The following is a 115,343-nucleotide window of genomic DNA, read 5'->3' on the forward strand; positions in this document are numbered from 1 at the left end:
CGCAGGCCTCGGCGTGCGTTACAACATCGCGGTGGCGAGCTTCGGTGTCGACGTAGCGCAGGCATTGTCCGAGTCGGGACGCTCGCCGCGCTTTCATCTCTATATCGCGACTCAGTTTTGATGCGCACGCGAATCCTCCTCATCATCGTCGCCGCGATCCTGCTGGCGCCCGTGGTGGGTGTGGCCGTGCTGCTCTATTCAGAAGCAGGCTTGCAATTCGTCGCCAGCCAGCTGTGGCGACTGGAACGCTTCAACGTGAAAATCGAGGGCGTGTCGGGCAAGCTCGCCGGTCCGCTGCGCGTCGCCCGATTCGAATTGAATCACCCTCGCGTGCATGTCGTGGTAAACGACATAGTGATCGAGCCGCAATTGCGCGGGCTCTTAATACAAACGTTGCAGGCTGGATCGGTCACCGCGCGCGACTCCCTGGTCGAGCTGCATCAAGTGGAGATGCCGCAGAATAAGCGGCCGCCGAGATTTCTCCCTTCGTTCCTGCGAGTCGACGCGCGCAACGTCGAGCTCAAGAGCGTTCGCTATGTGCATTTCAATGGCATGGTGGTCGACGCCAGAACCGTCCGCGGCCGCGTCACGATGACTTCCAGCCGCCTGCGCGCGCACGATTTTTCAGTCGACTCCGATCTGTTCGACGCCAACGGCAATCTGCTGTTGCGAGCCGCGGCCGCTTGGGACTTGCCCATGGGTCTGGAAGGCGAGGCCAATGGCGAGCTGCACTTGCCCGACGTCGACCTGGTGCTCAAAGCGGCCGTCGACGGCACCATCGACGAGCTGAACATCAAAGGCGAGCTGCTCAAACCGAGCGTCGCCAGCGCGACCGCGGTGCTCACCCGGCCGGAAAACAGCTGGAACATTGCCGGCAAGGTCAGCTCGCAGCAGTTCCTGCTCGATCCCTGGCTGCCCGATCCGCCGCTGTCCCTTCGCAACATCGCGCTCGATGTCGAAATGAATCCGGACGGCGTGCATGCCAAAGGCAAAGTCGGCGTCCCCGAGATCGACGAGCAGGACCTGATCGTCGACGCGCGCGGCCGTTATGCGAGTCGCACGTTGTTTCTTTCCGATACGGACATTCAGCTGCAGGGGTCGCCGGCGACCCTGCACACCAGCGGCAAGCTGGTTTTCGACGGCTCGGCGCCCACGATCGATCTGACCGCTCAATGGGAAAACTTGCAGTGGCCGCTGCGCGGAGCCCCGGTTGTCACGAGCGCCAGCGGTGATGGCACGTTGCGCGGACCGCTGCCTTATGACTTCACCGTTACCGCCAGCCTGGCCGGACCGAACTTCCCTTCGGGCGCCGGCTCGGCCACCGGCGTGCTTTCCAAACAGGAAGTCACGCTCGCGAGCTATTCGGTGAATGCGCTGGACGGCTCGTTGACGGGCAACGGGCAGCTGCAGTTCAAACAGCCGCGGGCATGGCGCGTCCACACTCGCACGACGAATGTGAATCCGGCCGGCCTGTTCAAGGACTTCCCCGGCAGCATCAACATGACGGCGAATGCCTCGGGCGAAGGCTTTGACAAGAAGGCCATCTTCACCGCGGATGTGAGCGAGCTGCGCGGCACTCTGCGTGGCGAACCGATCCAGGGCCGTGGCTTCGTGCAAAGAGACCGCACGGGCTGGACGGTGCGCGGCGCGAATCTCGGCCTTGCCGACGCCCGCCTCACGCTCGACGGCATCTGGAAAGAAACCATCGACGCGAACTGGTCGCTGAATGTTCCCTCGCTGAATCGGCTGCTGCCCGAGAGCAGCGGCAGGATCGTTTCCAAAGGCCAGGCGAGCGGGCCGCTGAAGTCCTTGCACATCACGGGCAACCTGGATGCTCGGGATATTCGCTATCAGCAATGGCGCGCCGGACAGGTCACCATCAATGGCGACATCGACGCGAGCGGTAAATCAGCATCGCGCCTGGTCGCCTCGGCAAACAAAGTGGGCACCGGCGAGCCGCTGATCGAGAACATGCAGCTGAGCGGCGAGGGCACCGCGCTCGATCATCGCATCGACATGAATGTGACCGGGGCCGCAGCCACACCTCGCGACACGCCGCCGAGCGCTGAAATGCAAATCGCCGGGACCTACGATCAGAAAGTATGGAATGCGACGGTCACGACCACCAAGCTCGTGACCGGCAAGGCGGATGACAAGATCTCTATCGCCGAGCCGGCGAAGATCATGGCGTCCAGCGATCGCGCGCAGCTCGATAACTTCTGCTTGATCGCCGGCGCCGGTCGAATCTGCGCAAGCGGCAAATGGCAACGCGCCGGCCCGTGGGAAGGGACGGTTTCGGGTTATGAGATCCCGCTCGTCCTACTGTTGCCGCCGGCCGGCGAAGAAGCCGAATACGGCGGACGCATCGAAGGTCGCGTGCATGCGTTCGGCGCGCCGAATCAGCCCTGGCAGGGTGAAGCCGGTTTGCGCATCATCGATGCCGCGATCATTTACCGCCCGCAAGGCGGCGAGCCCGAGACATTGAACCTGGGCACGGGCGGTCTGGCCGCCACCGCCAAGCCGGACCGCATCGACTTCTCGTTCGGCGTGCAGGCGTTCACCGATACCTTCCTGTTCGCGAATGCGCATCTCGAACGGAACGACAGCAACGATCTGATTCACCTGCCGCTGACCGGCGATATGCGCGCCCGCGCTGCCGATGCAAACGTTCTGCCGCTGTTGTTCACCGAAGTAGATAACGCCGCCGGCCTGCTGACAGCGAACGCGACCATCGGCGGCACGCTCGCCGCGCCCGAGATCAACGGCCGCATCGAACTGGCCAACGGCGAGCTCGATTCGTATCGAGTGAACTTCGCGTTACGCAATCTGAATCTAGTGGCCGAGCTGGCCAATAACGGCTTGGACTTCCGAGGCACGGGCCGAGCGGGCGATGGTGAATTGCAAACCAACGGACACTTCACCTGGAGTGAGGGCAAGTCACAAGGCCGCCTGCACTTGCGCGGCGAGAATCTGCTCGTGGCGGATCTGCCCGAGTACCGCGTGGTCGCGTCTCCGGATCTGCGCTTTGGCATCGACGGCAATCAAGTGGGCGTCAGCGGCGACGTGCTGATTCCAAGCGCGCGCGTGCAGCCGAATCAAATCACCGGCGCCGTGCGCGCGTCCGATGATGCCCGCTACACGCACGAAACCGAAGCGGAGCGCGCCGGGCGCATGGTCGTCCACAGCGAAGTGAAAGTGACCATCGGCGACGACGTGCGCGTCGATGCGTTCGGGTTGCAAGGCCGTCTCACCGGCGCGGTGGGAACAACCGTGCACACCGGTGAGATCCCCATCGGACGCGGCGAGCTGGGCGTCATCGACGGGCGCTACGAAGCGTATGGGCAGAAGCTGGAGATCAACAAAGGTCAGCTGCTGTTCGAAGCGTCGCCGCTCGACGATCCAGGGCTGGACATCGAAGCCCGGCGCAAGATCGAAACGGTCACCGTGGGTCTGAACGTCCGCGGCACTCTGCAGGAGCCTCGACTGTCGTTCTTCTCCGATCCGACCATGCCGCAGACTCAGATCGTGACTTATCTGCTGACCGGCAAAGCCCCGGATTCGATGACAGGCACGGATACAGCCACCATGGCTTCGGCTCGCGACACGCTGACGTTACAGGGCGGCGGCCTGCTGGCTTCGCAGATCGGCCGAAGATTGGGCCTGGAGGAAGTCGGCGTGGAAAGCTCGCTGGGCAGCGACGGCACATCCAATACCGCGTTGGTGCTCGGCAAGTTCCTGTCGCCGAGGCTGTTCATCAGCTACGGCATTTCGCTGACGGAGTCGATCAATACGCTGAAGCTGCGCTACACGATCAGCGACAAGTGGGTGTTCAAGACCGAAGCCGGCCAGGATCAGAGCGCCGACTTCGAATACACCATCGAGCAGTAGCCCGTTTCAATACAGCAGGGCGCGCAGCGTCGCGACCAGCGACAGCGGCTGATCCAGCATCACATGATGATGCGACTCCGGAATCGCAATCGGCCCGCGACAATTGGGAATGTGAGCGACGATCTCGGCCGCATGCTCGTGTGAAACGATGGCGCTCGCGTCGCCGTAGACAATCGACACCGGCGTGACGATGCGAGCCAGCATCCCGGACACATTGTGATGAACGGTCAGCCGCGGCTTCGTATCGTCGAACTTCCAGGTGTAGCCATCGTCGACGCGCTTGATGGAATGCTCGGCGATGTAGTTGACGATGTACTGCGCCGCCCGATTCTCCGGAGGTATCAACCGAAAACGCGCACGCGCGGCTTCATACGTTGGATAGATCTTCTTCGGCCGTAACTCCTGGGCGCGGATGCGCGGCTCGCCATCGTGCAGCTGGAAATACGAGTCGACGATAATCGCGCGGCCGACGTACTCTGGATGAGCGGCGCACATATGCAGCACCTGCCGACCGCCGAAGCTGTGACCCACGACCGCGGGGCGATCGAAGCCAGCATCGGCGATCACTGCGAGCAGATCCCGCGAGTAGTTTTCGTGGGTATATTCCGTGCGGTTGCCGCTATCTCCCATGCCGCCGAAGTCGAGCGCGACCACGCGGAATCGTTCGGTGAGAAACGGCGCGATGAAACTCCACCAGCGCGCATGCGCCCGAAAGCCGTGCGCGAGCACGAGGCCCGGCTTGTGAGTGTCGTGCTGGTTCCAGCTCAGGTAATGAATGGCCGCGCCGCCGGCATCCACATAACGCGACTCGCACGGAGCAGCCAGCGCATGCGTAAACCAATCGGGCGGCAGGAGATCCGACGCGGTCTCGTGTGTCATCGCTCAATCGAACTCGGTAGGCATCGAGCTGTCGAGGTGATGCTGGTACGCGCGCAGGATCTGCGCCGCCGTGGTGCGCCCGGTGGACAACTCCGGCAGCTGATCGACCGGAAAAAACTTCACGTCGGTCGTTTCGTAGCTGGTGCGAAAGTCGCCGCCGGTGATTTCGCAGATAAAGAACATTTTCCAGACGTGGTACAGAAACTTGGGATGATTGTGCTTGTTGCGGTCGAAGATGGCCGCGAGCTTCACGGCGCGCGCGGTGAACCCTGACTCCTGCTCTATCTCTTTTTCCACGGCGCGGGAGGGTGTGTCGTTCACATCGGCCCAGCCGCCCGGCAAGGTCCACTTGCCGTCGACGCGCTCCTTGACCATCAGCACCTGGTTGTCCCGAAACACCGCGCCACGCACGTCTACTTTCGGCGTCGAATAGCCATCCTCGACCATCCAGGCCGCGCGCAGCTGCTCCGGGCTCATCTTCGACTCGAGCGCCAGCAGCTGGCCGGCGATCTCGCCCATTTCGCGATAGCGCTCGCGATCGTATTCCTCCTGCGAAAAATGCAGGCCGGTCTGTGACAGCGCCAGCAGGCGGCGCGAAAGGTCGAGCACTGACATAGTGAATGCGGGCAGTTTATGAATGGCCGTGCCGCCGGCACGAGGAGAAAATAGAAGCTTCTCGCGCCGGCGGGGCACATGCAACTTCAGAAAGCCGATATTCCCAGAAAGCCGGACGCAGCATGGCCTGCTGAACTATGATTGCTGCCCAGCCGACTGTTTCGATCCCATGAACGACTCCTCCCGCGTGGCCGATGCCACGCCCGCGGCCTCGCGCATCGACGGCCGTGGCCTCTCCGCCGCTCTCACCGCCTTCTTCATGTGGGGATTGTTCCCTCTGTACATGAAGTTCTTGCAAGCCGTGCCCGTTCTGCAATTCACCGCCCATCGCATGGCCTGGGGCTTCCTGTTCGGCTTCGGCTGGCTTGCCTGGCGCGGCGAGACCCGCCAGATGTGGCAAGCACTGGGCGATCCACAAACCCGCCTCAAGCTGTGCGCCTCGGCGGCCCTCATCGCCACCAATTGGTCCATTTTCATGTGGGGCATCGCCACCAACCACGTGGTGGAAATCAGCCTCGGCTATTTCATCGGTCCCCTGCTGAACGTGGCGCTCGGCGTGGTCTGTTTCCGAGAACGGCTCAATCGCGTGCAATGGCTGTCGGTGACGATCGCCGCCGCGGCCGTGCTGTATCTGACGTGGACCGCCGGTCGGCCGCCCTATGTATCGATTGCGATCGCGCTGAGCTTCGGTTTGTATGGCCTGGTGCGCAAAGTGGCCAAAGTGGAGGCGCTGCCGGGCTTTACAGGCGAGACGCTGCTGCTGTTTCCGCTGGCGGCGGGCTATGTGATTTGGTGTGAGCTCGCGGGCGTCGGCGCCATGAGTCAATCCTCGCTCGGTATCGACATGCTCTTATTGTTGGGCGGCCCGTTGACGGCCGTGCCCCTGGTGCTGTTTGCCGTCGGCGCACGCCGGATTCCGCTGTTCACCATCGGACTTCTGCAATACATCGCGCCCAGCCTGCAGCTGGCATGCGCGGTGCTGATCTTCCACGAGCCCTTCAGCGGGCCGCGAGTGATCGGCTTCGCGATGATCTGGACGGCGCTGGCCGTGTTCGCCCTGGACGGCCTGCGGATCGCGCGCCGGCGCGCCCAGATCTGAAGACAACGGTCTAAGAAAACCGTCATTGACAGCCGCTGCATAATTATGCAGGATGCACGCCTTTTTATGCATAGGCGCGTTTGCGCCTGTTCCAGGCTCAGACCCGAGGACAATGGCTGCAGAAATTCATCAATCCGTGGCGCGGCGGACCGCGATTCTCCGCATCATCGGAGAGTCGACCGTGCGCAATCAGGACGAATTGGTGAAGGTACTGCGCAAGCAGGGCTTTGACGCGACTCAGTCGAGCGTCAGCCGGGACCTGCGCGAGCTCGGTGTCGCCAAAGCCGGCGACCGCTACATCCTGCCCGCTCGAGACGCCACGGCCTTGAACAACCCGTTCGCGGCCGTCACCAAGTTCGTGCTCGAGATCAAAACCGCGGGCACCTCGCTGACCGTGCTGAAGACCACCACGGGCACCGCCCAGAGCGTGGCCGTCGCCATCGACGCCACCGAGTGGCCCGAAATCGTCGGCACCATTTCGGGCGATGACACGATTTTCATCGCCACCGACGAGCCGAAGGACCAGAAAAGACTGCGCGAGCGCCTGCGCGGGATCTTCGGCATCTGATTCGGCACGCCGCCCGCAGAGCGCGAGCCATCCACCACCGACCAGCTATTGTTTGATACGGAACCGAGCATGAGCACATTACCTCCTGGCAACGAGCCGATTCTGCTGGCCTTCTCCGGCGGCCTCGACACCTCCTTCCTGGTGCCGTGGCTGGCCGAGAACTACCAGCGGCCGATCATCACGGTGACCGTCGACACGGGCGGCATCGATGCGGAAGCGGCGAAGGTGCTGGATCAGCGCGCGCGTGCGCTGGGCGCGAAAGATCACATCCTGGTCGAAGCCAAGAAGGATTACTTCGAGCAGGTGATCAAGTACCTGATCATGGGCAACGTGAAGCGCGGCCAGATGTATCCGCTGTGCGTCGGCGCCGAGCGCGTCATGCAGGCGCAGACCATCGCTGAGTACGCGAAGAAGCTGGGCACGAAAGTCATTGCGCACGGCTGCACGGCCGCCGGCAACGATCAAGTGCGCTTCGAAGTGGCGCTGCGCACGCTCGCGCCCGAGCTGACCATTCTCGCTCCGGTGCGCGATCAGGCGTTCAAGCGTCCCGATCAGCTGAAGTATCTGCAGGATCGCAATCTCACGATTCCTCCTTATGGCGCGGCTTACTCGGTGAATCGCGGCCTGTGGGGCGTGACCATCGGCGGCAAGGAAACGTTGACCTCCGACGGCAGCATCCCCGATCACGCTTGGGTGCTGTCGAAGGACGCGTTCACCCATCCGCAGGCGGCCGCGACTCACACCATCGGCTTCGAAAAAGGCATTCCTTCGAGCCTCGACGGCGTGAAGCTCGACCCGGTGAGCGTGATCGAGAAACTGGAAACGATCGGCGCGAAGTACGGCGTCGGCCGTGGAATTCACCTCGGCGACACCATTATCGGCACCAAGGGCCGCGTGGCGTTCGAAGCGCCGGCCGCCGAAGTGCTGATTGCCGCGCATCGCGAGCTGGAAAAGCTGGTGATGACCGGCCGCCAGCAGCGCATCAAGGAAATGTTGTCCGGCCCGTACGGGGATCTGGTGCACGAAGGTCAGCACCTGGATCCGGTGTGCCGCGACATGGAAGCGCTGTTCGTGAATTCGCAGGCGCGCGTCACCGGCGAAGTGAAGGTGCAGTACCGTCCGGGCAACGCGTTCGTCGCCGGCGTGACCTCGCCCTACTCCATTATGGCCGCCTCGAAGGGCGTCTATGGCGAAGCGGCCGGCGAGTGGACCGCGGCGGATGCGCTGGGCTTCTCGAAGATGGTCGGTCTGCCCGGAATGTTCTGGACCCGTGCGGGTCAGAATAAGTAATCGATTTGGGGTTGAGTTGTTTCTTTTAACGTTACAGGTGCAGCGAACACAGCCATGAAAACAGTAGTCGTCGACAAGATCGCGTCCATCACCCAGGCACTGAACCTGGGACATGAGCTGCGCGTCGCCACGGACAACATTCCTTGCGAGGAAGGCGTGGTGCTGGTTGTCGAGATCCTCAACAACAAGTCGACCTACAACACCCTGGAGCTCACCAGCGGCCGCATGGCCAAGGTGGCCAAGGGTGACGTGATCGTCGGCGCGCTCGGCCATCGCCAGGCGCTGTTCGGCTACTCGGGTCATTTGCCGACCTCGGTGAAGGAAGGCGACGTGATCCAGGTGCTGAACATCGGCGGCGTGCTGGGCGTGGTGGACTCGGTGAACCCGGAGAAGGGCACGCCGTTCAACGCCAAGGTCATCGGCGTGGTGCTGCAGTTCCCGTATCTCGGCGAGCGCATCGGCGTGCCGGCTCGCGTCGGCTATCGCCGTCTCGACTACAACATCGCGGTGAATACTCGCAATGTGCCGGTCGTGGCGCTCGCGGGCACCTGTATGGAAGCGGGCAAGACGGCGGCGGCGTGCGCCATCGTCGCCCGCATGCGGCATCGTGGCTTGAACGTGCATGCGTTCAAGGCGACGGGCGTTTCTTTGCGTCGTGACATTCTCGCGATGGAAGATGCCGGCGCGCGCAAGAGCATGATCTTCACCGATCTCGGCGTCGTGACCACCACCGCCAAGACCGGCCCGGCGATCACGCGCGCGTTGCTGACCGAAATGTCTCAGGGCGAACCGGACGTCATCGTGTTCGAGCTGGGTGACGGCATTCTCGGCGCTTACGGCGTCGAGGCGATCCTGTCGGCGCCCGATATTCGTAGCGCGCTCACGTCAGTGGTGTTGTCGGCGAACGACCCGGTGGCTGCTTGGGGCGGCGTGAAGCTGCTGCGTGAGCAGTTCGGCATCGAGCCGTCGGTCGTGACTGGTCCGGCGACGGACAACGCGGTCGGCGTGAACATCATCAAGGACAAGTTCGGTGTGCCGGCGTTCAACGCCATCACCGACGGCGCCGCCCTGGGCGATTGTGTCATCGACTCGCTGAAGCTGAAGCCGCGAGCCAAGTCGGAAGAATCGGAATGAGCGCAAAGATTCCTGTCATTGTCCTGGGTGGCACCGGCTACGTGTCGGGCGAGCTGCTGCGTTTGATCGCCGGTCATCCGCGCCTGGAGCTCAAGGCCATTCTGTCGGACAGCCAGCCGGGCGAGTCGGTGTCCAAGTTCTTTGCGCACCTGGCGCCGATCTATCCGGAACTGAAGTTCTCCAGCCTGGATGAAGTGAAGCAGCTGGTCGGCACGCTGCCGACGTCGGCGATCGTGTCGGCGGCTCCGCATGGCGTGGCTGCCAAGCTCATCGACGACATCCTGACGGCGGCCGAAGCGAAAGGCACGAAGCCGCGCGTGATCGATATCTCGGCGGACTATCGCTACAGCTCGGCGAGCGCGTATGAAGCGGTGTACAAGCATGCCCACGGTGCTCCCAATCGAATCGCGCAGTTCAGCTGCGCGGTGCCGGAGCATCTGAGCACGCTGAAGACGCCGCACGTCGCGCATCCCGGCTGCTTTGCCACTGCCTTGTTGCTGTCGAGCGTGCCGCTGCTGTCGCTCGGTCTCGTCGAGCCACGTTTGTTTGCTGCTGGCATTACGGGCAGCACCGGGTCGGGTCGTACGCCCGGCGCGGGCACGCATCATCCGCAACGACACAGCGATCTGTACGCATACAATGCGCTCGGCCATCGGCATACCCCGGAGGTCGTGGCATTGGCGCAGGCGGCGTCGCAAGTGCAGGCCGAATTCAACTTCGTGCCGCATTCAGGTCCGTTTGCACGCGGCATTCATGTCACCGTGCAGGCCAAGGCCACCAAGCCGATCAAAACGCCCGAGCTGCTCGAAGCGCTAAAGGGCTTTTACGGTGGCAAGACCTTCGTACGTGTCGTCAACGAAATGCCGCATGTAAAGGACGTCGCGACCAGCAACTACGCGTTTCTGAGCGCAGCCGCCAATGGGGACTCCGTCGCGGTGATGTGCGCCATCGACAATCTCGTCAAAGGCGCGGCCGGCGGAGCAATGCAATGGTTGAACCGCGTGTTCGACCTGGACGAAACGACTGGACTGACGACGCCAGCCTCCGGCTGGACTTGAGGACCATGGCCAGCGGTCGTGCTGGCCAGATCAAAGAGAACATGAGTTCGATGACCAATTCAGCTTCCGCTTCCAACGCACCGGCCGATCATCTCGCGCCGGTGTATGCCCAGTTCCCATTGCAGATCACGGATGCCCGCGGCGTATTCCTGCACAAGCCCGATGGCAGCAAGGTGCTGGATCTCTACGGCGGTCACGCCGTGGCTGCGCTTGGCTACGGGCATCCGCGCTGGGTCGAGGCATTGACGGAGCAGGCGAAGTCGCTGTGCTTCCAGAGCAATGCCGTCGCGCTCGACGTGCGCCGTCGCGCGGCGACCCGGCTCGCGAACTTCTGCGGTCTCGGCCTCGACACTGTGTTCTTCGTGAATTCCGGTGCGGAAGCGAACGAGAACGCGCTGAAGCTCGCCTGCAAAATGACTGGCGGCACGCAGGTGATCGCTGTCGAAGGCAGCTTCCACGGGCGCACGGCGGCGGCCGGCGCGGTGACCTGGGGCGCGGACAAGAAGTGGTATGGCTTTCCAAGCACGCCCTTCGAAGTGAGATTCATCAAGCCGACCACGACCGCGGCCGAGCTGAGCACGCTGATCAACGATCAAACGGCGGCCGTGATCGTCGAGCCGGTGCAGGGCGTGGGCGGCGCCGTCGACATGCCGAGGGAATTTCTGCAGGCATTGCGCTTCCGCTGCAGCGAAAACGGCAGCGTGCTGATCTTCGACGAAGTTCAGTGCGGCTTCGGACGCACGGGTCATCCGTTCGCGGCCAACATGTATGAAGTGACGCCGGACATCATCACCACAGCCAAGGCGCTGGGCGGCGGCTTTCCGGTGTCGGCCATGCTGGTCGCCGATCATGTCGCGCCTTATATGAAGATGGACTCGCTGGGCACGACGTTCGGCGGCGGCCCGATGGCCTGCGCCATCGTCGAGACCGTCATCGACATCATCGAATCCGAAGGCCTGCTGAAGAACGTCCAGCAGCGCTCCGCCGAAATTCGCGAAACGTGCATGGTCGGTCCGGTCATCGGCTCGCAAGGCGCGGGCTTGCTGCTGGGCCTGCGCACCTCGCGGCCGGCGAAGGACGTGCAAGCCGAGCTGTTGAAGTTGAATATCCTCACCGGCACCAGCGCCGATCCCAACGTGCTGCGCATCCTGGCGCCGTTCGTTCTGGAAAGTCAGCACGTCGACTTGCTGCGGCAGGCGCTGGCCCGGCTGCCCAAATGAGTCATCTCATCGAGCAATAACCATGAAGCGATTTCTGGACCTGGGCGATTTCCCGCGCGAGCAAGTGAAGGACCTGCTGGGCCTCGCCGCGCGCTTGCAAGACACGCCGCAACCGCATGCGCTGGCCGGTAAAGTGCTCGGCCTGCTGTTCCTGAACCCGTCGCTGCGTACGCTCGCTTCTTTTCAGAGCGCGATGATGCGTCTGGGCGGCACCGCCGTCGTCATCACGCCGGGCCAGGGAACGTGGCAGATGGAAACACGCTCTGGCGCGATCATGAACGGCGCGGCTGCCGAGCACGTGCGCGAAGCAGTGCCGGTGCTCGCCTCGTATTGCGATGCTATTGGCATTCGCATGTTCGCTGAAGGCCGCAACCTGGCCGCCGATCTGGCCGAGACCGGCTTTCGCATGATGGCGGATCTTTGTGACAAGCCGCTGGTGAACATGGAATCGGCCATGGGCCATCCCTGCCAGGCGCTGGCCGACTGGCACACGATGGATGAATTGCGCGTGCCGGAGCGTGGCAAGTTCGTGTTGAGCTGGGCGAATCATCCTCGCGCGTTGCCGCTGGCCGTGCCGTCGTCGACGGTGCACATGGCCGCCATGCGTGGCATGGAAGTCGTCGTGCTCCGTCCGGAAGGCTTTGCGTTGCCCGAACCGATCATGGAAAAGGCGCGTCAGGCTGCCAGGGCGTCGGGCGGTTCAGTACGCGAGACCGACAATCGCAACGAAGCGCTCGAAGGCGCGCACGTGATTTACGCGAAGGAATGGGGCTCCCCGCAGCACTACGGCGACGATGAGGCCGACAAGCGTCTGCGCGAGTACCTGAGCGACTGGTGCATCAAGGAAAGCTGGTTCCGAGCCGCGGACCCCGGCTGCCATTTCATGCATTGCCTGCCGGTACGGCGTAATGTGGCGGTGGCGGACGAAGTGCTCGATGGACCTCGCAGCGTGGTCATCCGCGAGGCATTCAATCGCATGGTCGTGCAGATGGCAGTCCTTTACCGGCTGCTCAGGGGCTGAGCGCGGCTACCGCCGCGATCAACTGGTTTTTATTTGAAACAAAGTTACGAGGACTCCGTCGTGGTGCTCCGTTCTGATCCCTCCGTTGCTGTTCGCGCGCTCCGCAGCGCCGCTCCGTACATTCGCATGTACAAGGGCAAGGTGTTCGTCATCAAGGCGAGCGGCGGCGTGTTCGGCGACCTCGAATCCACCCGCACGCTGATCGAGCAGGTCGCCATCCTGCATCAGGTCGGCATCCGCGTCGTGCTCGTGCACGGCGGCGGTCCGCAGCTGTCGCAGATCCAGGAAACATTGGGCATCACCCCGCGCATGGTCGCGGGCCGTCGCGTCACCGACGAGAAGTCCATGGAAGTCACCAGCATGGTGCTGAACGGTCTGGTGAACACGCAGATTCTCGGCATCTGCCGCGAGCTCGACATCGCCGCGGTCGGCGTGAGCGGCGTCGACGCCGGGCTGGTGCGCGCTCACAAGCGTCCGCCGGTGCAGGTCGAAGGCCAGACCGTGGACTACGGTCTGGTGGGCGACATCGATCTGATCGACGCCAAGGTTCTGCAGCAGTTGCTCGACGATGGCTTGATGCCGGTCGTGAGCCCGGTATCCGCCGATGACAAGGGCACGTTGCTGAATATCAACGCCGACACCGTTGCCGCCGGCATTGGCGCCGCGCTGAAGGCCGAGAAGCTGATGCTGGTCACTGGTGCGCCTGGCATTCTCGAGTCGCTGGAAGATCCGCGCTCGATCATTTCCTACACCGATCTGGCCGGTCTGAAGAAGCTCAAGGACCAGGGCAGCTTGAAGGAAGGCATGCTGCCGAAGGCCAAGGCCATCGAAGAAGCAATCCGCGGCGGCGTGCGTCGCGTGCACGTGATTTCGTACAAGAGCCAGGACAGCATCCTCGCCGAAGTGTTCACGAACGAAGGCACCGGCACGCTGGTGGTCGAGAACGTCAGTGCGTTGAGCCCGGCGGAGCAGCATGCGTAACGCAGCCGCACCACTTACCTTGATGAGAAGCTCGCGGAGCGAGCTTCTCATCAGAAAGAATATTGTGGTGGCGTTATGAGCCGTCTCTGGGACAAGGGCGCGCCGCTCGACGAACGTGTATTGAGATACACGGCCGGCGAAGATCACGCGCTCGATAATCGACTGGTCGACTATGACGTGCGCGCTTCGATCGCGCACGCCGAGATGCTCAATGCGCAAGGCTTGTTGCCCGCCACGGATCTCGAAGCGATCCGTCGCGGATTGACCGAGCTCGCCGCCGAGCATGCCGCGGGCAAATGGCAGGTCCGGCTGGAACACGAAGACGGACAGACGGCGCTGGAAAATCTGCTGACCGAGCGCATCGGCGAAGCAGGCAAGCGCGTGCATCTGGCCCGTTCGCGCAATGACCAGGTGCTGACGGCCGTGCGTCTGTATCTACGCGACGCCGTCGACGAATTGAAACAACGGGTCGAAGCCGTTGCGACGGCGCTCGATGAGTTGGCCGCGCGCGAAGGCGACCTGCCGCTGCCCGGCTACACTCACATGCAGCAAGCCATGCCGAGCTCGGTGACTTTGTGGGCCGGCGGGTTCGCCGCCGAGCTGCGCGACGACGCCGAAGGTCTGCAACAGGTGCAGCGTCGTTTGCTGAAGAGTCCGCTCGGTTCCGCCGCCGGCTATGGTTCGCCCAACCTCCCGATCGATCGTGAAGCCACGGCGAAGAAACTGGGCTTTGCCTCCGTGCAGACGCCGGTGACTTCGGTGCAGCTGTCGCGCGGCAAGGCCGAAGCGCAGTTGTTGTTCGAGATCTCGCTGGTGATGCAGGACGTGGCGCGTCTCGCCTCCGATCTGCTGTTGTTCTATACGCAGGAGTTCTCGTTCGTGGCGCTCCCCGATGCGTTCACCACCGGCTCGTCGATCATGCCGCAAAAGCGCAATCCCGATGTTTTCGAGCTGATCCGCGGCCGCAGCGCCACGGCGCAGGCGTGCTTGCTCGAAGTGATGGGCATCGTCACCAAACTGCCGTCGGGCTATCAGCGCGATCTGCAGTTGATCAAGGTGCCGCTGTTCCGTGGCATCGACGTTTGTTTGGATACGCTGGGCATTCTGCCTTCGGCATTGGCCGGCGTGACCTTCCGTAAGGATCGCATCCGCCTGGACCCATCCATTCATGCCGCCGCGGAAGCGAATGAGCTGGTCGTGAAGGAAGGCATTTCGTTCCGCGAGGCGTATCGCCGTATCGGCGAAAAGCTGCGCAAGAAGTAACGCCCGAGAAGTCACGCCATGTCGATCTGGTTCAAACCGTACACGCTGGCCGATCTCACGATCCGCATCGGCATGGCCAAGCACCTGGGCATCGAGTTCACCGAAATCGGCCCGGACTTTCTGCGCGGCCGGATGCCTGTGGACGATCGTACTCATCAGCCGTACGGCATCCTGCACGGCGGCGCATCCGTTGCGCTGGCGGAAACGCTGGGCAGCTACGCCGCGATGCTGGTGGTGGATCAGAGCAAATATCACTGCCTCGGCCAGGAAATTAACGCCAATCACATTCGCGGCGTGTCGAGCGGCTTCGTCATCGGCACGGCGCGTCCGGTTCACATCGGGCGCCGCAGTCACGTCTGGGAAATTCGCATCGCCGACGAGCGTGACAAGCTGGTGTGCATTTCCCGCCTCACCATGGCGGTGGTCGACGCGCCTACATGATCGACTGACAGCGGCTGTCATGGATGACGCCGGGGGCAAGACGGTTCCTTTATACTGCGCCGATGAAATCATCCGCGCGTACACCCTGGATAGTGATGCCGGTGCTGCTGTTCAGCCTGGCCGGTTGTGGCAAGCAAGGCGACCTGTATTTGCCGGACGAAAGGCAAGAGGCAGTGCCCGCGACCGACCCGTCCGCGAAGAAACCCGTGCTGGAAGGCAGCCGGGTGCGCACCTTGCCGCCCGCACCCCAGTCGCAGAAAAAAGATCGCGAGCGCGCCGATCCGTCGGCGCCGGCTCCGTCGCAGTCGCAACCGCCGCCGGTCTCGCCACCCGATCCGGACCGTCCCGCCACACCACCGCCGCCTCCGAGGCAGTAAATGGCTGCTCAACGTAAGCTCGTCCTGGTGGACGGCTCGGGCTATCTGTATCGCGCATTCCACGCGCTGCCGCCGCTGACCAACTCGCGTGGCGAGCCGACGGGCGCGGTGCTCGGCGTGCTCAACATGCTGCAAAAACTGCGCAAGGAAGAAACACCCGATCTGATCGCGGTGGTGTTCGACGCGCCGGGCAAAACATTCCGTGACGCGCTGTTCGAATCTTACAAGGCGCAGCGCACCCCCATGCCGGACGAGCTGCGCTCGCAGCTGAAACCGTTGATCGACAGCGTCTGCGCATTAGGTCTGCCGTGTCTGCGTGTCGATGGCGTCGAGGCGGACGACGTCATCGGCACATTGGCGCAGCAAGCGGCCGCGCAGGGTTACGACGTGATCATCTCCACCGGCGACAAAGACATGGCGCAGCTGGTGAACGAGCGCATCACGCTGGTCAACACCATGACCGGCTCGCGGCTGAACCGCGAGGGTGTGAAAGCGAAGTTCGATGTTTATCCCGAACAGATCGTCGACTACCTCGCGCTGGTCGGCGACACCTCGGACAACATTCCCGGCATTCCCAAGGTCGGCCCGAAAACCGCGGCCAAATGGCTCGGCGAATACGGCACGCTCGACAAGGTGGTGGAGAACGCAGCGTCGATCACCGGCAAGGTCGGCGAGAATCTGCGCGCCGGCATGAAAGAGCTGGAGCTGTCGCGCAAGCTCGCGACGCTCGACTGCAACGTGAAGCTCGAGACGCCGTTCGAGTCGCTGAAGGTCGGCGAGCCCGAACGCGATAAATTGAAAGAGCTGTTCACTCGCATGGAGTTTCGTGCGCTGCTGCGTCAAGTCGTGGGCGGGGACGCCGCTGACGAAGCGGCAACGACTCCAGCCGCGCAAGCACCGGCCGCGGAGGGCGCTGCTCTTCCCACACCAGTTCCACGCAACTATGAAACAGTGCTGACCGCCGCAGCGCTGGAAACATGGGTAGCGCAGCTGAAATCGGCGAACGTGATGTCGCTGAATGTAGCGACCACTTCCACCGGTTACATGCAGGCGGATATCGTCGGCATCGCGTTCAGCGTCGAGCCTGGCGTCGTCGCCTACGTGCCCGTGAGTCATGACTATCCGGGCGCTCCCGCGCAGCTATCGCGTGACGAGGTGCTGAAAGCATTGCGGCCGGTACTGGAAGCCGAGCAGCCGCTCAAAGTCGGTTACGACCTGAAATACAAAGGTCACGTGCTCAAGCGCGCCGGCATCGAGCTGCGCGGGGACAAGTTCGACATCATGCTCGAGTCGTACGTGCTGAACAGCACCGCGACCAAACACGAGCTGCCGGCGATCTCGCGCCGCTATCTCGGCATCGATCCGATTCCTTACGAGAGTGTCGCCGGCAAGGGCGCGAAACAGATCGAGCTCAATCAAGTGGGCATCGATATGGCCACCAACTTTGCCGCCGAAGAAGCCGACCTGTCGCTGCAATTGCATCGCCTGCTGTGGCCACGCGTGGAAGCGCTGCCGCCGCTGCAAACGTTATATGAAAACATCGAGCAACCGCTGGTGCCGGTGCTGCTGCGAATGGAACAGGCCGGCGTGCTGCTCGATGGCGATTTGTTACGCAAACAAAGCGGCGAGCTTGCGACCCGCATGCGCGAGATCGAAGCTCAGGCGTATACGGCGGCGGGCGGTCCGTTCTCGCTGGAATCGCCCAAGCAATTGCAGGAAGTTTTATTCGGTAAGCTCAAGCTGCCGGTGATTCGTAAGACGCCGACGGGTCAGCCGTCCACCGCGGAAGACGTGCTCGAGGAGCTCGCGGGAAGTTACGAGCTGCCGAAGCTGATCATGGACTATCGCGCGTTCGCGAAATTGAAGTCCACGTACACGGACAAGCTGCCGCTGCAGATCAATCGTTCCACGCAGCGCGTGCATACTTGTTACCAACAAGCCATCGCCGCGACCGGCCGGCTGTCGTCGGCCGATCCGAATTTGCAGAATATTCCGATCCGCACGCCGGAAGGCCGGCGCATCCGGCAGGCGTTCGTCGCGCCGCCGGGTCAGTGCATCGTCGCCGCCGATTATTCGCAGATCGAGTTGCGCATCATGGCGCATTTGTCCGGCGACGAAGGCCTGCTCACCGCGTTCGGCGAAGATCGTGACATCCATCTGGCGACCGCGGCCGAAGTATTTGGCATGACGCTCGACACGGTCACCGCCGACCAGCGCCGCACCGCCAAGATGATCAATTTCGGTTTGATCTACGGCATGTCGCCCTTCGGGCTGGCGTCGCGGCTCGGCATCGAGCGCAGCGTCGCCAGCAAGTATGTCGAATTGTATTTCCAGCGTTATCCGGGCGTGCGACGTTACATGGATGAAACACGGCAGCTGGCGCACGAGCGCGGCTACGTGGAAACCGTGTTCGGCCGACGTTTGTATCTAAACGATATCAATGCACGCAACGCGGGCCTGCGTCAGGCCGCGGAGCGCGCCGCGATCAATGCACCCATGCAGGGCACGGCCGCGGATATCATCAAGCGCGCCATGATTCAGGTCGACCGTTGGTTGCAGCAATCCAAGCTGCAGGCGCGGCTGTTGCTGCAGGTGCATGACGAACTTGTCTTCGAAGTGCGACGCGACCTCGCCGAAGACTTGATCGCGCATGTACGCGAGCTGATGAGCGGCGCCGCCGAGCTGCGCGTGCCCTTGAAAGTCGACGCCGGCATCGGTGAAAACTGGGACGAAGCGCACTGATTCGCGTTTCGTGAGTTAGGACAGTTGCGTCTGATTTGTCTGGTCGAAAGCGGCCGAGGCCCTTTCGACAAGACACAATTCTGGGCGTTTGTTACTTACTCACTTCACATTGCATTCAGCTCGCTCGTGCATCCTGCACGTGCGGGCGACACCCCTGACCGAAGGAGCTCTCATGCGAAAAGCAATTCTGGCCACTGCGTTGTTGATGGCGAGCGGCGCCACCGTGGCGGCGGATAACGGCATCTACTTGGGCGCGAGCATTGGCGACGCCAACATCGACATCGACCAGGGCATTGCGCAAGTGGACAGCGACGACACCGGCTTCAAGCTCATCGCCGGCATCCGCCCGCTCGACTGGTTCGGGGTGGAAGCGAGCTATGTGAATTTCGGCGAAGCCGAGGACGGCATTCTGGCGGCGGAATCCGACGGCATCACCGGCTTCGGTGTGTTCTTCGCTCCGGTCGGACCGGTCGACGTGTTCGCCAAAGTCGGTCTGGTCAGCTTCGACACCACGGTCGAAGTCGACGGCTTCGGCGACATCTATCGCGAGGACGGCACCGATCTCGCGTACGGCGCCGGCGTGCAGTTCCGCCTGCTCAGCCTGAGCGTCCGCGCCGAGTACGAGAAATTCGACATCGACGACGTCGAGGACGCCAACATGTTGTCGATCGGCGTGACTTACACGTTCCTCTAAGCGTTTGGGATCTGACCACCTCCATAGAAGCGGATCACAACCATGCGTCGCTTATTGTTTCCTTTGATGCTGCTCGCGGCGAGCCCCGCCGCGATGGCAATGGACCCCGCGCTGCAGGGCCTGTACATCGGGGGTGGCATCGGCGAGGCCACGGTGCGGCTGGAGAACGACGATTCGTTCGCCGATTTCGAGGGCGACGACACCGGCTACAAGTTCATCCTCGGCTACCGGATCATCGATTGGGTGGCCGTGGAAATGAACTATGCCGTGTACGGCGAGGCGGAAGACGAGTTCCTCGGCTTCGAGGTCGAGAACGAGTTCACCGCGCTGTCCGTGAGCGCCCTCGGCATGTTGCCGCTGGGCGACTGGGACCTGTTCGGTCGGGCGGGCATCGCCAACGTGGAGGGCGACTTCCGGGTGGTCAATCTCCCTGGGACGGCGGACAGTGATGACAACATCGAGCCCATGTTCGGGGTCGGGGCCCAGTTCCGGCCCATCCCCAACCTGGGCCTGCGGCTCGAATGGGAGCTGATCCAGCTCGGCTTCGACGACGACGATGACGACGAGCGGGATGGCGACGACTGGGTCGACATGCTGTCGTTCGGTGTGACTTATAAATTTTGAGCCCGGGTGGGCTGAAGTTCAGACGCTGAAGTGGTCAGGCCAATTTGTTGGTCCTGTGCCACAAAAGCCACGGAAGCGGCCCCGGGCAACGCTTCTGGCTGTGGCCTGTCCGTTACTGTCGGACGGCCGTTAAGCACCTGAAAAAATAAAGATTTTTTCACACGATTCGGGCCAGAAACTCGCGGAACTTTCAGCCCGTGCGAACGTCATAACTCCCGAGCGTCGGCCAGGACGCTCCCGTCCGCTGACCTCCCTGAGTGGACGGTAACCCGGTCCATCCCCATGCCGGGTAATACTACCCCGGTGGCTCTTATAGTCGCCGGGGTTCTTTTTTTCTTTTTTTCGGGCGCCCGATCGGGCAGTCCCTGCCACGACGGCCGCGCTGCGACGGGAAAAAACGTGGTTTTTCCCTTGCAGCCGCCGCCTTTGGCGGCGGGGTACATCCATGTACCCGTTTCAGAGGCGTCAGTTCATTTCTCGGCTTCTGCTGGTGTCGCGGCCAGCATCTTCAGCACTTCCTTGCGGGCTTCGTCGACGCCGGCTTTGCTCACGGCGGAGAAGAGCTGGGCGGTGACACCTTCGCCGACCTCGTTGCGGACTTTTTTCAGGGTGGCCATGGACTCGCCGCGGCCGAGCTTGTCGGCCTTGGTTAGCAGCAGGTGCACCGGGAGGTTCTGCGCGCCGGTCCATTCAAGCATCTGCCAATCGAACTCCGTGAGCGGATGGCGCGAGTCCATCACGATGACCACCCCCGCAAGCGAGGCCCGCGTTTCCACATAGCGCCCCATCAGCTGGCGCCAGTGGTCGCGCATTTTCTCGGGCACCTTGGCGTAGCCATACCCCGGCAGGTCGGCGAGCCGCTGCTGTTCGTTCAGCGCGAAAAAGTTGATCAGCTGCGTGCGGCCCGGCGTCTTGCTGGTCCGCGCCAGGTCCTTGCGGCCGGTGATGGCGTTCAGCGCGCTGGATTTGCCGGCATTGGAACGGCCCGCGAAGGCCACCTCCGCGCCCTGGTCGGCGGGGAACTGGCGCGGCTGCCAGGAACTGGTGAGGAACTCGACAGGAGGGAATTGCGGCATGGGTGTTCGTGGAATGCGGCTGAGGCTGCAGGCAAGCGGTATCGCTAGTGTACAATTCCGCGCCTTTTGGCCAGCCGCCGCTACCGGAGTTGCGAATAATGAAGTTTCAGTCGATGGTCCTGCTCACCGTTCTGTGCGGCCTGCAGGCGGGCGTTTCATTCGCGGCCGAACAGCCCATCGCGGGCTCGGCGGAGAAGGGCCAGGCCAAGGCCGCGCCTTGCGTCGCCTGTCACGGTGTCAATGGCAACAGTGTGAACCCGGAATGGCCGAACCTCGCCGGCCAGCACGAGACCTACATCAAGCGCCAGCTGAGCGCGTTCAAGAACGATCAGCGCCAGAACGTGCTGATGACCCCGATGGCCAAGCCACTCTCGGACGAGGACATCGCCGACCTGGGCGCGTTCTTCTCCACTCAGAAGGCAACCGGCACGCTGGAAGCCGAGCCCTCGAAGGTGGCCTTGGGCGAGAAGCTGTTCCGCGCCGGCGACATGTCCAAGGGCATCGCGGCCTGCGCCTCGTGCCACGGCCCGAACGGCGCCGGCAACCCGGCCGCGGGCTATGCGCAGATCAAGGGCCAGCACGCCTCGTACACGGCCGCGCAGCTGAAGGCGTATCGCTCGGGAACACGCCAGACCGATCCGAATCAAATGATGCGCAATGTGGCCTCCTCGCTCAGCGATGAACAGATCGACGCGGTGGCCTCGTATATCCAGGGCCTGCGCTGATCGCACTCTAGGTCGATGGCGCGCGCCTCCCGCGGAACAATTTGCTCGGAACGACGCATGAACAAACTCGCTGCTCTGCTATCGACCTTGGTCCTGCTCGCTGCCTGCGGCAAGCAGGAACCGGCTCCGACCACACCGCCCGTTGCCGCGCCAGCCGCTGAACAACCCGCCGCGCCCTCTGCTGCGGAGGGCGGCGCCGCCGCTCCCGCCGAGCAAGCGGCCGCGGATCAGGCCGCGAGCCAGGCGCCCGCGGAAACCGTCAGCGAAGTGGACGACGAACCCGCGCAAACCGAACAGCAGACCGCATCGACGACTCAGCCGTCGCTGAAGTTGGGCGGCTCCGCCGGCGGCCCGCCGACCTCTTCGCAGTTCAAGGAAGGCGCCAACTACCAGAAGATCGTGCCGGCTCAGCCGACCAACGTCGCACCCGGCAAGGTCGAAGTGGCCGAAGTGTTCTGGTATGGCTGCGGCCATTGCTTCTCGCTTGATCCGGCGATCGAGTCGTGGCGCTCCAAGACCAAGCCCGCCTACGTGGAGTTCACCCGCGTCCCGGCGATGTGGAACGAAGCCACGCGCATGCATGCACGCGTGTTCTACACCGCCGAGTTGCTCGGCAAGCTCGAACAGCTGCACTCGCTGATCTTCCGTGAGATGCACGTCAGCGGCAATCCGCTGAACAACGTCGACAAGATCGCCGCGTTCTTCCAGCAGCACGGCGTCAGCAAGGACGAGTTCACCAAGGCGTTCTCGTCGTTCGCGGTGGAATCGAAGCTGCAGCGCGCGGACTTCCTCAACAAGCGCTACCGCATCCAGTCCGTGCCCACGGTGATAGTCAACGGCAAGTACAGCACCGACGTGAGCACCGCCGGCGGCGAAAGTCAGCTGTTTACTCTGATCGACGAACTCGCGGCTCACGAGCACGGCGGCTAAAGCCGCGCGGCGCGCCCCGCGGCTGACTGCTCCATGCTCAACATCTTCGTCCCGAAAGAGCAGGGCCTGACCAAGGTCGGGATCGGCTCGGGCGACGACGGTCCGCCGATTCCGTCGCAGGCGGTGTGGATCGATCTGCTCGAGCCGAGCGTCGAAGAGGAGAAGCTGGTCGAAGCCTCGTTCGGCATCGAAGTGCCGACGCGCGAGGAAATGAAGGAGATCGAGACGTCGAACCGGCTGTACGAAGACAACGGCGCTTTGTACATGACGACGACCATCGCCGCGGGGCTCGACACCGATCGGCCCGTCAGCACCGCAGTGACCTTCATCCTCGCCGGCAATCGCCTGGTAACCAATCGTTATCTCGACACCAAGCCGTTCCAGCTGTTCATCTCGTACGCGGCCAAACATCCGGCGTCGTGCCAGAGCCCGGTCGCCATCCTCGCGGGCCTGATGGAAGCCTTCGTCGAGCGCATCGCCGACGTGCTCGAACGGGTCGGCGCCGATCTCGACAACGTTTCCAGCAGCATCTTCGCCCGCCACGGCAACAACACGCCCACCAGCCAGGACCTGCGCGCCATGATCGAGCGCATCGGCTTCAACGGCGAGCTCAACTCCAAAGGTCGCGAGAGCCTGGTGAGCTTGGGCCGCGTGCTGATGTTCGTGCAGCAGTCGGTGCCCGGCATCTCGGCCGACCAGCGCGATCGGTTCCACTCGATCAGCCGCGACGTGCTGTCGTTGTCCGACCATGCCTCGTTCCTGGGCTCCAAGGTGTCGTTCCTGCTGGAAGCCACGCTCGGCCTGATCAACGTCGAGCAGAACAACATCATCAAGATTTTCTCGGTGGCCGCCGTGCTGTTCCTGCCGCCCACGCTGATCGCCAGCATTTACGGCATGAACTTCCACCTGCTGCCGGAACTGCCCGGCCAATACAGCAATTTCTTCTTTTCCATCGGGCTGATGATCGGCTCGATGGGCATCACTTACGCGCTGTTCAAACGCAAGGGTTGGTTATAGATGGCTCACAACATCACCAGCATGGCGCTGTTCTGCGATTTCGAGAACATCGCGCTCGGTGTGCGTGACGCGCAGTACGCCAAGTTCGACATCGACCGCGTGCTCGAGCGGCTGTTGCTCAAAGGCAGCATCGTGGTGAAGAAAGCGTACTGCGACTGGGATCGCTACAAAGACTTCAAGAAGCCGATGCACGAGGCGTCGTTCGAGCTGATCGAGATCCCGCACGTGAAGATCTCGGGCAAGAACTCCGCCGACATCCGCCTGGTGGTGGACGCATTGGATCTTTGTTACACCAAGGCGCACGTCGATACGTTCGTCATCATCAGCGGCGACTCGGACTTCTCCCCACTGGTCAGCAAACTGCGCGAGAACAACAAGACAGTCATCGGCGTGGGTGTGAAGAGCTCGACGTCCGACCTGCTGATCGCCAATTGCGACGAGTTCATTTATTACGACGACCTGGTGCGGCAGGAAGAAAAGAAACGTCACCAGCGCGCTCGGCGTAAACAGCCGGCTTCTAAAGCCGCTGCCGCGGATACGCCGAAGGCAGCCAAGCCGGAAGCTTCGGAGGAAGACCGCAAGCAGCAGGCGTTCGATCTGGTGGTGGACACCATCGACGCGCTGGCCGAGGAGCGCGACCAGGACGAGAAGATCTGGGGCTCCATGGTCAAGCAGACGCTCAAGCGCCGGAATCCCGGCTTCAACGAAAGTTACTTCGGCTTCCGCACCTTCAGCGATCTGCTGGAAGAAGCCCAGGCACGCAAGCTGCTGACGCTGGAGGCCGACCAGAAATCCGGCGGCTACATCATTCAGCGCGTGCCGCGCCCCGAGTAGCTATTGCTGGAGCAGCAGGTCCGCGACGACCGGCAGATGATCCGACCCTAGCCAGGGGCCGACGTGCGTGGCGACGCTGCGCCATTGCGGCGACAACAAACAATGATCGATGCGGATGCCCACAGGCGCGAACTGCGCCGGCCAGCTGCGCGCCAGGCCGAAGCCGCGCGCCGCGTCGTGCAGTCCTGATTCTTCGAGCGCGTCGCTGAAATATTCCGACCACGGCGTGAGATTGAAATCGCCGGCGACGATCAACGGCCCCGGCTGCTGCTTGCTGATTTGCACCAGCCTGCCCAGCTCCTGATTGCGGAACTCTGAATTGCGCGGCCCGAGCGGCCAGTTGAGGTGCACACCGAGCACCGTCACCGGCGTGCCGCGCCAATCGAGTTTCACGCGTGCGGCCACCGCGCCACCCTGCGCCAGAGGCATCGACTCGGCATCGAGCACGGGCCATTTGGTGAACACGGCCGCGCCCATGCGGCTGGGCTCGATGTGGTAGTGGGGATAACTCGGTAGCAAGGGCCGCAGCATCTCTGCCTGCGGCGGCGTCAGTTCGAGCAACACCACGGCGTCGGCTTGCGACTTCTCGATGTACTCCGCCGTGCGCGCCATGTCGGGGTTGCGAAACCATACGTTGAAGGACACGACGCGGAATGTTTCCTCGCGCGGCATGGCGATCGCCGTGGATACAGGCTCGCCCATTACGTACGGAAACAATGGCACTGCGCTGATGACAACACCGACGACTGCAGCGCCGGCATGCAAATACTTGCGAAACAGCAGCAACACCACGGCGAGCAGAACAAACAGCGCCGCGTACTGCACGCGAAAGTGCGCGAACAAGTCCAGCGGCCAGGCGACGCGGCCCAACAGGCCGGCCAGCAGCGACAGCCAGACGCCGATCAGGCCGAGGATGGCGAGCTTGGCGCCTCTGCGAACGACGGTATCTCGGAACAATTCGATGGACCTGCGTCGACGACTCGGCGCGCGGAAGGGAAAAAGCGGGTAGCGGCTATATCGGGAACGTTACATCAGCACTTTCGCGGGCGCACGCCAGCGAGGGGCGGAGGTGCGGCCGGTGGCGTAGTACAGATCCATCGTGCGCACGCCTTTGACCCGACGCGTGGAGCGGCGGACCTCACGCAACAGCTTCAACAGCAACTGTTCGTTGGCGCGGCGACCGCCGCTCGCGAACTCCGCGGAAATGCCGACATGTACCACGATCACGTGCTCGATATCCTGACGTGCGTACACGGCTACGCCGACGGGCCGGCCGGTGACAGTGTCGATCGCGAATAGCGACTGCACCTCGGGGAGGCCCTTCATATGAATACGCAGGCGGTCGCGGTCGGCGACGATCTCGGGCGAGCCGAATTTCTCGATGGCGTCGGCGATACAGGCGCTGACCCGTTCCTGACACGAATTGAAAAACAACAGCGCCTCCAGCGCCGGTTTCTGGGCGACGGGCACATGCGATTTGAATTCTATTTTGCTCATGAGCCTAGGGTTCCTGACCTACCCCGTTTCCCAATCCATTCGCAAGGAGCGCATCATGAGCGGGGTCCGCGGGCTTGTCGAGCATCCCAAGTTGCCTCTTGCGGTGCGTATGTGCCGGCATCGGCGTCGAAAATACCCCGTTGTCGCACCACTGTTGCAAATGGGCGGCATTGACTTGCCCCGGGCCATGCAGGCAAAAGTGTCTGCTGCAGCGCCTTCGGCCAGGTATCGAGGGCGCGCTGTTGCACCGATGTCACATCGCCGGCAGAGTCCGCCGGCAACCGTAATAAAGTTGCGCCACGCTCACGCCGGGCAGGCTGCGGCAGGGTTCACAGCGGCGTTGGCGGCGCAAGATCAGACTTTCCGGAAGTAAGACGGCGGCGATATGCGCAGGCCACTGCGCGAAACTTTGAACTGGCGCAAGTTTTCGGGATTAAAAAACGGGAACTGAGTCGAGCGACAGTCAAAGTGCTTATTGTCAGATTAGCAACTCGTTCATCAGGGAGCGGAAAGACGGCAGTCTGGGAAGACGACGCCCTAAGCGGAGCACGACCGCAACGGGCTGAAGGGGCTGGCTTTCCGCACATTCCAGCTTGAGGCAGATCAGTCGCGGCCCGTGGGCGTGCGGCCAAGGGGAAGGTACATGGGAATTTTCGATCTGGGTCGATACAAGGGAATCGTCATCGCGATCACCCTGTTTCTGGTGTTCATCGCCATTCTCCTGGCGGTGAACCACGGTAAAGCGGGTGTGTTCTCGGACAACGTCGCGGGCGTGCGCTTCCTCGAGAACCGGGCGCAGCAGCCTCGCGCGTTGTACGACGCTACCGTGGAGCTGGCCCAGCGCCTGCAGAACGGCGAGAAGATCGACGAGGCGGTGGAAAGCGTTCGCAAGGCCGCCGCGGCGTTCGACAACTCCCTGAACAGCCTCGCCAACGGCGGCATGATCACGGACGCCGAAAACGAGATCCTGGTGTTGCCGGCCATGACCAAGCCCGAGGCGGTCGAGCAGCTGAAGGCCGCCACCCGGCTGTGGGACGGCTACAAGGCGAAGCTCGATCCGATCCTCCGCTTCTCGGGCTCTCCTTATGTGGCGACCCAGCCCGCGCCCGCCCCGGCCCCCGCGGCGACGAATGCCAAGGGCGCCGCTCCGGCGGCCGCGCCCGCCGCCGCGGCGACACCTACCGTTCAGCTGAGCCCGCGCGGCCGTCGCCTGCAAGGCGCGCTCAACGATCTCACTCAGTATGGCAACACCTCGCACGGCCAGCTCGCCAAGGTGATGACCAGCCTGTCGAATATGGTGGAAGCGGACAGCCGCAAGCAGACCGGCACGCTGCGTTACATCCAGGTCGGCGGCATGATCGCGGCCCTGCTGCTGCTCGGCGCGATCTTCCTGTTCTTCACGCGCAACTTGCGTAAGGAAGAAGCCGCTTCCAACCGGCAGCGCAAGGAAACGCAGGACATTCTGCGCACCGTGAACGAAGGCCTGTTCCTGCTGGACAAGGACCTGAAGCTCGGCAGCGAGCGCTCGATGGCGCTCAACGGCATCTTCCGCCGCGAGGACTTCAGCGACCTGACCTTCGACAAGCTGCTCAAGGACATCGTGCCGGAGAAGACCCTGAAGACCGCGATGGACTACGTCGCGCTGCTGTGGGGCGAGCGGGTCAACGAGAAGCTGGTGAAAACCATCAACCCGCTGAACGAAGTCGAAGTGCACTTCGACAATCCGGCCGGCGGTTTCGACACCCACTTCCTGGAATTCGACTTCAACCGCGTGAAATCCGAAGGCTCGCTGTCGCATCTGCTGGTGACGGTGAACGACGTGACCAAGCGCGTGATGCTGTCGCGTGAACTGCAGGACTCGCAGGAAAAGGCGCAGGCCCAGCTCGACCTGCTGTTGCGCATCCTGCACGTGGAGCCGGACAGCCTGACCAGCTTCCTCACCGACGCCGACGTGTCGCTGAAGATGGTGAACTCGATCCTGAAGGAGCCGGCGCGCGAAGAATCGGCGTTCCGCGCCAAGATCGACGGCATCTACCGCCAGGTGCACGCGGTCAAGGGCGAAGCGGCCGCGCTGGGCCTGAAGACCGTCGAGCAGCGTGCGCACGCGTTCGAAGAATCCCTCAACGACCTCAAGGGCCGCCCGTCGCTGTCGGGCAGCGACTTCCTGCCGCTGGTGGTCAAGCTGGACGATCTGTTCAACCACCTGGCGCAGGTCCGCGAGATGCTGAGCCGACTGGTCGATCTGCATCACGCGATCGCCAGCAAGCGCAGCGCCGGCAGCGAAGTGGCCGCGGAAAAGGTCGATCAGTGGCTCGCCGGTCAGGATCAGACGCAGGTCACCAAGGCGCTCACCCCGCCGCCCGACGTGGCCGAGGCCACCGGCGCGGTCGGCGGCCTGGAACGCACGCTGGAAGATCTCGCCGCTCGCGTCGCCAGCACTCAGTCCAAGCAGGTCAGCCTGCGTTGCACGGGTCTGGACGCGGTGCCCGAGTCTTATCGTCGCGCCGTCAAGGACATCACCATTCAATTGGTCCGCAACGCCGTGGTCCACGGCATCGAGGAGCCGAGCGAGCGCGCCAAGGCCAACAAGGCCGAAGCCGGTTCGTTGGCGGTGGAATTCACCCCCAAGGGGACCGACGGCTTCGAGCTGATCGTCCAGGACGACGGCCGTGGCTTGCAGTTGGATCGCATCAAGGAAGTCGCGGTGGAACGAGGCTTGATCACGCCGGCCCAGGCCGCGCTGCTCGACCCGCGCCAGACCATGGCGCTGATCTTCCGCCCCGGTTTCTCCACCGCGGACCGCGTCACGACCGATGCTGGCCGCGGCGCCGGCATGGACCTGGTGCGCATCCTCGTGGCCGAACTGGGCGGCCGCGTGGGCCTCGCTTCGGCCGGCGGCAAATTCTCCAAGTTCAAGATCTGGCTGCCCGCTACGACCCGGGCCGTGGCTGCCTGATGACCCTGCCCTGACGGATCGAAAACGACTGGAACTCGAAGACTAAGAGGGACTGTAATGGCGAGCGCCAATGCTAAAGCTCAACCGTTGACGAACGGTAAGCTCAAGCTCATGATTTGTGACGATTCAAACATAATTCGCCGCAAGATCGAGCGGGAACTGCAGATCGAACGTCTGCAGGTCATCGCCACCGCGGCGAATGGGAAACAGGCCGTTGAGGCCTTCCGCAAGGAGCCGGCGGACGTCGTCACCATGGACATCACGATGCCCGAGATGGATGGCATCGAATGCGTCGAGAACCTGGTGAAGATCAAGCCGGACGTTCTCATCCTGGTGATTTCGGCGCTCTCCGACAAGGCCACCGCCATCGAAGCTTTGAAGAAGGGCGCCAATGGCTTTCTGTGCAAGCCGTTCACAGACCGCCAGCTGACAGAAGCGCTCGAAGAGCTGCTGAGGGGCGCCGGCAATGATGACTAAAGTCGAGTTGGAAACATTCGTCGAAGGCACGACGCATTACTTCGCGACCGCGGCCAATCAGCCCGCGTCGGTGGGCTCGCCGTACATCGTGCAGGAAGGCAAGCCGACCATCCAGGAATTCACCGGCATGATCTCCATCGCCGGCAAGCGTCGCGGCATCGTTTACTTCACCGCTTCGCGGCCGATGCTCACGGTCATGCTGATGCGCATGGGCGAAACCGAGCTCACCCAGGAAAACATGTGCGACCTGGTGGGCGAAGTCGCCAACACCATCTCGGGCAATGCGCGCCGGGATTTCGGCAAGGACTTCATGATCTCGGTGCCGACCGTGGTGGCCGGCGAGCCCGAGAAGATCGTCACTCCCGACAACATCCGCTCCTTCGTCATTCCGATCAACTGGCGCAGTCATTCGGCGCAACTGGTCGTTTGCCTGGAGTGATGCGCCGAGAATGACGTGCCCAGTACACGACCCGAAGACTTTCTTTGCACGGTTCGCACCACGGCGGCGCGACCGGGTCAGGTCATTGATGTCGTCGTACTGACGAGCGATGCGAATCTGCTCGCGGCCCTGCGCTCCGGCGCGGGGTCCGAGCACGCCCTCTGGGATGCCCCTTCCGCTGACGCGGCCGTCGACTATCTGATCGGCGGCCGTTGTGACGTTCTGATCGCCGATATCGGCACCTTGGGCGGCGACGTCGCTGCCTTGATCGATCGTCTGCAGGTCCAGTTTCCCGAATTGATTTTCATGGCCACCGGCCGGCGCGAAGAGGAAGGGGCGATCGCGTCGCTGCTCAGCTCCGGCCGTGTCTATCGTTTCCTGCACAAGCCCATCTCGCCGGGGCGCGCGTTTCAGTTCCTCAACGCGGCCACGCGCCGTTATAACGAGCTGGGTGACGTTCAATCGGCCGCCTTGCAGACGGTTCGGACAATCGCTCGCAAGCGTCCCTCTATCGGCAAAGTGGCTCTCGCCGCGGGCGGCGGCGTTCTCGCGGCGATCGTTGCCTTGGTCATCTGGCAGTCGCGCGATCAAGGCTTGCCCGCCACGTTACAAACGACCCAGGTCGCAGACGCGCCGGTCGAGGATGTCATCAAGTCGAAGCTGGGCAGCGCGCAGATCGCGTATCTCAGCGGGCGGCTGCTCGATCCTCGTGGTGACAACGCGCTGGAATATTACCGAGCCGTGCTGGCGATGCAGGCTGACAATGCCGACGCGAAGGCCGGCGTGCAGAAGGTCATCGATGCGCTGGAGCAGCGTGTCGTCAAAGCTTTGGGCGAACGCAACGCGCCTCGCGTCGTGACGGCGTGGACAGCGTTGCAACGCGCGGCTCCGGATCATCCGCGGCTGGATGCGTTGCGCGCACAGCTGCTCGTGTTGTCGCGAACGATGCCGAAGCCAACGGCGGTCGCGAACAATGCACGGCCAGCGGCTCGTGCGACGAATGCTATCTCTGGGCCAACATCGAATATTTCATCCCCAAATCCGGAATCGACTTCGCCGCGCGCGAACCGGTCCGAAGCCGAGTTGCTCGCGAACGAGGCTGCCGAACGCGAACTGGCCGAGGCGATTGCACGCGAGCTTGCGGATCAGGAAGCCGCGTCCAATGCGGACGCGACCGAGCAAGTGGCCGAAGCGCCTGTCGAGCAACGCCCCTCGCTCGCGGAGCAAATCGCCTCTGTCGCGAGTCTTCGCGAACGTGGCGCGCTGATCGCCCCTGCAGGCAATAATGCTTTCGACGCCCTGATGTCGCTGCGCGAGCGCTATCCCGACGCGGAGGAAGTTCGCGGCGAGCAGCAACGGCTCGCGTTCCTGTTGCTCGATCGATCGCGGACAGCGCTGGCTGGCAACAATGTGGACGAAGCGGCGACTTTGATCGCTCGCGCCAACACGCTCGTACCTGGCATGCAAGCGGTGCGCACGCTTCAAGAGCAATTGTCAGCGGCGCAGGACGAACGCGATTTTTATAAGAACATCGCGCCCGCCGCCAGCTTGAAGCGAGTTCGTGAAGTGCCTCCGGTTTACCCGCGAGGCGCTGCTCGCGCTGGCACTGAAGGCTGGGTACAAGTTGAGTTCACCATCGGGCCCGACGGCGCCACTCGAGACCTGCAGGTTCGCGACTCCGAGCCGGCAGAAGTGTTCGACAAGGCCGCCCTGGACTCGGTGAGCAAATGGCGCTTCGAACCCATTCGCAAAAACGGCGCGCCAGTCGCCCAGCGCGCCTTGTTGCAAGTCAAATTCGTGCTGAATAACTAGGGGGGTGGGTCTTCCGGTCGCTTAGTGCGCTCCGGGTGATCTTGCCGGGGCCCCGGCGGCGACGCGGTCGCCTTGCAGCTTCTCCTTATCCTCGAAGCGACGACCCAGCCACCAGCCCAGAACACCCCACACGGCTGCGACCGCCGCCCCGAGCCAGGCGACGGCGGCAACACCAAAACCCGCGCCCGCTACGAAATTGTTCAATTGCGCGGACAGCGCGTCAGCGCCGCGATACACGGGAACGTCGACCGTGTTCTTGGCTTTGTATTTGGTCTCTTTGTCGAGCGGACTCCACAGCATCTCCCGGCCGGGACGCACGAAGGCATATTCCATCGCCCGGCGCAGGATCACGACCACCGTGAGCACCGCGAACGCGCCCGACATCGCGAGCGCGCCGAAGGCAAAGATCATGACGACCGGCACGAAGGTGATGAGCGCCTTGACGCCGAACTTGTCCGCGATGCGCCCGGTGAGGAATATCTGTGACAGCACCGTCAGGCTCTGCACCACCCAATCGAAGCGCGCAAAAATCTGTGTGCGATTCTCCAGGTCGGGGAAGTGCTCCTCGACCAGCCGCAACTGCTCGAAATACAGCAACGTGTTCACGCAGGAAATGAACACCACGAACAGCGCGATGCCCAGCACATAGGGCGACTTCAGAATCAGCGGCACGCCGGCGAACGGATTGCCGCCGATGGGCCGGTCCTCGGCTTTGGTGGTGGCATCGGTGCGCTCCGACCAGACGCCCAGCAGAATGCGCTGGCAGAAAATCGATACGACGAACAACCCCGCGCCGAAAAACAGCACGCCACTGTTGCCGATGACGGGCACGGCGAGATCCGAGATGAACGGCCCGAACAACGCGCCCGCGCTGCCGCCCGCCGCGATGACGCCGAACAGCCGCTTGGTCTGCCCGCGATCGAACAGTTCCAGCAGGAAGCTCCAGAACACCGACAGCAGGAACAGATTCACCACGCTGATGAACACGTAAAAGAACTTGCCCGCCGCCAGGTTGATGATTTCACCGCGCAGCGACAGCCCGGTGAACACCAGGACGACCGCGACGATGGCATACATCCAGGGCAGGAAAACGCTGCGACGGAAGCGCGCCACCACTGCGCCGTAAAGCGGAATGATCAGCACCGAGACGATGGAGGTGACGATCCAGATATCGGCAAGCTTGTCGCGTCCGATGATGGTCCCGATGGTCTCGCGCACCGGGCGCACCGAGAAATAGCCGCTCCACATGAAAAAGAACAGGAAGAACGCCGCCACCACCGCCGCCGTCTCCGACGGCTGGATCGGCGCGAGTCGCGACAGGAAGCGGGCGAACGGCGAAGTCGGCGGCTGAGCAGGTGTATTCATGCGGTGTTGTTCTCGCTCTCTCGATGCAACGCCGCCGCAGTCATCGGGCGACGTTAGTTACGACGTGTTACATGGCGCTCGCGGGCTCGACCGTGCCGTACTTCTCCAGCACCTTGCCGACTTCCTTCGCGTCGCCCACCGCGACGATCTGCAGGCGTTCGCGGTCGTAATATTTCTTCGCCACGCGCTGGATGTCCGCGGGCGTGACCGCTTCGACTCGTTTTGGATAGGTGTCCCAGTAATCGGCCGGTAGACGATAGATCTTCTGAGTGGCGAGATTGCCCATCAGCGATGCGGGCGAATCCAGCGACAGCGCGAACCGGCCGATCAGCGCACGGCGCGCATTCGTCAATTCCTGGGCTGACACCGGTTCATTGGCGATGCGCTGCAGTTCCAGGCTCAACTCGTGCATTGCGCCCTCCGTGACCGCGGTACGCACATCGGTGCTGGCAACCACCACTCCTGGGAAGGTCGTCCCGGTAAATGAGCTATAGACCCCGTAGGTATAGCCTTTGTCCTCCCGCAAATTCATGAACAGGCGCGAGGCGGGCCCGCCGCCCAGGATGTGATTCATGACCAGCATGGCGAAGTAGTCGTCGTGATCTCGCTCGATGCCCAACGATCCCACCCACAGCGAGGTTTGCACCGAGCCGGGCCGGTCGACCAGCAAGACACGCGATTTCGCTGGCCCTTGGGGAGGCGGCAGCGAGACATTGTCGAGATCGGCCTTGGCCCAGGCGCCGAAGTGACGCTCCAGTCTGGCCACCAGATCTTTCAGAGTGATGTCGCCATGGGCGATCAGGAATGCGTTGTTCGGGCGATACCGCGCTGCATGGAAGGCGGCCAGATCGGCGCTGGTCAGCTGTTTGATAACAGCCTCGCTCGGCACCACCAGCGCGCCCGGATGCTCGCCATAGATGGCGCGCATGAACTGCTCTTGCGCCTGGAAGCCGGGATTCGCTCGACGGATCTGCAGCTGCGCCAGGAAACGGGCGCGGAATTTTTCCAGCTCGGACTCGGGAAAGGTGGGGTTGCGAATCACATCCGCGGCCAACGCCAGGGTCGGTTCCACGAAATCGCTCAAGCCGCTCACCGACACGACGCTCTCGCCCGAAGCAGGGCTGGAGCTCGACGACAGGCTCGCGCCGAGTGTCGCGAGTTGCTCGGCGATCTCGCGACTCGACCGATTCTTCGTGCCCTCTCTGAGCAGGCTCGATGTAACCATCGAGACACCGCGCTTCTCCGGCGGATCCGCCAGGCCGCCGCCGTTGAACCACAGCTGCATCGAGAACGTCGGCAGCTTGTGATCTTCCAGCAGCGAGACGCGCATGCCGTTCGACAACACCGCCTCTTGCGGCTTCGGCAATTGCACTCGCAACGTCTGCGGATTGACCGGTGCTTTGCCCTTGAGCTCGACGCCTTTGGTGGACGCGCCAGCGGGCGCTTCTTGCGGAGTCTGCGCGGTGGCTTGCACGAACATCAGCGCCGACAACAGCGCGAGCACGGTTTGCTTCGATGTGGACATGGTCATGATCGGCTCGCTCACGGACCCGGCGCGGGAGTTGGCGCCGGCGCAGGCAGCGTCGTCAGCACGGTGCGGCCGGCGGGCTGCAGATATTTCTTGGCGACGCGCTGCACGTCAGCGCGGGTCACCGCGTCGATCTTCGCCAGGCGCGTGTTGACCAGATGCGGATCACGGAACAGCACGGTGTAGGTGCCGAGAATGGTGGCGCGATTCTGGGCGCCCCGAATGCTTTGCAGATAACCCATGCGAGTCGCGTTGCGCGCCTTCTGCAATTCCCAATCGGCGATGGGTTGCTCGGCCACCTTGGCGATCTCTTCGTAGATCGCCGCCTCGACCGCTTCCGGCTTGCGGTCGGGCCGCACGGTGGCGGTGACATAGAAACCGCCGGTGCCAATGCGCTCCTCGACGTAACCGCCGATGCCGGTCACCAGCTCCTTTTCCTTGCTGATGCTTTGATACAGCCGCGAGCTGTCGCCGCCCTGGAGCACCGAGGACAACACTTGCAGCGCCGCCTGGTCCGGCCCGTTGCCGACGTCGGCCTTGTAACCAATGAGGATTTGCGGAGCGCGCGCGAGCGGATCGGTGAGCGTTTCTCGTCGCTCCGCCGTTTGCGGTGGATCGATCAGATCGACGGCGGGCGGCGCGGGTTGCCGCGGAATGTCCTCGAAATATTTCTTGATCAGCGCCAGCGTGTCGTCGCGCTTGAAGTCGCCGACCACCGTGAGCACGGCGTTGTTGGGCGCGTAGTAGATGCGAAAGAACTCGGCCACGTCTTTCACGCTCGCGGCGTTCAGGTCTTCCATCGAGCCGATGGTCGAGTGCTTGTACGCGAACTTGTCGTAGAACACTTCGTCGAAACGCTCGTACGAGCGGCCGTACGGCTGATTGTCGACACGCATGCGGCGCTCTTCCTGCACGGCCTGCCGCTGGTTGTCGAGCTTGGCCTGCGTGATCTCGAGCGAGCGCATGCGATCGGCTTCGAGGAACAGCGCGAGCTCCAGCTGATTGGCAGGCAAAGCTTCGAAGTACAGGGTGATGTCGGAGCTGGTGGTGCCGTTCATGGAGCCACCGTTGGTGAACACCTGATAGAAGTGCTCGCCGTCGCCGACGTTCTGCGAGCCTTTGAACATCATGTGCTCGAACAGGTGCGCGAAGCCCGTGAGGCCCGGGCGTTCGTTACGAGATCCGACATCATAAGCAACGTTGACCGCGATCACGGGCGTGGTGCGATCCTCCACCAGCTGTACGCGCAAGCCGTTCTTCAACGTGTGCTCGGAAAAATCTACACGCACGGCCGCAGGAGTCGCAGCAGTTGCTGAGACGAGAGGCAGCACGGCGAATGCAAGGGACAGGCAGACGCCGTAGTCCAACAAAAGTCGCGCCTTTTGTCGGGCGTATCGAAAGGGCCTCGGCCACTTTCGATCAGACAACAAGGCACGAATCATGTGACCGCTCCGTTACTCGCGCTCGGCGCGTGGATAACGATCGAGAATACACTGGCGCGCTGCCGAGGCGATACACGGAGCACGGCCGTGCAAGGCGCAATAAAAAAGGCCCGCCAGAGGCGGGCCTTTGCAAAGGATTTGCGTTGGGTCGATCGGTTTACGGAATGGTCTTCATGCCCATGTTCGAGATTTGGCTCTCGCCGCCGGACGTGGTGTACGCCTTGACCGCGAAGTACCACGTGCCGGAGGTCAAACCCGTCACCGTGTACGTGGACAGACCTGGGTTCGCGATCTGAATGGTCTGGTCGAGAGTGGTGCTGGTCCGGCCGTAGACGACGCGATAGCCCGCCAGGTTGGTCAGCGCCGCGCCATTGATGTCCTGGGTCGGCGGCGTCCACGACAGCGTGGCGTTGTTCGACGACGACTGCGTGACCGTGATCGCGAACGACGGCAGCGAGCGCGTGGCCGAGCCATCGCTCACCGAGATGATGATGTTGGAGTACGTGCCCGCGTTCGCAGCGGACGGCGTGCCCGACAGCCGGCCGGTCGTGGTGCTGAAGGTGGCCCACGACGGCATGTTCTGGATGCTGAAGCTGAGCGTGTCGCCATTCGGATCGGCGGCGGTCGGCTGGAAGTTATAAGCCGTCCCTGCCGTCACGTTCGTCGCGGGCGAGCCGCCGATGGTAGGCGCGGTGTTGCTCGGCGCAGCGACGCTGATCGAGAACGCCGGCAGCGAAGCCGAAACACGACCGTCGCTGACGGTGATCGCGATGTTCGAGAACGTACCCGCCGTGGTCGGCGTGCCGCTCAGACGACCGGTCGCGGTATCGAACGCAGCCCAGGCCGGACGATTCGCGATGGTGAAGCCGAGCGAGTCGTTGTCAGGATCGCTCGCGGCGGGCGTGAACGAATATCCCATGCCGACCGTCGCCGTCGTGGGCGCCGTGCCGGAAATGGTCGGCGCGCGATTCGCTGGCGCGGTGACTGCGATAGCAAAGGCCGGCAACGAAGTCGTCACGCGACCGTCGCTGACGGCAATGATCACGTTCGAATACGTGCCCACATCGGTGGCCGCCGGCGTGCCGCTCAAGCGGCCGCTCGCGGTGCTGAAGTTCGCCCAGCGCGGACGATTGGTGACGCGCCAGACCAGCGTGTCGCCATCCGGATCGCTAGCGCTGGGCACGAACGTATAAGTCTGGGCCGCCTGCACCGACGTGGAGGGCGAGCCGCCGATCGTCGGAGCGCGATTGTCCGGACCGCGCACCTGGATCGAGAACGCCGGCAGGCTGCGGGTGAGCACGCCGTCGCTGACGCTGATGACGATGTTCGAATACGTCGCGATGTTCGCGGTTCCCGGCGTGCCGCTCAGGCGACCGGTGGAGGTGCTGAACGCGGCCCACGACGGACGATTGGAAATCGAGAAGCGCAACGGATCGCCGTCGACGTCGTCCGCCACCGGCTGAAAGCTGTACGGTTGATCGACCATCACCGAACCCGGCGGCGTGCCGGCAATCGCGGGCGCATTGTTTCCAGGCAGCGGCGTATCGGTGCGGCCGCGCACCTGAATCTTGAAGGGACCGATGGAGCGCGTGTCTCTGCCGTCGGTGACAGTGATGGTGATGTCGCCCGAATCGCCGACGTGCGCGTCCTGAGGCGTGCCGGTCAACAGGCCGGTCTCGTCGTTGAAGGTCGCCCACTGCGGCTGATTGGTGATGGTGTATTCGAGGAAGTCGCCGTCGGCGTCGGTGGCCGTGGGCTGAAAGGAATACGCCTGACCGGCGGTCGCGCTCGCGGGCGGAGTGCCGCTCACTTCGGGTGGCTGATTCGCCGGAGTGGGCAAGGGCTCGCCGCCCACGGGGTCGCCGCCCGAGCCATCGTCGCCCGAGGGTTGCTCGACCGCGTCTCCTACCGGGCCGCTACTGCCAGAGCCATCGTCGAAACAGCCGCTCAACGAAGCGGCGATCAGGGCCAGCGTGGCTCGCTGCAGGAACGTCTTCCCGAAAATTGTTGGAATCATTGCTCGTACCTTGGCTTCGCGCGCGGCAACGACGGTCTGGCGACCGGCGCGGCTTGGCGCAGCTGTGTTCCGGAAATGAGGCAGCCGTCGCGGCTGAGACGCGACTTTCGAAGCGCAGGAAAAGGTGCGCGCACGTGGGGCGCGCTATCGGCAGCTCGCTGATCTCACATTCGCGTGGCGCGCTCGCAAGGGGCCTTGCGGGCAAGACGGTCGCGATTGTGGCAACCCCGCTGTCGTAGGAGCGCTGCGCGATGCGTGCCGCGTTCCCGTAGACCGGAGGCTTTGCGTCCCCGCCTTTCGACGGGTTTGCCGATGTCACTTTCTGCTCTCCCTGGACTGATCTTCTTGTCCCAGGGCGTGACGCAGGCGGCGGTACGAACGACACGAGCACGGAAAAGGAGAGAAGGATGACGGCTAGCTCGGTGACGCAAGAAGAGCTGGCCGGCAACCCCGCTATCCCCAGCTTGCGCCGTCAGGACCGGAGGCTTTGCGTCGCCGTCTTTCGACGGTTATGCCCTTGGTGATGTTGAGTAAAACCCAGGGAATTATGTTTTTGCAATTGTCGGTGGAGACCGACAAACGCGGCGGCAAAACGGCACGCGAATGTCACTTCGAATTCACATAACTCCGTCAGAATCCAGGCGGCCGTTGTGTAGACATCGAGACATTTCGGCAAACAAAAAAACGGCGACCGGAGTGCTCCGATCGCCGTTGCGTGCGCCACTGTTGTGGCGCTCAACGCAGTTTCGAGACTCGACTTACTGCACGACCTTCGAGTACACGTTCGAGATCGCGCTCTCGGTGCCGTTGCTGGTGTAAGCACGCACCGCGAAGTAGTAGGTGCCCGGCGCGAGGTTGCTGATCGTGTAGTTGGTCACGCTCGGGTTCGCCACCTGGATGGTGCTCGTCATGGCGCTGGCCGAGGTGCCGTAGGCGATGCGATAGCCCGCGAGATTGCTCAGCGTGCTGCCGTCCGTGTTCGAGGTCGGCGCGGTCCAGCTCAGCACGGCGCCATCGCTCGAGGCATCGACAACGCTGATCGAGAAGGCAGCCAGGGAAGCCGTGGCGCGACCGTCGCTCACGCTGATGATGATGTTGCTATACGTGCCCGCCTGCGCAGCAGTCGGCGTGCCGGACAACTGGCCGGTGCTGGTGTTGAACGTGGCCCAGCTCGGACGATTGGCGATCGAGAAGGTCAGCGTGTTGCCATCGGCGTCGCTCGCCGTCGGACGGAAGCTGTAAGCGCTGCCCGCGTTGATCGTGCGAACCGGCGTGCCGCTGATGACCGGAGCGCGGTTGGCGGTGCTGCCCACGGCGATCGAGAAGGCCGGCAACGAAGTCGTCAGGCGACCGTCGCTCACGCTGATGACGATGTTGGAAAAGGTGCCAGTAGCCGTCGGCGTGCCGCTCAGGCGGCCCGTGGAAGTGCTGAAAGTCGCCCAGCTCGGGCGATTCGCGATAGTGAAGCCGAGCGCGTTGCCCTCGGCGTCGGAGGCGGAAGGCTGGAAGCTATAGGCCGTGCCCACCGTCGCCGTGGTGACCGGCGTACCGCTGATGCGCGGCGCGGTGTTGCTGGAGAGCGTGGTCACCGCCTGAATCGAAAACGCCGGCAGCGACACGACGTGCACGCCGTCGGTCACACGCAGCTGAATGTTGCTCCAGGTGCCGGGCGACTTGGGATAACCCATCAAGCGGCCGCTGTTCGGGCTCACCGCCATCCACGACGGCTTGTTCACGACGCTGAACTTCAGCGCGGCGCCTTCGGGATCGCGGGCCGTCGGCAGGAAGTTATAGCTGGTGTTGATCTTGATGACGGTCGGCGGCGTACCGCTGATGGTCGGCGGCAGGTTGGTCTGGGCAGAGGCGAGACCGGCGAACGAAGCGAGCGCCGCGACCGCGGCGAGCGAAGCAATGAGACGCATTGGGCAACTCCAGCAAGCACAGTTCCGAGCCAAGCTCGCGTCACGCGTTTTGCGTGCGGTGGCGAGCACCTGTGTCTGGCAAGGGAAGCTGGCGTTGCTGAGCCGGCGCTGTGTGCGCGGGCCGCAGGCCCAAGGACTTCACGATACGACCTGATTAAGTCGTAACGGCAACCCCGCTATCTTCGATGCGGCTGCTGGAGCGGCATCGGAGGACCGGAGGCTTTGCGTCACCGTCTTTCGAACGGCTTTGCCCTTACAGACGGGGCACATTGTGTCGGAGCCCTGGAACTTGACATATCGGACGACCCCCCAACGTCGTTGAGGGAAAGTTGCAAGTTCACAGGGGAAAAATTTGGCGACGCTTAGTGGCGACACTTAGGCGCGGCGCGACAACAAAACTGTCACAACCGCGCGAAAGCCTATTTTTATCGGGAAAAGCCGCTTATTCAGGCAGCACGAAGCCGTGCTGCCTGACCAGGCGCGTGCATGCGGCGACCAGGGGTTCGTCGTAGCGTCTGCCGGCCCCGCGGTTGATCTCGTCGATGGCGGCGTCCATGCCGGCCGCCGGCCGGTAAGGCCGGGGCGAGCACATGGCCTCGACCGTATCGGCGATCGCCAGGATGCGGGCCTCGATCATGATTTCGTCGCCCTTCAACCCACGCGGATAACCGCTGCCGTCGAAACGCTCGTGAGATTGATAAACGATATCGGCGATGGGTGCGCCGAAGTCGATATCGGCGAGCAACTGGCAACCCTCTTCGACGTGAGTGCGCATCAGCGCCAGTTCCGTCTCCGTCAACGGCGCGGGCTTGCTGAGAATGGTTGCCGGCACGGCGATGTTACCAACGTCGTGTAACAACGCCGCGACTCGCAAACCGTGCTGACGTTCGCCATCGAGCCCGGCTTCGCGGCCGATCGCGACAGCGAGTGCCGCCAGACGACGCGACGATCCAGCGGTGTATGGATCGTGCCGTTCGCTCATGCGTACGAAAGAATCGATCATGCCTTGCAGGGCCACGTCGGTGCGCTGGAGCGCGCTGAGCGTCACCGCATGGGCGCGCTTCGTATGCAACACGCGCCACACGCCATCGGCCAGCGCGGCGAGCGCGCGTTGATCGTCCTCGTTGTAACTTGTTTCGCGATTGCCCACACCAAGCACCGCGACCACTTCGTCGCCCGAAAGCATGGGCACGGCGATATAACGCGTCACGTCCGGCAGGCCGTCGTTCTGCGGCTTGCGGGTCACGTCGTTGTTCGACAACGCATGCTTGGACCGCACGCATTCGGTGAACAACACGGCGCGACCGATGGGCTGCGGCTCGGAATCCGCCATCACCGCTTGCGGCCGGCTGCCGTCGCGCCAGGCGGCGAGCGTAATGGTCTTTTGCACGGGATCGACGAAATACAAATAACCGAGCGGGCTGCGCGTGACGTCCATCCCCTGCTCGATCACCCGCCGCACGATGGCGGACTCATCGAACGTGTCGGCCTGCTTGAACAGATCGACCAGGAAGTCGGCCTGACGCTGGAGCTGACGGTTCACGATCAACTCGCGGCGGCGCTGGGTGACGTCGCGAATGAGCACGATGCTGCCGCGTGCGTTCTCCAAAAGGCCGACGCTCACTTCGACGTCGAACGACGAGCCGTCCTTGCGACGATGCTTGGCCTCATAGCGGCCGCCGCCACGGACGCGGCCGAGTTGCAGCCGCATCGTCGTTTCTCCGGAGTTGTGATCCTCGATGTCGGCGGCATTCATGCGCAGCAGCTCTTCTTTGCTGTATCCGGACATGCGGCAGTACGCCGCATTCGCATCGAGGATCTGACCGTCGGCGCCGAGCAGCCACGAACCATCCGCGACCGCATCGAGAACCGCGCCACCGCTGCTCGCCTGCTCCTGCAACTGGCGCTCGGTCTCCAGCCGTTCCGTGAGATCGAACGCGGCCACCAGTTCGGCGTTGCGACCGTCGAATTCGATTTGCCGAGAGGCGATCGACAGCGCGACGCTGTTGCCGTCTTTGCGCTTGTGCCGCCGGATCGGCCCGTCGCTGTCCGGCATTTCCAGGGCCGTGGCCTTCAGTGCAAGGAATTCGGCGCGCGAATAACCATACAGGGCCAGCGCCGCATCGTTGACGGCGATGAAGCCGCCAGTGGCGTGATCGGCGATCCACATGGGTTGCGGATTGCTTTCGAACACACGACGGAAGCGCGCCTCGCCGTCGGCCAGACGCCGATTGACCGCTTCGAGCTCGTTGACCTGCGAGCGCAGTCGCGAGTGGGACTGCATCGCGCGCTCCACAGCGTCGGCCTGCGCCTCGGCCTGAGCTTGCGCGTGCTGAACTTTCTGGTCCGCCTCGAGTTGCAAACGTTCGGCGCGCTCGACCGCTTCGGCTTGCGCGCGCTGAGCTTTTTCCAAAGCCTCGGCTTGCGCGGCCTGCGCGCGTTGCATGCGCTCCAATGCTTCAGCCTGCGCGGCTTGCAGCTTCTGCGCTTTTTCCAGCGCTTCGGCCTGCGCCGCCTGCAGGCGTTGCGCGGCTTGTGCCTTCTCGAGCGCGTCGGCTTGTGACTTTTCGAGCACGGCGAAACGCTGCATGGCGGCCGTGTCGAGCATGTTCATCGGACGGGTGTTGCCGCTCGCGCCGTTGCCATGACCGTTGGAATTCCCGTTCGCCTGGCCATTCGAGTGACCGTTGGCGCGCGCGCCGTTCATGTGGCCCGGCGGCAGCAGCTCGTCGAGCGCGGTCAGCAGTGTTTCCGGCGGCGTCGAGCGGGCGAGGAAACGTTCGGCGCCGAGCTCCAGCGCGAAGCGTTCATATTTGGGATCGTCGTGGCGCCGGGTGTAGAACACAAAAGGAATGTTCTGCAGGCGCTCGTCCTGTTTCCATTTGCGGCACAGGGCGAAACCGTCCATGCGCGGCAGGACGATGTCGGACACGATGGCTTGCGGCGGCTCGCGGCGCGCGACGTCCAGCGCGGCGAGTCCGTTGGCGGACTTCAATACTCGATGACCGCGACCCGACAGCAATGTCTCGAGCGCGCTTTGCTCGGATTCGCGCTCGAATGCGATCAGGATGACACCCATGCCACCAGCCCCTAAAAAAGAACCCCTCGGAGCCTGCGAAGTATGCCCGGCAGGCGTGTGAATCACACGATTAGGGGGTTCTCTCAACGGCAAAGAGAGACACAGCGCACATTCTACGGACCGGCACGATTGATGCGGGTCCAGTACTGACCGAGCTGCGAGACCTGATCGGTAAATTGTTTAAAGTCCACCGGCTTCACGATGTAACTATTGGCGTGCGCCTCGTAGCTGCGCGCCATGTCCGACTCCTGGTCCGAGGAGCTCATGATCACCACCGGCGTGGAGCGCGTCTTGGGATCGGCCTTGATCTGCGCCAGCACGTCCAGGCCGTCGATCTTGGGCATGTGCAGATCGAGCAGCATCAGCTTGGGATTCCCGGAGACGCGCTGCGAGTACACGCCCTGACGAAACACGTAATGCAGCGCCGCCTCGCCATCCTGAACCCACACCACTTGCTGCGAAACGCCGCCGATCTCCAGCGCGCGAATCGTCAGCTCGGCGTCCGTGGGATTGTCGTCGGCGAGCAGAATGTACCCGGTGTGGCTCATGACCCACTCCCGATGCGCATGCCTTCGGCCAAGGCGATGATGAATCCGTATTCCCGCGCCACTTCGCGCATGTGCTCGTATCTCCCCGACTTCCCACCGTGGCCCGCCTCAAGATTAACGTGCAACAACAGCGGCCGGCCGCCGGTGTCGTGCCGGCGCAGCTTCGCGACCCACTTGGCCGGCTCGTAGTACTGCACCTGGCTGTCCCACAGTCCGGTGGTGACCAGCATGGCGGGGTAAGGCTGGCGGCGGATATTGTCGTAAGGCGAATAAGAAAGCATATAGGCGTAGGCAGCGGCTTCGTTCGGATTGCCCCACTCGTCATACTCGAGGGTGGTCAAGGGAATGCTGGTGTCGAGCATGGTGGTGACGATGTCGACGAACGGCACGTGCGCGACCAGCCCGGCGTAACGATCGGGCGCGACATTGGCAATCACGCCCATCAGCAAACCGCCGGCGCTGCCGCCCGCTGCGAACACCTTATCGCGCGCACAGTAGCCGCGCGCCACCAGATGATCGGTCACGTCGACGAAATCGTTGAAGGTGTTCCATTTGTGTTCGAGGCGGCCGGAGTCGTACCAGCGCCGGCCCATTTCCTGGCCGCCGCGGACGTGCGCCATGGCATACACGAAACCGCGATCGAGCAGCGACAGCCGTGACGAGCTGAACGCCGGCTCCATGCTCAGGCCGTACGAGCCGTAACCGTATTGATACAAAGGCGCGGTACCGTTCAACGGCGTGCCCTTGCGGTACACGATGGAAACCGGAATGCGCTCGCCATCGCGCGCCGGCGCCCAGACGAATTCGCTGACGTAGTTGGCCGGATCGAACTCGCCCAGCACCGGATCGCGTTTCAACAGGACGCGCGAGCCGTCGGTGAGATCGTATTCATAAGTGGTGCCCGGCGTGGTGAGCGACGTATAGATGTAGCGCAGCCGCGTGGTGTCGAGCTCCGGATTCGAGCCCAGCGCCATGGTGTAGGTCGGATCGTCCGCCGTCAGATGGAACGGCGCCTCGCCCCAGCGCTGCACCCGGATGTTCATCAAGCCGCGCGAGCGCTCGCTCACCGCGATGAAGCCGCGGAAGATTTCGAAGTCCTGGATGAACACGTCGGCGTCGTGCGCCACCACGTCGCGCCAGCGGGCGCGATCGGCGACCTGCGCCATCGGCGCTTCGACGATACGGAAATTCAACGCCTGCCAGTTGGTGCGGATGATGAAGCGTTCATCGAGATGATCGAGCTGATATTCATGATCTTCCTCGCGCGGCACGACCACCTGGAAGTTAAAGGTGAGGTCGTCCGTGCGCGCATAACGCCATTCGGAGGAAGTGGTGCTCTCCGAGGCGATCAGCAGATAACGTTCAGACTTGCTGCGCTCGACGCTCAGATCGAAGCTTTCATCCGGCTCTTCATATACGAGCGGATCCTCGCCGCTGCTGCCGAGCTCGTGCCGGCGCACGCGCCGGCCCAGCAAGGTGACCGGATCCTTTTCCACATACAGCAGCGTGCGATTGTCGTCGGCCCAGGCGATGCCGCCGTCGACGTTTTCTATAACGTCGGGCAGCAGCGTGCCTGTCACGAGATCCTTGATTCTGAGCCGGTACTGGCGGCGACCGACGGTGTCTTCGGTGTAAGCGAGCAGCCGGTTGTCGGGACTGACTTCGTAGCCGCCCAGTTGAAAGAACGGCAGGCCGGCGGCGAGCGCGTTGCCGTCGAGCAGGATGTCGTCCTCGGCGGAGCGATCCATATGAGCGAAACCGGCATGAGCGGCGTCCGCCCGGCGCACCACGATGGGATATTCCTGGCCGGTGGCGTAACGGATCGAATACCAGTAACCGCGATAGCGCACCGGCACGGTGGCGTCGTCCTGCTTCAGCCGCGCCACGATTTCAGCATACAGCTGATCGATCAGCGGCTGCGCCGGGGCCAGCATCGCCTGGGTGTATTCGTTCTCGGCCTTCAGGTAGGCGAGCACGTCCGGATCGCTGCGCGTGTCGTCACGCAGCCAGTAATAAACGTCGTCGCGGACGCCATTGGGAGAGGCGACGCGATGCTCTCGCATCGATGCTAGCGGCGGTTTGGACACGATTACGAATGCGAACGTTACTGAACAAAGGGCGGTTAACTGAACGGATCCTGCAGCGCTGGGCCCCTGCTGGCAACTGTGGTCCTCATCCAAACCCTTATTTCCACCCCGAACTGCGGTTCGTAGCCACTTGCCAACAATTTTCGCGCTGGCAGGCGGCGGGCAAAGGGGTAGGATCACGCCGGCCTCCCGCCGGACATATCGTAATGAACATCGTACCGGCCGCGGGCGTGTCGGACGGCAGGCAACAACGGATTCACTACAGGGAGATTTGCTGAACGTCGCGTAGCGATTTTGCGCGGCAGTTCACGCGGGCGAGCCGGAAAAGACAGATACAGTTCTCAGCTCTGGCAGTTTGCATAAGTAGTATTACGCGACAAGCACGAAACCCCCAGGAGGGGTCCTATGGCCAACGCGCAGCACAGTCGTTCGACGGGACACGGAAACACTCAGGACGAGGTTAACTTGGAGATCGACGATTCACAGAGCATGCGGCAGCTCGAGGAAGGCCATCAGCCGCCCATTCTGGTCCTGAGCCGCGATCCCAACCTGGTCGAAACGGTCAAAAAGGCCGCGCCCCGGGGCGTGCCGGTGGCGTTCGCGCCGGACCTGGACCACGTGGCTGAACGGCTTTCCACCCTGAAGCCCGGCGTGCTGGTCGCCGACACCGCGAGCACCGCCGACGTGGCCTCGATGACCGCGCAGCTGACTCAGCATTTCCCTGAGTTGGTGGTAGTGGTTGCCGGCAAGCGTGAAGAAAATGCGCAGCTGATGCAGCTGACGGCCACGGGCCGGATCTTCCGTTTCCTGCTCACGCCGTTGTCACACGGCGCCACGCGCTTGTCGCTGGAAGCAGCGGTCAAACAACATCTGGATCTCGCGGCCGCGGGTCAGCGCCTCAACACAGGCAGCGCCGCCGGCGAGGGCGGTTCCAAGAATTACGTGATGACTTACGGCGCGCTGGCGGCGGGCCTGCTGGTCGTCATCGGCGGTATCTGGTTCGGCGTCAGCCGTTTGACCAGCGAGCCTGAAGTGCCGCCGGTCGTGAATCAGCCGTCCGCGGCGGGCGCGCAGCAGCCTGGCGGTGTGCCGGAGCGTCCGGATCCCGTGAAAGCCGAGCTGGCGCTGGCCAAGGACGCGTTCAATCAGAACAAGTTCATCGAGCCGCAAGGCGAGAGCGCGCTGGATCTGTATCGAAGCGCGCTGGCGCTGGATCCGAACAGCCAGGATGCGAAGGACGGTATTCGCGCCGTGGCCGAAAAGATTCTCGAGCGCGCCGAAGCCGCGCTGCTCGCGGAACGTTTGGAAGAAGCCATCCGCACGATCGAAACCGCGCGTGACATCGATTCGACTCATCCGCGCCTGTCGTTCCTGGACACTCAGGTCGCCCGCGAACGCGAGCGTTTGAAACTCTCGCAGGCTCAGGAAGTCGGCAACCGCGTGCGCGCGCTGGTGAACACCGCCAACGATCGCATGGCCAATGGCCGGCTGCTGACGCCGACCAACGGCAGCGCCAAGGATGCGTTGCTGGAAGCGCGTCGGCTCGATCCGACCGATCCGACTGTGCTGTCCACGATTCGTGAGTTCAGCGCGCAGCTGACCGAGGAAGCGCGCAAGTCGCTGGCGGGCGGCAATATCGATGCCGCCACGGCCTATGTGCAGGGTGCGCGTCAGATGGGTTCCGCTGGCAGCGCTCTCGCCGCCGTCGAGCGCTCGCTGGCCGAAGCCACTCGTACTGCCGGTCCGGGCGCGGGACCGTCCGCGACGCCGGCTTCGACTCAATCGGCAGGCACGCGTCGTCCCGCGACGAACGCCGCGCCGGCCGCTTCGCAAGCGGGCGCTGGCCCGAACATCGACGCGATGGTCGCCGAGGTTCGTGAGCGTCTGAGCCAAGGCAAGCTCATGGATCCGCCGGGCGACAGTGCGCGCGATGCGCTGTCCACTCTCCGCACGGCCGCGCCGAATCGTCCGGAAGTGGAGGAGCTGTCGCGCACGTTGTCGACGCGTCTGCTCGACTCCGGCCGCCAGGCCATGAACGCAAAGGCGTTCGAGCGTTCGGCGCAACTGATCGCCGCCGCCAAGGACGTTGGTCAGCGCTATAACGGCGCGGCCATCGCGCAGGCCGAGAACGATCTGACCGCGGCTCGCGACGCGAACAGCCAGCAGACCAATATCGTTTCCGCCGCTTCGCTGAAGCGCGTGCGCATGGTGTCGCCGGTGTATCCGGACTCGGCGCGTAAGCGCGGTGTCGAAGGTTGGGTGGAGCTCGCGTTCACGGTTCAGACCAACGGCTCGGTGAACGACGTGGAAGTTCGCAACGCCAGCCCGGCCGATGTGTTCGACGACGCCGCGGTCCGCGCCGTGCGTCAGTGGCGCTTCGAACCGGTGGAAAAGAATGGCGAGGTGGTCGAACAGCGCGCCATGGTGCGACTGAAGTTCTCGCAGCAGTCGGGTCAGTAAGACACGACGCAGCCTGGATGTAACAAAGGCGGCCCGAACGGGCCGCCTTTTTTATTTCCCGTACACTTCCGCCGATGGATACTTCTTCTTTACCGGCGCAGCGGCTGGATGCGTCCGGGCGTGCGCGCGTGGATGTCCGAGCCATCATCGCGCTCGCCGTGCCGTTTGCGGCGAACAGCTCCATTCAAGCCATTCTGAACCTTACGGACACGTGGTTCATCGGCCGCATCTCGACTGACGCACTGGCGGCCATTGCCGCCATCCATTGGCCGGTGATCGCTTGTATCGCGCTCTTCGGTGGCGTCGGTCTCGCTGGGCAGACATTGGTGGCGCAATCCTTCGGCGGGCGGCGACTCAAGCGTGCGGCACAGGCAGGCTGGATGTCTGCGTGGGCAGCATTGTCGGTCGTGCCGGTGTTCTGGTTCATCGCGATGAACGGCGACGCTCTGCTCGATCCATTCGGCCTCGCGCCCGAAGTGCAAGCATTGTCAGTGCAGTTCTGGGAGCCTCGCATGTTCGGCGCGCCGTTGGGCGTGGCGTTGTGGGGCATGATCGGATTCTTCAACGGCATCGGCCGGCCGAAAATCTCTTTCATGGTCGAGGCGCTGGTCTGCATCAGCAACGCCCTGTTCGCGCAATTGTTTATTTTCGAGCTCGACCTCGGCATTGCCGGCGCGGCCTGGGCGACCAACTGCGCACAAGGCTTGGGCCTGCTCGTCGCCATCGGCATCTTCGTCAGTCCCAAACTCAATCGGATGTTTCGTTCGCGGCTGATGTGGCGTCCACGCGTCGGCAAGCTCGGCGCGCAAGTAAAGCTCGGATTGCCGATGGGCATGCTGATCGCGGCCGACGTGCTGGGTTTCGCGATGTTTCAGCTGATGCAGGTTCATCTCAGCACCGTCGATGGCGCCGCGACCCAGGTCGTGATGATGCTCACCTCGATTTCATTCATGCCCGCGATCGGCATCGCCATGGCGGGCACCACGCTGGTCGGTCAATCCATCGGCATGGGCGATCGCGCCTGGGCGCGACGCATCGGCAACAGCATCGTCGTCATGTGCATGACGTACATGGGCTGCGTCGGCCTGCTGCTCGGATTGTTCGCGCCGTGGCTGATTCCCACCTTCGTGGCCGATAACGATCCGCAGGCCTTGGCCGTGATCCAGCTGGGCACGACCCTCATGTGGGTGGCCGCCGCTTATCAGCTGTTCGATGGATTGAACTTCGCATGCTCTTTCAGCTTGCGCGGCGCCGGCGACGCCACTGTGCCGGCGATCTGCGTGTTGTTGCTGTCGTGGCTGATATTCGTGCCACTCGCGCACATGCTGTCGTTCGAGCCAGGCGGCGGCTGGGTCGAAGGCTTGCCGCAGTTCGGCCTCGGCGCGCTGGGCGGCTGGCTCGCGGCGCTGATCTACATCATTCTGATCTCGCTCGTGCTGTTGCTCCGTTGGCGCTCGCGCGCGTGGGAAAGCATCCGCCTTCGTTAGCTGACCGTGGCGTAACCCCTCTCGCCCGTGTGCGATGGTATGGTTCGGCCGGAGGGGTACCAGCAGTGAACCAAGCAGCCAACCAGTCTTCGACGAGCATCCGTATTTGGGATTGGCCGGTGCGTCTGACGCACTGGTTGTTCGTGCTCTGTATCGTCGTCTCCTGGTGGAGCGCTGAAGAGCGCCTGATGGACTGGCATCGCTACAGCGGCTATGCCCTGCTCGGCCTGCTGATCTTCCGTATCTACTGGGGCTTCGCTGGCAGCTCCAGCGCACGCTTCTCACACTTCCTACGTGGGCCGGGCGGCATCGTTGCCTATCTGCGTGAATCGCGCGACGGTCACCGCGACGCGGGCCACAACCCGCTGGGCGGCTGGAGCGTGGCCGCGATGCTCATACTCATGCTGGCGCAAGTGCTGATCGGATTGTTCGTCAGTGACGTCGACGGCATCGAGTCGGGGCCGCTGTCGCATCTGGTGAGTTTCGACACCAGCCGGACTCTGGCCGAGGCGCATGAAATCGTATTCAACGCGATCCTCACGCTGATCGGCCTGCACATCGCCGCCATCTTGTTTTATCTATTGGTGAAGCGGGACAACTTGATCGTGGCCATGCTCACCGGCCACCGCCATAATGTCCCAATGAAGCCGATGCGGACGGTGCCTGCGTGGCGGATTCTGCCGGGCATCGTGCTCGCGAGCGGCGTCGTGTGGTGGGTGGCGACGTAAAATATAAAAGGGAAAACAAAAAGGGCGACCGTGTCCGATCGCCCTTACGTTCGATACATGGAACTACGCTACTTGATCAGCCGCAGCACCACCCGCTTGGCCTTGCCTTGCAGTCGGTCGCGGTGAAAACCCGTTTCGGGTTTGTATTGAAGCGCGTCGATGCGACGTTGCAACTCGGCGGCGCGCTCGGGATCCGGAGTCACTCGCAGGCGCACCGGCGCAGCTTCGGTCTGTTTCAAACGAAAAATCATGGTTTTTCCTCCCGGACGGCGTTCCTCTCGCACTGGGGGCTAACGCACCACAGGGCGCAATGGATCCACCGACAAGGCTAAACGTTCGTATCCCCTGGTAGGGATTGGTTATTTCCACTGATTCGCGGTTTCCGCGAAGTTTTTGTTTTGCGGCCGGACTATACAGAATCGCTGGCCTGTAGGTGCTTCCATTACGACCCAGGTGTGCACTTTGCCGATGCACCGGGCGCCCAGGGCCTCCAGCCGCTTCACTTCCGCCTCGATATCGTCGGATTCGATGTCCAGGTGCACGCGGCTTTCATGTTCGACGCTCTGCACTTCGACGTGCAGGCCGAGGTCCTCGGTCTGCAGGCAGCGATAGATCGGGCTCGGTTCTTCGTGCTTGGGACGCAGCTCGTAACCTAACGCGGCGGCCCAGAACTGCGCGGCCTGTTCGAGATCACCGGTCTTGCAATCGATGATGAAGCCAGCGAGTCGACTGCGATGCATGTTCTCACCTTGCGGTCACGCGTTCGGGTTCACGCCTTTGCGAGCCGTGTCCATGGCCGAGAGAATATCTTTGGCCTCGTTGCTGGAGAATATGTCAGTTACTGACGCCGTTACCTTGCGTTGCCAGTTGGCGTGCTCGGTATCGGTGCCCGGCACGTTCACTGGATCGGTCATGCCGATGAGATCCTCGATCTGCAACAGCGCGATGTTGGCGCTCGACAAACCGATGAACGCATGCACCGCACGCGACAACGCCGCGGAGTAGGGCGGTAGCGGCTCGCCGTCGCGCCAGTGCCATAGACCGGCAGCAACCAGAGCTCGCAACAAACTCACTCGATCCCGGACTCGCGCATCGTGCGCTTGTTGACGCAGCTCGTCCGACGGATACAAATCGAGCTGCGCGCGTAATGTCACATCGCTGCCTTCCCACCAGCCACGCAATGTCGGCAAGTCATGCGTCGTCACCACCGCCATCGCGTGCTGCACGTATTCGTCGGGCCGTTTGAACGAGCCGTCGTCCAGCTGCTCGAACATCAGTACTTTGTAGTGATATGCGCGGTAATGCTCCATTGCCTCGGTCATGGCCTCGGGCACCGTGCCCAGATCTTCGCCAATGACGATGCAATGATTCCGCTGACTTTCCAGCGCCAGAATGGCGATCAGGTCGGCCAGCGGATAGTGGACATAAGTGCCGTCCTTGGACAGCAGACCGCGAGGCACCCACCACAATCGATACAACGTCATCACGTGGTCGAAGCGCAGCGCCGCCACGTAACGCATCATGTTTCGGACCAGGCCGATGAACGGCTCGTACTGCTGAGTGCGCAGCTCGTTCGGATCCTGCGGCGGAATGCCCCAGTCCTGTCCTTTCAACGCCAGCGCATCGGGCGGCGCGCCGACAGAGGCGCCTTGCAGATACAAATGGCGATTCGACCAAGTCTCCGAGCCCGCGGGGTTGGCGCCCACGGCAACGTCACCATACAAACCAATGGCCATGCCCGCCTCGCGCGCGGCGCTCTGTGCACCGGCCAATTGTTCGGCGGCCAGCCATTGCAGATATTGAAAATATTCGACGTCTTCGACGCGCTCGCGCGCGAACCGTTGCACCGCCGGCGTGGTGGGATCGCGATATTCCTCGGGCCAGCTCGGCCAGCCCCAGTACTGCGGGCCTTGCAAACGTAAGTGCCCGTCGAGCGCGTCATAGATCGCATGCAGACGCAGCGGCTCGCCTTGGATCTCCTGAAACTGCCTGAATGCTTCGCCTCGCGGCGTGTTCTCGGCGAGGTGTCGTTTGCGGAAACTCGCATACAGCAGCGACAGGATTTCGAACTTGGCGGCGGCCACTCGCACGTAGTCGACGTTCCTGGTCGCGCGCAATTCCTTCAGCATCGCCTGGAATTTCGGCTCGGCCACGCGCTTGCGCGCCCGCTCGCACTCGGCGAAGTCCGGCACGTCCTCGACGCTGATGTACAGCACGTTGAGGAATTGCCGATTGGACGGACTGTAGGGACTGATGTGCGCCGGATTGGCCGGCATCAGTGCATGCAGCGGATTCAGCCCGACGATGCCGCAGCCCATCGGCGCGGCCAGGCGGATCAACTGTCTCAGATCGCGAAAATCGCCGATGCCCCAGTTGTCATCGGCGCGCAGCGAATACAGCTGCACGGCGATACCCCAAAGCTTTTTGCCCGCGGCGATCGCGTGCGCTTCGAAACATTGCTCGGGCGTGACCACCACTCGCACCGTTCCATGCAGACCGGTGTCGAGCGCGAAGGAAGCCGTATGATAGCCCAACGGCAACGCGGGTAACGTCACGGCCAGGCGTCGATAGGAACGATTGTCGACCTGCGCCTCTTCCAGCTTTTGCAGCTTGGCCAGCTGCGCGGTGCCGGAGCGCGGCTCGCCGCTTTCGAGCTTGACGTTCCAGTCCACTTTTTTCGCCGCGAGATCCACCGGCACGGCGAGCGACACGGCGATCGGCTTGTCTTCGGTCGCGACGACCACCGGCGGCACGAAGCCGTTCCAGCGACGCGTGTGGTGTTGATCGATTGCGCTCTGGGCCGCCGCGGCATCGGCGGCCTCGATGCCGAGCGCGGCCAGGATGGCGACCTGCGACTCGACCGACACTTCTTTCGGTCGAGCGCGAAAATCCAAGTAGGAATCCGCGATTCCGTGCAACTGGGCGAGTTGGCGGATCGGGTTGTTCATTTACGTTTTCAGCGAGAACCCACTTCGTACGGTGCTGGGCGCGTCGCCATCCGCGAGCAATACGCAGGAATGCGGCGCGACCACGCAGTTCTGTCCGGCGCCGAGACGGTCGCCGAGATCGGTGGCCTGCCAGCGCGCCGTGTCGAACACGACTCGCCACACCACACCGGTGGTAGGCGCGGGCAAGCGGAAGTCCACGGGTTGGTCGCCAGCATTGCACAGAAACAGCAGATGTCCGTTCGGTGTTCCATACGGATCCGTGAAAGCGTGACCGATCAGCACGCCGATGGCGCGTGCGTTTGCATCGTGCCAATCGCCGGCATTCAGCTCGTGCCCTTGGGGATGCCGCCAGCTGATGTCCTTGTGCTCGCGATCCACCTGGCGCGCGCCTTTGAGGAATGTATCGCGTCTCAAGCCGGCCGCATACCGCCGCAATGTGAGCAGTTGCCGTACGAATGCAGTCAGCCAGCTGCGACGTTCGGCCTCGTGCCAGTCGAGCCAGCTGATTTCATTATCCTGACAGTAGGCATTGTTGTTACCGCGCTGCGTGCGACCGAATTCATCGCCCGCCAGCAACATGGGCACGCCTTGCGACAGCAGCAACGTGGCGAGCAGATTGCGGATCTGCCGTTCACGCAGTTCGATCACCCCGGGATCGTCGCTCGGGCCTTCGACGCCGCAATTCCAGCTCAGGTTGTGATTGTGGCCGTCGCGGTTGTCTTCGAGATTGGCCTCGTTGTGCTTCTGTTCGTACGCGGTGGCGTCGTATGCCGTGAAGCCATCGTGACAGGCGATGTAATTGATGCTCGCCGTCGGCCGCCGGCCCGAGGCGCGAAACAAATCGCTGGAGCCGGCAAAGCGCTCGGCGAAATTGCCGAGAATGCCCGGATTGCCACGCCAGAAACCGCGGACGCTATCCCGATACAAATCGTTCCATTCCGACCAGCCGGCCGGGAAGCGGCCGAGCTGATAGCCTTCGGGGCCGACGTCCCAGGGCTCGGCGATGAGCTTCACATAGCGCAGCGACGGTTCGGCGGCGACCGCTTTGAAAAACGCCGCGTCGGTGCGAAACGGCGCGTTGTCGCGCCCGAGCACCGCGGCCAGATCGAAACGAAAGCCGTCGACGTGCATTTCTTCGACCCAGTAGCGCAGGCAATCGATGACCAGCTTGCGGGCCGCGGCGTTGCCGATCGCGATGGTGTTGCCGGTGCCGGTGCGATCGACGTAACGAGAGAGATTGGCGCTGTCGAGCTTGTAATAAGCGGCGTTGTCGAGACCGCGCAGGCTGAGGGTCGGGCCTTTCTCGTTGCCCTCGACGGTGTGATTGAACACCACGTCGAGAATGACTTCGAGGCCTGCCGCATGCATCGCTTTCACCATGGTGCGGAATTCGGCGACGGGATCGTCGATCACGTAATCCGGATGCGGCGCGAACCATGCGAGCGAGCTGTAGCCCCAGTAGTTCACCAAGCCGCGTTTGGCGACGAACTCTTCGGGAATGAACGCCTGTACGGGCAACAACTGCACGGCGGTGACGCCGAGCGATTTCAGATAATTGAGGACCGCCGGCTGCGCCAGTCCCAGGAACTTGCCGCGCTCACGCTCGGGCACCGCCGGGTGCAGCTTGGTGAAGCCTTTGACGTGCAATTCATAAATGACGGTGTCGCGCCACGGCACCGCCGGCGGGCAGTCCTCGCTCCAGGCGAATTCAGACTGCACCACCCGCGCCTTGTACATGTAGGGTGCGCTGTCCGCGGTGTTCAGCTGTTCCATGGGCTGATCCGGCTGATGACCGAACACCGCGGGATTCCATTCGAACTTGCCGACCAGCGCGCGCGCGTACGGATCGAGCAGCAGTTTGTGAGGATTGTGTCGCAGGCCATACGAAGGATCGTAGGGTCCATGAACCCGAAATCCATACACCACGCCCGGCACGCCATGGGGGGCGGGCAGGAAGCCGTGCCAGCAGTTGTCGGTGCGTTCGGGCAGAGCGAGACGCACGATCTCGCGCTCGCCGCGTTCATCGAACAGACACAACTCTACGCGGGCCGCGCCGCCGGCGCAGACCGCGAAATTCACACCGTCGCCGGTCCATGTGGCGCCCAGCGGCGAGGGTGAGCCAGCTTGCAAGCTGGCGGCGGCGAAATCGACAGGTACGGCGTTCATCCGACCAATGGTGACCGATCCGGGGGCCGCGTGAAAAGTAGCGAATCGCGAAAGTGCCTGATTGACATCGGCATCTCAGGCAATGCCTAACGGTTTTTTAATCGCGCGCCCAGATGACCACGGCCAGCGGCGGCAGATTCAGCGTGATACGAGCGGGGAAATCTCGCCAGCCCTCCGCATGCGCCTGGGCTTCGGTTTGCTGGGAATAGCCCGAGCCGCCGAATGCAACATCGTCGCTGTCGAGCAGTTTGCGATAACGCCCCGCCACCGGTGCACCGAAAGTGTAATTGTCACGCGGCACGGGCGTAGCGTTGAACAGGATCAGCAGCTGCGTGCCGCCCTCGCCCGACAGGCGCTGGCGCATGAAGCCGAAGACGCTTTCGCGGGCGTTGTCCGCTTCCAGCCAGCGAAAACCCTCCCAGCTGTTGTCGCTGCCGTGGAGCTCCGGATAGTCGCGATACAAACGATTCAAGGCGCGACACCAGGCCTGCAGCTGCCGATGATGCGGATGTTGAAGCGCGGCCCAGGCCAGATCCTCGTAATCGCGCCACTCGTGCCATTGGCCGAACTCGCCGCCCATGAACATCAGCTTCTTGCCCGGATGCGCCATCATGTAGCCGATCAGAAAGCGATGATTGGCGAGCTTCTGCCATTCGTCGCCCGGCATCTTGTCGAGCAGCGAGCGCTTGCCGTGCACGACTTCGTCGTGCGACAGCGGCAGGATGAAGTGCTCTGAAAACGCATACACGAACGAAAACGTGATCAGGCTGTGGTTGTGCCCGCGGTAGATGGGATCCAGCGCCATGTAGCGCAACGTATCGTTCATCCAGCCCATGTTCCATTTGAAATGGAAGCCGAGCCCGCCGAGGTGCACCGGCCGCGACACGCCCGCGAACGACGTCGACTCTTCCGCCATGGTGACCACACCGGGGAAATAGTGGCCGACGGTCCAGTTCAGTTGTTTCAGGAAATCGATGGCTTCGAGATTTTCGCGGCCGCCGTATTGATTCGGCGTCCATTCGCCGTGTTTGCGCGCGTAGTCGAGATAGATCATGGACGCGACCGCGTCCACGCGCAGGCCGTCAATGTGATATTGCTCGATCCAGAACAGTGCATTGGCGATTAGAAAATTACGCACCTCGTGGCGGCCGTAATTGAAAATCTTGGTGCCCCACTCCATGTGCTCGCCGCGTCTTGGATCGGCGTGCTCATATAAAGCCGTGCCGTCGAAATCCGCGAGGCCGTGGCCGTCGCGAGGGAAGTGCGCGGGAACCCAATCCATGAACACGCCGATGCCGGCCTGGTGCATGCGATCCACGAAGCGCATGAAATCTTGCGGCGAGCCGTGTCGAGCCGTCGGCGCGAAATGGCCGAGCACCTGATAGCCCCAGGAGCCGTCGAAGGGATGCTCCGCGACGCCGACCAGCTCGATATGGGTGTAGCCCAGGTCGAGCACGTATGGAATCAATTGATCGGCCAGCTCGTCCCAGGTCAGGAAGGCGGGCTTGCGATGCCACGAGCGGCGCCACGAGCCGGGATGCAGCTCATAGATCGAGATCGGCGCGCGCAGCGGATCCCAGTGGCGGCGCTGGTCCAGCCAGGCATCGTCGCCCCAGCTGTAACCTTCGATGTCGGCGATCACCGAAGCGCTGTCCGGACGCAGCTGCATCTGGAACGCATACGGGTCGGCCTTCATCAGATGCTGGCCGTGCGCGCCGACGATGTCGAATTTATACAGCGCGCCTGCGGCGGCGCCGGGAACGAATGTTTCCCAGACTCCGGAATGGCCGCGCATCTGCATGACGTTGCGGCTGGCGTCCCAATGATTGAAATCGCCGACCACGCTGACGCGCCGCGCATTGGGCGCCCAGACCGCAAAGCGCGTCCCGGCCACGCCGTCGTGCACTTCGGGATGCGCGCCGAGCTTCTGATGAATGTGGTGATGATTGCCCTCACCGAACAAGTGCAGATCGAGATCGGAGAGGGCCGAGTTCATAGCGATGACGTGGTATCGGTAGCCAGCTGTCCCTTCACAACACCAAGCAGGCGCCGGGGTTCCATGACGCCCGGCGACAGATCATAGAACGGGTTTGATGCCCCAGATGTTATCCGCGTACTCGCGGATGCTGCGGTCGCTGGAGAACGGGCCCATGCTCAAGGCGTTGATCACCGACTTGCGCGTCCATTCTTCCGAGTTCTGGAACAACTCGTCGACGCGCGCCTGCGCCGCCATGTAGTCGTGGAAATCCGCCAGCACCAGGAAATGCTCGCCGTGACTGAGCAGGCGATCGCTCACCACCTTCGAATCGAAGATGTTGTCCGGCGTGAAATAGCCGGAGTCGATCAGCTCGATGGCGCGCTTCAACACCGGGTTCTTCGCCACCTCGTCGGCCGGCGAGTAGCCCTTTGCCCGCAGGGCATTCACTTCCTCGGTGGTCATGCCGAAGATGAAAATATTCTCCTCGCCCACCGCGTCTTTGATTTCGATATTGGCGCCGTCCAGCGTGCCGATGGTCAGTGCGCCGTTCAACGACAGCTTCATGTTGCCGGTGCCCGACGCTTCCATGCCCGCCGTGGAAATCTGCTCCGACAGATCGGCCGCCGGCATGATCTCCTGCGCCAGCGACACGTCGTAATCCGGCAGGAAACACAGCTTCAGCTTGTCGCCGATGCGCGCGTCGTTGTTGATGACGTGCGCGATGCTGTTGATGAGCTTGATGATGGCTTTCGCCATGTGATAACCCGGCGCCGCTTTGCCCGCGAACATCACCACGCGCGCCGGAATGGCGGCGTTGGGATTGTCCAGCAAGTACTGATAGCGGGCTACCACGTGCAACAGATTCAACAGCTGTCGCTTGTATTCGTGAATGCGCTTGACCTGCACGTCGAACATGGCGTCCACGCTCACGGTCACGCCGAGCAGCGAGTTGATGGTCTTGGCCAGCCGCTCCTTGTTGGCGCGCTTGATGACGCGGAAGCGATTGCGGAAGTCGGCGTCTTCGGCAGCCCACTTCAAGCGCTCCAGATCCTCCAGATCGTTTTCCCACGCCGAGCCCAGCTTCTCCGTCAGCAACGCCGATAGCAGCGGGTTCGCCTGCTTCAACCAGCGCCGGACGGCAATGCCGTTGGTGACATTGGTGAATCGCTCCGGCCATAACTCGGCGAAGTCGGAAAAGATGGTCTCGCGCATCAGTCGCGAATGCAGCTTCGCGACGCCGTTGACGCGATGACTGCCGACCACCGACAGATATGCCATGCGCACGCGACGGTCGCCGTCTTCGTTGATCAGCGACATGCGACGCCGACGATCCAGGTCTTGCGGGAACTTCGCGCTGACTTCCTCGAGGAAGTCGCGGTTGATCTGATACACGATCTGCAGATGACGCGGCAGCAGGCGTTCGAAGAACGACACGGGCCACGTCTCCAATGCCTCGGGCAGCAGCGTATGGTTTGTATATCCACACACTTCGCGTGTGAGCTTCCACGCGGGCCCCCACTCCATGTCATAAGTGTCGACCAGCAAGCGCATCAGCTCGACGACGGTCAGTGCCGGATGCGTGTCGTTGAGCTGGACGGCGATTGCGTTGGAGAGATCCTTCAATGGCCGCCGCTCGGCGAGATGCTGACCGAGCAGATCCTGCAAAGAGGCGCTGACGAAGAAATACTGCTGCTTGAAGCGCAGCTCCTTACCCTGCGGCGTCGAATCGTCCGGGTACAGCACGCGAGAAAGATTCTTCGCGTCGACCTGCTCGGCCACGGCCGCGCCGTAATTGCCGTGATTGAAATCTTCGATACGGAAGGGGGTGATGGCCCGGCCGGACCACAGCCGCAAATGATTCACCGTGGGGCTGCGGTTGCCGGGAATGAACAGGTCGTAGCCGACCGCCCAGACATCGTGCGTGTCCACCCATTCGTAACGGATGCGGCCTTGCTCGTCGCGCGTGGCGCGACACTGACCGCCGAAACGCACTCGATGACGCACGCCGCCCTGGCCGCTCTCCCAGAAGTTATGAAAGCCGAGCCAGGAGCTCGCGACTTCACGCTGCGCGCCGTCCTTCTCGATGACCTGCGTAAAAATGCCGTAGTCGTAACGAATGCCGTAACCGGTGGCGGCATAACCCAGCGTGGCCAGCGAATCGAGGAAACAGGCGGCGAGACGACCGAGGCCGCCGTTGCCCAGGCCGGGATCCTCTTCTTCGGCGGCGATGTGATCCAGATCGTGCCCGAGCGACTCGACGGTCTCGCGCACTTCGGTGAGCAACTCGTCCTCGAACGAGGACAGCGCATTGATCAGGCTGCGACCGAGCAGGAACTCCATGGAGAGATAGCAGATCCGCTTCACGCGGGCGCGCGTGACGCGCTTGCCGGTGGCGATCCAACGCTCGGCAAGTTCTTCACGTACCGCGATGGAGAGCGCATCGTAGATGTCGCGGCGGGTGGCGTTCTCGGTGGATTTGCCGAGCACGCGTTCCAGGCGATCGACGATCGCCTCACGGACGGCGCCGAGGCGCAGCGGCACCGCCGATCGAATCGCAGAAGTCTGCGCCATGTAGTCCTCGCTTATTTAACTTCGGCCACCTTCTCGGCGACGATGCGCCACGAGCCGCCCTCGCGCACGAGGGTCAACTCTTTCCGCAGCGAGTTGGTGCCGAACTTCTGCACGAACCGCACGACGCGACGTTCGTCGCCGTCCGGTTCGACGCGCAAGCCTTCGACGATGGGATCTGGCGTCGGGCCGGTGGCCACCTGCTCACGACGCTGCTCCAACCAGGCCGCACTGCCGGCCGAGTCCGTCGGCGCGGTGAAGCTGGAAGAATAAAGCGCGACAACCGCATCCGCTTCGCGGTTTGCCCAAGCCTGGGCCCAACTCGCGACGACTTCTTCCGGCGAGCGTGCCGTCGTGCCGCTCGAGCGGAAATAAGACGGTGGCTCATCCAGGCATGCGGTCCGGCCGGAACGGCTGGCGGCCTTGGCTTCCGGAATGGTCAGCGCCTCGGCGCGATTCGGCTGCGTCATGCCGTCCGGCACTTTTAGCAACGGATTGTTACGAGACGCCATATACGGCTCGTTCTTCTCGTTGCACACGGCCTCCGAGCCGCCGCCACAGGCGGCCAGCAACGGCAGCAGCAGAGCAAAGCTCACAGTCAGGCGGCGGGCGGACGCGGGGAAAAGCGCGCTGATTTTGTTCATGCAGGCGGTCGCGGACATCGGGGTGCCAAGAAAAACCGAACGGGGCATGCTACGCGGCCCGGAATATTACGCAACCGGCTCGCAACGTACGTCGGTTTTGACCGACGAGGCGATGAAACATTCCTCGTGCGACCGGTGATGCAGCTCGTCCAGCTGCTCGGCCGTGGGCGCACGGCCGGAAAAAACCACCTTGGGCCGCAGGGTCACGACCGTCATGGCCATTTTGCCGGCCTCGTTCTTGGCCAACACACCCACCGCCCGATCCTCGTAGCTGTCCACCACGAAGCCCTGTTTGGCCGCGAACGACAGGAAAAACAGCATGTGGCAGCTCGACAGCGACGCCACGAACGCTTCCTCCGGATCGACCGCGGTGGGGTCGGACAACGGCGCTCGAACCACGCTCGGCGCGCTCGACCCCGGAACGACCGTGCCGCCATCGAAGCGCCATTCATGCGCGCGGGAATACTTGTTGTCGGTGAAGGCGGCGCCGAGGCGCTGCCAGTAAACGGTCGCGGTGTACTCGCTCATGAGGGGGTGCCGACGAGCCGGCCGGGCCGGCGGGGAGCCATTGTCCCGCGCCTGCCACGGGTTTGCCACATTCCTGACCGGGTTCGGGCAGAATCGCCGCCCAACATGCCTGCTATCGCCGCGATTTGGCGGTGTTGGGCTCCGATCTGGCGTGCAATGGGGTTGCTGAATGGAACGGTTTCGGGCGGCTTTACGGACGATTTTCGGCGAGTTGAGCTGGCGGCCGCCCGGATGGGTTTCCGCATCGAGCGGCGCCGTTCGTGAGCGAACGGATCGCCTTGGCGCGTCGATGCGCGCTAATCCACGCGGCACGGCCCTGGCGGTGGCTGGAATCGTCGTGGTGGTCGCCGCGGCGGCGTTCGGCTGGCGCTGGTATGTCAATCGTCCGCAACCCGTGCTCACGGAGTTCGCGGTCAACGCGCCCGGCCTCACCTGTTATGCCTGCGAGCCGCCCGGCTCACCGAATCCGTTGGTCGTGACTTTTTCGGCGTCGACCGCGACGCTGGAACGAGCCGGTCATCCCATCGATCCGAACAAGGCCGGCATCGAAATCAGCCCCGCCGTGGCCGGCCAGTGGTTCTGGGATGACGACCGCACCCTGCGCTTCCAGCCGGCGGCCGATTGGCCCATCGGTCAGCAATACAAAGTCGAGCTGTCGCGCAAGGATTTCGCGGCGGATCACGTGACGCTCAAGGAGTACGAGTTCGCGTTCCAGACGCCCGTGTTCGTGGCCAAGCTCGCCAACACCGAGTTCCACCAGGATCCGGTGGTGGCTGGCAATAAGAAGGTGGTGGCCAGCATCGGCTTTTCGCATCCGGTGGATCCGGAGAGCTTCGAGAAGCGCATCAAGCTCAAGATGTTCAACAAAGTGACGGACACGGTCGAGAAAGAACTGACCGCGCCGACCTACACCGTCATTTACGACAAGCTGAAGCTGAACGCGTTCGTGCATTCGTCGCAATTGGAAGTGCCGCCGAAGGCCGGGCGCCTGCAAATCCAGATCGAGCCGGGCACACGGGCGGCGCGTGGCGGCAATGAAAGCAAGGACACGCTGACTGCCAGCGTCGAAGTGCCGGGGCTCAACAGCCTGCGTGTCTCCAACCTGTCGCTGGACATCGTGCGCGACGAGCGCAACGAGCCGGATCAGGTGCTGTTGATCAACACGTCGTTCTCCGTGCTCGAGCGCGATCTGCCGCCCAAGGTGAAAGTGTGGCTGCTACCGGAGAAACATCCGGATCCGAAACTCCAGGAGCAAATCCAGCAGGGCCGGCCTTATCCGTGGACCGAAACGACGTTCCGCCCCGAAGTTCTCACGACCCAGAACCAGCTGAAGCTGGATCAGATTCCCGGCGAGCAGGAACACTACGACCTGCACAGCCTGCGTTATCAGGCCGCGCCCGGCCGTTATCTGTACATCAAGATCGACGCCGGGCTGAAATCCTTCGGCGGCTACGTGCTCGGCGACAGCGTCGAACGCATCATGCAAGTGCCCGAGTTCCCGCGCGAGCTGAGCATCCTGCACCAAGGCTCGCTGCTGTCGATGTCGGGCGAGAAGACCGTGAGTTTGTTTGCTCGCAATGTACCCGCCATTCGCGTCGAGATCGGCCGGCTGCTGCCGCGACAGTTGCAACATCTGGTGACGCAGACCAGCGGCAGCTTCGCCACGCCGCAATTCAACAACTGGGCGTTCGAGACTGCGAACATCACTGAACGTTTCTATGAAGTGGTCCGGCTGGAGTCGGGCGATCCGGGCAAGGCGCAGTACGAATCTGTCGATCTCGGCAAGTATCTGGACGACAACGCGGGTGATCGTCGCGGCATGTTCCTGCTCCGCGTGATGGCGTGGGACCCGGATGCCGATAAGCCATTGGGCTATGCGCCCGACGCCTGGAATCAAACATTGGGCGGGCAGCTCGCGGATGCACGCTTGCTGGTCGTCACCGACCTCGGCCTGGTGGTCAAGCGCTCGGTGGACGGCTCGCAGGATGTGTTCGTCCAATCGATCGCCACTGGCGCGCCGATCAGTGGCGCCGCCGTGGAAATCATCGGTCGCAACGGCCTGCCCGTGCTCACCGAGACAAGCGACGCCGACGGTCACGTCCGTTTCCCGGACTTACGGAGCTTCCAGCGCGAGAAGGCGCCGGTGCTGTATCTCGCGCGTCGCGGTGGTGACAGCTCGTTCCTGCCGCTCGACCAGCGCGATCGCTCGCTCGATCTGTCGCGCTTCGACATCGGCGGCGTGGAAAGCAATGCGGATCGGGCGGCGTTGTCCGCTTATATTTTCTCGGATCGCGGCATCTATCGGCCGGGCGAAGAGATTCGCGCCGGCGCGTTGATTCGCAATCAGGACTGGAGTCGTGGGTTATCCGGTTTGCCGCTGCGTCTCGAAGTGGTCGACCCGCAAGGCACTGTCATTCGGCGTGAGACCTTCAAGCCCGGCCCCGCCGGGTTCGGCGAAATCCTGCAGCCCACCAAGGAAACATCGCCGACTGGCACGTACACGCTGACACTGGCCATCGTTCGCGACCAATATAACGCCGACCTGATCGGCTCGACCACCGTGCAGGTGCGCGACTTCCAGCCGGATCGTTTGCGTATGAAGGCCATCTTCTCGGCGTCGTCCGCGGACGGCTGGGTGTCGCCGGATGATCTCGAAGCTCACATTCAATTGGAGAATCTGTTCGGGACGCCGGCGGAGAACCGCCGGGTCGTCTCGACGTTGACGTTGAGCCCGAGCATTCCTTCGTTCCGTGCCTATCCGGATTATCAGTTCCACGATCCACAGTACGCGCGCGAAGGTTTCAGCGAACAGCTCGAAGACGCGACGACCGACGCCCAAGGCAAGGCTACCCTTGCACTGAATCTGCAACGATTCGCGAAGGCCACTTATCGCGTGCACCTGGTGTCGCAGGGCTTCGAAGCTGACGGCGGTCGAGGGGTCACGTCCGAAGCTGCGCAGCTGGTTTCCAACATGCCGTATCTCGTCGGTTACAAACCGGACGGCGAGCTCGGCTATCTGTCGCGCAACGGCGAGCGCAGCGTGCATCTGATCGCCATCGATCCCAAGGCTCAGCGCATGGAAGTCGGCGGGCTCGTGCTGTCGCGCCTCGAAACGCGCTTCGTGTCGGTGCTGATGCGACAGGCGAACGGCACTTACAAATATGAGTCGCGCCGGAAGGAAACATCGCTGGGCGACACTGCGCTCACCATCCCTGCGACGGGCCATTCGCTGAAGCTCGCGACCGATGCGCCGGGCAACTTCGCGTATGTCGTCAAGGACGCCACGGGGCAGCAGCTCGCTCGGATCGATTATCAAGTCGCGGGCGAAGGTAATGTCACGCGCACTCTGGAAAAGAACGCCGAGCTGGAGTTGACCCTGTCCAAGCGCGATTACGCGCCGGGCGAGGAAGTGGAAGTATCGATTCGCGCTCCGTACGAAGGCGCCGGCTTGATCACTATCGAGCGCGAACGAGTGTACGCGTGGAAGTGGTTCAAGACTTCGACCACCAGCTCGGTGCAGCGAATCACGCTGCCCGAGGGATTGGAAGGCAATGCGTATGTGTCGGTCACGTTCGTGCGGGACACGGGCTCATCGGAGATCTACACCAGTCCCATGTCTTACGGCGTGCAGCCGTTCTCGATCGCTGTGGATGCGCGACGCAATCCTGTGAAGGTCGAAGCGCCCTCGCTGGTGAAACCGGGTCAGCAGCTGACCTTCCGTTATCGCACCGAGCAGCCGTCGCGGCTGGTGTTGTTCGCGGTCGATGAAGGCATCCTGCAGGTCGCGGCGTACAAGACGCCCGATCCGTTGGGATATTTCTTCCAGAAGCGCGCAATGGAAGTCTCCACCACGCAGATCCTGGATCTGATCCTGCCGGAGTTTCGACAGCTGGGACTGGCGGCCGCGCCGGGTGGCGACGCCGAGGGTCTGCTCGGCAAACATCTCAATCCGTTCCGCCGCAAAGGCGAGAAGCCGGTGGCGTACTGGTCGGGCATCGTCGACGCCGATACGACGACGCGTGAGCTGAAGTACACCGTGCCGGACTACTTCAACGGAACCTTGCGCGTGATGGCTGTTGCCGTGACTGACGACCGTGTCGGTGTGCATGAAAGCCGCACGGTGGTTCGCGGCGACTTCGTGTTGTCGCCGAATGCGCCGACGACGGTGTCGCCGGGCGATGAATTCGATGTGAGCGTGGGCGTTTCCAACAATGTCGAAGGCTCGGGTTCCAGCGCTACTGTCGCTGTCAGCCTGGCGACCGACAGTGGTCTCGAAGTCGTCGGCGATGCGCGCCAAGACGTGGGCATTGCCGAAGGGCGCGAAGGATCGGTGCGCTTCCGCTTGCGAGCCAAGGATGTTCCCGGCGCCGCGAACTTGAACTTCACGGCGCGCGTCGGCAACGCGAGTGGCACACGTCGCATCGATCTCAGCGTGCGTCCAGCGACACCCTTCATGACGCAGCTGAGCGCGGGCGTGCTACAGAAGGGCGATCGTGAGATTCGGCTCGATCGGCAGATGTATCCGCATCACCGGACGCTGCAGACCGGCGCGTCCATGCTGCCATTGCAGTTCGCCCATGGCTTCGTGGCGTATCTGTCGAACTATCCGTATGCGTGTACGGAGCAGATCGTCAGCATGTCCATGCCAGCGGTGTTGCTCAGCTCGCGGCCGGAGTTTGGCTACGTTCGGTCGCGAGATGGCTCGGATGTTTCCGCGCTGATCGGCGAGTTGCGCGCCCGACAGAACGAGATGGGCGCGTACAAGCTATGGCCGGGCGGTGACCAGGTCGTCGAGTTCGTCTCGTTGTATGCCCAGCATCTGCTCATCGAAGCGGGCGAACGCGGGCAGGCCATTCCGGGCGATCTGGTCGCCAACGGGAACAGCTATCTGCGGTCGGTGGCCCAGCGCGATGGCAACAATCTCACTGACGAGCGGCAGAGCGCTTACGCGATCTACCTGCTGACGCGCCAAGGTCAGCGCATGGCCGCGGAAGTCGCGGCGGCCCGCAAGCGGCTGGCGGAGCGATATCGCGGCAAGTGGGAAAACGATCTCACGGCTGCTTGGCTGGCTGGCGCGCTGGATTTGATGAGACAGGATCGCGATGCCGAGAGCTTGATCGGCGGCACGAGCTTCGATGCGAAGGACAGCGAGCTTTATAACGATCCCATGACGCGGGATGCGTTGCTGCTGTTCGTGATCTCACGGCACTTCCCGGAGCGGCTCAAGAACGTGCCGAGCGAGGTGTTCACGACGCTGGCGAAGCGGGTGACCGACGGTTACTACCACTCGCTGTCAGCGGGCACGACGCTGCTGGCGCTGGATGCGTACGCCGCAGCTACAGAAGGTGCGGCCCGCAATCTGGCGATTGCCGAAGTGCTGAAGAACAAGAATGTTCGCGCGCTGACGCTGCCGGAAGGTTTGTTCCCGTCGGCGGCGTTCACGGATCAGGCGGCGGCGCTGAAGTTCACCAACAATACGAACTTCAATGCGTACTACTTGATCGAGCAGTCCGGCTTCGATCGCAAGCCGCCCACACAGGCGATCAAGCAGGGGCTCGAGGTGCTGCGTGAGTACACCGATAGCAGCGGCAAGCCGGTCACCCAGGTCACGATGGGCCAGCAGATCGACGTGCACCTGAAGTACCGCACCATAGGAGACAAAGGAAACCTTGCTCTTGCGCTGGTCGACCTGCTGCCCGGTGGCTTCGAGCTGGTCGTGCCGGCCGAAGGCGCGGAAACGCCCTTCACCGAAGCCAGTGAAGGCGAGGAGGGTGGCGAGTATCAGGAAGGCTTCACCGGCTGGCACTGCCAGGTTTGCGTTGGCGCCGCGAAAGCGCCGCTGCAGTACGCCGACATGCGAGAGGACCGAGTCGTGTTCTATACGCACCACGGCTACGTGGACACCGCTGATATCGCGGAGATCGTCTATCGCATCAAGGCTACGAACGTCGGCAGCTATGTCATACCGCCCGCGTATGGCGAAGCAATGTATGACCGCAGCGTCCTCGGTCGCTCGGCGTCCGGACGGATCGAGGTGACGCGACCGTGACTTCGCGAGTAGCAGAGAGCGTCAGCGGCCTGCAGCGGTGGTTGGCGGAGTTCGCCTGATGCGGTGGCGAGGCGCAATCGTCGTTGCTGGTGTCGTCGCGATAGTCGCGGCGACGCTGGTAACGATTCGTTTGTGGCCTCGCGAACCGTTGGCGGAAAGGATCGCGTCGTCGACGGCGATTTTCGATCGACAGGGCCGGCTGTTGCGGCTGACGTTGGCGAGCGATCATCAGTATCGATTGTGGACGCCGCTGGAAGACATCTCGCCCGAGCTGGTCGAAGCGCTGCTGCTTCACGAAGACCAGCATTTCTACTGGCATCCCGGCTTCAACGTCCCCGCGTTGGTTCGGGCGACGGTGTCGACGTACTCCGGCGGGCCGCGAGTTGGCGGTTCGACGATCACGATGCAGCTCGCGCGACTGATGTATGGGCTGAACACCCGGAGCATCAGCGGCAAGCTGGAGCAAATCGTCCGCGCAGTGCAGTTGGAGCTGTGTTATTCGAAGCGGGACCTGCTCGAAGCGCATCTCAACTTGATGCCGTACGGAGGGAACATTCAGGGTGTAGGCGCGGCGAGCCTGATCTATTTCGACAAGTCGGCGGCAAGATTGGGCCTGTCCGAGGCGCTGACTCTGGTAGTGATACCGCAGTCGCCAGCGCGTCGAGCGCCGGGGCAAGTCGACGAGCCCGACGATCTTCGCGAAGCGAGACTTCGACTCTTCGCTCGCTGGGTCGAGCAACACCCCGACGCCGCCAACGCAGCTGACTATGTCGCCACCCCGCTGCGTTACGCCTCGTTGCACGACCTCCCGTTCGCCGCGCCTCATTTCACGAACGCAGTATTACAGCGCCCGCGGCCCGCTGCCATTCATTCCGTGAACACGACTCTCGATCTGCGCGCTCAGCGCAGTCTCGAGCGAGTCATCACAACGTACGTGCGCGAGCACGGCGACATCGGCATTCACAACGCGGCTGCCCTGCTCGTCGACTATCGAGATCTCTCGGTGCGTGCGATGGTCGGCTCGGCCGATTTCTTCGCGCCCGAGATCGAAGGCCAGGTGAATGGTACGCAGGCGAAGCGCTCGCCCGGCTCGGCGCTCAAACCATTCATTTACGCTCTGGCCATCGACCAAGGCGTGATCCATCCTCAAACGGTATTGAAAGACACGCCGACCGCCTTCGGCCCCTTCAACCCGGAGAACTTCGACGGTCGCTTCGTCGGCCCGATCACCGCGCGCGAGGCATTGATTCGTTCACGGAATGTTCCAGCGCTGACGTTGGCGTCACAGCTAGCAACCCCGTCCTTCTATCAGTTCCTGCGCAGCGCCGGCGTCGCGAAGATGGCGAGCGAAAAGCACTATGGCCTCGCGCTGACGCTCGGCGGCGGCGAAGTCACGATGGAAGAAACGGCCACGCTGTACTCGATGCTCGCCAATCGCGGGCGGCTGGCGCCGCTGCGCTATCTAGAAGAGGAGCCACGAGCTGACGGCATTCGCATGCTGTCGGAAGAAGCCAGCTTCGTGACATTGGACATGCTGCGCTCGGCGCCGCGACCTGAAGACTCATTCGCTCGCCGTCGCAGCGGAGTTCAAGCGGCGTGGAAAACCGGTACGTCCTGGGGTTTTCGAGACGCATGGACTGCTGGCACGTTCGGTCCCTATGTGCTGGTGGTGTGGGTTGGCAACTTTGACGGGCGCGGGAATCCCGCCTTCGTGGGCGTGCAAGCGGCCGCGCCTTTGTTTTTTCGATTGCTCGATGCGCTGGCCGCGCAGGAGAAGCTCGTCGAGCCTGTTTATCGGCAACCGCCTCGCATGGAACGAGTGGAGGTCTGCAGCGCTTCGGGCGATCTTCCGAATTCGGAGTGTCCGCAGGTGGTGAGCACTTGGTACATCCCCGGCGTCTCGCCGATTCGCGTGAGTCAGATTCACCGCCGCGTCTGGGTCGATACGCGCACGGGCGAGCAAGCTTGTCCGCCGTACGATCCTTCATTTACTCGCAGTGAGGTGTACGAGTTCTGGCCCACCGATCTACTGCAATTGTTCGCTCAAGCCGGCATGCCTCGCCGCCGCCCTCCACCACCGGCAGACTGTCAACGCGATGTCCCTCGGGGCACGCCGCCGCAGATAACGTCGCCCGTCATTGCTGTCACTTACACTGTGCGCAGCGGTCGTGTGGGCAGTGAAACGATTCCCCTGGCCGCCAATGCTGACAGCGACGTCCGTCGCCTGCATTGGTTCGTCGACGAAAGTTACATCGGCACCGGCACACCCGGCATCGCCATCGGCTGGCATCCGTCCCACGCCGGCCGTTACATCGTACGCACCGTCGACGATCAGGGCCGCGCCGACAGCCGAGAGCTGTCTGTCGAACTGGTGCGGTGATTCGTTCCCCGCGACGGAAGGAGGGATCGCCTCCATCCAAAGGATCGGCGTGTGAGCAACCGAGAAGATTTGCGCAAATCGCTCAACGCAGGATCACGTGCAGGATCATGGCTGGCATGAGCGTGAACAGCATGGAGAAGGCGACGGAGAGGATGACCAGCAGGTAGATCGCGACGCTCAGAAGTGAGATGACGAGGACGCCGGCGAGGGCGATGACGATCTGTACCCACAGAGGCATGCGGCGGGGAGGAGACAGGACGACTGTCGCGCCCATGCGGGCGAGGGCTTCGAGGCGTTTGTGCGCGGGAGGGTACATGGGTAACGTCGAGCCGCTGAGCAAGCCGCCGCGGCGGGAGCTGCCGGCGACGAGCATGTGAGAGCACCAGGCGGGAAAGCCGCTGCCGTTACCTACGAAGCCGAGCGCGTCGCAGAGAGCTTGGGGATCGCGAGTGAGTTGAACGGCGATCGCGTCGGCGAGATATTTGCGACGGCGCCAGACGAGCGCGAGCAGCGGTTCAAGGAAGAAGCTGCTGACCAGACCGCCGAAGAATCCGCTGAAGACGATGGGCCCATACAGCGGCATGCGAATCCATTCGCGCCAAGTTAGTTTACTGGAAGTGTTGCCGCGAGAAGGGGGAGGCGTCTGCGCATGACCGAACGGATTGGTGAGCTCGAGTATCAAGCGGGCATCGGCGCTCGAAGCGCCGGACTTCAACGCTTCGCGAAGCGTTTGCCACAATCGTGACCAGGCTGGCGGATCGACGATGCCGTCGCTGAGACGCGCCACGAAACCAAACAAGCTCAACGCCTGCGCGACGCGCATGCCTTGCACGACATCGCCGTTTGCAATCAATCCGATGAGATGCCCCGCGACCCCCTGCATCCGCGCGCGGTCCAGCTTTTCCAGCAGCCCGGTGGAAACCAGCACGGTGACTGTCTCATCGTCGGGCCCATACACGGCCGCGTTGACGCCAGCGGTCTCAATGATGGCCACCTTCGGCACTTTGATATTCGCAGCGATGGCCATCTCGGCAACCACGTTGGCGAGTCGCTGTTCCGCAAGCACGCTCGGATTCGGCGCTCGCAACGCCAACTCTTGCACGCCGCTCGCCTCCGCTTCGCGAACGATGCGCCTCAACGTAAGCAACACGAGGAACACGGCAATCAAACCCGGCAGCGCCGCGACGAGCGCGAGATACAACCAGCTGCTGAGCGGCTGAGTCTCGATGTTGTCGCTGATATATCCCAGCGTCTCCATCACCGCGCCGAACAGATCGGGCATCGGAACGATCAGATTGACGACATCGAGCAATAACCCGAGCAACGCATAGAACAGCGGCGAAGTGAGCGTCGCCACGACAAACGCGAGGATCGCGATGCCGACACCGGCGACCGCGCTTACCTGCCATGCCGCGCGACGATGTCGTGCTATGGCCGCGAAAAAACTCTCTCGCTCCGCTGCCGTCCAGACCGGAAGCTCAGCGGCGGACATATCACTCCACCCAATTGAACGAGCGTGTCACTGCCTTCTGCCAGGACGCATACAGCCGCCCGCGATCTTCCTTGTTCATACGCGGCTGCCACGTGTGCGACACGCCCCAGTTACCTCGCAGATCGTCGATGCTCTTCCAATAGCCCGTCGCCAGGCCGGCGGCGTACGCGGCGCCGAGAGCAGTCGTTTCTGTGACTTTGGGTCGCACCACGCTCACATCCAGAATGTCCGCTTGAAACTGCATCAGCAGCTCGTTCACGACCATGCCGCCATCTACCCGCAGCTCCTGCAACTGAATGCGGGAGTCCTGCTCCATCGCCGCCATCACGTCGCGCGTTTGATAAGCCGTCGCCTCCAGCGCGGCGCGAGCGATATGCCCGCGATTCGCGTAGCGCGTCAGCCCGGTGATCACGCCACGCGCGTGATCTTTCCAATACGGCGCATACAAGCCCGAGAACGCCGGCACGACATAAACATCGCCATTGTCCTGCACGCTCGCCGCGAGCGCTTCGATCTCGCCGCTGTTGCGGATCAGGCCCAAGTTGTCGCGCAGCCACTGGACCAGCGCGCCCGAGATCGCTATCGATCCTTCTAACGCAAAGCACGCGGGATTCCTGCCAAACTGATAAGCGACCGTAGTCACAAGACCCGCGGCCGACGACACCGGCTCATGACCGGTGTTCATGAGCAGGAAGCAGCCAGTGCCATATGTGTTCTTGGCCTCGCCGGGCTGGAAGCAGGTCTGACCCACCAACGCCGCCTGCTGATCGCCGAGAATGCCAGCAATAGGCACGCCTTTGAGCGGGCCGCTTGCCACGTCGCCATACACCTCGCTGGACGACGCAATCCTCGGCAACACACTTCGCGGAATGGAGAAGGTGCGCAGCAGTTCGTCGTCCCACTGGAGCGTATCGAGTCGCATCAGCTGCGTGCGGCTGGCGTTGGTCACATCGGTGATGTGCAGCCCGCCGTTCACACCGCCCGTGAGATTCCACAGCACCCACGTATCCATCGTGCCAAATAACAAATGCCCCGCATCGGCCAGCGCTCGCGCGTTCGGCACATGATCCAGCAGCCACTTCAGCTTGAGACCGCTGAAATAACTCGCGAGCGGCAGACCCGTGATCGCGCGAAACCGATCCTTGCCGCCTTGTCCCGCGAAGTAAGCAACGAGAGGATCGACACGCGTGTCCTGCCACACCAACGCGTTGTGCAACGGCGCGCCGGTGCGCCGATCCCAAATCATCGTGGTCTCACGCTGATTGGTGATGCCGATGGCGATGAGGTCCCTGGCGGTCAGCTTGGCCGATTGCAGCGCCGCTGCGATCACTGCCTCGGTGTTGCGAGCGATATCCATGGGTGAGTGCTCGACCCAGCCCGGCTGTGGAAAGATCTGCGGATGTTCCTGTTGAGCGCTGGCGACGATGTTCCCGGCCGCATCGAACACGATGAAGCGGGTGCTGGTCGTTCCCTGATCGATGGCGCCAACGAAAGAACTCATGACGTGGCTCTCTCCTGGATGACAGGAAACATGAACACTCTGCGCGCCTCGGGAGACTCCAGCTGGGCCTTGCTGTAACAGCGCGCGATTGGCCCGTTGCGATGATCGAGCAGATCCGGCCGCCGCTGAATCATGGCGTCGAACGACTCACCCGGCGGTGAGCGCAGACACAGCTCCTCGTTCAGTAACACGAGATACGCCCAAGTGATGGTCTCGTGATATTTGCCCTCCGCGCCCACCTTGGCAACATAGCGTCGCAAGTCGTGTCGGAATTTCTGGGCCCCCTCGGGAAATCCGTCGCGCTGCAAGTAGCGCCACGCGAGCGCCAGATGCAAGCGATGATTGAACTGCCCGGGATCGAGCGTGGCGCGCTCGAACGCGAGCAGTGTCTCGTCGATGTTCTCAGAGGCCGGATCGAGGGTCTGGCGCCTGACTGCGGTGGTTCCCATCAGCGTTTCCTCCCACGGTGAGTGGCCGGGGCCGGACGCTTCGCCGTCACCCTGTTCGTCCCGGATTGGACGGCAGCGCGTTCGGACTCGACCAGTTGATGACTGTCTGCAGCGGTCAGATCCAGTCCATAGATTTTCTTGAGCTCGGCGATCTGCGCCAGGGTCGGCGCGCTGAACGCCTGCTGCCCGTCGAAGGCATGCAGCACGATGCCTTCCAGCAAATCTCCCAGCGAGGTGTTCTTGAGGGCCGCCAGGGCCCTGAGCACATTCAGCAGGCGGGCTTCGATACGAACGCCGGTCTGGACGCGGGTGACGGTCGTGGGCACGGGTGTGTACCTTGGTAACTTGGTACCAAGGTACCACCCTATGCCGGGCGTGGCAAGCCGGCGCTACCAGGCGATGCCGTAATCCTCGCCGTGATACGCGGCCGCGCCCCAGAAAGTGCCGTGCCTGGCATCGATCTGAATGGCAGTGACCGGGCCCGAATTGTTGGTCGTGAATTCCAACTTATAACCTTTGCGAGTGAGCTCGTTGCGCACCCACTCCGGCACCGAGCTGGCGAGCGTCATGCGGCCCGGAATCGACTCATGCGAGCCGAACGAATCGCGCAGCTGATAGGTCGTGATATTGGCGCCTTCGGCCGCTTCCTGCGGCGTCATGCCGAACTCGACCACGTTGAGAAAGAACTGCAGCAGGTTCTGTTCCTGCGTGTCGCCGCCTTGCACGGCGAAAGCGAGGTACGGCTTGCCGTCCTTCAGCGCCATCGACGGAGTAAGCGTCGCACGCGGCCGCTTGCCGGGCGCGACCACGTTGAACGGATTGTCGGCCGGATCGAGCACGAAGCTCTGCATGCGCTGGCTCATGCCGATGCCCGTCTTGCCAGCGATGGTCGCCGGCAGCCAGCCGCCGCTCGGCGTGACCGACACCACCCAGCCTTCCTTATCGACGGTTTCAACGCTGGTCGTGCCGAGCCGGAAAGTGCGATCGAATTCGGCCAGCGCCGTCGGGCTCCACTGATTCGGCTTGGATTTGTCGCCGGGTTTGACCGTGCGCCACGCCTCGAGCTGCGTTTTGAAAGGATTGGTGCCGCCCTGGAAGGGATACGGATCGCCGGGCCGCATGTCGGGATCGTTGCGATCCTTGATCAGCTTGGCGCGCTCGCGCGCGTATTCCTTCGACAGCAAACCTTTGATGGGCTCCTCGGGCGGAAAGCGCGGATCGCCGTAATAAAAGTCACGATCGGCGAACGCGAGGTTCATGGACTGATACAGCGTGTGAATGTAACGCGCGCTGTTGTAGCCCATGGCCTGCAGGTCGAAATTCTCCAGAATGTTCAGAGCCTGCAGCATCGACGGGCCCTGCACCCAGTGCGTGAGCTTGTAGACCTCGATGCCCTTGTAGTTGGTGCTCACGGGCTCTTCGAGATACACCTTCCAGTTGGCGAGATCCTCCGGCGTGTGCAAGCCGCCGAGCTCCTGCGAGCCGCGCGCGAATTCCTTCGCGATATCGCCTTTATAGAAACGATCGTAGGCGGCCATGATGGCCTGCTTGCGATTCTTGCCAGCTTTGCGAGCCTTGGCTTCTTCATCCACCAGTTTGCGCAAGGTCGCCGCGAGCTCCGGCTGACGGAAGATTTCACCCGGCTCCGGACCCACGCGCGAGTATCCCGGCAACGGCTTGCCATCCTTGCCTTCATGAATCAGGAACGTGCGGCGCGACTCGGGCCACTTGCGCAGTTCGTCCTGCCATTTCTCGATCAGGTCGGCGGTCTGCGCTTCGATGGGATAGCCGTCGGCCATTTCGATGGCGGGCGCGAGCACATCGGCGAGACTGAGCTTTCCGTATTCCGCCAGCATCACCATGATGCCGCCCGGGGTTCCCGGAGTGACCGCGGCGAGTGGACCGAACTCCGGCGGATATTCCATGCCCTTGGAGCGATAGAACTCCGGCGTCGCGCCGGTCGGAGCGACACCGAGCGCATTCACGCCGATTACCTTGCGTGTGTGCGGGTTATAGATGAGCGCTTGAGTCTCGCCGCCCCAGCCAAGCGTGTCCCACATCGTGGAAGTGGCCGCGATCATCGCGCACGCCGCGTCGACCGCGTTTCCTCCCTGCATGAAGATGCGTGCTCCAGCAGTCGCGGCCAGCGGCTTGCCTGTGACAGCGACCCAGTGCTGGCCGTGCAGTGGCGGCTTGACGGTTTTAGCGTGTGACGGCGAGGCCGTCGCTGCGACAAAGGCCACGAGCACGGCGGCCAGGCGAGAGCGGGATAACATCATGACCGTACCTGTCGAATGACGGGGCACGGATCTTAACGCGAGCGGCGGCGAAGTCGCGCGCTACCGCTCGCGTATACAAGCGCCTTACAGCTTCCAGCGCACGCCGAACGCGAACGAACGGCTGAGCAGCAAGTTGCCGAAATTCATCGTGGTCGGGCCGCCGGCCGAACCGAATGCGTAGTACTCCTGCTGCATTTCTTCAGTGAGGTTCACCGCGTCGAACGACAGCGCGAGGTTTTCACTCACGTCGTAGGACAGCTGCAGGTCCAGGCTCGCTTGTGATCGCCGCATGCTGCCCGGACAATCCGAGCGGTCGCATCCGCGACGCCCCGACACCGCCGATGCCCACACTCAAGCCGAACAAAGCCGCCGCGCGGAACAGCCGTAAGGAGCTGCGACTGCACAGCTCCATCGCACGCGATCGAGCCCCGGCTGCAAACATCACGAGGGTCGGCTCATTCCGTCTTGGTAGTGAGCTGAGCCTGCGCGGCCTTGCGCGCCGCTTCGAACTCGTCGCCCGGCAGCCACTTCGGCGCATCCGCCGGCGCGGCATTGGCGACGTTGTTGCCGACGTAGAAGAGCAACTGCGCGTCTTCGATCATGCCGTCGAAGTTCCAGTCCGCCTGGATCTCGTCCGAGGGCTGGTGATAGTGCTTCTCTTCGTACGCTTCGTGCTGCTGCTTGCCCCAATCGGCCGGCTTGCCGACGAAGTCGGTGCCGGTGTCGAGGTACAGCGCGGGCACGCCGATCTTGGCGAAGTTGAACTGGTCGGAGCGATAGAAGAAGCCGCGATCCGGGAATTGATCCGCGGTCACGACGCGATCCTGCAGCTTGGCGATGGCGTTCACGTAATCGTCGATGGTGGACTTGCCCTTGCCGACGAACACGATGTCCTTGGCGCGGCCCCAGATGTTGCCGCCGTCGACATTGATGTTCGCGGCGATCTTACCCGGCGCGACCGTCGGATGCTCGGCGTAGAACTTCGAGCCCAGCAGACCCTGCTCTTCCGCGGCCACGAACAACAACATGATGGAGCGCTTCGGCGGCTGCGGCAGCGCCTTGAACGCCTTGCCGATGGCGAGCAACTGCGCCACGCCCGAAGCATTGTCCATCGCGCCGTTATAGATCTTGTCGCCTTCGGCATCGGGCTCGCCGACGCCGAGGTGATCGTGATGCGCGCTATAGATCACATACTCTTCGCTGAGCGCCGGATCGCTGCCCTTCAACACGCCATATACGTTGCCGGTGCTGGAACGATTGATCTTGTTCTTGAACTCCAGCGAGGTGGTCACGCCGAGCGGGACGGGCTGGAAATCCTTGGATTTCGCGGCCTCGACCAGCTTGTCGAGATCCTGACCGGCGAGCTTCGCCAACTCGCGCGAGGCTTCTTCGGTGAGCCAGCCTTTGACTTGAATCCGCGGCTCGCTGGCGGCGGGCAGCTCGACCTGTTCGCCAGTCCATGAGGACTGCACGACCTGGAACGGATAACCCGCCGACGGCGTGGTGTGAATGATGATCGCGCCCGCGGCGCCCTGGCGCGCGGCGCTCTCGTACTTGTAGCTCCAGCGGCCGTAGTAGAGGCGCGTGTCGCCGTTGAACAGCTTCGGATCCCAATCCGGATCGTTATTCAACATCAACAACACTTTGCCCTTCAGGTCCTGGCCCTTGAAGTCGTCCCAGCCGAACTCCGGCGCCTGGATGCCGTAACCGACGAACACCACTTCGGCGTTTTTCACCGAGCCTTTTTCGTCCTGCACGCCGCTGCCCGCGATGTATTGATCCCACCACTTGAACGACGCGGTCTTGCCGCCCTTCTTGAACGACCACTGCTTGGGCATCTCGGCAGTGATGCCGACAACGTCGAACGACTGCTGATAGCTGCCATCCGCTCCGCCGGGCGCGAAGCCGATCTGCTGCAGCTGATCCGCAAGATACTGACGAGCCTTCTCGTCACCCGGCGTCGCGGGACCGCGGCCTTCGAATTCATCGGCCGAGAACTTCGTGATGTGTTCGCGCAGATAGTCGGCGGAAATCTGTCCAGCCGCGGTGGTAGCTTCAGCGCTGACGGGGCTCGCGGCCTCGGGCGTGGGTACCGGCTTCGGCTCTTTGGGTTTGCATCCGGCGACCGCCGTGAGCAAGGCTGCTGAAATCAGCAGCGCTGACAGCGGCCGGCGGGGTCGCAACACTGTATACATGGAAAACTCCGTGCAAATGCTGACGGTGACAGAGAACTTTAACAGATGTCCTCCGCAAAGCCGTCCTCAACTCGACCTCACCTCCTGCTGATCTATGCGGGCCACGCGGGCGGTCGCACGCACGTCATGGTCGAAGCCGTGAAGCAGGGAGTGGCTGACGCGGGCGAAGACGTCGAGCTACGTGCATTGCCTGCTTTGGAGGCAGGCGTCGACGACCTGCTGTGGGCGAACGGATTGCTGATCGGCACGCCCGAGCACTTCGGCTACATGGCGGGAGCGATCAAGGATTTTTTCGACCGCACTTTCTATCCAGTGCAGGGCCGCGTCGACGGACTGCCTTATGCAATCTTCGTCAGCGCCGGCAACGATGGCGCCGGCGCGGTGAGCTCCATCGAACGCATCGCCATCGGCTATCGCTGGAAACAATGCGCCGAGCCGCTGATCGTCAAAGGCGATCTCGGCCCAGCCGATCTGCAACGCTGTTCGGAGTTGGGCCAGACCTTGGCCGCGGGCTTGGCCTTGGGCGTGCTGTAACGCACGCACGTGCGAGCCGCCAATGCTGTGACGTAGTCGCTCGCTTTCCGCAGGATCCCTACGGACACTCCCTAGCATTTCCGGATCCGAGGAACTCCAAGTCGCTCACACCAGTTTGGACGGCGACTTCCGATAACAAGGACAAGGATGCTCCGCAAGCATCCATAGATGTGAAATGGTAGACGTGTTGCAACAGTTATGGCTCGCGGTCGCCCTGGCGGCCGTCTTCATCGCCGGGGCAGTGTACTGGCGACGCCATCACTTGCCCGCGACCGCCGCCCGCACGCCCGCCCGGCCCGCCACTCTGGTCTATCGCGAGTCGCCCACGGTTCGCGTCGCTGACGCCCAACGCGTCGATCGCACCCGGAAAGTCGTTCGCCTGAAGGTCGGCGAGTCCCTCGACCTGCTGCCCACGCCCGCGGCTTTGCCGCCGCGCTTTCGGATTCGCTGCAAGAGCATCGTCGAAGGCAGCGATCTGGAGGCCGCGCATATCGCGGTCGAGTTCAGCGGCGCGCAGCTGAGCTGCGGCCCGCTCGTGCATGAAACGGCCTTCAACGAGTTCGTGGTCCCCCGCGCCAGCCGCGACGAGCACCGCAGCTCGGTGTTCTATTACTACGAGCGCGGCGACTCCATCGAATTCATGCGCATGAAGCTCAAGTCGGCCGATCCGAAGGCCGGCCTGATCGAGGTCGACGTCATGCAAATGCATGCGCACTGGCCGAATCGGTTCGACGACGAATAACCTTTAGGCCGGAAGACCACCCCCGACCCAAGGTTTTTATTTCTACTCCTGCTCGACCATGGCGCGCAGGCGGTCGAGGGCCTGGTCCCAGCGCGATGAGATCAACTCGATACAGCGCTGCGCCTCCTCCAGTTGCGAAGGTTCGATCTGCCAGACGCTGTCCCGCCCCTGATAGACGCTGCTGACCAGCCCGGCCTCCTTCATCACGCGCAAGTGCTTCGCCACTGCCTGCCGCGTCACATCGACGTTCGCGGTGAGCGTCGCCGTGGACGAAGGCCCGGCTGCGGACAGGAAGATCACCAGCCGCAGCCGCGTTTCATCGCCCAGCGCCGCGAAGATGGGCGCCGAGGCTTTGAGTCTGAGCTCAGGACGTTTTGTTGACATAGCGCTCCAGATTCTTGAGCTGCTCCTCCCAGCCCTGACTGTTCTCACCGAACACGCGCGCACGCCGCGCGAGAGAAATGTTATCGAAGCCGGATTCGGTGATAGTCAGCAGGGTGCCGCCGGCGGTCTCGACCAGTTTGAATTCCACCAGCGTCGTCGGCTCCTTCTCATAGTCAACCGACTCGTCACGCGCACCCGGATGCCAGCGCCAGGTGAACAAATGTTCCGGCTGCATCTGCTCGACCATGATATCGAAGTCCCCGCCGTACTCCTTGGGCGCCCGCATCCGCACCTTCGCTCCTGGCTTGAATTCGCCGTCGACCGGGCTGACCCCGAACCACTCGCAGAATTTTTTTATATCGGTCAGCGCATTCCAGACGCGGCCGCGGGGCGCGCGTAACAGAGCCTGGCGTTCGATGGTGTGCATGAGCTCGCTCCTGATTGACAACCAAGTGGTTGCACTATAACTCCGCCCGCATCCACGTGCAACCAAATGGTTGTCAGTTGCGCGCCAACCGTACGGAGGTTTTTATAATGTCCGGATGCCCAAGCTCAGCCGGGATTTCTACGCTCGAGAAACCTTAGTCGTGGCCCGCGACCTGCTCGGCATGCATCTGGTGCATGACGGGCCGGACGGGAAGCAGGTCGGACGCATCGTCGAGACCGAGGCTTACAAGGGGCCGCATGATCTGGCGGCACACTCCTCCCGAGGCCGCACGCAGCGGACCGAGGTGATGTTCGGGCCGCCGGGGCACGCCTACGTGTACCTGATCTATGGGTTCTGGAATTGCCTGAACATCGTGACGGCGGCGGACGGCATCCCGCACGCGGTGTTGCTTCGTGGGCTGGAGCCGGTGAAGGGAATCACCGACACGACTCACGGGCCGGGTCTGTTATGTCGCGCTCTACATATAGATCGCGGCCTGAATGGCGCCGATCTGCTTGGGGATACCTTGTGGCTGGAAAAGCCGACCCGATATCGGCCGCCGAAGGTTGCCCGCGCGACCCGCATCGGCGTGGATTACGCCGGGGACTGGGCCAAGAAGCCCTGGCGATTTTTCGATCGGGATTCGCCCTACGTCTCCACGGTCAGCGCAGCCGCCCGCCGGCGGGCGCTGACACCGGATGTGGGGCCCAGCCGGGCGCGAGTGCCGCGCAAATAGCGTACTATTCGGGCCCTTTTTCCCGCCCTTCGCTAACCTACGGGATTCTGCTCCACTGTCTGTCATGCAGCCTGCTCCGCGCGAATTGTTCTCCTATCGCAAGCACTGGGCGTCCCGCTTCGGGACGGCTCCGTTCCTGCCCATGTCGAAGGAGGAGATGGACGCGCTCGGCTGGGACAGTTGCGACATCATCGTCGTCACTGGCGACGCTTACGTGGATCACCCCAGCTTCGGCATGGCCATCATCGGCCGCGTGCTCGAGGCGCAGGGGTTCCGAGTCGGCATCATCGCGCAGCCGGACTGGCGTTCCGCCGAAGATTTCGCGCGTCTCGGCAAGCCGAACCTGTTCTTCGGCATCACTGCCGGCAACATGGATTCGATGGTGAATCGCTACACGTCGGATCGACGCATTCGTAGCGACGACGCGTACACGCCGGCCGGCGCCGGCGGCAAGCGGCCGGATCGGTCGGTGATCGTTTATTCCCAACGCGTCCGCGAAGCGTTCAACGACGTGCCCATCGTGATTGGCGGCATCGAGGCGAGCCTGCGGCGAATCGCGCACTTCGACTACTGGTCGGAGAAGGTGCGGCGGTCGGTGCTGCTCGACGCGAAGGCGGATCTGCTCGTGTACGGCAATGGCGAGCGGCAGATCGTCGAGATCGCGCATCGCCTGGCCAAGGGCCAGCCGATAGATCAGATCACGGATCTGCGCGGCACGGCGTTCGTCCGGCAGGCCACGCCGGAAGGTTGGACGGAGATCGATTCGACCACCATCGACGAGCCGGGGCCGTTGAACCCGCCCATCGATCCGTATGCCATGAACGAGGCTGGCTCCAAGGCCAAAACTGACGCGCCCGCTTGCGCCAGCAAGGGCGAGCCCACTGCCACCAAGGTCGTGAAGTTTCATCGGCACGTGCCGACCGCGGACCGTGCGCAATCGGTCATTCGCATGCCTGCGTTCGAGGCCGTGCGTGACGATGCGGTCTTGTATGCGCACGCCTCGCGCATCCTGCACCTTGAATCGAATCCGGGTAACGCGCGCGCTCTCGTTCAGCGACATGGAAATGTCGACGTGTGGCTGAACCCGCCCCCGATTCCGCTGGCCATGAAAGAAATGGATGCGATCTACGAGCTGCCGTATCAGCGCGTGCCGCATCCGTTCTACGGCGAGCAGAAGGGTGCGAACAAGATTCCCGCCTACGAGATGATCCGCTTCTCGATCGCCATTCAGCGCGGCTGCTTCGGCGGTTGCACCTTCTGCTCGATCACCGAGCACGAAGGTCGGATCATTCAGAATCGGTCGGAGAACTCCATCATCAAGGAGATCGAGACCATCCGCGACACCGTGCCGGGCTTCACCGGCGTGATTTCGGATCTCGGCGGACCGACCGCGAATATGTATCGCCTGGCGTGTAAATCACGCGAGATCGAGTCGGCGTGCCGCCGGCCGTCGTGCGTGTATCCGGGCATCTGCCCGAACCTGAACACGAACCACACGCCGCTGATCAATTTGTATCGACGCGCGCGCGCCCTGCCGGGCGTCAAGAAGATCCTCATCGGCTCGGGCGTGCGTTACGACCTGGCGGTGGAGTCGCCCGAGTACGTGAAGGAGCTCGTTCAGCATCACGTCGGCGGTTATCTCAAGATCGCTCCCGAGGCGATCGGCGAGGGGCCGTTGTCGAAAATGATGAAGCCGGGCGTGGGCACGTATTACCGGTTCAAAGAGCTGTTCGAGAAATATTCCAAGGAAGCGGGTAAAGAGCAGTACCTGATTCCATACTTCATCGCCGCGCATCCGGGCACGACCGACGAGGACATGCTCGAGCTGGCGCTGTGGCTGAAGCAGAACGGTTATCGCGCCGATCAGGTCCAGGCGTTCCTGCCTTCGCCGATGGCGACCGCGACGGCCATGTGGCACTCGGGCAAGAACCCGCTGCGCAAAGTGACCCACAGCAGCGAGGGTGTGCACATCCCGAAGGGATTGAAGGTGCGCCGGTTGCACAAGGCGTTCCTGCGATGGCACGACGCGAACAACTGGCCCATTCTGCGAGAGGCTTTACGTCGTATGGGGCGCGCGGATCTCATCGGCGCGGGCAAACACCAGCTGATTCCGGCCTGGCAGCCGCTCGGCACGGGTGAGGCGCACGAAGGGCGTCGCATGCCGAATGGCGCGAGACGCACTGATGGCAATGAATCTAGCGGCAAGACGCCGCAACGTTTCCGAACTCAGCACACTGGACTCAAAGGCGTGCGCTTACCTAAGTCCAAATAAAAAAAGGCCCACCGAAGTGGGCCGATGCAGGGACGGGGGGTCGAGGAAACAACAAATCAGAATGCGTGCGTCAGCTGAACCGCGCCCCAGAAGGCGTCGCGGGACGCCGGGCCGTGGCGCAGCTCTGCCGTCTGATAATGCAGGGCATAGCTGAGCTGCGTCTGGTCCAGGATCTGCGTGACCACGCCGATCCACGCTTCGGCGAGCAGCGGCTGCACCTCATCCGAGGAGTAGCGGACCTCGCTATCGCGAAACTGACCTTGCAGGAACGCGTTGTAAGCACGAGCTTTGACGCGGGCGCCGGCGAACACATACAGCTCACGGCCGCCGCGATAGCTCTCGGTCGGCACCGGCGCGGCCATATAGTCCGTCAGCTCGGGCGCGAATCCCCACCAGGGCGAGTTGAAGCGACCCGCGCGCACCGAGATCGACGCGCTGGTTTCGGTAAGGAATCCGACACTGCCTTGCACGGTCGTCTTCACATCGACGTGACCGCTGGGATCGGCGATCCACAGCTGCTGCCGGGCGAGGGTGTAGCGCGCCGTCGGCTCGCCACCCGCGGAGATCTGATGATCATACCCACGCGGCGATTCGGACCCGACCAGCTCGTGCACGGCGCTGTGCAAGCGTTCCGACACGGACAGACCGAGCACGCCGACGGTCAGGCTGCTGGTCCAGGCGCCGCGCTCATCCGCGTCCACGTTCACACGGCCATTGGAAACAAACAACAGACTGGCGTACGGGCGATCGTCGGGTTGCGCTTCGGCAACCAAAGTATTGCTGGGCGTGAAAGCCATCAGGCCGATCTGCCGCGCGTAATGCACATTGCTCTGCCGATCGTCGCCGCTGTCATACAACCAGCCATCGACGCGGCTCAACAGTGGATCGAGCGACAGCAGACCATCGCGGGCGCGCTCGCCGGCAATCGTGATGCTCATGCCGCCGGTGTAGTCGCGATCCTGGTTATCGCCGGCGAACAGATCGTTGTCGATCTGTACCCGCACTGCATCAACGCCGTCGAACCAGCCGATGCGCTGATTGGACACCACCACCTCGGCGATCGCATCTTCGACCGGTGTCGGCGCCTCGACGGTCACATCGACAGCAGGAGTTTGCTCGGCGATCGCCAGGACCGGCGTGAATTCGTCGAAAGAATCAGCGGGCGACACACTCTGCGCGCGCGCTTCATTTCCAGTAACTACCAAGGCGGCGGTGCCTAACGCCGCGAGCACCGCCCAGCGCAGCTGAGCTGCCCATTCGATCTTGTTCGTTGTCGACATAACCATACCCTTGCCATTCGCGCCGCGTCTTTTGCCACGCTGCCGCCTGTGATGTTTTTCCGTGGCGCTACTGTCTCCAAAGAGACGGCCTCGATAAACGCAGCGAAGGGAATGACATTCATGAATCCCCAGTCATGAATCGCAGGGCGCCGCTCAAATCTCACTACTCGTGCGGCAACCACTCCGTCGCATCGTTATTGCAATCACACTGCTGCGAGTGCACTAATCCACTTGTGATGCACAGAAATTAGCGGGACGGCGTGATCGCACTGTTGGTCCAGCCGTGAGCGTGCCGTGAAAAATGGATCCCACTGATTGGTGCCGGGGGCAGAGCGGATTTCGTCGCGATCGGGAGCGATGCCTGTCGGGCAATGGAATCTTTCCTGGGGGGAAAGAAAGATGGATAAGTTCACCTGCATGGTGGCGTTGACGAAGGTGGTCGAACTAGGGAGCTTCGCGGAGGCGGCGCGCCGCATGAAGGTGTCCGCGCCGATGGTGACCAAGTACATCCTCAATCTCGAGCAGAATGTGGTCGGCACGAAGCTGCTGAATCGCTCCACCCATTCGTTGAGCCTCACTGAAGTCGGACAGCTTTATCATCAGCGTTGTGTCCAGATTCTGGAGGACCTCGAAGAGGCGGAAGCGGTCGCCGGCTCGAACAGCGCCGTGCCGCGCGGCTCGTTGAAGATCTGCGTTTCGGGCGCTTTCGATCTGTCGCACGTCGGTCCGGTGCTGCTGGAATATGCAGCGCGCCACGCCGATGTGCGGCTCGATGTCACCGTCAGCAACCACTTCGTGGATCTGGTGGAGGAAGGCTTCGATCTGGCGGTTCGCGCCAGCAACGATCTGCGCACCAACCTCACCAAGCGCAAGCTCGCCACCTCGCGCATGGTGGCGTGCGCTTCGCCTGCGTATCTGAAAAGGAATCCGCAGCCGGAGATCCCGGAGAATCTGCTTCACCACAATTGTCTCGCGCTCACCGATGCCGCGCCCACGTATCAGCAGTGGCGCTTCGAGCGCGACGGGCGCAACTCGGTGGTGCAGGCGTTGGGCACGTTGCGCGCGACCAGCAACGAACTGTTGAAGCAGGCGGCGCTACGTGGTCAGGGCGTCACGCTGCAGCCGACCTTCAACGTGCACCAGGAGCTGAAGGCGGGCACGTTGCAACAGGTGCTGGCCGACTACGACGCCGGCTCGCTGGGGATTTACGTGGTTTATTCCCCGCGCCGGTATCTGGCGACCAAGGTGCGCAGCTTCATCGAGTTGCTCGATGGGAGATGGGGCACGGACCCGGAAGCGGATCCGTTCTGGAATGGCAGCCACGCGCCTTGAAATGAACTAGACGCTGCGCTCCAGCTCCCATTGGCCCCAGGGCACGCCCCGGCGCACATGAATGCCGAAGCCGGCGTGCTCGAACTGCCTCTGCAGCCGCGAGCGATACCAGCTCGCGCTGCGCAGATTGATGTCGCCATCGCTGGTGGAACGATCGGCGTTGTCGCGCCAGTCCTCGCGAGTCGGCGCATGAAAGTACAAAGCGCCGCGCGACAGTCGGCCCAGATTCGCCAGCGCGCGCACGGTCTCACGATCAGACAAGTACTGCATCACGTCATAACAAATAATGAGATCGAACCGGCCGCGGGGCCGATACGCCGCGAGCGATTCGTGCACCCAGCCGTGCTCGCGGCACAGATGCTCGCTCACCTCGAGACCGACATAGGTCGCCCCGGGAAAGGCATCGAGCAGCGGCGCGCGTAACCAGCCAAGTCCGCAACCCGCATCGAGAATTCGCTTCACCGGCAGCTCCAGCTGCTTGACCAGCGCGGCCACCATGCCGGCGCGGCGGGCCATTTCCTCGCGGGTTGTAACCCGCGTGCGCGGATTCATATAGAAGCGCTGATAGAACCTGGCGTCGAAGCGTTGGGACATGAGTGCATGGATCTGATGAACGGTCGTGGGAGTTTACTTCCCCTACGGGCCGTTCTTGATACCCGGACACGAGTCCCCACCTAGTCAGCCATGACCTCAACGGAAACCCCAAATGGCCATTCGTAACCCGCCGTCCTGGATGTGGGCCGAGGCCTGCGAAATGCTGGAGCGTGCTCAGCAGCTGCAACGCCAGTTCTTTCGCTTTGGCCGCGCGGTCGCCTCGGAGCCTCGCTGGGAACCGCCCATCGACATCCTCGCTTATGGCAACGAGGTCCAAGTCGCCGTGGCGTTGCCCGGCGTCGCGGCCGAACACATCGAGGTCCGCACCGACAGCGGACTGCTGATCGTGAGCGCCACACGCGCGCTGCCGATCGCCAGCCACGCCACCGCGGTTCATCGGCTGGAAATCCCATACGGACGTTTCGAGCGGCGCATCGCGTTGCCTGAAGGTCGCTATCAATTGTTGGAGCAGGTGTACGCCGACGGCTGCCTGGTCCTTCGCCTGGCACAACGCTAAGAGCGGGGAGCCTCATTCACATGACTGACTCAAATCGCAAGAATTCTCAGCAGCCCGAAGGCACCGAGAGCACGCACACCATCACCGATGACATGCTGGTCATCATTCCGGTGCGCAACCTGGTGCTGTTCCCGGGCACTGTCGTGCCGGTAGCGATCAATCGTGACCGCTCGCTCGCGGCCGCGCAGGAAGCCGTGCGTAACAATCGCAAAGTCGGTTTCCTGTTACAGCACGATCCGGACCTGCAGGCGCCCACCGGCAGCGATCTGTACACGACCGGCACAGTCGCGAACATCGTGCGCTATGTAACGGGCGCCGACGGCACTCATCATCTGGTCGTGCAGGGCGAGCGGCGGTTCCGCGTGCTCGATTGGCAGAACGGTCTGCCTTACATGGTCGCGCGTGTCGAATATCTGCCCGATCCAAGCAACGTCGGCAGCGACGTCGAAGCTCGCGCGCTCAATCTGAAGCGCCTGGCCGCCGAGGCCATCGGCCTGCTGCCGCAGGCGCCCGCGGAGTTGTCCAACGCCATTCAGGCCGTCGAATCTGCTTCGACGCTGGCCGATCTCGTGGCGAGCTTCATGGACGTGAAGCCGGCCGAGAAGCAGGAGCTGTTGGAAACGCTGGAGCTGAGAGTGCGCCTGGAGCGCGTCAGCGAGTTGTTGCAAAAGCGGATCGAGGTCCTGCGTCTGCAGCGTCAGCTGGAAGAGAAGACTCGCGACGCCATCGATGAACGTCACAAAGAAGTGCTGTTGCGCGAACAGCTGCGCCAGATCCGCAAGGAGCTCGGCGAGGAAGGCGAGGCCGGCGAAGAGATCGCCGAGCTGAGAGAAGCCATCGAGAAGGCCGGCATGCCGGACGAGGCGCGCGAGCAGGCCGAGAAAGAATTGAAGCGGCTCGAGCGCATGTCCGACGCCAGCGCCGAGTACTCGATGCTGCGTACGTGGCTCGACTGGATGATCCAGTTGCCGTGGTCCAAGCTCGACAAGGAGTCGATCGAGATCGAGCATGCCCGCAAGGTGCTCGACGAGGATCACTATGGCCTGGAGAAGATCAAGCGACGCATCGTCGAGTATCTCGCCGTGCGCAAGCTCAATCCGCAGGGGCGTAGCCCGATCCTGTGCTTCGTCGGTCCGCCGGGCGTCGGTAAGACGTCCCTGGGTCAGAGCATCGCGCGCTCGCTGGGCGTGAAGTTCGCCCGTGTGAGCCTGGGTGGCGTGCACGATGAGGCCGAGATCCGCGGCCACCGTCGTACTTATATCGGTGCGCTTCCGGGCAACATCGTCCAGGCGGTGCGTAAAGCCGGCACGCGTAACTCGGTGCTGATGCTGGACGAGATCGACAAGCTCGGCGCCGGCATCCAGGGCGATCCGTCCGCGGCCTTGTTGGAAGTGCTCGATCCGGAGCAGAACAACACGTTCCGCGACAATTACCTCGGCGTGCCGTTCGACCTGTCGAAAATCGTGTTCATCGCCACGGCGAACATGCTCGACACCATCCCCGGCCCACTGCGCGATCGTATGGAAGTGATCGAGCTCACCGGCTACACCGAGGATGAGAAGGTCGAGATCGCCAAGCGCTACCTGATGCGCCGGCAGCTCGAAGCCAACGGCTTGAAACCGGAGCAGGCGTCGATTACGGACGCTGCGATTCTCCAGATCGCGCGCGATCACACTCGCGAGGCGGGCGTGCGTAATCTCGAGCGCATGATCGGCGCAGTGCTGCGTAACGTGGCAGTGAGGATCGCGGAGGGGACCATCACCCAGCAGACGATCGATGTCGGCGATCTCGCGGGCATTCTGGGCGCACCTCGCTTCGAGAACGAAGTCGCGATGCGCGTGAGCGTGCCGGGTGTGGCGACGGGTCTGGCGTGGACGCCGGTGGGCGGCGACATCCTGTTCATCGAATCGACGCGTGTGCCGGGTAACGGCAAGCTGATCCTCACCGGTCAGCTCGGCGATGTCATGAAGGAGAGCGCGCAGGCGGCGTTGTCACTGTTGAAGTCGCAGGCCGCTCGCCTCGGCATCGATACCACGGTGTTCGATAAGAGCGACGTGCACATACACGTGCCGGCCGGCGCGATTCCGAAGGACGGTCCGAGCGCGGGTGTGTCGATGTTTACATCGCTGGTCTCGTTGTTCACCAACAAGACCGTGCACAACGACCTGGCGATGACCGGCGAGATCAGCCTGCGCGGCCTGGTGTTGCCGATCGGCGGCGTCAAGGAGAAGACAGTGGCTGCGCATCGCGCGGGCATTCGCAAGGTGTTGCTCCCGGCGCGCAACCGGAAGGACCTGGAAGATGTGCCGAAGAGCGTGCGCGACGAAGTGGAGTTCGTGTTCTGCGAACGCGTCGATGACGTGATCCGCGAAGCATTGGACATCCACTTGAATGTAAAGCAGGTCAACGCCGCCGCTTAGCTAAATCGTGAGTCCAAGGCACATGGATGTGCCCGACGCCGCAGGCGGCGAGCTCCGAGGCCATGTTCGATTGATGTGGCCACGCTTTTTCCTCGGAGCACGACCCCGTCGTGACAGGGAGTCCGATCGGTCGTCATCGGAAAAGCCGCTGAACCGGTCCTGAACTCTCGGCCAGCGTCGCTGGCACGCGCCATGCACCTAATCAGCATGAATCGCATTGCAAGATTGGCGCGAAGGGAGTAATCAGTGAATCATGTTCCGCACTCAATCGAGTGAGATGCGCAACTTAAGCGCGTTCCAGCATCGCGTTCCGCGAGCCGCGCGGGTCTTCATCATTCCTCGTTGGTCACTGACGCCGATCTTTACAGATCCGCGCTGCGCGGGTGCTCGTCATGGCACGCACCTCCTTAGCGCACAACGTCACGGAACATGTTCGGGCATGGATCAGTCTTTGAGTGTAGGGTTGTCGGCAATCGCCCTGACGGATGAGCGCGATGTTGAACGCAACCCTCAGGCTCTCGCACACAGGTGTGGGGGTATGCTGATTACGAATTCGGGCAGTGTGAACTTGAGGACAGTGTGAACTGCGACCAAGAGCATGCTGTCGTAGTGGGTATATAGAGTTGCCAGACCGGGACAGATTTTTAGAGATCGTCCGCCTGGTCTGCTGATTGGAGGGCGGTTCGATGCAGTCAGACAGCCCCAGAGGAAGCTCGCAACGCGGCGAGAGCTTCGTCGAGGCCTTGAGCGCCTACAGCCGATTCCACCGTGCGCAGCACTGGTCGGGCACGTTCGGCGAGTTTCTTCGCACCGTCGTTCCCGGCAATGCCCGGCAGCTGGCTCGCAGCAGCCACGAGTATCTGTGGGACATGCTCACGTGGTTCGGCAAAACGAGCCCGGGCGCGAATGGCAACGTCGCGAACACCAATGGCAATGGAGCCAGCGCGAATGGCGAGGGCGCCGGCGCCAAAGAGCTCTTCAAACGCGAGCTGTTCGGCATCGACGAGCCACTCGGCCGCATCGTCGATTACTTCAAGGCAGCCGCGGCCGGTTCCGATGTCGGCAGACGCTTGTTACTGCTGCTAGGCCCGCCCTCGGGTGGCAAATCCACCATGGCCATCCTGCTGAAACGCGGCCTGGAGGAATACAGCCACACGGACGAAGGCGCCATGTATGCCTTGCAGGGCTCGCCCATGCACGAATCGCCACTGAATCTCATTCCCGCGAGCCTGCGCGCGGAGTTCCGTGACACATACGGTGTGGAGATCAAAGGCGAGCTGAGTCCGTGGGCACGCGATCGACTGGAGCGTGAATTCGAAGGCGACTTCCTTCGCATGCCCGTCGAACGCATCTTCCTTTCCGAAGCCGCACGCGTGGGCGTGGGTACTTATGCACCTCATGATCCGACTACCGCGGATCTCGCGGACCTGGTCGGTTCCGTTGATCTGTCCAAAGTTGCGCAGTTTGGAGATGAAGGCGACCCGCGCGCGTGGTCATGGTCGGGCGCTGTGTACGCCGCCAGCCGCGGCGTGCTGGAGATGATCGAGATCCTCAAGGTGAAGCGCGAGTTCCTGTACCTGCTGCTGACGCTGACACAGGAAAAGAACGTAAAGGTGTCGCGCTTCCCGCTCATCTATCTGGACGAGACCATCCTGGCGCACACCAACCTCGCCGAATTCCACAAGTTCCTGCAGGAAAAGGAGAACGAGGCGCTGCTCGACCGCATGGTCATCGTGAAGGTGCCTTACACGCTGTCGTACTTCGAGGAATCTCGGATCTACAACAAGCTGGTGTCCGCGGCGCCGGCGTTTCGCGATGTGCATCTGGACCCACACGCCTTGAAGCTGGCGGCGGTGTTCGCGGTGCTGACCCGGTTGTACAAGCCGGAGCGCGAAGGCCTCGACATGTCGAAGAAGTTGCGGCTCTACGCGGGCGAGAGCGTGGAAGGCTTCCCGGAGACCGAGATCACGCGACTGCGCGCGGAAGCGCCGGAAGAAGGACTCACAGGTGTCAGTCCCCGCTTTATCGTCAATTCGATTTCCAACGCCATTACGCGCACCGACAAGAAGAGCCTCACCAGCATGGAGGTGCTGCTCGCGCTGAAGGATTCGATTGAAACCGATGCGCGCATGGATTCGAAGGCCAAGAAGCTGTGGATCGATTATCTGGTACTGGCGCGCAAGGACTTCTACAACCGCTGGGTGAAGGAAGACGTGCATCGCGCGCTGTTCGCTTCGTTCGAGGACGAGGCGCAACAACTGCTGGACAAGTATCTGGACGAAGTGGAGGCCGCGCTCGATCACCGCGAAGTCACCGACCCGATCACCGGCGAATCCCGTCCTGCCGACGAGCGCTTCCTGCGCTCGGTGGAGGAGAAGATCAAGGTGTCGGAGTCGGGCAAGCTGACATTCCGTCAGGAAGTGGTGCGCAAGGCCATGGTGGCGTACAAGGCTGGTGAGAAATTCACCCTCAACAGCCATTCGCGCATGCGCGAGGCCATCGAACAATATCTGTTCGAGGAGCGTCGCGACGTGTTGCGGCTGGTGACGTCGGCGGCGCGGCCGGACGACGAGGCCCGTAAGAAGATTTCCGCGGTTCAGGACCGTCTGACCTCGGAGTATGGTTATGACGATCACAGCGCCAAGGAGGCGCTGAGCTACGTGACGACGTTGCTGGCACAGGAGTAGCCCAGGAATTGGCCAGGAATCGACTCGAGGGAAGTGAACCGGACAGCGCCTTCACGAGTCTTGTTCTGTAAAGACGCATCCACGGACATCTCTTAGGAGTACTCTGCTAGCGAAGATCTTGAGACGGGGGTTGCGAGCGACATGAGCGACAACGCAACGGGCGCCGGTTCGGACGGTGGCGACAAGCGCAGCCCGGGCGAGGCCGGTTGGTACGACCTCTTCTCGCGCGGCGCGAGGGACTGGCTGCGTCACAATGAGAAGGTGCGCGACGCCGTGCGCCAGCATCTGCCTCAGATCGTCGCCGGGGCCGACGTGCTCACCGGCGGTGCGAGCACCGTGCGCGTGCCGGTGAAGATGCTCGAGCACTATCGTTTCCGGTTGCGCAATTCCAACGAGCAACAAGGCGTGGGCCAGGGCCAGGCCAAGCCAGGCGATCGTATCGGCCGCCCACAACAGGACAGCGAGAATCAACGCGGCCAGGGCGGCAACGAGGACGGCGGCGTGCAATACACCCTGGAGTTCCGCATCGACGATATCGTCGACTGGCTCTGGGAAGAAATGAAGTTGCCGAACCTGGAGGCCAAGGCCGGGCGCGCCAAGGAAGATGACTGGACGCGCGAAGGCTGGGATCGGCGCGGGGCGCGTTCACGACTCGATCGTCGTCGCTCCATGAAGGAATCCATCAAGCGGCGCGGCGTCCAATCCGGCGACTCGCCTTCGTTCACCGACGACGATCTGCGTTATCGCCAGCTCGCCAAGCGCGAGCAACCGGCCATGCAGGCCGTGGTCATGTTGTTGCTCGACGTGTCGGGCAGCATGGGCGAGCGCGAGCGGCAGATTTCCAAGACCTTCTTCTTCTGGGCCATCCAGGGTCTGCGCCGGCAGTATCGGCACCTCGAGCTGGTGTTCGTCGCGCACACGTCCGAGGCCTGGGAATTCGAGGAAGACGAATTTTTCAAAGTGACTGGCACCGGCGGCACCGTCGCCTCGGCGGGCTTGAAGAAAGTGCGTCAGATCGTCGACGAGCGCTACAGCCCGAGCCAGTACAACATTTATTTGTTCTACGCCTCCGACGGCGAGAACTTCCCTTCCGATCAACCGCAGGCGCAGGCCGCGTTGGAAGACGTGTCCGGCGACTGCAATTATTGCGGCTTCCTGGAGGTGGCGCCGCTCGCGGGCGCCGCGCCGGACAGCGAGATCGGCAGGCTGTTCGTCGATCTGTCTCGGGATGACGATAGCGTCGGCGCGTATCGCGTCAGCGGTACGGATGACATCTGGAATGCCGTGCGGCATTTCTTCACTCACGCCTCGCAGGGCTCCTGACGTCGATGCCTACAACGATGCCCACATCCACTAAAATGGGGGAAGACTGGCAATCCCACATCTCGCGCATCGAACAATTGGCACGCGCGCAGGGATTGAAATACCACCCCGTCGAATTCGAGGTGGTGCCCGAAAGCTTCATGACCGAGATCGCGATCTACGGTCTGCCCGTGCGCATGCCGCACTGGTCGTTCGGCGTGCGTTACATCTATCAGCTCATCCAGCATCGCATGGGCTTGTCGCGCCTGTTCGAAGTGGTGTTCCCCGGCAATCCCGGGCGCGCTTATCTCGCGAAGAGCAACAGCGCGGCGGAGAACGTGCTGGTGACGGCGCACGTGCTGGGCCATGCAGACTTTTCCACCAACAACATGCTGTTCCGGCGCAGCCAGGATCAGGTCGGTGAGCACATCGTCGAGCAGGCGGCTGCGCACGCGCGCACGATCGCCATGGCGATCGAAGAGCACGGCCTTGAGCGAGTAGAGACAGTGCTCGACGCAGCGCTGTCGCTGGAACAGCACGTCGATATCGACCAAGGTTTGCGTCGCGCGCGTTATCCAGAAACATTGGCGGAGAAAACGCCGCCGTCGAATGATGAGTTCGCCAAACGCTTCGCGGCGCTGGGGCCCGACACTGCCCGTCCCGCGCATACTGGACCGGCGAAGAAGGCGCCGATTCCGCCGCATCCGGAATGCGATCTGCTGTGGTTCATCGCGCAGTACGCGCCGGAGATGGAGCCTTGGGAACGAGACATCTTCCTGGCCGTGCGCGAAGAATCGTTTTATTTCTATCCAGTGTTCGCCTGCCAGATCATGAACGAAGGCTGGGCTTCGTACTGGCATGCTCGGCTGCTGCGTGAAGCCGATTTCCTGCCCGCCGCCGCGTATGTGGACGCCATCAAATGTCATTCGGACGTGGTGCGCCCGACAGCCTCCGGCGAGAACGTGGCGTTGGCGACCAATCCTTATCACCTCGGCTTTTCCATCTGGGAAAAGATCGTCGAAGCGCAGGGCCTGGAGGCCGCGCGCCGGATCATGGCCGAGGACGACGACTTCTCGTTCGTTCGCAACCATCTCACGCAGGAACTGGCGACGGAATTGAAGCTGTTCCGCTACAAAGGGCCCGCCACCGGGACGCTGACCGTGCAGGAAACGGATCTTTCGGCGTTACACGAAGCGCTGCTGGCGCCGAAGTATGGATTTGGCGCGCCCAAGGTCAGCGCCGCTCGCGTGCACGTGGATGGCAAGCTCGAGCTGACCCACGACCACCTCAACGACGGCCGCGGCCTGGATCCGGAACGAGGCAGGAAAGTGCTGGAATACGTCGCGAAAGTGTGGCGACGTCCGGTGACTCTGGCCACCGTCGACAACGATCATCGCAGCGTGGAGATATCGGTCTCACCCGGCCTGACGCCGAGTTTCAATCGCTGACCGGGCGCTGCCCGGCGCTCAGGCGGCCGAGGCGGATAGGAAGCGCGCTTTGTAATCCTGCACGAAATCTTCGAGCGAGCGTGGCGGCCGGCCCGTCACATCCTGCACGACCGAGTTCGGCTGCACGTTGAGCATGTTGGACGCGCAGGCATCCCAGAACTCGAGCTTGGCTTCGATCATTACCGGCGACAAACCCTTGCCCTGCAGCCAGCCACGCGCCTCGTTGGCGGTAATGTCGTGGTAGCGCACCGGCTTGCCGAGAATATGACTGAGCCTGTCAGCGATTTGCGGAAAGCTAAGCGACTCCGAGCCGGTCACCGTGTAGATGCGCCCCGCATGCGATGGATCTTTCAAACTCGCAACCGCGACCGCGGCGACATCCCGTGCGTCGACCCAACTCCAGGGCGTCGAGCGGAATGGGCCCGCGATCAAACCCTGTTGGGCGATGGTGGGCGCAAATTCGAACAACAACTGGAGCATGTAAGTGGGCCGCAGACGAGTCACGGCAATGTCAGGGCACGCGGCTACGCCGCTTTCGGCTTGGCCGAGCCACCGGAGCATGCGGGCACAACACATCTGCGGATTGGCGCCAACGCCCGACAGCTGAACGAAGCGTTTGACGCCTGCCGCCTTGGCGGCATTGGCGATCTTCAGGTGGGTTTCGGCGATGTGTGGGGAATAGCCCGAGGCCAGGAACGCCGCCTCGACACCTTCGAAGGCGCGCTGCAGACTGGTCGGGTCCTCGGGATCGGGACGGACCGCCTCGATATTGGGCGCCTTGATCGGCAGATCGACGGGCTCCGTTAGTAGCGCGCGAACGCCGACGGGTTGATTGGCCAGCTCGGCGAGCACCGCTCGGCCTACATGCCCCGTTACGTCCGTCACCAGAAACATCGTTCAATCCCCCGGTAAAAGGTCTTGATCAAGGGTTGCGAAATTGGGCGATACATTAAGCAAGCTTCGGATTGCGGTAAACCACCGCTGCAGCAAAAACTTCGTGCATTGTGGTCATCAATGGAGCGCCTACAATGAGCCCACGTCACGGTTCCGTGACTGCAGGGAAAGAATTCGTTGAATGAATAATTTCAGTGACATCGTAGCCTTCGTGCGAGTCGTTGAAGCCCACAGCTTCGTGGCTGCCGCACAGACGCTAGGTATGTCCCCGTCGGCGATAAGCAAGGCGGTCTCCCGCCTGGAGGAACGCCTAGGGGCGCGCCTGCTCAACCGTACCACGCGGTCGCTAAGTTTGACTGACTTGGGCACCGGCTTCTATGAGCGCTGTCGAGAAGCCCTCGCGCAGCTGGATCACGCCGAGAACGAAGTCTCGGAATCCAGGGGTGTGCCGCGGGGCAAGCTGCGCGTGGACGTGCCCATTTCGCTGGGCCGGAAAATCATCGTGCCCGCGCTGCCGCGGTTCATCGAGCAGAACCCCGAGCTGACGGTGCAGATGAGCATGAATGACCGGGTGATCGATCTGGTTCAGGAAGGCATCGACGCGGCGCTGCGCGTGGGCAACCTGAGCGATTCGAGCCTCATCGCACGACGTGTCGGCAATCTGCGCGGGGTGACCTGCGCCTCGCCGGAATACATCGAGCGCATGGGCGGGCCGCCCCGGACGCCCGAGGATCTCAAGCCCGAACAGTGCATCGCCATGTTCCGTCCAGGCAGCAATCAGATTCGTGAATGGATGTTCCGAAAGGACAACGTGGAGCACACCATTATCCCGGCCGCACCGTTGTCGTTCAGTGACCCGGAATCGGCGGTGGCCGCGGCGATCAGCGGCGCCGGTTTCGTGCGCACGCTGGATTTCACGGCCGAAGCGCAGATTGCCGCGGGATTGTTACAACCGGTGCTGGAAGATTGGAACGAAGGCGCGTACTGGCCAGTGTCCGTGGTGTATCCGCAGCACCGGCAGCCGACCGCGAAGATCCGAGCTTTCATCGAGTTTGTGACCGGCTTGTTCCCGCAGATCGCGCCTGAACGCATTCCCGCACTGGGCGCGACTGGCACGGACGGCATGCCTCCGCCGCGATCGGCTCGCATGACAGCTGGCGCCCCGCCCCCGGTCTAAATCTCAGGCGGGCACGAAGTCATATTTACCGCCGCGTTCCAGTGCGCGGCGGTACGCGGGCCTGGCATGAATTCGCTGTAGGAAGCCGTGCAGGCGTGGTCGGCTCGCGTCGAGGCCGCCGCGCATGGCGGCTGCTTCCAACGGAAAGCTCATTTGAATATCCGCCGCGGTGAATTCGTCGCCGACGAACCAATCGCTCTGCGCCAGCTGGCTTTCTAAATAATCCAGATGAAGGTTTATTTGCGGCGAGATGAACGTTTGTTTCACTTGCCTGGCGATGGCCTTGGCCACCGGCTTCACGAAAAACGGCATCGGTCCGCTCTCGATCCGATCGAACACTAACTTTAGTAAGAGCGGCGGCATGGCCGAGCCCTCGGCGTAATGCAGCCAGTACTTATAACGTAACCATTCTTCACTTCCCGCCGGCGGCGCCAATTTTCCGCCGCCGTGCTTATCGACGAGGTATTCGACGATCAGCCCGGATTCCGCGATGGTGCGCGGGCCATCGGTAATGACGGGCGATTTGCCCAACGGATGCACCTTCTTCAGCTCCGGCGGCGCCAGCATGGTGCGCGCGTCGCGCTGATAACGCTGAATCTCATAAGGCACGCCCAGCTCTTCCAGCAGCCAGAGCACGCGTTGCGAGCGTGAATTATTGAGGTGATGAACGACGATCATCGGAACCGTTACCTGCGACGTAATTGCCGGCGTCACACCATTGTCGCAATTCTTGGTGTTATGGATGCACTGGCACTGAGCAAATCCCCGGTCGTTTCACCACGGCATATCCAAATAACCGATCAATTCGATCGGATTCCTGATCCGACTTCATCAATGTCGTGCGCTCAACCCGATTTCTCCTCTTGCGTCCGATGCCTAAAGTGGCGCCCCAGTCAGGCAGTGCCGCTGCCACCCCCCGATTTGTTTTCAGGATGCAGGGAGTCTCGGAATGAACAATGTAACTCGTGACAGCCGACCCGCCGGCCGCCTCGTGACCGTAGTGCTGCCAGCACTCGCCGCCGCTGTGCTCACTCTGCTGCTGCAGGGCTGCAAGAGCGAAGCGAACACGCAGGCCGCCGCCCCGCTGCCGCAGGTTTCCGTCGCCGCCGCGCTGGAGCGTGAGGTGCAGGAGTGGGACGAATTCACCGGTCGCCTCGAAGCGGTGGAATCGGTCGAAGTCCGGCCGCGCGTCACCGGCTATATCGATAGCGTCAACTTCACCGAAGGCAGCGTGGTCAAGAAAGGCGATCTGTTGTTCGTCATCGACCAGCGTCCGTATCGCGCCGATCTGGAAAGGGCTGAAGCCGAGCTGGCTCGCGCCATCGCTCGCGCCGAGCTCGCGACAACCGACGTTGAGCGCAGCGAGAAGCTGCTCGATGTGAAGGCTGTCTCTCGCGAAGAGTATGACCAGCGCGTCAACGCCCAGCGCGAATCGCAGGCGAATGTCGAAGCGGCTCGTGCTGCCGTGACGGCCGCGAAGTTGAATCTCGAATTCACTCGCATCGTGTCTCCGATTCACGGCCGTGTCAGCCGCGCGGTGGTCACCGCCGGCAACCTGGTGACGGGTGGCACGACGCAGGCGACGCTGCTGACGACAGTGGTGTCCATCGATCCGATCTACGTGACGTTCGAAGGTGACGAGCAGGTGTATCTGAAGTACACCGAGCTGGCGCGCCGTGGCGATCGTCCGAGCTCGCGCGATGCCGCCAACCCCGTGTTGATGGCGCTGGCGAATGAGGAAGGCTTCCCGCACACGGGCAAGATGACCTTCGTCGATAACCAGGTCGATCCGCGCACCGGCACGATTCGCGCCCGCGCTTCGTTCGATAACAAGGAGGGTTATCTCACGCCCGGCCTGTTCGCCCGAGTGAAGCTGCTCGGTCACAGCTCGCATAAAGCGGTGCTGGTGGACGATCGCGCCGTCGGTACGGATCAGAGCCAGAAGTTCGTTTACGTCGTCGATGCCGAGAACAAAGTCTCCTATCGCGGCGTGAAGGTCGGCCGGCTCACCGATGGCCTGCGCATCGTCGAAGAAGGCCTGCAGCCCGGCGAGCAGGTGATCGTGAACGGTCTGCAGCGAGTGCATCCGGGCGTGACCGTCGCTCCCGAGAAGGTGGCGATGGATGCGCGACTGAACGACAACGCGCTGCTCGCGTCGACGGATGTGAAGCTTTAACGAATCGGCGCGCCCGCCAGAGCAGGCGGGCGCTCCTTCAGCCCAGTAGTAGTTGATTGACCTGGTGGCCGCGGCCCTTACGCCGCGGCTGTGGGGACGCTTTCGCCCCCGTTTTTGTGGGGACTCTTTATGAAATTCGCACGTTTCTTTATCGACCGGCCGATTTTCGCCGCGGTGCTGTCGATCATCATTTTCCTGGTCGGCGCTATCGCGATGTGGCAGTTGCCCATCAGCCAGTACCCCGAGGTGGTGCCGCCCACCATCGTGGTGAACGCACAGTATCCGGGCGCCAACCCCAAGGTGATCGCCGAGACAGTGGCCGCGCCGCTGGAACAGGAGATCAACGGCGTCGAGAACATGCTCTACATGTCCTCGCAGGCCATGAGCGACGGCCAGATGACTCTGACCGTGACGTTTCGTCTGGGCACAGACGTCGATACGGCGCAGGTGCAAGTCCAGAACCGTGTCGCGCAGGCATTGCCACGCTTGCCTGAAGACGTTCGACGGGTCGGCGTGACGACGCTCAAAGCGTCCCCCGACCTGTTGATGGTCGTGCACCTCACGTCGCCCGATGGCCGTTACGACACCGTCTACCTGCGTAACTACGCGACGCTGCAGATCCGCGACGTGCTCGCGCGTCTGCCGGGCATGGGTGACGTGAGATTGTTCGGCTCCGGCGACTATTCCATGCGCATTTGGCTGGATCCCGAGCGCATCGCGAGCCGCGACCTGACCGCGGGCGATGTGGTGAACGCCATTCGCGAACAGAACGTGCAAGTCGCGGCCGGCGTCATCGGTGCGGATCCCGCGCCCGCCAATGTCGACTATCAGTTGAACGTCACAACGTCCGGTCGTTTGATCACCGAAGAACAGTTCGGCGACATCATCGTCAAGGCGCTGCCCGACGGTTCGGTCACTACATTGAAAGACGTGGCCCGCATCGAGCTGGGCGCGGGTCAGTACTCGCTGCGCAGCTTGCTGGGTAACAAGTCCGCCGTCGCGATTCCGGTCTCGCAGTCTCCTGGCGCGAACGCACTGGAGCTGTCCGACGCGGTGCGTGCGACCATGAAAGAGCTGAGCAAGAACTTTCCGGAAGGCGTCAGCTACGAAATCGTCTACGACCCGACCATTTTCGTCCGCGACTCGATCAAGGCCGTGATCAAGACCTTGCTGGAAGCGCTGGCCCTGGTCGTGATCGTGGTCATCGTGTTCCTGCAGACCTGGCGCGCGTCCATCATTCCGTTGCTGGCGGTGCCCGTCTCCATCATCGGCACGTTCGCGCTGATGCTGGCCTTCGGCTTCTCCATCAACGCGCTGTCCTTGTTCGGACTGGTGCTGGCCATCGGTATCGTGGTCGACGACGCGATCGTGGTGGTCGAGAACGTCGAACGAAACATCGAGAACGGACTGTCGCCCCGTGACGCGACTTACAAAGCCATGGACGAAGTCAGCGGTCCCATCATCGCCATCGCGCTGGTGCTGGTCGCGGTGTTCGTGCCCATCGCCTTCATCACCGGCCTCACCGGCGAGTTCTACAAGCAGTTTGCGCTGACCATCGCCATCTCGACCGTGATCTCGGCGATCAACTCGCTGACCATGAGCCCGGCGCTTGCGGCGGTGCTGCTGAAGCCGCACGGCGCGAAGCCTGACGCGCTCACGCGTGGCATGGACAAGGTGTTCGGTGGCTTCTTCCGCGCGTTCAACAACTTCTTCCATCGCTCTGGCGACAAGTATGTCGGCGGTGTGCGTGGCGTATTGGCGCACAAGGGCAAGACGATGGGTGTGTTCGCGCTGCTGCTGGTCGCGACCTGGGGCTTGTTCCAGATCACGCCGAAGGGCTTCATTCCGGTGCAGGACAAGCAGTACCTGATCACGCTGATTCAATTGCCGAACGCGGCTTCGTTGAATCGCACCGAAGAGATCGTGCGTCAGGTGGGCGAGATCGGCATGAAGGTGCCCGGCGTGCACAACGCCGTGCAGTTCCCCGGCTTGTCGGTGGCGGGTTTCACCAACGCCTCGAACTCGGCCATCGTGTTCTTCGCGCTCGACGACTTCGACAAGCGTAAGTCGGCCGAGCTGTCGGGCTTCGCGATCGCCGGGCAGCTGAATGCCGCGCTGAGCTCGATCAAGGAAGCGCAGATCGTGACCTTCCCGCCGCCGCCGGTGAACGGCCTCGGCACGCTGGGCGGTTTCAAGCTGCAGCTCGAAGATCGCGCCGACCTCGGCTACGACGAGTTGTACAAGGCTACGCAGGCTGTGATGACCAAGGCGCGCCAGACGCCCGAGCTCGCCGGCGTGTTCTCCAACTACGAAGTGAACGTGCCGCAGATCCTCGCCGACGTGAATCGCATCAAGGCGAAGGAGCACGGCGTGCCGCTCAACAACGTGTTCGAAGCGCTGCAGGTCTATCTCGCATCCCAGTACGTGAACGACTTCAATCGCTTCGGCCGCACCTACCGGGTGATCGCGCAGGCGGACTACGACTACCGCGCCAAGGCTGAAGACATTCTGCAATTGAAGACGCGCAACGAAGCGGGCGAGATGCTGCCGCTCGGCTCGATCGTGCAGGTGTCGCAGACCTACGGCCCGGATCGCGTGTTCCGTTACAACGGCTACCTGTCCGCCGATATCAACGGCGGTCCAGCGCCCGGCTATTCGACCGGCCAGGCCAAGGCGGCGATGGAACGCATCCTCGCCGAGAACCTGCCCAACGGCATCAAGTACGAGTGGACCGATCTGACCTATCAGGAAATCCTGGTCGGCAACAGCTCCATCTTCGTGTTCCCGTTGTGCGTGCTGCTGGTGGTGCTGGTGCTGGCCGCGCTGTACGAGAGCTGGACGTTGCCGCTAGCCATCGTCGCCATCGTGCCGATGGCGCTGCTGTCGGCCATCTTCGGTGTGTGGATCACCGGCGGCGACAACAACATCTTCACGCAGATCGCGCTGTTCGTGCTCGTGGGTCTGGCGAGTAAGAACGCGATTCTGATCGTCGAGTTCGCCAAGGACCGCGAATCGGCCGGCGTCGATCCCTACAACGCCGCGCTGGAAGCCGCGCGTCTGCGACTGCGGCCCATCCTGATGACCTCCATCGCGTTCATCATGGGTGTGGTGCCGCTGGTGCTCGCGTCGGGGGCAGGTGCGGAGATGCGTCACGCCATCGGCATCGCCGTGTTCTCCGGCATGCTCGGAGTGACCTTCTTCGGCCTGTTCCTGACACCAGTGTTCTACGTCCTGCTGCGCGCGGCCATCGTCAAGAAGGTCCGCGGCGGTAAACAACCAGAGGCCATCGAAGGAGCGGCCCACCATGCGTAACCTGAAACAAACGTTGAGTCTGACGAAGAAACTTTCCGTCCTCGCCGTGAGCGCCGTGCTCGCGGCGTGCGCGGTCGGACCGGACTACAAACAACCGGAGATGAGCTCTCCAGACCAGTTCGTGAGCAACGACGCCGCGCAGTTCTCGCCGGCGGATGTCGAGAGCGACTTCTGGAAGGCGTTCAACGATGAGCAGTTGAATACGCTCATCGAACAGGCGCTGACGGCCAATCACGACATTCGCATCGCGACCGCCAGCTTGCGTGAAGCACGCGCGATTCGCGGCGAGGCCCGCTTGGACTTCGCGCCCACCGTGACAGCGTCCGGTGGATACACCGAAACGCGCGCCAGTCAGCGTCAGGCCCCGGTTGCCTCGATCCCGCGCGATCAGGACTACTATGACGCGGGCTTCGATGCGTTCTGGGAGCTCGACTTCTTCGGCCGCATCCGTCGCAATGTCGAAGCCAACTCGGCGCTCGTGCAGGCGGCGGAAGCAGGCGTGTACGCCACTCAGGTGAGCATCACCGCTGAAGTCGCCCGCAACTATTTCGAGCTTCGCGGCTCGCAGCAGCGGCTCGCTGTGGCTCAGCGTAACGCCGAGAACCAGCGTGAGACGCTGCGTATCACCACTGCACGCCTGGAAGCAGGCCGTGGCACGCAGCTCGACACGTCGCGTGCACAGGCTCAGTTGTCAGCGACGCTGGCGACGATTCCGGACTTCGAATCCGCCATCACCAGCAGCATCCTGCGATTGGGTGTGCTGACTGGCCAGTCGCCGGAAGCGCTGATTCCGCAGCTGTCGACCGTGCAAAAGCTGCCTGCGCTGCCGGCCACTCAGAGCATCGGCACGCCCGAGCTGTTGCTGCGTCGTCGTCCTGACATTCGGGTCGCGGAGCGTGAACTCGCGTCGGCCACCGCTCAGATCGGCGTCGCCGTCGGCGATTTGTTCCCACGCATCTCCTTCGTCGGCAGCTGGGGCTTCGATGCGATCGAAAGCAGCGATCTCGGCAAGTCGAGCAGCGAAACTTACGGCTTCGGCCCGAGCATTCAGTGGGCCGCCTTCGATCTCGGCCGCGTTCGCCAGCGCATCAAGCAGCGCGAAGCCGCGACCGATCGTGCGTTGGCCGTGTACCAGCAGACGGTGTTGCAGGCATTGGAAGAAACCGACGCCAGCATGACCGCCTACGTGAAGGCCAAGGTGAAGCAAGCTCATCTGCAAGACAGCACCACTGCATCGCTCGAAGCGGTGACATTGGCCCGCGCCCGTTATGAGAGCGGCGTCGCCGACTTCCTCACCGTCCTCGACGCGGAACGCAGCGCGCTGACCGCCGAAGATCAGCTCGCTCTCAGCGAGACTCAGACCGCGACGGCCCTGCTCGCGACCTACAAGGCACTCGGCGGCGGCTTCCGTCCGCTGGACGCTCAGGCCAAGTTGTAAGCGACTGCAAGATCCGGCTCTGCCCGATCCCGGCGGAGCCGGATCGCATAAAACATGCGTCGACTCGCGCATGGCGATCGGTACGATTTCGTCATGCCGATAGAACTCATCTGTATCGATGCCGACGACACGTTGTGGCACAACATGCGCCATTTCGACGTGGCCGAGAGGGCGTTCGCGTCCATCCTGGAGCCCTTTGCGGCAACGGGCGTCGCGATGGAGCGGCTGCAGGCGATAGGAGCCAGGAACCTCAAGCTCTACGGCTATGGCGCGAAGAGCTTCACCCTGTCCATGATCGAAACGGCCACCGAGATTTGTGGCGATAGTCTCTCGGCGTCCACCGTACGAGACATCCTCGAGGCTGGGCGCCAGCTGCACAGCCACCCGGTCGAGTTGATGCCGGGTGTCGAAGAAACGTTGCAGAGCTTATCCGAGCGAGCCCGCCTGATCCTGGTGACCAAGGGCGATCTGTTACATCAAGAAGCGAAGCTCGCGGCGTCGGGGTTAGGTGAACGTTTCTCGGCCATCGAGATCGTCAGCGACAAAAACGCGGACACGTTCCGCAGATTGTTCTCACGTTATGAACTCGTGGCGGACCAGTGCGTGATGGTGGGTGACTCCATCCGTTCCGACATACTGCCGGCGCTGCAGGCTGGCGCGTGGGCGGCGTTCGTACCGGCGGAGATCGTGTGGCATCACGAGCGCGCCGAGCCGCCGTTGGATCATCCTCGATTCAAAGAGCTATCGGCGCTCGTCGACGTGCCCGACTGGATCGACAGCCTGGAGTAATGCAGCGTCTCCACCAGTCTGGCGGGTGTGCCGTCGGACAGCAATAGACGAGTCCAGCGACAGCGACTTGAACGAATGGGAACGACGGACGAGTCGTTCTCCCCTGTGTCGAACTCCACCGGCATTGGCGCGGCTTGCTCGTACCATCCTTTGTCGATGAGCAGAGTTTCCTCGGCTTCTATTCTCCGGGTTGCATATCGACGCAGCGAGCTGCCGATGAGCTCGCTTGCCGGCACGGAGAACTCGTTCGCTCGCACCGTCGAGCATGCCAGCAAGCGGTGGGTGAAATCACAAATCAAATGCACACTGCGCGGGCTCTCACTGACCAACTGCGCGAGCACCCGGTCGGCGGAAGTATCGAGACGCGCGCTCACAATAGCTTCGATCTTCGCGCGCTCCGCCGGCTCCATGGCCTGACGGCCCGACTCCCAGCGTGAGATGGTCGATTGCGCCACGCCGAGCAACTCGGCGGCATGCTCCTGTTTAACACGGTGAAGCAGACGCCAGCGGCGTAAGGCGGCGCCGAGCGCGAGCGGAGGGATATTGCTGTCGTGATGGACCATGCCGAACTAAGTTAACACGCGCGGCGGCGACTGCCATCGACCGGGTCAGGATCAGGAAATATAAGCCATCGTCCGTTGACCGCCAGCGGTCCGATGACTACTCATGCGGCAGTTTGTTGCCACATGAGACTGATGATGAAGACCACCGTCCTGCTCGGATTGCTGACGTTGCCGGTCGCGGCTGGAGCCGCGGGCACCTGCGAGGAGAATTTCAAAACTTCGGGCGACCCGCGCAACGGCGCTGCCTTTTCGACTTCTGTCACGATTCCCGGCTTGAGCGTGCGCAGCGCCCTGGGCCAGATGCAGAAGATCGCGCTCGACGACAAATTCGAAATCGGCAACGAGGACATTCGAGATAAAGATGGCACGCTCACCATTCTGCAGAAGTCGACGTTCACCAATCGCGGCTTTCTGATTTACATCGACGCGAATGCCGACGGCCAGGTCGGCATCAATAGCCGCCTGAATCGCGACCAGGTCGCCAAGCCCGAGGACATTCGCATGGGCATGTGTAGCATGCTCGGCCGCCTGAAGACGGGCCCGGAAGGCGAAGCGATCGCTAACGCGGCGCGCGAGAAGACCGGTGTCGAAAAGGTGCAAAGTTACAAAGCACACGACCTTGCCAAAGAACTGGCCAGGGCCGTCAACAGCGAGTTGGCCAAACGCGGCGAGGGTGCAGTGGACTTGAACCGCGTTTACGCAAAATATCTCAACAAGCGTTTCCGCATAGACGGACAGGTTGCGAGAAAGGGCGAGCCCAGCACCCTGTTCCCGAATCTCCCCCTGGAAATCGAATGGATCACCACCGGTATCAAGGGTCTGCTCGGGGGCAAGGAAGACGCGTTCATGCAGCGTGCGCGCCCGATCATCATCTGCGAGCTGCAGCAGGAGCAGCGCGAGTATTTCGATAGCCTCCGGATCGAAGACTGGGCCACGCTGAGCGGCAAAGTCACCAGCTTCGAAGGCAACGTGATGACCTTGGAGAACTGCCGGCCGGACGCCTGATTGGCGCGGACAATCTGCAAATAAGACGGCAATTGGCAGGGTTCGGCGGCAGGATGCTGCCCAACCCCCAGACCCGCTCTTGAACTGGCGTCGTTGTTCTCAACGTCTGGGGTATGCTCAGCGCTGCCCCATGAGTCACACCCCTTATTTCCACCCGGCGGTCGACGCCTGGTTCAGCCAAACGTTTTCTGCGCCCACGCCGGCGCAGGCCGATGCCTGGCCGGCCATTCAGTCAGGAAAACATGTACTGATCGCCGCGCCGACGGGCTCAGGTAAGACGCTCGCGGCGTTTCTCGCGGCGATCGATGAGCTGGTTCGTGAAGGCGAGCAGTTCGGTCTGCCGGACGAGACTCGTATCGTCTACGTCTCTCCGCTGAAGGCACTGTCGAACGACATCAACCGCAACCTCGAAGCGCCGCTCGCGGGTATTCGGGACAAGCTGCTGGAACTAGGCAGCCGCGATGTGGAAATTCGCACCTGGGTTCGCACTGGCGACACGCCCCAGAGCGAGCGAAATCAAATGCGGCGGAAGCCGCCCCACATCGTCGTCACCACGCCCGAGTCGCTCTACATCCTGCTGGGCTCCGAGTCGGGCCGGCAGATGCTGAGCACGACGCGCACCGTCATCGTCGATGAAATTCATGCGGTCGCGGGCAGCAAGCGCGGTTCGCATTTATCGCTGTCGCTGGAGCGACTGGAAGCGCTGGTCGGTCGCAGAGTCACACGCGTCGGCCTGTCCGCGACTCAACAACCCATCGAAGACGTGGCCCGTTTCCTGGTCGGCACTCGTTATCGCCGGCCGGATGGCGAAGCCGATTGCACCATCGTCGACAGCGGTCACATCCGCAAGCGTGACCTCGCGATCGAGCTGCCGGAGGAGCCGCTCGAAGCAGTGATGTCGAATGAAACCTGGGGCCAGGTTTACGACCGGCTCGTGCAACTCATCAAGGAACATCGCACGACCCTGATCTTCGTCAACACCCGGCGCACGGCCGAGAGAATCTGCCGTCAGCTCACCGAGCGTCTCGACAAAGATCTTCCCAAAGGCGCGCCGGCCTCGGTCACCGCGCACCATGGCAGTCTCGCGAAAGAGCTGCGCTTCGATGCCGAGCAGCGCCTGAAGTACGGCCAGCTCAAGGCGCTGGTCGCCACATCCTCGCTGGAGCTGGGCATCGATATCGGCGATGTCGATCTGGTGTGTCAGATCGGCTCACCTCGCGCCATCAATGCGTTCCTGCAACGCGTCGGCCGCTCCGGTCACGCGGTCGGCGCCACACCGAAGGGTCGTTTGTTTCCTCAATCGCGGGACGACCTGGTCGAGTGCACGGCGCTGCTGGACAGCGTGCGCCGTGGCGAGCTGGACCGCCTGAAAATTCCCGTCGCGCCGACGGATGTGCTGTCTCAACAGATCGTCGCCGAAGCGGCCGCGCGTGATTGCACCGAGCAGGAGCTGTTCGATCTGGTGCGCCATGCGCATCCGTTCCAATCGGTGACTCGCGAATCGTTCGATGAGATCGTGAAGATGCTGGCGGAGGGCTTCACCACCCGTCGCGGGCGTCACGGCGCGCTGCTGTATCACGACGCCGTGAATCACACCGTCAAAGGTCGCAAGGGCGCGCGACTGACGGCGATCACCTCCGGCGGCGCCATTCCAGACACCGCCGATTATCAGGTGATGCTGGAGCCCGAAGGCCACATGATCGGCACGCTCAACGAGGACTTTGCGGTCGAGAGCCTCGCTGGCGACATCTTCCAGCTCGGCAATACTTCTTATCGCATCCTGCGCGTGGAGCGCAGTACCGTCCGTGTCGAAAACGCCAAGGGCGAAGCGCCCACGCTGCCGTTCTGGTTGGGCGAAGCGCCGGGCCGAACCGATGAATTGTCGGTGTCCGTCTCGCGATTGCGGGAAGAGCTGGAGCAACGCTTCGACGAGCACTCCCAGAATGGCAATGCCGTCGCGTCCGGCGCCTACCAGTGGCTGACGGAGGAAGTAGGCATCGGTGAGATCGCCGCTCTTCAGCTGATCGAGTACTTGGCGTCGGCTCGGGCCGCGCTCGGCTCGCTGCCCACGCAACAGAAGATCATCTTCGAGCGCTTCTTCGATGAGTCCGGCGGCATGCAGCTGGTGATTCATTCGCCGTTCGGCAGCCGCATCAATCGCGCCTGGGGCCTGGCGCTTCGCAAACGTTTCTGCCGCACCTTCAATTTCGAGCTGCAGGCCGCGGCGACAGAAGACACGATCATCCTCTCGCTCACCGGCTCGCACAGCTTCGAGCTGCTGGAAGTGGCCAAGTATCTGCATCCGAACACAGCGCGCGACATCCTCATTCAAGCAATGCTCGACGCGCCGATGTTCAACACTCGTTGGCGCTGGGGCGCATCCATCGCGCTCGCTCTCCCGCGGTTCCGCGGTGGCAAGAAGGTGCCTCCACAAATCGCCCGCATGAATGCGGAAGATCTGCTCGCTTCCGTGTTCCCGGATCAGGTGGCGTGTGGCGAGAACATCGTGGGCGACATCGTCGTGCCGGATCATCCCTTGGTTCAGCAGACGGTGCGCGATTGTCTGGAAGAAGCCATGGACATCGAAGGCTTCGAACGTTTGTTGGTCGCTTTGACCGGCCAGCAAATCAAAGTCGAGGCGCGCGATCTCACCGAGCCGTCGCCGCTGGCGCTCGAAGTATTGAATGCGCGGCCTTATGCCTATCTCGATGACGCACCGCTCGAAGAGCGCCGCACGCAGGCTGTGATGAGCCGACGCTGGATGGATCCGCAATCGGCTTCCGACATCGGCAAGCTGGATCCTGCGGCCATTGCTCGAGTTCGAGAGGAAGCGTGGCCTGACGCTGGTAACGCGGATCAGCTGCACGATGCATTGCTGTGGCTGACCTTCATGACGGCGGAGGAAGTTGAAAGCCAACCGTTGTGGCCGGCGCTGTGCCAGGAGCTCATGACCCAAGGGCGCGTGACCAAACTTGGAACGGGTGAAGCGGGCGTCTTCGTCGCGACCGAACGCGTGCCTTACTTCCAGGCATTGTTCCCTGAAGTAACGATGCAGCCAGAGATCGTCGTCCCGGCGGCGTACTCCGCCAAGCGCGAGCGCGATGAAGCAGTCCGCGAAATCGTGCGTGGCCGATTGGAAGGACTGGGTCCCACGACCGCCGCGCAACTCGCCGCATCCTTCGGCGCAAGCACCGAAGATGTGGACATCGCACTGCTGGCGCTCGAAGCCGAAGGCAGCGCCATGCGTGGATCCTTCGAGCCAGCAATGGGTGGCACGGCCGCGACGCAATGGTGCGATCGGCGACTGCTCGCGCGCATTCACCGCTACACCGTCAAGAAACTACGCGCGGAGATCGAGCCGGTTCAGGCGCGAGACTTCCTGAGATTTCTGTTCGATTGGCAGCGCGTTACGCCGTCCGCCCGCATGCAGGGACCGGATGCCGTGCCTGCTATTCTCGGCCAGCTGGAAGGTTTCGATGCACCGGCCGGAGCGTGGGAAACAGAAATATTGCCGACGCGCATAGCCGAATACGAGCCGGCGTGGCTCGATGAGCAATGCCTTGCCGGACGCATCGTCTGGACTCGCCTCGCCACCCGCAATGGCGATGCGGAGCGAGGCGCGGCGCCCGTGCGCTCGACACCGATCGCGTTGCTGCCTCGACGCAATGTGAAACAATGGTCGGTGTTCTCCGGCAGCATCGAACGCTCCCAGCTCACGGACAAGGCACGTCAGGTCGCGGAATTCATCGAGGAGAATGGCGCATCGTTCTATGACGAGATCGTGGATCATGTCGATCTGCTTCCAGTGCAGGTTGAAGAAGCGCTCGGCGAGCTGGTCGCGCTGGGATTAGTGAACTCCGACAGCTTCGGCGGCTTGCGCGCTCTGCTCATGCCCGCGGATCGTCGTCGCACCAGCGCTCGCGACCGCCGCCGCGCACGGCGCGTCGCCATCTTCGGGATGCAGGATGCTGGCCGCTGGGCACTGGTCAGGAAGAAGGAGATGAAAGCGGATGATGCGAAGCCGGTCTCGCCACGCAATGACGAAGCCGTCGAGCACATCTGTCGCACGTTGCTGAAGCGCTGGGGCGTCGTGTTCTGGAAATTGTTGGAGCGCGAAGCAGACTGGCTGCCACCCTGGCGCGATCTGCTGATGTGTCTGCGTCGCTTGGAAGCACGCGGCGAGATTCGCGGCGGTCAGTTCGTCGCGGGCTTCTCGGGTGAGCAGTTCGCCCTGCCCGAAGCCATCGGTCAGTTACGCGAGGTGCGCCGTCGCGAACATGATCTGCAGTTGGTGTCATTGTCCGCCGCGGATCCGTTGAACCTCATCGGCATTCTCACGCCGGGCGGCCGATTGCCAGCGCTCACAGGCAATCGAGTGTTATATCGAGACGGAATCCCCGTGGCGCTTTACGTTGGCAGCGAAGTCAAATTCATCGAGCAGCTGGATCCCGCCGAACAGTGGCAGGTCCGTGGTGCTCTATTGAGAAGACAGGTTCCCGCGCCACTCGCCGATCTCGCGTAACGCTCAGATGACAATGATCCGCCCGGATTCGTGATTCACTTTCTCGGGCTTGGGATCTTCGCGTTCGAGCTCCAGTGACTCCGGATCGATCGGCGGTGGCGGCTCTCGGTCCGATTCCGGCTCGGCGCTGGATTTCTCATCGACGCCACGCTGAGCGATGGTGCCCAGCCCGTTCATGCGCGTGTTCACCCGCCGCGGTGTGCCTGTATAGAAGATCGCGCCGACGCCGTTCATCGTCGCATCCAGCGACTCGACGGGATGCACGACCACGCTGCCGACGCCGTCGACCGTCACCTTCGCATCGGCGACCAGCAGCTTGCTGAGATCGGCATGGCCGGCCCCAGACATGCGAACCGTGAGTTGATCGAGCTGGCCGTCCGCTCTGAGATTCGCCGCGCCAGCGGCCTTGATCTTGGTGTCGCCGCCTTTGAAGCCGACGACGCTCACGTCGTTGCCGCCTTCGACCTGCAGCGATTCGAGCTTGGGCAGAGTGATCTGCACGGTCAGGCGCGAGCTGTTGTCCCGGACGATCCAGTCGCGCGCCTTGCCTTTGATCTCCAGCGTATCGCCGTCGACCTTGGTTTCCACACGATTCACCGCTGACTCGTGACCGTTGACCTGCACCGAGAACGGCTCGCCGATGGTGATCTCCAGCTTGGTCGCGCCCTCGAGCTTGATGGAATCGAAGCCGTCGACATCGCGGCGCTCGCTCACCACCGGCCCCTTGTCGGTCCAATGATCGCCCCGATCGCCGCACCCACTGAGTAACAGTGTCGCAGCGGTCAGCGCGCCGAGCAGGGAATATGTCTTCATGACGACCTCGAAAGAGTCGCGAGTTTGACATAGTGATAGTGAGCCGGCGCGCCGTGCAGAGGAAGGGAATGCCGGTGAATCGCGGTCTCGCACCGGTGAGCCGCCCGTCACGAATCGCGCTCCGCCAAAGCGCGATTGCTTCCTCGTCGTCAACGCCAGAGGCATGCGAAGGTTCGCCCACGACCGGCCCCGGACATGGCTTTGTGACGCAAGTCACAAGCTCGCCGCTCAAACACAAATCTTCGGCAATTTGCGACGCCCGTAGTGAGGGTGATACGCGCGCAGCGTGATTTCGGTCCAGGCCCGGGGGTGCGTACAGGGTTAACCTACTTCCGTGCAGATGAACCCTCCCTCTCGAACCAAGAACCGCACCCCGCTGCGCGAGCGCCTCGCCAAGCTCTTGCCGCCGCTGTCCTTTGCGGAGCCTCTGGAAAGCCAGTACCGCAACTGGCACACCGATCATGCGCGCGAGCGGGTGAAGTTCACGATGCTCCCGGCGATGGGCGTGCTGCTGATCGTGTCTCTGGCCGGCGGGCCATTTCGCCACCTGCGCGAGACGCTGTTCGCGGCCGATCAGATGGCCGTCGTCGATGTGCTCCGCTTCGGCGTGCTGCTGCCCACGTGCACGGCCATGCTGCTGGTCACTTACACCAAGCTGTACTCGCGTTGGCTGGAATTCGCCGCGCCGGCCGTGGCGCTGCTCCAGAGCCTGTGCATCGTGGCATTCGATTTGCTCATGTATCGCCAGGGTTATTCGCTGAGCTCGGTGATTCCCATGCTGGTGCTGTCCGCGTACATGCTGTTCGGCATGATGCAGGCGCCGGCCACGATCACTGCGACCGCCATCGTCCTGGCCTACGCGGTCACCGGCTGGGCCGCGGGACTGAACGGTGGGCAGCGCTCGTTCGACGTCGCCATGAGCTGTTTCGCCTTGGTGCTCGGTTTTTTCTTTCATTACAGCTTCTCACGCACCCAGCGGTTGAATTGGTTCAGGAACATGATGCTGACCGACTCGGTGCATCGTGACGCGCTGACCAACATCGGCAACCGGCGCATGTTCGACGCGCATATCGAGCGCCTCTGGAATCAGGCCACTCGCACGCGCGTGCCGGTCGCGCTGCTGCTGGTCGATCTGGATCATTTCAAATCCTTCAACGACCACGCCGGTCACCAGGCGGGCGATCACTGCCTGGCGCGTGTTGCCGGCGCAATCGCGCAGTCCGCTCGCCGACCGCTGGACGTTGCGGCTCGGTATGGCGGCGAAGAATTCGTCGTGCTGCTGTTCGACGTGAAGCGCGATCGCGTTGAAGAGCTGTGCCGGGAGTTGCACGCCAATCTCGCAGCGTTGCAGATTCCACACCCCGCATCGTCCGTGGGACCGTACGTGACTGTGAGCATCGGTGCTGCCTGCGTCGAGCCGCTGGCAGGCCGTCACCACGATGGCTTGATCCAGCTCGCCGACGAGGCGCTGTACGCGGCGAAAGAAGGTGGCCGCAACCGTACGGTGGTGATGGATCGCGAATACGCGACACTCAACACTGGCGCATTCCGCGTGCCCCGTTCGAGAGCACGCACCGAAGCCGCGTGATCGACAGCGTTATCAACTGACGACACCCGTCGAGTAGCCGATTCCTGATGATACATTTCGGGACCGACGCCGAACCCGAAGGGCCTGGCGATCGTTGTGTCTGCCCGACCCTCATCGAGAGCCTCACCGCCGCATGTCCGCCATGATCGATACGCCCGCCGCTGCCCCCCGTGCCAGCGAGATCGTCACCCTGCAGTCCCACATCCTGCAGCAGCAATCGCATTATCCCGAGGCCAGCGGCCAGTTCTCCTGGATCCTGTCGGCGCTGGCGATCTCCGCCAAGATGATTGCGTCGCATGTCCGGCGCGCGCGCCTCGACGACGTGCTCGGCACGGTCGGCAATCAGAACGTACAGGGCGAGCAGCAGCAGAAGCTGGACGTGATCGCCAACGACATCCTGTTGCGCACTCTGGGCGGCCGCGAGGGTGTGGCCATTGTCGCCTCGGAGGAAAACGAGGAGCCGGTGATCCTGCGCAACGACGACTCGGCCGAACGCAAGTACTGCGTGTTGTTCGATCCTCTGGATGGCTCGTCCAACCTGGACGTCTGCGGCGCCGTGGGCACCATCTTCAGCATCCTGCGCAAGGATCGTCGGTCTGCGCAGCCGCAGGCTTCGCTGTTACAAAGTGGCGCGGAGCAGGTCGCAGCGGGTTATGTGCTGTATGGCTCCTCGACCGTGTTCGTGCTGACCATCGGCAATGGCGTGGATATGTTCGTGCTGGATCCGGCGTACGGCGCCTTCATGCGCGTGGCTCAGGGCGTGCGCATACCCAAGGCCAACAAATGCTACTCGGTCAACGAAGGCAACCGGTTGAGCTTCCCCGAGGGCTATCAGAAGTACCTGTCTTGGGCGCAGGAGCGCGGTTATTCCAGCCGTTATGCCGGCGCGATGGTGGCTGACGTGCACCGCATCCTGTTGCAAGGCGGCGTGTTCATGTATCCGCCCACGCGCAAAGCGCCCAAGGGCAAGCTGCGCCTGATGTACGAAGCCAATCCTATGGCGATGATCGTGGAACAGGCCGGCGGCAAGGCGCTGAGCGGGCCGGGCGAGCGCATTCTCGAAGTCCAGCCCACCGACATTCATCAGCGCGTACCTGTGATTATCGGCAGCAGCGAAGAAGTCGACCACGTCGCCACGCAGCTCTGAGCAATCCTGTGCGTCTATAGTTTTTGGGGGTTTAGGGTGTCGGGCGCTCGGTCCGACATCCGCAGAATCATGTAATTCGCCTGTGGATGTCCGCGCGTTGCAGCAACCTGCGGCGCTGAAGTGTATTCTTCCATCCCAGTGGTTTGGCTCTCTGGGAAGCCTGTGCTCACGGCCGATAAAGTTCTCGTCACGGTAGGAACGCCCTGCTCCATCTCCGCAGTGGGCAGCACTGAGACCTATCGCGCGCGCGTGGTGGGCTCGCCTGAATTCATCGCCCTCGCGGCGTTCGACGCAGGGCTGATCGACCTCGATCCGCAAGCCGATGGCTCGCTGAAGCTGAGCTGGGTCGGCGGCGAGAGCACGACGCTGGCGGAGATCGAGCGTCTGCATGGGCAGCAGCTGCGCGCTTCGCTCGGTATCCGTTACATCGACGAACTGACCGCGCTCGGGAATGCCGTCGTCACTGATGTGGGCGCCTCCCTCCCGCACGACTTCGATCGCGGCGGATTGCGTCGGCTCGCCGGCCTCACCTATCGCGATGTGCGCGATTCCGCGCTCAAGGACATGTACGGCCTGTTCGACGACGATCCGCGCCTGGGCCCGTCGTTGCAGGCACAGTTGTTCGCCTACAGCGGACTGGGCGCGCTGGCCGCGTTGCCGGTGCCTCTGTCCGAGCTGATTCCCAACCCCTATGAGTTTCGCGTCGCCGGCGCGACGGCCTTTCCGGGTCTGGATGCGCAGGGACAGCTGCGGCCGGCGGGCTCGGTCACATCGGACAACGACAAACTGCGCGACAAATTCGCGATGCGCCTGGCCAATTCATTGTCGTCGCACGGACCGGCGCTGCTGTCGACCATGCTCGCGCCTTCGTATTCGCTCAGTAAGTCGCTGAAGCATCCCGAGCTGCTCGAGACGCTGCGCTCTGCGAGCGGTTACATGCGCGTGCCGCAGACTCCGCTGAACGCAGTGGGCGCGTGCGCGTCGAGCTCCATCGTGTTCTCCGAGTTCGCGCCACAAATGGTGCTCGACTATCCAGGCTATCAACGTCCGCAGGTGGTGCTGTGGACCGCGGCGGACGCGGCGACTCGTCCGTCCTGGCAGATCCTCGACGCTTTCGGCCCAGGCGCACTGATGACGCGCGCCAAACTGGAGGCTATCAATGCCGGCCGCAGCCCGGCGGAGCAGCGCTCGATCGCGGACAGCCTCGCGCCGTTCGACGTCGACGCCAACGGCACGGTGGTGGGCGAGGGCGGTTCGGGCCTGCTGGTCACGACGCTCGACTTCGCGCTACGCAACTTCCTCGATATCACTTCCATCATCGTCGGCTGGGGCCAGAGCGGCGAGGCCGGCGGCAAGGCGCATTTCGCCGGCGTGGGCTTCGGCGGCGAGAACGCATTGATGCATGCGCTGGAGCTCGCTTATCGCGGCCACGGCTATCGTGTTTCCGACTTCCAATACCTGGTCGCGCATGCCACGGGCACGCGCACGAATTCGAAGACGGATCTGACGACGGCGGCCAATGCGCGTTCAGCGGCAGCGGAGCGACAAGGCATGAAAGGCGGACTGCCGAAGGTGGCCGTGGGCACACCCAAAGCGGTGGGCGACGGCCACACCATGGGCGAGACCGGCTTGAAAGCCACGTCGCAGGCGCTGCAATTCCTGCTGGGTCAGCCGGCGGTCGGCGTGCCGACGCTGCGTCACCTGGATCCGGATCTCGGCTCGGTGGCCGAGTCGTTCACGCTGCAAT

The 115,343-nt window shown here is 62.8% G+C and carries 84 protein-coding genes, 1 pseudogene and 3 riboswitches (2 of these 88 cut by a window edge); of the genes and pseudogenes, 49 read left to right on the plus strand and 36 right to left on the minus strand.

Translation table 11 applies throughout. The features are described 5' to 3' along the window. On the plus strand, positions 1-121 hold the 3' end of the coding sequence (locus tag VGD45_RS18125) for an autotransporter assembly complex protein TamA (RefSeq protein ID WP_331156748.1). It extends 1,604 nt beyond the left edge of the window; only the last 121 of its 1,725 coding nucleotides appear in the window; its start codon lies beyond the left edge, outside the window; its stop codon occupies positions 119-121. Next, a complete protein-coding gene (locus VGD45_RS18130; RefSeq protein WP_331156749.1) occupies positions 121-3,888 on the plus strand; it encodes a translocation/assembly module TamB domain-containing protein in 3,768 nt (1,255 codons plus the stop codon). The genes VGD45_RS18125 and VGD45_RS18130 overlap by 1 nt, the downstream gene beginning before the upstream one ends. 6 nt (positions 3,889-3,894) lie before the next feature. Here VGD45_RS18130 and VGD45_RS18135 read toward each other — a convergent pair whose 3' ends face one another. Together VGD45_RS18135 and VGD45_RS18140 are read right to left on the minus strand one after the other, a co-directional pair. Continuing rightward, positions 3,895-4,767 (minus strand): alpha/beta hydrolase, encoded by an 873-nt coding sequence (locus VGD45_RS18135; protein ID WP_331156750.1) that lies wholly within the window; start codon positions 4,765-4,767, stop codon positions 3,895-3,897. Between the two features lie 3 nt (positions 4,768-4,770). Beyond that, positions 4,771-5,382, minus strand: a complete 612-nt coding sequence (locus VGD45_RS18140; RefSeq protein ID WP_331156751.1) for an NUDIX hydrolase — start codon at positions 5,380-5,382, stop codon at positions 4,771-4,773. A 169-nt stretch (positions 5,383-5,551) separates the two neighbouring features. Here VGD45_RS18140 and rarD point away from each other — a divergent pair, with 169 nt between their 5' ends. The 14 genes from rarD (at position 5,552) to VGD45_RS18210 (ending at position 19,894) form a co-directional block, all read left to right on the plus strand. After that, a complete protein-coding gene (rarD, locus tag VGD45_RS18145) occupies positions 5,552-6,481 on the plus strand; it encodes an EamA family transporter RarD (RefSeq protein WP_331156752.1) in 930 nt (309 codons plus the stop codon). Positions 6,482-6,593: 112 nt separating this feature from the next. Beyond that, entirely contained in the window at positions 6,594-7,049 is a 456-nt protein-coding gene (locus VGD45_RS18150) for a hypothetical protein (protein WP_331156753.1), read from the plus strand. Between the two features lie 69 nt (positions 7,050-7,118). After that, on the plus strand, positions 7,119-8,339 hold the full coding sequence (argG, locus tag VGD45_RS18155) for an argininosuccinate synthase (protein ID WP_331156754.1): 1,221 nt from the start codon (positions 7,119-7,121) through the stop codon (positions 8,337-8,339). 54 nt (positions 8,340-8,393) lie between these two features. Next, positions 8,394-9,473 (plus strand): hypothetical protein, encoded by a 1,080-nt coding sequence (locus VGD45_RS18160; protein WP_331156755.1) that lies wholly within the window; start codon positions 8,394-8,396, stop codon positions 9,471-9,473. Beyond that, on the plus strand, positions 9,470-10,531 hold the full coding sequence (gene argC / locus VGD45_RS18165) for an N-acetyl-gamma-glutamyl-phosphate reductase (protein ID WP_331156756.1): 1,062 nt from the start codon (positions 9,470-9,472) through the stop codon (positions 10,529-10,531). The genes VGD45_RS18160 and argC overlap by 4 nt, the downstream gene beginning before the upstream one ends. Before the next feature lie 50 nt (positions 10,532-10,581). After that, positions 10,582-11,751, plus strand: a complete 1,170-nt coding sequence (locus VGD45_RS18170; RefSeq protein WP_331156757.1) for an aspartate aminotransferase family protein — start codon at positions 10,582-10,584, stop codon at positions 11,749-11,751. Between the two features lie 22 nt (positions 11,752-11,773). After that, positions 11,774-12,772: an N-acetylornithine carbamoyltransferase gene (locus VGD45_RS18175; RefSeq protein WP_331156758.1), complete on the plus strand. Its 999-nt coding sequence runs from the start codon at positions 11,774-11,776 to the stop codon at positions 12,770-12,772. A gap of 60 nt (positions 12,773-12,832) precedes the next feature. Beyond that, entirely contained in the window at positions 12,833-13,753 is a 921-nt protein-coding gene (argB, locus tag VGD45_RS18180; RefSeq protein ID WP_331156759.1) for an acetylglutamate kinase, read from the plus strand. Between the two features lie 75 nt (positions 13,754-13,828). Then, complete coding sequence (gene argH, locus VGD45_RS18185) at positions 13,829-15,016, plus strand: argininosuccinate lyase (protein WP_331156760.1); 1,188 nt, start codon at positions 13,829-13,831, stop codon at positions 15,014-15,016. Between the two features lie 18 nt (positions 15,017-15,034). After that, positions 15,035-15,457, plus strand: a complete 423-nt coding sequence (locus tag VGD45_RS18190) for a hotdog fold thioesterase (RefSeq protein ID WP_331156761.1) — start codon at positions 15,035-15,037, stop codon at positions 15,455-15,457. A 62-nt stretch (positions 15,458-15,519) separates the two neighbouring features. Continuing rightward, positions 15,520-15,834, plus strand: a complete 315-nt coding sequence (gene lptM, locus VGD45_RS18195; RefSeq protein WP_414717588.1) for an LPS translocon maturation chaperone LptM — start codon at positions 15,520-15,522, stop codon at positions 15,832-15,834. After that, on the plus strand, positions 15,835-18,576 hold the full coding sequence (gene polA / locus VGD45_RS18200) for a DNA polymerase I (protein WP_331156763.1): 2,742 nt from the start codon (positions 15,835-15,837) through the stop codon (positions 18,574-18,576). A 172-nt stretch (positions 18,577-18,748) separates the two neighbouring features. Further along, positions 18,749-19,270: a porin family protein gene (locus VGD45_RS18205; RefSeq protein ID WP_331156764.1), complete on the plus strand. Its 522-nt coding sequence runs from the start codon at positions 18,749-18,751 to the stop codon at positions 19,268-19,270. A gap of 42 nt (positions 19,271-19,312) precedes the next feature. Continuing rightward, on the plus strand, positions 19,313-19,894 hold the full coding sequence (locus tag VGD45_RS18210; RefSeq protein ID WP_331156765.1) for an outer membrane beta-barrel protein: 582 nt from the start codon (positions 19,313-19,315) through the stop codon (positions 19,892-19,894). Between the two features lie 470 nt (positions 19,895-20,364). Here VGD45_RS18210 and yihA read toward each other — a convergent pair whose 3' ends face one another. Then, on the minus strand, positions 20,365-20,970 hold the full coding sequence (gene yihA / locus VGD45_RS18215; RefSeq protein ID WP_331156766.1) for a ribosome biogenesis GTP-binding protein YihA/YsxC: 606 nt from the start codon (positions 20,968-20,970) through the stop codon (positions 20,365-20,367). 98 nt (positions 20,971-21,068) lie between these two features. Here yihA and VGD45_RS18220 point away from each other — a divergent pair, with 98 nt between their 5' ends. The 4 genes from VGD45_RS18220 to VGD45_RS18235 are packed head-to-tail and all read left to right on the plus strand — an operon-like array spanning position 21,069 to position 24,476. Next, positions 21,069-21,695: a c-type cytochrome gene (locus VGD45_RS18220; RefSeq protein ID WP_331156767.1), complete on the plus strand. Its 627-nt coding sequence runs from the start codon at positions 21,069-21,071 to the stop codon at positions 21,693-21,695. 57 nt (positions 21,696-21,752) lie between these two features. Beyond that, the gene (locus tag VGD45_RS18225; protein ID WP_331156768.1) at positions 21,753-22,625 is read left to right on the plus strand and encodes a thiol:disulfide interchange protein DsbA/DsbL; all 873 of its coding nucleotides are present in this window, start codon (positions 21,753-21,755) and stop codon (positions 22,623-22,625) included. 33 nt (positions 22,626-22,658) lie between these two features. After that, positions 22,659-23,642, plus strand: coding sequence for a magnesium transporter CorA family protein (locus tag VGD45_RS18230; protein ID WP_331156769.1), 984 nt, complete (start codon positions 22,659-22,661; stop codon positions 23,640-23,642). After that, complete coding sequence (locus VGD45_RS18235) at positions 23,643-24,476, plus strand: NYN domain-containing protein (RefSeq protein ID WP_331156770.1); 834 nt, start codon at positions 23,643-23,645, stop codon at positions 24,474-24,476. Here VGD45_RS18235 and VGD45_RS18240 read toward each other — a convergent pair whose 3' ends face one another. Both VGD45_RS18240 and VGD45_RS18245 read right to left on the minus strand, forming a co-directional pair. Further along, complete coding sequence (locus VGD45_RS18240) at positions 24,477-25,433, minus strand: endonuclease/exonuclease/phosphatase family protein (RefSeq protein WP_331156771.1); 957 nt, start codon at positions 25,431-25,433, stop codon at positions 24,477-24,479. Between the two features lie 69 nt (positions 25,434-25,502). Next, positions 25,503-25,973: a hypothetical protein gene (locus VGD45_RS18245; protein WP_331156772.1), complete on the minus strand. Its 471-nt coding sequence runs from the start codon at positions 25,971-25,973 to the stop codon at positions 25,503-25,505. 643 nt (positions 25,974-26,616) lie between these two features. Here VGD45_RS18245 and VGD45_RS18250 point away from each other — a divergent pair. Genes VGD45_RS18250 through VGD45_RS18265 form a run of 4 tightly spaced genes read left to right on the plus strand, consistent with a single transcriptional unit; the run spans position 26,617 to position 31,657 of the window. Beyond that, positions 26,617-28,929, plus strand: coding sequence for an ATP-binding protein (locus tag VGD45_RS18250; protein WP_331156773.1), 2,313 nt, complete (start codon positions 26,617-26,619; stop codon positions 28,927-28,929). Between the two features lie 57 nt (positions 28,930-28,986). Further along, a complete protein-coding gene (locus VGD45_RS18255; protein WP_203165899.1) occupies positions 28,987-29,406 on the plus strand; it encodes a response regulator transcription factor in 420 nt (139 codons plus the stop codon). Beyond that, a complete protein-coding gene (locus VGD45_RS18260) occupies positions 29,396-29,845 on the plus strand; it encodes a chemotaxis protein CheX (RefSeq protein WP_116807827.1) in 450 nt (149 codons plus the stop codon). Before VGD45_RS18255 ends, VGD45_RS18260 begins: the two co-directional genes overlap by 11 nt. A gap of 15 nt (positions 29,846-29,860) precedes the next feature. Continuing rightward, entirely contained in the window at positions 29,861-31,657 is a 1,797-nt protein-coding gene (locus VGD45_RS18265) for a TonB family protein (protein WP_331156774.1), read from the plus strand. Positions 31,658-31,678: 21 nt separating this feature from the next. Here the strand turns inward: VGD45_RS18265 and VGD45_RS18270 are convergent, their stop codons facing one another. From VGD45_RS18270 to VGD45_RS18305, 8 genes are all read right to left on the minus strand, one after another. Next, a complete protein-coding gene (locus VGD45_RS18270) occupies positions 31,679-33,022 on the minus strand; it encodes an NTP/NDP exchange transporter (protein ID WP_331156775.1) in 1,344 nt (447 codons plus the stop codon). 67 nt (positions 33,023-33,089) lie between these two features. Continuing rightward, positions 33,090-34,553, minus strand: coding sequence for a pitrilysin family protein (locus tag VGD45_RS18275; RefSeq protein WP_331156776.1), 1,464 nt, complete (start codon positions 34,551-34,553; stop codon positions 33,090-33,092). A gap of 11 nt (positions 34,554-34,564) precedes the next feature. Further along, complete coding sequence (locus VGD45_RS18280) at positions 34,565-35,839, minus strand: pitrilysin family protein (RefSeq protein ID WP_331156777.1); 1,275 nt, start codon at positions 35,837-35,839, stop codon at positions 34,565-34,567. Between the two features lie 310 nt (positions 35,840-36,149). After that, positions 36,150-38,009 carry a putative Ig domain-containing protein gene (locus VGD45_RS18285; protein WP_331156778.1) on the minus strand — a complete coding sequence of 620 codons (1,860 nt, stop codon included), beginning with the start codon at positions 38,007-38,009 and terminating at the stop codon, positions 36,150-36,152. Positions 38,010-38,226: 217 nt separating this feature from the next. Next, a riboswitch (cyclic di-GMP riboswitch) is annotated at positions 38,227-38,330 on the minus strand. Between the two features lie 119 nt (positions 38,331-38,449). Beyond that, positions 38,450-38,535, minus strand: a riboswitch (cyclic di-GMP riboswitch). Positions 38,536-38,767: 232 nt separating this feature from the next. Next, positions 38,768-39,931: a fibronectin type III domain-containing protein gene (locus tag VGD45_RS18290; protein ID WP_331156779.1), complete on the minus strand. Its 1,164-nt coding sequence runs from the start codon at positions 39,929-39,931 to the stop codon at positions 38,768-38,770. 163 nt (positions 39,932-40,094) lie between these two features. Further along, positions 40,095-40,193, minus strand: a riboswitch (cyclic di-GMP riboswitch). 180 nt (positions 40,194-40,373) lie between these two features. Next, the gene (locus VGD45_RS18295) at positions 40,374-43,010 is read right to left on the minus strand and encodes an HD domain-containing phosphohydrolase (protein WP_331156780.1); all 2,637 of its coding nucleotides are present in this window, start codon (positions 43,008-43,010) and stop codon (positions 40,374-40,376) included. A gap of 113 nt (positions 43,011-43,123) precedes the next feature. Next, positions 43,124-43,558: a response regulator gene (locus tag VGD45_RS18300; RefSeq protein WP_331156781.1), complete on the minus strand. Its 435-nt coding sequence runs from the start codon at positions 43,556-43,558 to the stop codon at positions 43,124-43,126. After that, positions 43,555-45,621: a S9 family peptidase gene (locus VGD45_RS18305; protein WP_331156782.1), complete on the minus strand. Its 2,067-nt coding sequence runs from the start codon at positions 45,619-45,621 to the stop codon at positions 43,555-43,557. The genes VGD45_RS18300 and VGD45_RS18305 overlap by 4 nt, the downstream gene beginning before the upstream one ends. 429 nt (positions 45,622-46,050) lie before the next feature. Here VGD45_RS18305 and VGD45_RS18310 point away from each other — a divergent pair, with 429 nt between their 5' ends. The 3 genes from VGD45_RS18310 (at position 46,051) to VGD45_RS18320 (ending at position 50,320) form a co-directional block, all read left to right on the plus strand. Next, complete coding sequence (locus VGD45_RS18310; RefSeq protein ID WP_331156783.1) at positions 46,051-48,105, plus strand: energy transducer TonB; 2,055 nt, start codon at positions 46,051-46,053, stop codon at positions 48,103-48,105. A gap of 74 nt (positions 48,106-48,179) precedes the next feature. Further along, the gene (locus tag VGD45_RS18315; RefSeq protein ID WP_331156784.1) at positions 48,180-49,592 is read left to right on the plus strand and encodes an MATE family efflux transporter; all 1,413 of its coding nucleotides are present in this window, start codon (positions 48,180-48,182) and stop codon (positions 49,590-49,592) included. 65 nt (positions 49,593-49,657) lie between these two features. Beyond that, complete coding sequence (locus VGD45_RS18320) at positions 49,658-50,320, plus strand: cytochrome b/b6 domain-containing protein (protein ID WP_331156785.1); 663 nt, start codon at positions 49,658-49,660, stop codon at positions 50,318-50,320. A 68-nt stretch (positions 50,321-50,388) separates the two neighbouring features. Here VGD45_RS18320 and VGD45_RS18325 read toward each other — a convergent pair whose 3' ends face one another. The 8 genes and pseudogenes from VGD45_RS18325 to VGD45_RS18360 form a co-directional block, all read right to left on the minus strand. Further along, positions 50,389-50,571, minus strand: coding sequence for a hypothetical protein (locus VGD45_RS18325; protein ID WP_331156786.1), 183 nt, complete (start codon positions 50,569-50,571; stop codon positions 50,389-50,391). Between the two features lie 108 nt (positions 50,572-50,679). Further along, positions 50,680-51,060: a VOC family protein gene (locus VGD45_RS18330; protein WP_331156787.1), complete on the minus strand. Its 381-nt coding sequence runs from the start codon at positions 51,058-51,060 to the stop codon at positions 50,680-50,682. 15 nt (positions 51,061-51,075) lie between these two features. After that, on the minus strand, positions 51,076-53,268 hold the full coding sequence (gene malQ / locus VGD45_RS18335) for a 4-alpha-glucanotransferase (protein WP_331156788.1): 2,193 nt from the start codon (positions 53,266-53,268) through the stop codon (positions 51,076-51,078). Then, a complete protein-coding gene (gene glgX / locus VGD45_RS18340) occupies positions 53,269-55,434 on the minus strand; it encodes a glycogen debranching protein GlgX (RefSeq protein WP_331156789.1) in 2,166 nt (721 codons plus the stop codon). 97 nt (positions 55,435-55,531) lie between these two features. After that, a pseudogene (glgB, locus tag VGD45_RS18345) lies at positions 55,532-57,415 on the minus strand (1,4-alpha-glucan branching protein GlgB); the annotation flags it as partial. Between the two features lie 96 nt (positions 57,416-57,511). Continuing rightward, positions 57,512-59,983 carry a glycogen/starch/alpha-glucan phosphorylase gene (locus tag VGD45_RS18350; protein ID WP_331156791.1) on the minus strand — a complete coding sequence of 824 codons (2,472 nt, stop codon included), beginning with the start codon at positions 59,981-59,983 and terminating at the stop codon, positions 57,512-57,514. Between the two features lie 11 nt (positions 59,984-59,994). Then, positions 59,995-60,624 (minus strand): nuclear transport factor 2 family protein, encoded by a 630-nt coding sequence (locus VGD45_RS18355; protein WP_331156792.1) that lies wholly within the window; start codon positions 60,622-60,624, stop codon positions 59,995-59,997. A gap of 66 nt (positions 60,625-60,690) precedes the next feature. Continuing rightward, positions 60,691-61,152 carry an OsmC family protein gene (locus VGD45_RS18360; protein ID WP_331156793.1) on the minus strand — a complete coding sequence of 154 codons (462 nt, stop codon included), beginning with the start codon at positions 61,150-61,152 and terminating at the stop codon, positions 60,691-60,693. 169 nt (positions 61,153-61,321) lie between these two features. Between VGD45_RS18360 and VGD45_RS18365 the strand changes: the two genes are divergently transcribed. Continuing rightward, positions 61,322-67,201 (plus strand): alpha-2-macroglobulin, encoded by a 5,880-nt coding sequence (locus VGD45_RS18365; protein WP_331156794.1) that lies wholly within the window; start codon positions 61,322-61,324, stop codon positions 67,199-67,201. A 58-nt stretch (positions 67,202-67,259) separates the two neighbouring features. Then, positions 67,260-69,581, plus strand: a complete 2,322-nt coding sequence (gene pbpC / locus VGD45_RS18370) for a penicillin-binding protein 1C (protein ID WP_331156795.1) — start codon at positions 67,260-67,262, stop codon at positions 69,579-69,581. A gap of 82 nt (positions 69,582-69,663) precedes the next feature. On the opposite strand, the gene VGD45_RS18375 is transcribed toward pbpC, so the two are convergent. The 7 genes from VGD45_RS18375 to VGD45_RS18405 all read right to left on the minus strand — a co-directional run bounded on the left by VGD45_RS18375 (position 69,664) and on the right by VGD45_RS18405 (position 77,497). Beyond that, positions 69,664-71,073 (minus strand): M48 family metalloprotease, encoded by a 1,410-nt coding sequence (locus VGD45_RS18375; RefSeq protein WP_331156796.1) that lies wholly within the window; start codon positions 71,071-71,073, stop codon positions 69,664-69,666. Position 71,074: 1 nt separating this feature from the next. Continuing rightward, positions 71,075-72,574 (minus strand): glycerol kinase GlpK, encoded by a 1,500-nt coding sequence (gene glpK / locus VGD45_RS18380; protein ID WP_331156797.1) that lies wholly within the window; start codon positions 72,572-72,574, stop codon positions 71,075-71,077. After that, complete coding sequence (locus tag VGD45_RS18385; protein ID WP_331156798.1) at positions 72,571-73,023, minus strand: hypothetical protein; 453 nt, start codon at positions 73,021-73,023, stop codon at positions 72,571-72,573. Before VGD45_RS18385 ends, glpK begins: the two co-directional genes overlap by 4 nt. Further along, positions 73,023-73,349 carry a hypothetical protein gene (locus VGD45_RS18390; protein ID WP_331156799.1) on the minus strand — a complete coding sequence of 109 codons (327 nt, stop codon included), beginning with the start codon at positions 73,347-73,349 and terminating at the stop codon, positions 73,023-73,025. The genes VGD45_RS18385 and VGD45_RS18390 overlap by 1 nt, the downstream gene beginning before the upstream one ends. Positions 73,350-73,412: 63 nt before the next feature. Then, the gene (locus tag VGD45_RS18395; RefSeq protein WP_331156800.1) at positions 73,413-75,302 is read right to left on the minus strand and encodes a gamma-glutamyltransferase family protein; all 1,890 of its coding nucleotides are present in this window, start codon (positions 75,300-75,302) and stop codon (positions 73,413-73,415) included. An 84-nt stretch (positions 75,303-75,386) separates the two neighbouring features. Then, on the minus strand, positions 75,387-75,593 hold the full coding sequence (locus VGD45_RS18400; protein WP_331156801.1) for a hypothetical protein: 207 nt from the start codon (positions 75,591-75,593) through the stop codon (positions 75,387-75,389). 164 nt (positions 75,594-75,757) lie between these two features. Next, positions 75,758-77,497, minus strand: a complete 1,740-nt coding sequence (locus VGD45_RS18405) for a M20/M25/M40 family metallo-hydrolase (protein ID WP_331156802.1) — start codon at positions 77,495-77,497, stop codon at positions 75,758-75,760. 45 nt (positions 77,498-77,542) lie between these two features. On the opposite strand from VGD45_RS18405, the gene VGD45_RS18410 reads away from it, so the two are divergent. Together VGD45_RS18410 and VGD45_RS18415 are read left to right on the plus strand one after the other, a co-directional pair. Next, positions 77,543-78,031: a flavodoxin family protein gene (locus VGD45_RS18410; protein ID WP_331156803.1), complete on the plus strand. Its 489-nt coding sequence runs from the start codon at positions 77,543-77,545 to the stop codon at positions 78,029-78,031. Between the two features lie 175 nt (positions 78,032-78,206). Continuing rightward, the gene (locus VGD45_RS18415) at positions 78,207-78,773 is read left to right on the plus strand and encodes a hypothetical protein (protein WP_331156804.1); all 567 of its coding nucleotides are present in this window, start codon (positions 78,207-78,209) and stop codon (positions 78,771-78,773) included. A gap of 42 nt (positions 78,774-78,815) precedes the next feature. On the opposite strand, the gene VGD45_RS18420 is transcribed toward VGD45_RS18415, so the two are convergent. Both VGD45_RS18420 and VGD45_RS18425 read right to left on the minus strand, forming a co-directional pair. Beyond that, entirely contained in the window at positions 78,816-79,157 is a 342-nt protein-coding gene (locus VGD45_RS18420; protein ID WP_331156805.1) for a metalloregulator ArsR/SmtB family transcription factor, read from the minus strand. Beyond that, entirely contained in the window at positions 79,138-79,584 is a 447-nt protein-coding gene (locus tag VGD45_RS18425) for an SRPBCC family protein (protein ID WP_331156806.1), read from the minus strand. Before VGD45_RS18425 ends, VGD45_RS18420 begins: the two co-directional genes overlap by 20 nt. Before the next feature lie 115 nt (positions 79,585-79,699). Between VGD45_RS18425 and VGD45_RS18430 the strand changes: the two genes are divergently transcribed. Then, entirely contained in the window at positions 79,700-80,320 is a 621-nt protein-coding gene (locus VGD45_RS18430; protein ID WP_331156807.1) for a DNA-3-methyladenine glycosylase, read from the plus strand. Between the two features lie 64 nt (positions 80,321-80,384). After that, complete coding sequence (locus tag VGD45_RS18435; RefSeq protein ID WP_331156808.1) at positions 80,385-82,592, plus strand: YgiQ family radical SAM protein; 2,208 nt, start codon at positions 80,385-80,387, stop codon at positions 82,590-82,592. Between the two features lie 56 nt (positions 82,593-82,648). On the opposite strand, the gene VGD45_RS18440 is transcribed toward VGD45_RS18435, so the two are convergent. Further along, a complete protein-coding gene (locus VGD45_RS18440) occupies positions 82,649-83,872 on the minus strand; it encodes a lipid A deacylase LpxR family protein (RefSeq protein ID WP_331156809.1) in 1,224 nt (407 codons plus the stop codon). 399 nt (positions 83,873-84,271) lie between these two features. On the opposite strand from VGD45_RS18440, the gene VGD45_RS18445 reads away from it, so the two are divergent. Next, the gene (locus tag VGD45_RS18445) at positions 84,272-85,204 is read left to right on the plus strand and encodes a LysR family transcriptional regulator (protein ID WP_331156810.1); all 933 of its coding nucleotides are present in this window, start codon (positions 84,272-84,274) and stop codon (positions 85,202-85,204) included. Positions 85,205-85,210: 6 nt separating this feature from the next. Here the strand turns inward: VGD45_RS18445 and VGD45_RS18450 are convergent, their stop codons facing one another. After that, complete coding sequence (locus tag VGD45_RS18450; RefSeq protein WP_331156811.1) at positions 85,211-85,798, minus strand: class I SAM-dependent methyltransferase; 588 nt, start codon at positions 85,796-85,798, stop codon at positions 85,211-85,213. Between the two features lie 112 nt (positions 85,799-85,910). On the opposite strand from VGD45_RS18450, the gene VGD45_RS18455 reads away from it, so the two are divergent. The 5 genes from VGD45_RS18455 to VGD45_RS18475 all read left to right on the plus strand — a co-directional run bounded on the left by VGD45_RS18455 (position 85,911) and on the right by VGD45_RS18475 (position 94,172). Then, positions 85,911-86,315 (plus strand): Hsp20/alpha crystallin family protein, encoded by a 405-nt coding sequence (locus VGD45_RS18455; protein ID WP_331156812.1) that lies wholly within the window; start codon positions 85,911-85,913, stop codon positions 86,313-86,315. 20 nt (positions 86,316-86,335) lie between these two features. Continuing rightward, positions 86,336-88,735, plus strand: coding sequence for an endopeptidase La (gene lon, locus VGD45_RS18460; RefSeq protein WP_331156813.1), 2,400 nt, complete (start codon positions 86,336-86,338; stop codon positions 88,733-88,735). A gap of 686 nt (positions 88,736-89,421) precedes the next feature. Beyond that, positions 89,422-91,422 carry a hypothetical protein gene (locus VGD45_RS18465; RefSeq protein ID WP_331156814.1) on the plus strand — a complete coding sequence of 667 codons (2,001 nt, stop codon included), beginning with the start codon at positions 89,422-89,424 and terminating at the stop codon, positions 91,420-91,422. Between the two features lie 141 nt (positions 91,423-91,563). Beyond that, entirely contained in the window at positions 91,564-92,745 is a 1,182-nt protein-coding gene (locus tag VGD45_RS18470; RefSeq protein ID WP_331156815.1) for a DUF444 family protein, read from the plus strand. 17 nt (positions 92,746-92,762) lie between these two features. Further along, complete coding sequence (locus VGD45_RS18475; protein ID WP_331156816.1) at positions 92,763-94,172, plus strand: SpoVR family protein; 1,410 nt, start codon at positions 92,763-92,765, stop codon at positions 94,170-94,172. A gap of 18 nt (positions 94,173-94,190) precedes the next feature. On the opposite strand, the gene VGD45_RS18480 is transcribed toward VGD45_RS18475, so the two are convergent. Then, complete coding sequence (locus VGD45_RS18480) at positions 94,191-95,066, minus strand: NAD(P)H-binding protein (RefSeq protein WP_331156817.1); 876 nt, start codon at positions 95,064-95,066, stop codon at positions 94,191-94,193. Positions 95,067-95,247: 181 nt separating this feature from the next. Between VGD45_RS18480 and VGD45_RS18485 the strand changes: the two genes are divergently transcribed. Further along, the gene (locus tag VGD45_RS18485) at positions 95,248-96,243 is read left to right on the plus strand and encodes a LysR family transcriptional regulator (protein ID WP_331156818.1); all 996 of its coding nucleotides are present in this window, start codon (positions 95,248-95,250) and stop codon (positions 96,241-96,243) included. 3 nt (positions 96,244-96,246) lie between these two features. On the opposite strand, the gene VGD45_RS18490 is transcribed toward VGD45_RS18485, so the two are convergent. Then, the gene (locus VGD45_RS18490) at positions 96,247-96,921 is read right to left on the minus strand and encodes a glutathione S-transferase (protein ID WP_331156819.1); all 675 of its coding nucleotides are present in this window, start codon (positions 96,919-96,921) and stop codon (positions 96,247-96,249) included. A 271-nt stretch (positions 96,922-97,192) separates the two neighbouring features. Here VGD45_RS18490 and VGD45_RS18495 point away from each other — a divergent pair, with 271 nt between their 5' ends. From VGD45_RS18495 to VGD45_RS18510, 4 genes are all read left to right on the plus strand, one after another. Then, positions 97,193-98,419, plus strand: coding sequence for an efflux RND transporter periplasmic adaptor subunit (locus VGD45_RS18495; protein WP_331156820.1), 1,227 nt, complete (start codon positions 97,193-97,195; stop codon positions 98,417-98,419). A gap of 129 nt (positions 98,420-98,548) precedes the next feature. Further along, on the plus strand, positions 98,549-101,731 hold the full coding sequence (locus VGD45_RS18500; protein ID WP_331156821.1) for an efflux RND transporter permease subunit: 3,183 nt from the start codon (positions 98,549-98,551) through the stop codon (positions 101,729-101,731). Further along, complete coding sequence (locus VGD45_RS18505; RefSeq protein WP_331156822.1) at positions 101,724-103,169, plus strand: efflux transporter outer membrane subunit; 1,446 nt, start codon at positions 101,724-101,726, stop codon at positions 103,167-103,169. Before VGD45_RS18500 ends, VGD45_RS18505 begins: the two co-directional genes overlap by 8 nt. Before the next feature lie 93 nt (positions 103,170-103,262). Then, entirely contained in the window at positions 103,263-103,958 is a 696-nt protein-coding gene (locus tag VGD45_RS18510; protein WP_331156823.1) for an HAD family hydrolase, read from the plus strand. On the opposite strand, the gene VGD45_RS18515 is transcribed toward VGD45_RS18510, so the two are convergent. Beyond that, complete coding sequence (locus VGD45_RS18515; RefSeq protein ID WP_331156824.1) at positions 103,892-104,521, minus strand: helix-turn-helix transcriptional regulator; 630 nt, start codon at positions 104,519-104,521, stop codon at positions 103,892-103,894. The two genes, VGD45_RS18510 and VGD45_RS18515, sit on opposite strands and share 67 nt — an antisense overlap. 123 nt (positions 104,522-104,644) lie before the next feature. Here VGD45_RS18515 and VGD45_RS18520 point away from each other — a divergent pair, with 123 nt between their 5' ends. Continuing rightward, a complete protein-coding gene (locus VGD45_RS18520; protein WP_331156825.1) occupies positions 104,645-105,526 on the plus strand; it encodes a hypothetical protein in 882 nt (293 codons plus the stop codon). A gap of 130 nt (positions 105,527-105,656) precedes the next feature. Further along, the gene (locus tag VGD45_RS18525; RefSeq protein WP_331156826.1) at positions 105,657-110,048 is read left to right on the plus strand and encodes a DEAD/DEAH box helicase; all 4,392 of its coding nucleotides are present in this window, start codon (positions 105,657-105,659) and stop codon (positions 110,046-110,048) included. 3 nt (positions 110,049-110,051) lie between these two features. Here VGD45_RS18525 and VGD45_RS18530 read toward each other — a convergent pair whose 3' ends face one another. Further along, a complete protein-coding gene (locus VGD45_RS18530) occupies positions 110,052-110,861 on the minus strand; it encodes a GIN domain-containing protein (RefSeq protein ID WP_331156827.1) in 810 nt (269 codons plus the stop codon). A gap of 340 nt (positions 110,862-111,201) precedes the next feature. Between VGD45_RS18530 and VGD45_RS18535 the strand changes: the two genes are divergently transcribed. From VGD45_RS18535 to VGD45_RS18545, 3 genes are all read left to right on the plus strand, one after another. Further along, entirely contained in the window at positions 111,202-112,449 is a 1,248-nt protein-coding gene (locus VGD45_RS18535; RefSeq protein ID WP_331157006.1) for a diguanylate cyclase, read from the plus strand. 133 nt (positions 112,450-112,582) lie between these two features. Further along, the gene (gene fbp / locus VGD45_RS18540; RefSeq protein ID WP_331156828.1) at positions 112,583-113,596 is read left to right on the plus strand and encodes a class 1 fructose-bisphosphatase; all 1,014 of its coding nucleotides are present in this window, start codon (positions 112,583-112,585) and stop codon (positions 113,594-113,596) included. A 162-nt stretch (positions 113,597-113,758) separates the two neighbouring features. Beyond that, positions 113,759-115,343, plus strand: partial view of a hypothetical protein gene (locus VGD45_RS18545; RefSeq protein WP_331156829.1) — the 5' portion only. Its footprint extends 263 nt past the window's final position; the window shows 1,585 of its 1,848 coding nt (coding positions 1-1,585); the start codon lies at positions 113,759-113,761; its stop codon lies off the right edge, out of view.

The sequence above is a fragment of the Steroidobacter sp. genome (assembly GCF_036402275.1).
Classification (GTDB): Bacteria; Pseudomonadota; Gammaproteobacteria; order Steroidobacterales; family Steroidobacteraceae; genus Steroidobacter.

Coding starts and splice junctions, on each gene's coding strand:
- VGD45_RS18130 (WP_331156749.1), top strand. CDS start 121: ATGCGCACGCGAATCCTCCTCATCATCGTCGCCGCGATCCTGCTGGCG.
- VGD45_RS18135 (WP_331156750.1), bottom strand. CDS start 4,767: ATGACACACGAGACCGCGTCGGATCTCCTGCCGCCCGATTGGTTTACG.
- VGD45_RS18140 (WP_331156751.1), bottom strand. CDS start 5,382: ATGTCAGTGCTCGACCTTTCGCGCCGCCTGCTGGCGCTGTCACAGACC.
- rarD (WP_331156752.1), top strand. CDS start 5,552: ATGAACGACTCCTCCCGCGTGGCCGATGCCACGCCCGCGGCCTCGCGC.
- VGD45_RS18150 (WP_331156753.1), top strand. CDS start 6,594: ATGGCTGCAGAAATTCATCAATCCGTGGCGCGGCGGACCGCGATTCTC.
- argG (WP_331156754.1), top strand. CDS start 7,119: ATGAGCACATTACCTCCTGGCAACGAGCCGATTCTGCTGGCCTTCTCC.
- VGD45_RS18160 (WP_331156755.1), top strand. CDS start 8,394: ATGAAAACAGTAGTCGTCGACAAGATCGCGTCCATCACCCAGGCACTG.
- argC (WP_331156756.1), top strand. CDS start 9,470: ATGAGCGCAAAGATTCCTGTCATTGTCCTGGGTGGCACCGGCTACGTG.
- VGD45_RS18170 (WP_331156757.1), top strand. CDS start 10,582: ATGACCAATTCAGCTTCCGCTTCCAACGCACCGGCCGATCATCTCGCG.
- VGD45_RS18175 (WP_331156758.1), top strand. CDS start 11,774: ATGAAGCGATTTCTGGACCTGGGCGATTTCCCGCGCGAGCAAGTGAAG.
- argH (WP_331156760.1), top strand. CDS start 13,829: ATGAGCCGTCTCTGGGACAAGGGCGCGCCGCTCGACGAACGTGTATTG.
- VGD45_RS18190 (WP_331156761.1), top strand. CDS start 15,035: ATGTCGATCTGGTTCAAACCGTACACGCTGGCCGATCTCACGATCCGC.
- lptM (WP_414717588.1), top strand. CDS start 15,520: ATGAAATCATCCGCGCGTACACCCTGGATAGTGATGCCGGTGCTGCTG.
- polA (WP_331156763.1), top strand. CDS start 15,835: ATGGCTGCTCAACGTAAGCTCGTCCTGGTGGACGGCTCGGGCTATCTG.
- VGD45_RS18205 (WP_331156764.1), top strand. CDS start 18,749: ATGCGAAAAGCAATTCTGGCCACTGCGTTGTTGATGGCGAGCGGCGCC.
- VGD45_RS18210 (WP_331156765.1), top strand. CDS start 19,313: ATGCGTCGCTTATTGTTTCCTTTGATGCTGCTCGCGGCGAGCCCCGCC.
- yihA (WP_331156766.1), bottom strand. CDS start 20,970: ATGCCGCAATTCCCTCCTGTCGAGTTCCTCACCAGTTCCTGGCAGCCG.
- VGD45_RS18220 (WP_331156767.1), top strand. CDS start 21,069: ATGAAGTTTCAGTCGATGGTCCTGCTCACCGTTCTGTGCGGCCTGCAG.
- VGD45_RS18225 (WP_331156768.1), top strand. CDS start 21,753: ATGAACAAACTCGCTGCTCTGCTATCGACCTTGGTCCTGCTCGCTGCC.
- VGD45_RS18230 (WP_331156769.1), top strand. CDS start 22,659: ATGCTCAACATCTTCGTCCCGAAAGAGCAGGGCCTGACCAAGGTCGGG.
- VGD45_RS18235 (WP_331156770.1), top strand. CDS start 23,643: ATGGCTCACAACATCACCAGCATGGCGCTGTTCTGCGATTTCGAGAAC.
- VGD45_RS18245 (WP_331156772.1), bottom strand. CDS start 25,973: ATGAGCAAAATAGAATTCAAATCGCATGTGCCCGTCGCCCAGAAACCG.
- VGD45_RS18250 (WP_331156773.1), top strand. CDS start 26,617: ATGGGAATTTTCGATCTGGGTCGATACAAGGGAATCGTCATCGCGATC.
- VGD45_RS18255 (WP_203165899.1), top strand. CDS start 28,987: ATGGCGAGCGCCAATGCTAAAGCTCAACCGTTGACGAACGGTAAGCTC.
- VGD45_RS18260 (WP_116807827.1), top strand. CDS start 29,396: ATGATGACTAAAGTCGAGTTGGAAACATTCGTCGAAGGCACGACGCAT.
- VGD45_RS18270 (WP_331156775.1), bottom strand. CDS start 33,022: ATGAATACACCTGCTCAGCCGCCGACTTCGCCGTTCGCCCGCTTCCTG.
- VGD45_RS18275 (WP_331156776.1), bottom strand. CDS start 34,553: ATGACCATGTCCACATCGAAGCAAACCGTGCTCGCGCTGTTGTCGGCG.
- VGD45_RS18285 (WP_331156778.1), bottom strand. CDS start 38,009: ATGATTCCAACAATTTTCGGGAAGACGTTCCTGCAGCGAGCCACGCTG.
- VGD45_RS18290 (WP_331156779.1), bottom strand. CDS start 39,931: ATGCGTCTCATTGCTTCGCTCGCCGCGGTCGCGGCGCTCGCTTCGTTC.
- VGD45_RS18295 (WP_331156780.1), bottom strand. CDS start 43,010: ATGGGTGTCATCCTGATCGCATTCGAGCGCGAATCCGAGCAAAGCGCG.
- VGD45_RS18300 (WP_331156781.1), bottom strand. CDS start 43,558: ATGAGCCACACCGGGTACATTCTGCTCGCCGACGACAATCCCACGGAC.
- VGD45_RS18305 (WP_331156782.1), bottom strand. CDS start 45,621: ATGCGAGAGCATCGCGTCGCCTCTCCCAATGGCGTCCGCGACGACGTT.
- VGD45_RS18310 (WP_331156783.1), top strand. CDS start 46,051: ATGGCCAACGCGCAGCACAGTCGTTCGACGGGACACGGAAACACTCAG.
- VGD45_RS18315 (WP_331156784.1), top strand. CDS start 48,180: ATGGATACTTCTTCTTTACCGGCGCAGCGGCTGGATGCGTCCGGGCGT.
- VGD45_RS18325 (WP_331156786.1), bottom strand. CDS start 50,571: ATGATTTTTCGTTTGAAACAGACCGAAGCTGCGCCGGTGCGCCTGCGA.
- VGD45_RS18330 (WP_331156787.1), bottom strand. CDS start 51,060: ATGCATCGCAGTCGACTCGCTGGCTTCATCATCGATTGCAAGACCGGT.
- malQ (WP_331156788.1), bottom strand. CDS start 53,268: ATGAACAACCCGATCCGCCAACTCGCCCAGTTGCACGGAATCGCGGAT.
- glgX (WP_331156789.1), bottom strand. CDS start 55,434: ATGAACGCCGTACCTGTCGATTTCGCCGCCGCCAGCTTGCAAGCTGGC.
- VGD45_RS18350 (WP_331156791.1), bottom strand. CDS start 59,983: ATGGCGCAGACTTCTGCGATTCGATCGGCGGTGCCGCTGCGCCTCGGC.
- VGD45_RS18355 (WP_331156792.1), bottom strand. CDS start 60,624: ATGAACAAAATCAGCGCGCTTTTCCCCGCGTCCGCCCGCCGCCTGACT.
- VGD45_RS18360 (WP_331156793.1), bottom strand. CDS start 61,152: ATGAGCGAGTACACCGCGACCGTTTACTGGCAGCGCCTCGGCGCCGCC.
- VGD45_RS18365 (WP_331156794.1), top strand. CDS start 61,322: ATGGAACGGTTTCGGGCGGCTTTACGGACGATTTTCGGCGAGTTGAGC.
- pbpC (WP_331156795.1), top strand. CDS start 67,260: ATGCGGTGGCGAGGCGCAATCGTCGTTGCTGGTGTCGTCGCGATAGTC.
- VGD45_RS18375 (WP_331156796.1), bottom strand. CDS start 71,073: ATGTCCGCCGCTGAGCTTCCGGTCTGGACGGCAGCGGAGCGAGAGAGT.
- glpK (WP_331156797.1), bottom strand. CDS start 72,574: ATGAGTTCTTTCGTTGGCGCCATCGATCAGGGAACGACCAGCACCCGC.
- VGD45_RS18385 (WP_331156798.1), bottom strand. CDS start 73,023: ATGGGAACCACCGCAGTCAGGCGCCAGACCCTCGATCCGGCCTCTGAG.
- VGD45_RS18395 (WP_331156800.1), bottom strand. CDS start 75,302: ATGATGTTATCCCGCTCTCGCCTGGCCGCCGTGCTCGTGGCCTTTGTC.
- VGD45_RS18400 (WP_331156801.1), bottom strand. CDS start 75,593: ATGCGGCGATCACAAGCGAGCCTGGACCTGCAGCTGTCCTACGACGTG.
- VGD45_RS18405 (WP_331156802.1), bottom strand. CDS start 77,497: ATGTATACAGTGTTGCGACCCCGCCGGCCGCTGTCAGCGCTGCTGATT.
- VGD45_RS18410 (WP_331156803.1), top strand. CDS start 77,543: ATGTCCTCCGCAAAGCCGTCCTCAACTCGACCTCACCTCCTGCTGATC.
- VGD45_RS18415 (WP_331156804.1), top strand. CDS start 78,207: ATGGTAGACGTGTTGCAACAGTTATGGCTCGCGGTCGCCCTGGCGGCC.
- VGD45_RS18420 (WP_331156805.1), bottom strand. CDS start 79,157: ATGTCAACAAAACGTCCTGAGCTCAGACTCAAAGCCTCGGCGCCCATC.
- VGD45_RS18425 (WP_331156806.1), bottom strand. CDS start 79,584: ATGCACACCATCGAACGCCAGGCTCTGTTACGCGCGCCCCGCGGCCGC.
- VGD45_RS18430 (WP_331156807.1), top strand. CDS start 79,700: ATGCCCAAGCTCAGCCGGGATTTCTACGCTCGAGAAACCTTAGTCGTG.
- VGD45_RS18435 (WP_331156808.1), top strand. CDS start 80,385: ATGCAGCCTGCTCCGCGCGAATTGTTCTCCTATCGCAAGCACTGGGCG.
- VGD45_RS18440 (WP_331156809.1), bottom strand. CDS start 83,872: ATGTCGACAACGAACAAGATCGAATGGGCAGCTCAGCTGCGCTGGGCG.
- VGD45_RS18445 (WP_331156810.1), top strand. CDS start 84,272: ATGGATAAGTTCACCTGCATGGTGGCGTTGACGAAGGTGGTCGAACTA.
- VGD45_RS18450 (WP_331156811.1), bottom strand. CDS start 85,798: ATGTCCCAACGCTTCGACGCCAGGTTCTATCAGCGCTTCTATATGAAT.
- VGD45_RS18455 (WP_331156812.1), top strand. CDS start 85,911: ATGGCCATTCGTAACCCGCCGTCCTGGATGTGGGCCGAGGCCTGCGAA.
- lon (WP_331156813.1), top strand. CDS start 86,336: ATGACTGACTCAAATCGCAAGAATTCTCAGCAGCCCGAAGGCACCGAG.
- VGD45_RS18465 (WP_331156814.1), top strand. CDS start 89,422: ATGCAGTCAGACAGCCCCAGAGGAAGCTCGCAACGCGGCGAGAGCTTC.
- VGD45_RS18470 (WP_331156815.1), top strand. CDS start 91,564: ATGAGCGACAACGCAACGGGCGCCGGTTCGGACGGTGGCGACAAGCGC.
- VGD45_RS18475 (WP_331156816.1), top strand. CDS start 92,763: ATGCCCACATCCACTAAAATGGGGGAAGACTGGCAATCCCACATCTCG.
- VGD45_RS18480 (WP_331156817.1), bottom strand. CDS start 95,066: ATGTTTCTGGTGACGGACGTAACGGGGCATGTAGGCCGAGCGGTGCTC.
- VGD45_RS18485 (WP_331156818.1), top strand. CDS start 95,248: ATGAATAATTTCAGTGACATCGTAGCCTTCGTGCGAGTCGTTGAAGCC.
- VGD45_RS18490 (WP_331156819.1), bottom strand. CDS start 96,921: ATGATCGTCGTTCATCACCTCAATAATTCACGCTCGCAACGCGTGCTC.
- VGD45_RS18495 (WP_331156820.1), top strand. CDS start 97,193: ATGAACAATGTAACTCGTGACAGCCGACCCGCCGGCCGCCTCGTGACC.
- VGD45_RS18500 (WP_331156821.1), top strand. CDS start 98,549: ATGAAATTCGCACGTTTCTTTATCGACCGGCCGATTTTCGCCGCGGTG.
- VGD45_RS18505 (WP_331156822.1), top strand. CDS start 101,724: ATGCGTAACCTGAAACAAACGTTGAGTCTGACGAAGAAACTTTCCGTC.
- VGD45_RS18510 (WP_331156823.1), top strand. CDS start 103,263: ATGCCGATAGAACTCATCTGTATCGATGCCGACGACACGTTGTGGCAC.
- VGD45_RS18515 (WP_331156824.1), bottom strand. CDS start 104,521: ATGGTCCATCACGACAGCAATATCCCTCCGCTCGCGCTCGGCGCCGCC.
- VGD45_RS18520 (WP_331156825.1), top strand. CDS start 104,645: ATGAGACTGATGATGAAGACCACCGTCCTGCTCGGATTGCTGACGTTG.
- VGD45_RS18525 (WP_331156826.1), top strand. CDS start 105,657: ATGAGTCACACCCCTTATTTCCACCCGGCGGTCGACGCCTGGTTCAGC.
- VGD45_RS18530 (WP_331156827.1), bottom strand. CDS start 110,861: ATGAAGACATATTCCCTGCTCGGCGCGCTGACCGCTGCGACACTGTTA.
- VGD45_RS18535 (WP_331157006.1), top strand. CDS start 111,202: ATGAACCCTCCCTCTCGAACCAAGAACCGCACCCCGCTGCGCGAGCGC.
- fbp (WP_331156828.1), top strand. CDS start 112,583: ATGTCCGCCATGATCGATACGCCCGCCGCTGCCCCCCGTGCCAGCGAG.